Annotated in this window: 107 protein-coding genes and 7 tRNA genes (2 of these 114 only partly in view); 27 read left to right on the plus strand and 87 right to left on the minus strand. The window is 72.2% G+C overall.

Going from position 1 to position 111242, the window contains the following annotated elements; all coding sequences use genetic code 11:
• The 4 genes from ACIGFK_RS25250 to fmt all read right to left on the minus strand — a co-directional run.
• On the minus strand, nt 1-568 hold the 5' portion of the coding sequence (locus ACIGFK_RS25250) for a sugar-binding domain-containing protein (RefSeq protein ID WP_329387868.1). 479 nt of this gene lie to the left of the window's left edge; 568 of the gene's 1047 nt are visible here — the first part of the coding sequence; it begins with the start codon at nt 566-568; its stop codon lies off the left edge, out of view.
• Nucleotides 569-660: 92 nt separating this feature from the next.
• Entirely contained in the window at nt 661-1347 is a 687-nt protein-coding gene (gene rpe, locus ACIGFK_RS25255; protein ID WP_376657676.1) for a ribulose-phosphate 3-epimerase, read from the minus strand.
• Nucleotides 1348-1557: 210 nt separating this feature from the next.
• Nucleotides 1558-3030: an RsmB/NOP family class I SAM-dependent RNA methyltransferase gene (locus ACIGFK_RS25260; RefSeq protein WP_376657675.1), complete on the minus strand. Its 1473-nt coding sequence runs from the start codon at nt 3028-3030 to the stop codon at nt 1558-1560.
• A gap of 90 nt (nt 3031-3120) precedes the next feature.
• The gene (gene fmt, locus ACIGFK_RS25265; protein ID WP_376657674.1) at nt 3121-4065 is read right to left on the minus strand and encodes a methionyl-tRNA formyltransferase; all 945 of its coding nucleotides are present in this window, start codon (nt 4063-4065) and stop codon (nt 3121-3123) included.
• Nucleotides 4066-4316: 251 nt separating this feature from the next.
• Here fmt and ACIGFK_RS25270 point away from each other — a divergent pair, with 251 nt between their 5' ends.
• A complete protein-coding gene (locus tag ACIGFK_RS25270) occupies nt 4317-4814 on the plus strand; it encodes a hypothetical protein (RefSeq protein WP_376657673.1) in 498 nt (165 codons plus the stop codon).
• A gap of 204 nt (nt 4815-5018) precedes the next feature.
• Here ACIGFK_RS25270 and ACIGFK_RS25275 read toward each other — a convergent pair whose 3' ends face one another.
• From ACIGFK_RS25275 to pyrR, 14 genes are all read right to left on the minus strand, one after another.
• Complete coding sequence (locus ACIGFK_RS25275; RefSeq protein WP_376657672.1) at nt 5019-7139, minus strand: primosomal protein N'; 2121 nt, start codon at nt 7137-7139, stop codon at nt 5019-5021.
• Between the two features lie 227 nt (nt 7140-7366).
• On the minus strand, nt 7367-8575 hold the full coding sequence (metK, locus tag ACIGFK_RS25280) for a methionine adenosyltransferase (RefSeq protein WP_384593147.1): 1209 nt from the start codon (nt 8573-8575) through the stop codon (nt 7367-7369).
• 194 nt (nt 8576-8769) lie between these two features.
• Nucleotides 8770-9990: a bifunctional phosphopantothenoylcysteine decarboxylase/phosphopantothenate--cysteine ligase CoaBC gene (coaBC, locus tag ACIGFK_RS25285; protein ID WP_376662359.1), complete on the minus strand. Its 1221-nt coding sequence runs from the start codon at nt 9988-9990 to the stop codon at nt 8770-8772.
• A gap of 90 nt (nt 9991-10080) precedes the next feature.
• On the minus strand, nt 10081-10353 hold the full coding sequence (gene rpoZ / locus ACIGFK_RS25290) for a DNA-directed RNA polymerase subunit omega (RefSeq protein WP_202202416.1): 273 nt from the start codon (nt 10351-10353) through the stop codon (nt 10081-10083).
• Between the two features lie 28 nt (nt 10354-10381).
• Nucleotides 10382-10945 (minus strand): guanylate kinase, encoded by a 564-nt coding sequence (gmk, locus tag ACIGFK_RS25295; RefSeq protein ID WP_376662360.1) that lies wholly within the window; start codon nt 10943-10945, stop codon nt 10382-10384.
• Nucleotides 10946-11006: 61 nt separating this feature from the next.
• Entirely contained in the window at nt 11007-11330 is a 324-nt protein-coding gene (locus ACIGFK_RS25300) for an integration host factor (protein ID WP_030008746.1), read from the minus strand.
• Nucleotides 11331-11757: 427 nt separating this feature from the next.
• A complete protein-coding gene (gene pyrF / locus ACIGFK_RS25305; protein ID WP_376661471.1) occupies nt 11758-12600 on the minus strand; it encodes an orotidine-5'-phosphate decarboxylase in 843 nt (280 codons plus the stop codon).
• On the minus strand, nt 12597-13706 hold the full coding sequence (locus ACIGFK_RS25310; RefSeq protein ID WP_386471663.1) for a quinone-dependent dihydroorotate dehydrogenase: 1110 nt from the start codon (nt 13704-13706) through the stop codon (nt 12597-12599). Before ACIGFK_RS25310 ends, pyrF begins: the two co-directional genes overlap by 4 nt.
• 85 nt (nt 13707-13791) lie before the next feature.
• Entirely contained in the window at nt 13792-17100 is a 3309-nt protein-coding gene (gene carB, locus ACIGFK_RS25315) for a carbamoyl-phosphate synthase large subunit (protein WP_376661473.1), read from the minus strand.
• A complete protein-coding gene (gene carA / locus ACIGFK_RS25320; protein WP_376661474.1) occupies nt 17093-18235 on the minus strand; it encodes a glutamine-hydrolyzing carbamoyl-phosphate synthase small subunit in 1143 nt (380 codons plus the stop codon). Before carA ends, carB begins: the two co-directional genes overlap by 8 nt.
• Nucleotides 18232-18813 carry a hypothetical protein gene (locus ACIGFK_RS25325; protein WP_376661475.1) on the minus strand — a complete coding sequence of 194 codons (582 nt, stop codon included), beginning with the start codon at nt 18811-18813 and terminating at the stop codon, nt 18232-18234. The genes carA and ACIGFK_RS25325 overlap by 4 nt, the downstream gene beginning before the upstream one ends.
• On the minus strand, nt 18810-20096 hold the full coding sequence (locus ACIGFK_RS25330) for a dihydroorotase (protein WP_376661476.1): 1287 nt from the start codon (nt 20094-20096) through the stop codon (nt 18810-18812). Before ACIGFK_RS25330 ends, ACIGFK_RS25325 begins: the two co-directional genes overlap by 4 nt.
• A gap of 2 nt (nt 20097-20098) precedes the next feature.
• On the minus strand, nt 20099-21085 hold the full coding sequence (locus ACIGFK_RS25335) for an aspartate carbamoyltransferase catalytic subunit (protein WP_376661477.1): 987 nt from the start codon (nt 21083-21085) through the stop codon (nt 20099-20101).
• A gap of 138 nt (nt 21086-21223) precedes the next feature.
• Nucleotides 21224-21796, minus strand: coding sequence for a bifunctional pyr operon transcriptional regulator/uracil phosphoribosyltransferase PyrR (pyrR, locus tag ACIGFK_RS25340; protein WP_376661478.1), 573 nt, complete (start codon nt 21794-21796; stop codon nt 21224-21226).
• Nucleotides 21797-22076: 280 nt separating this feature from the next.
• Here pyrR and bldD point away from each other — a divergent pair, with 280 nt between their 5' ends.
• A complete protein-coding gene (gene bldD, locus ACIGFK_RS25345) occupies nt 22077-22577 on the plus strand; it encodes a transcriptional regulator BldD (RefSeq protein WP_007263032.1) in 501 nt (166 codons plus the stop codon).
• 172 nt (nt 22578-22749) lie between these two features.
• Here the strand turns inward: bldD and nusB are convergent, their stop codons facing one another.
• From nusB to ACIGFK_RS25420, 15 genes are all read right to left on the minus strand, one after another.
• On the minus strand, nt 22750-23181 hold the full coding sequence (gene nusB / locus ACIGFK_RS25350) for a transcription antitermination factor NusB (protein WP_376662453.1): 432 nt from the start codon (nt 23179-23181) through the stop codon (nt 22750-22752).
• A 2-nt stretch (nt 23182-23183) separates the two neighbouring features.
• Nucleotides 23184-23750, minus strand: coding sequence for an elongation factor P (gene efp, locus ACIGFK_RS25355; RefSeq protein ID WP_376662454.1), 567 nt, complete (start codon nt 23748-23750; stop codon nt 23184-23186).
• A gap of 59 nt (nt 23751-23809) precedes the next feature.
• The gene (locus tag ACIGFK_RS25360; RefSeq protein ID WP_376662455.1) at nt 23810-24916 is read right to left on the minus strand and encodes an aminopeptidase P family protein; all 1107 of its coding nucleotides are present in this window, start codon (nt 24914-24916) and stop codon (nt 23810-23812) included.
• A 252-nt stretch (nt 24917-25168) separates the two neighbouring features.
• The gene (locus tag ACIGFK_RS25365) at nt 25169-25966 is read right to left on the minus strand and encodes an AAA family ATPase (protein WP_376659578.1); all 798 of its coding nucleotides are present in this window, start codon (nt 25964-25966) and stop codon (nt 25169-25171) included.
• A gap of 80 nt (nt 25967-26046) precedes the next feature.
• Nucleotides 26047-26487, minus strand: a complete 441-nt coding sequence (aroQ, locus tag ACIGFK_RS25370) for a type II 3-dehydroquinate dehydratase (RefSeq protein WP_376659577.1) — start codon at nt 26485-26487, stop codon at nt 26047-26049.
• Nucleotides 26484-27575: a 3-dehydroquinate synthase gene (gene aroB / locus ACIGFK_RS25375; RefSeq protein WP_376659576.1), complete on the minus strand. Its 1092-nt coding sequence runs from the start codon at nt 27573-27575 to the stop codon at nt 26484-26486. The genes aroQ and aroB overlap by 4 nt, the downstream gene beginning before the upstream one ends.
• The gene (locus tag ACIGFK_RS25380; RefSeq protein WP_376659579.1) at nt 27572-28054 is read right to left on the minus strand and encodes a shikimate kinase; all 483 of its coding nucleotides are present in this window, start codon (nt 28052-28054) and stop codon (nt 27572-27574) included. Before ACIGFK_RS25380 ends, aroB begins: the two co-directional genes overlap by 4 nt.
• Before the next feature lie 50 nt (nt 28055-28104).
• Nucleotides 28105-29289, minus strand: coding sequence for a chorismate synthase (gene aroC, locus ACIGFK_RS25385; protein WP_365172663.1), 1185 nt, complete (start codon nt 29287-29289; stop codon nt 28105-28107).
• A 132-nt stretch (nt 29290-29421) separates the two neighbouring features.
• Nucleotides 29422-29616: a hypothetical protein gene (locus ACIGFK_RS25390; protein WP_376659575.1), complete on the minus strand. Its 195-nt coding sequence runs from the start codon at nt 29614-29616 to the stop codon at nt 29422-29424.
• 36 nt (nt 29617-29652) lie between these two features.
• The gene (locus ACIGFK_RS25395; RefSeq protein ID WP_400053685.1) at nt 29653-30477 is read right to left on the minus strand and encodes a shikimate dehydrogenase; all 825 of its coding nucleotides are present in this window, start codon (nt 30475-30477) and stop codon (nt 29653-29655) included.
• 6 nt (nt 30478-30483) lie between these two features.
• Complete coding sequence (gene mltG, locus ACIGFK_RS25400) at nt 30484-32178, minus strand: endolytic transglycosylase MltG (RefSeq protein WP_400053687.1); 1695 nt, start codon at nt 32176-32178, stop codon at nt 30484-30486.
• Between the two features lie 78 nt (nt 32179-32256).
• Nucleotides 32257-32727: a Holliday junction resolvase RuvX gene (ruvX, locus tag ACIGFK_RS25405; RefSeq protein WP_150256582.1), complete on the minus strand. Its 471-nt coding sequence runs from the start codon at nt 32725-32727 to the stop codon at nt 32257-32259.
• A gap of 2 nt (nt 32728-32729) precedes the next feature.
• Complete coding sequence (gene alaS / locus ACIGFK_RS25410; RefSeq protein WP_376659572.1) at nt 32730-35399, minus strand: alanine--tRNA ligase; 2670 nt, start codon at nt 35397-35399, stop codon at nt 32730-32732.
• Nucleotides 35399-35740 carry a DUF6167 family protein gene (locus ACIGFK_RS25415; RefSeq protein WP_376659571.1) on the minus strand — a complete coding sequence of 114 codons (342 nt, stop codon included), beginning with the start codon at nt 35738-35740 and terminating at the stop codon, nt 35399-35401. Before ACIGFK_RS25415 ends, alaS begins: the two co-directional genes overlap by 1 nt.
• Before the next feature lie 8 nt (nt 35741-35748).
• On the minus strand, nt 35749-36180 hold the full coding sequence (locus tag ACIGFK_RS25420; RefSeq protein ID WP_376659570.1) for a DUF948 domain-containing protein: 432 nt from the start codon (nt 36178-36180) through the stop codon (nt 35749-35751).
• Nucleotides 36181-36328: 148 nt separating this feature from the next.
• Here ACIGFK_RS25420 and ACIGFK_RS25425 point away from each other — a divergent pair, with 148 nt between their 5' ends.
• Nucleotides 36329-38476 carry an ATP-binding protein gene (locus ACIGFK_RS25425; RefSeq protein ID WP_400053690.1) on the plus strand — a complete coding sequence of 716 codons (2148 nt, stop codon included), beginning with the start codon at nt 36329-36331 and terminating at the stop codon, nt 38474-38476.
• A gap of 20 nt (nt 38477-38496) precedes the next feature.
• On the opposite strand, the gene rpsD is transcribed toward ACIGFK_RS25425, so the two are convergent.
• Nucleotides 38497-39108 carry a 30S ribosomal protein S4 gene (rpsD, locus tag ACIGFK_RS25430; protein ID WP_150520470.1) on the minus strand — a complete coding sequence of 204 codons (612 nt, stop codon included), beginning with the start codon at nt 39106-39108 and terminating at the stop codon, nt 38497-38499.
• 286 nt (nt 39109-39394) lie between these two features.
• On the opposite strand from rpsD, the gene ACIGFK_RS25435 reads away from it, so the two are divergent.
• Nucleotides 39395-40072 (plus strand): DUF2470 domain-containing protein, encoded by a 678-nt coding sequence (locus tag ACIGFK_RS25435; protein ID WP_386468975.1) that lies wholly within the window; start codon nt 39395-39397, stop codon nt 40070-40072.
• A 193-nt stretch (nt 40073-40265) separates the two neighbouring features.
• Here ACIGFK_RS25435 and ACIGFK_RS25440 read toward each other — a convergent pair whose 3' ends face one another.
• Together ACIGFK_RS25440 and ACIGFK_RS25445 are read right to left on the minus strand one after the other, a co-directional pair.
• Nucleotides 40266-41615 (minus strand): replication-associated recombination protein A, encoded by a 1350-nt coding sequence (locus ACIGFK_RS25440; RefSeq protein ID WP_376659567.1) that lies wholly within the window; start codon nt 41613-41615, stop codon nt 40266-40268.
• A gap of 41 nt (nt 41616-41656) precedes the next feature.
• Nucleotides 41657-42274: a vitamin K epoxide reductase family protein gene (locus tag ACIGFK_RS25445; protein ID WP_376659566.1), complete on the minus strand. Its 618-nt coding sequence runs from the start codon at nt 42272-42274 to the stop codon at nt 41657-41659.
• A 172-nt stretch (nt 42275-42446) separates the two neighbouring features.
• On the opposite strand from ACIGFK_RS25445, the gene ACIGFK_RS25450 reads away from it, so the two are divergent.
• Together ACIGFK_RS25450 and ACIGFK_RS25455 are read left to right on the plus strand one after the other, a co-directional pair.
• The gene (locus tag ACIGFK_RS25450) at nt 42447-43346 is read left to right on the plus strand and encodes an ABC transporter ATP-binding protein (protein WP_376659565.1); all 900 of its coding nucleotides are present in this window, start codon (nt 42447-42449) and stop codon (nt 43344-43346) included.
• Entirely contained in the window at nt 43343-44164 is an 822-nt protein-coding gene (locus ACIGFK_RS25455; protein WP_400053693.1) for an ABC transporter permease, read from the plus strand. Before ACIGFK_RS25450 ends, ACIGFK_RS25455 begins: the two co-directional genes overlap by 4 nt.
• A gap of 54 nt (nt 44165-44218) precedes the next feature.
• Here ACIGFK_RS25455 and hisS read toward each other — a convergent pair whose 3' ends face one another.
• Both hisS and ACIGFK_RS25465 read right to left on the minus strand, forming a co-directional pair.
• Entirely contained in the window at nt 44219-45481 is a 1263-nt protein-coding gene (gene hisS, locus ACIGFK_RS25460) for a histidine--tRNA ligase (RefSeq protein ID WP_376659563.1), read from the minus strand.
• Between the two features lie 10 nt (nt 45482-45491).
• Nucleotides 45492-46205, minus strand: coding sequence for an MBL fold metallo-hydrolase (locus ACIGFK_RS25465; RefSeq protein WP_376659562.1), 714 nt, complete (start codon nt 46203-46205; stop codon nt 45492-45494).
• A gap of 153 nt (nt 46206-46358) precedes the next feature.
• Here ACIGFK_RS25465 and ACIGFK_RS25470 point away from each other — a divergent pair, with 153 nt between their 5' ends.
• On the plus strand, nt 46359-47141 hold the full coding sequence (locus ACIGFK_RS25470; RefSeq protein ID WP_376659561.1) for a peptidylprolyl isomerase: 783 nt from the start codon (nt 46359-46361) through the stop codon (nt 47139-47141).
• A gap of 182 nt (nt 47142-47323) precedes the next feature.
• A complete protein-coding gene (locus ACIGFK_RS25475; RefSeq protein WP_376659560.1) occupies nt 47324-48553 on the plus strand; it encodes a DUF349 domain-containing protein in 1230 nt (409 codons plus the stop codon).
• A gap of 69 nt (nt 48554-48622) precedes the next feature.
• Here ACIGFK_RS25475 and ACIGFK_RS25480 read toward each other — a convergent pair whose 3' ends face one another.
• The 15 genes from ACIGFK_RS25480 to ACIGFK_RS25550 all read right to left on the minus strand — a co-directional run bounded on the left by ACIGFK_RS25480 (nt 48623) and on the right by ACIGFK_RS25550 (nt 64043).
• On the minus strand, nt 48623-49765 hold the full coding sequence (locus ACIGFK_RS25480; protein WP_376661443.1) for a caspase family protein: 1143 nt from the start codon (nt 49763-49765) through the stop codon (nt 48623-48625).
• Nucleotides 49749-50165: a hypothetical protein gene (locus ACIGFK_RS25485; protein WP_376661442.1), complete on the minus strand. Its 417-nt coding sequence runs from the start codon at nt 50163-50165 to the stop codon at nt 49749-49751. The genes ACIGFK_RS25480 and ACIGFK_RS25485 overlap by 17 nt, the downstream gene beginning before the upstream one ends.
• The gene (locus tag ACIGFK_RS25490) at nt 50158-51531 is read right to left on the minus strand and encodes a protein kinase (protein ID WP_400053696.1); all 1374 of its coding nucleotides are present in this window, start codon (nt 51529-51531) and stop codon (nt 50158-50160) included. The genes ACIGFK_RS25485 and ACIGFK_RS25490 overlap by 8 nt, the downstream gene beginning before the upstream one ends.
• A gap of 47 nt (nt 51532-51578) precedes the next feature.
• Nucleotides 51579-54002, minus strand: coding sequence for a RelA/SpoT family protein (locus ACIGFK_RS25495; RefSeq protein ID WP_400053698.1), 2424 nt, complete (start codon nt 54000-54002; stop codon nt 51579-51581).
• 220 nt (nt 54003-54222) lie between these two features.
• Nucleotides 54223-54777, minus strand: coding sequence for an adenine phosphoribosyltransferase (locus ACIGFK_RS25500; protein WP_376661439.1), 555 nt, complete (start codon nt 54775-54777; stop codon nt 54223-54225).
• Complete coding sequence (gene secF / locus ACIGFK_RS25505; RefSeq protein WP_376661438.1) at nt 54774-55829, minus strand: protein translocase subunit SecF; 1056 nt, start codon at nt 55827-55829, stop codon at nt 54774-54776. Before secF ends, ACIGFK_RS25500 begins: the two co-directional genes overlap by 4 nt.
• Nucleotides 55830-55832: 3 nt before the next feature.
• The gene (secD, locus tag ACIGFK_RS25510; protein WP_386468986.1) at nt 55833-57620 is read right to left on the minus strand and encodes a protein translocase subunit SecD; all 1788 of its coding nucleotides are present in this window, start codon (nt 57618-57620) and stop codon (nt 55833-55835) included.
• 155 nt (nt 57621-57775) lie between these two features.
• The gene (gene yajC, locus ACIGFK_RS25515) at nt 57776-58237 is read right to left on the minus strand and encodes a preprotein translocase subunit YajC (RefSeq protein ID WP_376661436.1); all 462 of its coding nucleotides are present in this window, start codon (nt 58235-58237) and stop codon (nt 57776-57778) included.
• A gap of 165 nt (nt 58238-58402) precedes the next feature.
• The gene (gene ruvB, locus ACIGFK_RS25520) at nt 58403-59476 is read right to left on the minus strand and encodes a Holliday junction branch migration DNA helicase RuvB (RefSeq protein ID WP_376661435.1); all 1074 of its coding nucleotides are present in this window, start codon (nt 59474-59476) and stop codon (nt 58403-58405) included.
• Nucleotides 59477-59741: 265 nt separating this feature from the next.
• The gene (gene ruvA, locus ACIGFK_RS25525; protein WP_376659697.1) at nt 59742-60365 is read right to left on the minus strand and encodes a Holliday junction branch migration protein RuvA; all 624 of its coding nucleotides are present in this window, start codon (nt 60363-60365) and stop codon (nt 59742-59744) included.
• Nucleotides 60366-60893 carry a crossover junction endodeoxyribonuclease RuvC gene (gene ruvC, locus ACIGFK_RS25530; protein WP_376659696.1) on the minus strand — a complete coding sequence of 176 codons (528 nt, stop codon included), beginning with the start codon at nt 60891-60893 and terminating at the stop codon, nt 60366-60368.
• Between the two features lie 119 nt (nt 60894-61012).
• The gene (locus ACIGFK_RS25535; protein ID WP_376659695.1) at nt 61013-61765 is read right to left on the minus strand and encodes a YebC/PmpR family DNA-binding transcriptional regulator; all 753 of its coding nucleotides are present in this window, start codon (nt 61763-61765) and stop codon (nt 61013-61015) included.
• A gap of 57 nt (nt 61766-61822) precedes the next feature.
• Nucleotides 61823-62416, minus strand: coding sequence for a pyridoxal 5'-phosphate synthase glutaminase subunit PdxT (gene pdxT, locus ACIGFK_RS25540; RefSeq protein ID WP_376659694.1), 594 nt, complete (start codon nt 62414-62416; stop codon nt 61823-61825).
• Between the two features lie 8 nt (nt 62417-62424).
• On the minus strand, nt 62425-63342 hold the full coding sequence (gene pdxS / locus ACIGFK_RS25545; protein ID WP_365033999.1) for a pyridoxal 5'-phosphate synthase lyase subunit PdxS: 918 nt from the start codon (nt 63340-63342) through the stop codon (nt 62425-62427).
• Nucleotides 63343-63500: 158 nt separating this feature from the next.
• Nucleotides 63501-64043 carry a hypothetical protein gene (locus tag ACIGFK_RS25550; RefSeq protein ID WP_376659693.1) on the minus strand — a complete coding sequence of 181 codons (543 nt, stop codon included), beginning with the start codon at nt 64041-64043 and terminating at the stop codon, nt 63501-63503.
• 108 nt (nt 64044-64151) lie between these two features.
• On the opposite strand from ACIGFK_RS25550, the gene ACIGFK_RS25555 reads away from it, so the two are divergent.
• Nucleotides 64152-64742, plus strand: coding sequence for a hypothetical protein (locus ACIGFK_RS25555; RefSeq protein WP_376659692.1), 591 nt, complete (start codon nt 64152-64154; stop codon nt 64740-64742).
• 13 nt (nt 64743-64755) lie between these two features.
• Here the strand turns inward: ACIGFK_RS25555 and ACIGFK_RS25560 are convergent, their stop codons facing one another.
• From ACIGFK_RS25560 to pgsA, 3 genes are read right to left on the minus strand one after another with little or no spacing between them, the layout of a single operon-like run.
• Complete coding sequence (locus tag ACIGFK_RS25560) at nt 64756-65925, minus strand: glycosyltransferase family 4 protein (protein WP_376659691.1); 1170 nt, start codon at nt 65923-65925, stop codon at nt 64756-64758.
• A complete protein-coding gene (locus ACIGFK_RS25565; protein ID WP_386468995.1) occupies nt 65925-66827 on the minus strand; it encodes a phosphatidylinositol mannoside acyltransferase in 903 nt (300 codons plus the stop codon). The genes ACIGFK_RS25560 and ACIGFK_RS25565 overlap by 1 nt, the downstream gene beginning before the upstream one ends.
• Complete coding sequence (gene pgsA / locus ACIGFK_RS25570; protein WP_386468998.1) at nt 66827-67516, minus strand: phosphatidylinositol phosphate synthase; 690 nt, start codon at nt 67514-67516, stop codon at nt 66827-66829. Before pgsA ends, ACIGFK_RS25565 begins: the two co-directional genes overlap by 1 nt.
• Nucleotides 67517-67756: 240 nt before the next feature.
• Between pgsA and ACIGFK_RS25575 the strand changes: the two genes are divergently transcribed.
• From ACIGFK_RS25575 to ACIGFK_RS25585, 3 genes are all read left to right on the plus strand, one after another.
• Nucleotides 67757-69961 (plus strand): elongation factor G-like protein EF-G2, encoded by a 2205-nt coding sequence (locus ACIGFK_RS25575; protein WP_386469001.1) that lies wholly within the window; start codon nt 67757-67759, stop codon nt 69959-69961.
• A gap of 131 nt (nt 69962-70092) precedes the next feature.
• A complete protein-coding gene (locus ACIGFK_RS25580) occupies nt 70093-71760 on the plus strand; it encodes a hypothetical protein (protein WP_376659687.1) in 1668 nt (555 codons plus the stop codon).
• Nucleotides 71761-71804: 44 nt separating this feature from the next.
• On the plus strand, nt 71805-72206 hold the full coding sequence (locus ACIGFK_RS25585) for a DUF1992 domain-containing protein (protein WP_376659686.1): 402 nt from the start codon (nt 71805-71807) through the stop codon (nt 72204-72206).
• A gap of 59 nt (nt 72207-72265) precedes the next feature.
• On the opposite strand, the gene ACIGFK_RS25590 is transcribed toward ACIGFK_RS25585, so the two are convergent.
• Together ACIGFK_RS25590 and thrS are read right to left on the minus strand one after the other, a co-directional pair.
• Nucleotides 72266-72826: an HIT domain-containing protein gene (locus ACIGFK_RS25590; RefSeq protein ID WP_376659685.1), complete on the minus strand. Its 561-nt coding sequence runs from the start codon at nt 72824-72826 to the stop codon at nt 72266-72268.
• Nucleotides 72827-72949: 123 nt separating this feature from the next.
• Entirely contained in the window at nt 72950-74926 is a 1977-nt protein-coding gene (gene thrS / locus ACIGFK_RS25595) for a threonine--tRNA ligase (protein WP_376659684.1), read from the minus strand.
• A 418-nt stretch (nt 74927-75344) separates the two neighbouring features.
• On the opposite strand from thrS, the gene ACIGFK_RS25600 reads away from it, so the two are divergent.
• Entirely contained in the window at nt 75345-75803 is a 459-nt protein-coding gene (locus ACIGFK_RS25600; RefSeq protein ID WP_400053706.1) for a GNAT family N-acetyltransferase, read from the plus strand.
• A 36-nt stretch (nt 75804-75839) separates the two neighbouring features.
• Here ACIGFK_RS25600 and ACIGFK_RS25605 read toward each other — a convergent pair whose 3' ends face one another.
• The gene (locus ACIGFK_RS25605; protein WP_400053708.1) at nt 75840-77033 is read right to left on the minus strand and encodes a hypothetical protein; all 1194 of its coding nucleotides are present in this window, start codon (nt 77031-77033) and stop codon (nt 75840-75842) included.
• Nucleotides 77033-77611 (minus strand): DUF4365 domain-containing protein, encoded by a 579-nt coding sequence (locus ACIGFK_RS25610; protein WP_376659681.1) that lies wholly within the window; start codon nt 77609-77611, stop codon nt 77033-77035. Before ACIGFK_RS25610 ends, ACIGFK_RS25605 begins: the two co-directional genes overlap by 1 nt.
• 223 nt (nt 77612-77834) lie before the next feature.
• Between ACIGFK_RS25610 and ACIGFK_RS25615 the strand changes: the two genes are divergently transcribed.
• Nucleotides 77835-78560 (plus strand): 3'-5' exonuclease, encoded by a 726-nt coding sequence (locus ACIGFK_RS25615; protein ID WP_376659680.1) that lies wholly within the window; start codon nt 77835-77837, stop codon nt 78558-78560.
• Between the two features lie 52 nt (nt 78561-78612).
• On the opposite strand, the gene ACIGFK_RS25620 is transcribed toward ACIGFK_RS25615, so the two are convergent.
• Together ACIGFK_RS25620 and ACIGFK_RS25625 are read right to left on the minus strand one after the other, a co-directional pair.
• Nucleotides 78613-78684 (minus strand) — tRNA-Val (locus tag ACIGFK_RS25620).
• Nucleotides 78685-78722: 38 nt separating this feature from the next.
• Nucleotides 78723-79214, minus strand: coding sequence for an SRPBCC family protein (locus ACIGFK_RS25625; protein WP_386469008.1), 492 nt, complete (start codon nt 79212-79214; stop codon nt 78723-78725).
• Between the two features lie 113 nt (nt 79215-79327).
• Here ACIGFK_RS25625 and ACIGFK_RS25630 point away from each other — a divergent pair, with 113 nt between their 5' ends.
• Nucleotides 79328-81661 (plus strand): SCO7613 C-terminal domain-containing membrane protein, encoded by a 2334-nt coding sequence (locus ACIGFK_RS25630; protein WP_400053711.1) that lies wholly within the window; start codon nt 79328-79330, stop codon nt 81659-81661.
• A 68-nt stretch (nt 81662-81729) separates the two neighbouring features.
• Here ACIGFK_RS25630 and ACIGFK_RS25635 read toward each other — a convergent pair.
• Nucleotides 81730-81801, minus strand: a tRNA-Val gene (locus ACIGFK_RS25635).
• Between the two features lie 46 nt (nt 81802-81847).
• Nucleotides 81848-82309: a TIGR02611 family protein gene (locus ACIGFK_RS25640; RefSeq protein ID WP_376661991.1), complete on the minus strand. Its 462-nt coding sequence runs from the start codon at nt 82307-82309 to the stop codon at nt 81848-81850.
• A gap of 176 nt (nt 82310-82485) precedes the next feature.
• Between ACIGFK_RS25640 and ACIGFK_RS25645 the strand changes: the two genes are divergently transcribed.
• Entirely contained in the window at nt 82486-82899 is a 414-nt protein-coding gene (locus ACIGFK_RS25645) for an SsgA family sporulation/cell division regulator (RefSeq protein WP_030011909.1), read from the plus strand.
• Nucleotides 82900-83133: 234 nt separating this feature from the next.
• Nucleotides 83134-83727 (plus strand): CGNR zinc finger domain-containing protein, encoded by a 594-nt coding sequence (locus ACIGFK_RS25650; protein ID WP_376661992.1) that lies wholly within the window; start codon nt 83134-83136, stop codon nt 83725-83727.
• Between the two features lie 2 nt (nt 83728-83729).
• Here ACIGFK_RS25650 and ACIGFK_RS25655 read toward each other — a convergent pair whose 3' ends face one another.
• Together ACIGFK_RS25655 and ACIGFK_RS25660 are read right to left on the minus strand one after the other, a co-directional pair.
• Complete coding sequence (locus ACIGFK_RS25655; protein ID WP_376661993.1) at nt 83730-83903, minus strand: hypothetical protein; 174 nt, start codon at nt 83901-83903, stop codon at nt 83730-83732.
• Between the two features lie 109 nt (nt 83904-84012).
• The gene (locus ACIGFK_RS25660) at nt 84013-84432 is read right to left on the minus strand and encodes a hypothetical protein (RefSeq protein ID WP_376661998.1); all 420 of its coding nucleotides are present in this window, start codon (nt 84430-84432) and stop codon (nt 84013-84015) included.
• Between the two features lie 185 nt (nt 84433-84617).
• Between ACIGFK_RS25660 and ACIGFK_RS25665 the strand changes: the two genes are divergently transcribed.
• A complete protein-coding gene (locus tag ACIGFK_RS25665) occupies nt 84618-85118 on the plus strand; it encodes a DsbA family protein (protein ID WP_376661994.1) in 501 nt (166 codons plus the stop codon).
• Nucleotides 85119-85152: 34 nt separating this feature from the next.
• Here ACIGFK_RS25665 and ACIGFK_RS25670 read toward each other — a convergent pair whose 3' ends face one another.
• Genes ACIGFK_RS25670 through ACIGFK_RS25680 form a run of 3 tightly spaced genes read right to left on the minus strand, consistent with a single transcriptional unit; the run spans nt 85153 to nt 87932 of the window.
• Nucleotides 85153-85995: a GNAT family N-acetyltransferase gene (locus tag ACIGFK_RS25670; protein WP_376661995.1), complete on the minus strand. Its 843-nt coding sequence runs from the start codon at nt 85993-85995 to the stop codon at nt 85153-85155.
• A 43-nt stretch (nt 85996-86038) separates the two neighbouring features.
• Nucleotides 86039-86860 carry an aminotransferase class IV gene (locus ACIGFK_RS25675; protein ID WP_400053715.1) on the minus strand — a complete coding sequence of 274 codons (822 nt, stop codon included), beginning with the start codon at nt 86858-86860 and terminating at the stop codon, nt 86039-86041.
• Between the two features lie 13 nt (nt 86861-86873).
• A complete protein-coding gene (locus ACIGFK_RS25680) occupies nt 86874-87932 on the minus strand; it encodes a chorismate-binding protein (RefSeq protein WP_376661997.1) in 1059 nt (352 codons plus the stop codon).
• A gap of 180 nt (nt 87933-88112) precedes the next feature.
• On the opposite strand from ACIGFK_RS25680, the gene ACIGFK_RS25685 reads away from it, so the two are divergent.
• The 5 genes from ACIGFK_RS25685 to ACIGFK_RS25705 all read left to right on the plus strand — a co-directional run bounded on the left by ACIGFK_RS25685 (nt 88113) and on the right by ACIGFK_RS25705 (nt 88606).
• Nucleotides 88113-88185: transfer RNA gene (locus tag ACIGFK_RS25685), tRNA-Gly, on the plus strand.
• 41 nt (nt 88186-88226) lie between these two features.
• Nucleotides 88227-88300: transfer RNA gene (locus tag ACIGFK_RS25690), tRNA-Cys, on the plus strand.
• Nucleotide 88301: 1 nt separating this feature from the next.
• A tRNA-Val gene (locus ACIGFK_RS25695) sits at nt 88302-88373 on the plus strand.
• Nucleotides 88374-88407: 34 nt separating this feature from the next.
• Nucleotides 88408-88479: transfer RNA gene (locus ACIGFK_RS25700), tRNA-Val, on the plus strand.
• Between the two features lie 52 nt (nt 88480-88531).
• Nucleotides 88532-88606, plus strand: a tRNA-Val gene (locus ACIGFK_RS25705).
• A gap of 87 nt (nt 88607-88693) precedes the next feature.
• On the opposite strand, the gene ACIGFK_RS25710 is transcribed toward ACIGFK_RS25705, so the two are convergent.
• The 3 genes from ACIGFK_RS25710 to ACIGFK_RS25720 form a co-directional block, all read right to left on the minus strand.
• Nucleotides 88694-88996, minus strand: a complete 303-nt coding sequence (locus ACIGFK_RS25710; RefSeq protein WP_376661871.1) for a zf-TFIIB domain-containing protein — start codon at nt 88994-88996, stop codon at nt 88694-88696.
• Nucleotides 88997-89069: 73 nt separating this feature from the next.
• Complete coding sequence (locus ACIGFK_RS25715) at nt 89070-90011, minus strand: aminoglycoside phosphotransferase family protein (RefSeq protein ID WP_376661872.1); 942 nt, start codon at nt 90009-90011, stop codon at nt 89070-89072.
• A gap of 225 nt (nt 90012-90236) precedes the next feature.
• A complete protein-coding gene (locus ACIGFK_RS25720; protein ID WP_030233823.1) occupies nt 90237-90422 on the minus strand; it encodes a hypothetical protein in 186 nt (61 codons plus the stop codon).
• A 565-nt stretch (nt 90423-90987) separates the two neighbouring features.
• Here ACIGFK_RS25720 and ACIGFK_RS25725 point away from each other — a divergent pair.
• Nucleotides 90988-92187 carry a protein kinase gene (locus ACIGFK_RS25725; RefSeq protein ID WP_376661873.1) on the plus strand — a complete coding sequence of 400 codons (1200 nt, stop codon included), beginning with the start codon at nt 90988-90990 and terminating at the stop codon, nt 92185-92187.
• Between the two features lie 10 nt (nt 92188-92197).
• Here ACIGFK_RS25725 and ACIGFK_RS25730 read toward each other — a convergent pair whose 3' ends face one another.
• The 9 genes from ACIGFK_RS25730 to ACIGFK_RS25770 all read right to left on the minus strand — a co-directional run bounded on the left by ACIGFK_RS25730 (nt 92198) and on the right by ACIGFK_RS25770 (nt 103704).
• Nucleotides 92198-93010: a TrmH family RNA methyltransferase gene (locus ACIGFK_RS25730; RefSeq protein WP_376661874.1), complete on the minus strand. Its 813-nt coding sequence runs from the start codon at nt 93008-93010 to the stop codon at nt 92198-92200.
• A gap of 42 nt (nt 93011-93052) precedes the next feature.
• Nucleotides 93053-94285 carry a uroporphyrinogen-III C-methyltransferase gene (gene cobA / locus ACIGFK_RS25735; RefSeq protein WP_376661875.1) on the minus strand — a complete coding sequence of 411 codons (1233 nt, stop codon included), beginning with the start codon at nt 94283-94285 and terminating at the stop codon, nt 93053-93055.
• A 416-nt stretch (nt 94286-94701) separates the two neighbouring features.
• Complete coding sequence (gene cobT, locus ACIGFK_RS25740) at nt 94702-98013, minus strand: nicotinate-nucleotide--dimethylbenzimidazole phosphoribosyltransferase (RefSeq protein ID WP_400053718.1); 3312 nt, start codon at nt 98011-98013, stop codon at nt 94702-94704.
• A gap of 229 nt (nt 98014-98242) precedes the next feature.
• Complete coding sequence (cbiE, locus tag ACIGFK_RS25745) at nt 98243-99445, minus strand: precorrin-6y C5,15-methyltransferase (decarboxylating) subunit CbiE (protein WP_376661799.1); 1203 nt, start codon at nt 99443-99445, stop codon at nt 98243-98245.
• Nucleotides 99446-99548: 103 nt separating this feature from the next.
• Nucleotides 99549-100229, minus strand: coding sequence for a GNAT family N-acetyltransferase (locus tag ACIGFK_RS25750; RefSeq protein WP_376661800.1), 681 nt, complete (start codon nt 100227-100229; stop codon nt 99549-99551).
• A gap of 157 nt (nt 100230-100386) precedes the next feature.
• On the minus strand, nt 100387-101250 hold the full coding sequence (locus ACIGFK_RS25755; RefSeq protein ID WP_386469033.1) for a MetQ/NlpA family ABC transporter substrate-binding protein: 864 nt from the start codon (nt 101248-101250) through the stop codon (nt 100387-100389).
• 82 nt (nt 101251-101332) lie between these two features.
• Nucleotides 101333-102001 carry a methionine ABC transporter permease gene (locus ACIGFK_RS25760; protein ID WP_376661802.1) on the minus strand — a complete coding sequence of 223 codons (669 nt, stop codon included), beginning with the start codon at nt 101999-102001 and terminating at the stop codon, nt 101333-101335.
• Nucleotides 101998-103062 carry a methionine ABC transporter ATP-binding protein gene (locus ACIGFK_RS25765; RefSeq protein ID WP_376661803.1) on the minus strand — a complete coding sequence of 355 codons (1065 nt, stop codon included), beginning with the start codon at nt 103060-103062 and terminating at the stop codon, nt 101998-102000. Before ACIGFK_RS25765 ends, ACIGFK_RS25760 begins: the two co-directional genes overlap by 4 nt.
• Before the next feature lie 306 nt (nt 103063-103368).
• Nucleotides 103369-103704, minus strand: coding sequence for a hypothetical protein (locus ACIGFK_RS25770; protein ID WP_386469037.1), 336 nt, complete (start codon nt 103702-103704; stop codon nt 103369-103371).
• Between ACIGFK_RS25770 and ACIGFK_RS25775 the strand changes: the two genes are divergently transcribed.
• On the plus strand, nt 103703-104071 hold the full coding sequence (locus tag ACIGFK_RS25775) for a hypothetical protein (protein ID WP_376661805.1): 369 nt from the start codon (nt 103703-103705) through the stop codon (nt 104069-104071). The genes ACIGFK_RS25770 and ACIGFK_RS25775 overlap by 2 nt on opposite strands.
• Nucleotides 104064-104483, plus strand: coding sequence for a hypothetical protein (locus ACIGFK_RS25780; protein ID WP_400053723.1), 420 nt, complete (start codon nt 104064-104066; stop codon nt 104481-104483). Before ACIGFK_RS25775 ends, ACIGFK_RS25780 begins: the two co-directional genes overlap by 8 nt.
• Nucleotides 104484-104583: 100 nt before the next feature.
• Here ACIGFK_RS25780 and ACIGFK_RS25785 read toward each other — a convergent pair whose 3' ends face one another.
• The 3 genes from ACIGFK_RS25785 to ACIGFK_RS25795 all read right to left on the minus strand — a co-directional run bounded on the left by ACIGFK_RS25785 (nt 104584) and on the right by ACIGFK_RS25795 (nt 106937).
• Nucleotides 104584-105090: a GNAT family N-acetyltransferase gene (locus ACIGFK_RS25785; RefSeq protein WP_376661807.1), complete on the minus strand. Its 507-nt coding sequence runs from the start codon at nt 105088-105090 to the stop codon at nt 104584-104586.
• A gap of 37 nt (nt 105091-105127) precedes the next feature.
• On the minus strand, nt 105128-105709 hold the full coding sequence (locus ACIGFK_RS25790) for an RNA polymerase sigma factor (RefSeq protein ID WP_376661808.1): 582 nt from the start codon (nt 105707-105709) through the stop codon (nt 105128-105130).
• A 73-nt stretch (nt 105710-105782) separates the two neighbouring features.
• On the minus strand, nt 105783-106937 hold the full coding sequence (locus ACIGFK_RS25795; RefSeq protein WP_400053725.1) for a glycerophosphodiester phosphodiesterase: 1155 nt from the start codon (nt 106935-106937) through the stop codon (nt 105783-105785).
• 275 nt (nt 106938-107212) lie between these two features.
• Between ACIGFK_RS25795 and ACIGFK_RS25800 the strand changes: the two genes are divergently transcribed.
• The gene (locus ACIGFK_RS25800; protein WP_376662097.1) at nt 107213-107842 is read left to right on the plus strand and encodes a lysophospholipid acyltransferase family protein; all 630 of its coding nucleotides are present in this window, start codon (nt 107213-107215) and stop codon (nt 107840-107842) included.
• Between the two features lie 18 nt (nt 107843-107860).
• On the opposite strand, the gene ACIGFK_RS25805 is transcribed toward ACIGFK_RS25800, so the two are convergent.
• From ACIGFK_RS25805 to ACIGFK_RS25815, 3 genes are all read right to left on the minus strand, one after another.
• A complete protein-coding gene (locus tag ACIGFK_RS25805) occupies nt 107861-109336 on the minus strand; it encodes a membrane-associated oxidoreductase (protein ID WP_376662096.1) in 1476 nt (491 codons plus the stop codon).
• Nucleotides 109337-109405: 69 nt separating this feature from the next.
• Entirely contained in the window at nt 109406-110956 is a 1551-nt protein-coding gene (locus tag ACIGFK_RS25810; RefSeq protein WP_400053728.1) for an MFS transporter, read from the minus strand.
• Nucleotides 110956-111242, minus strand: partial view of a TetR/AcrR family transcriptional regulator gene (locus ACIGFK_RS25815; RefSeq protein ID WP_376662094.1) — the 3' portion only. 262 nt of this gene lie beyond the right edge of the window; the window shows 287 of its 549 coding nt (coding positions 263-549); its start codon lies beyond the right edge, outside the window; its stop codon occupies nt 110956-110958. The genes ACIGFK_RS25810 and ACIGFK_RS25815 overlap by 1 nt, the downstream gene beginning before the upstream one ends.

A 111242-nucleotide genomic window follows, 5' to 3' on the forward strand; every position in this document is an offset into this window, starting at 1 on the left:
GGTGCGCGTCCCCGCCGGAGACCTGCGCGGCCCGCCGTACCGCTTCCACCGAACCGCGCTCGGCGGTCCCCGCGTCGTACACGCCGGTCAGCTGGACCACGGTGCACGGGGGCAGCCGGTGCAGGGAGGCGGCCATGTGGATGGTCGAGCGCCCCCAGGCCAGGCCGAGCACGTCGCCCTCGTTGACGAGCTCGCCGAGCAGGTCGGCGGCGACGGCGCCCAGGTTCTCCGGGTCGGGGGCGTCCTCGGTCGCGTCGGCCGGGGATTCAACGACCACCGCGTGCCGCAGTCCGTACCGGGCGCGGAGCGCGTCGGAGCGCTCCGCGTCCAGTTCGGCGGGGACGCGGATCTCGATGCGCACGAGATCGCGTTCGAGGGCGGTCTCCAGGACCCGGGCCACCTTGAAGCGGCTCACGCCGAACTCCTCGGCGATCTGGATCTTGGACTTGCCCTCCAGGTAGAAGCGTCGCGCCATGGCCGCAGCCTGCACCAGCTCCGCGGGTCCCATCCGCAGGGCTGACCGTCCCGCCGACATTGCAGACACCGCGTTCTCCTCACTGCTGTTCACACTCTCGACTCGTCGTTCATCCTGTCAGATCCGACGGCCGTTGATCAGCCTGGACAGCTCCCGTTCACCGAGCCGTCCACCAAGCCTTCTCCTCAGTGGTCGCAAGCCCACGGCGCCGCCGCGATGGCCGCACCCGCCTGCTCACGCAGCGTGCGCACGGCGGCTGCCGGGTCGACCGCTCCGTATACCGCGCTGCCCGCCACGAAGACGTCGGCGCCGGCCTCGGCGCAGCGCTCGATGGTCGAGGCGGAGACCCCGCCGTCGACCTGGAGCCAGATCTCCAGTCCGTGCTTGGAGATCAGCTCACGGGTGCGGCGGATCTTGGGCAGCATGATGTCCAGAAAGGGCTGGCCGCCGAAGCCCGGCTCGACCGTCATGATCAGCAGCATGTCGAGCTCGGGGAGGATGTCCTCGTACTGCTCGATCGGCGTCGCGGGCTTGAGCGCCATGGAGGCGCGCGCGCCCTTGGCCCGGATCTCGCGCGCGAGCCGTACGGGCGCGGCCGCGGCCTCGGCGTGGAAAGTGACCGAGCCGGCGCCGGCCTCCACGTACTGCGGGGCCCAGCGGTCCGGGTTCTCGATCATCAGGTGGAGGTCGAGCGGGGTGTCCGTGGCCCGGCTCAGGGATTCCACGACCGGTACGCCGAGGGTGAGGTTGGGGACGAAGTGGTTGTCCATGACGTCGACGTGCAGCCAGTCGGCCCCCTCGACGGCCTTCGCCTCCTCGGCGAGTCGGGCGAAGTCGGCGGACAGGATGCTGGGAAAAATCTGAGCGGCCATGACCCAAGCGTGCCATGCCACCGCGCGGTTCCGGCCACGACCCCGGAAGTCGTGCACCTCGCCGCAGGAGCCCGGGTCGACCGGCTGCGCACGCACGGCGCCCTGGTCGCGGCCGACCTCGCGCGGACCGGGCCCCTCGCCCCGCTCCCGCCCGTGGGGTGGCCGGACGGCACCCGCCCGGCCCGCCCCCCGAAAGGCCGGGCAGGGCCCCTAGGCAGTCCGCCTGATCAGGGCGAGGTACATCGCGTCGGTGCCGTGCAGGTGCGGCCACAGCTGGACGTCCGGGCCGTCGCCCAGGCCCGGGACGCCCTCCATGAACGGGCGCGCGTCGATGAGTTCGGCCGCGACCGGCGAGGCGCCCGCGCCCCGGCCCTTCAGTACGTCGTCCACGACGATCCGGGTCTCCGCCAGGTGCGGGGAGCACGTCGCGTAGCCGACCACGCCGCCGACCCGCACCGCCGACAGCGCCTCCCGCAGCAGCGACCTCTGGAGCGGCGCGAAGCCCTCGAGGTCCTGCGGGCGCCGGCGCCAGCGGGCCTCCGGGCGGCGGCGCAGCGCGCCCAGGCCACTGCACGGCACGTCCATCAGCACCCGGTCGAAGGAGCCCGGCAGCCAGGCCGGCCTGGTGCCGTCGGCGGCGATCACCTGGTACGGCCCCGGGTTGCCCGCGAGGGCGTTCTCCACCAGCCGCGCCCGGTGCGGCTGCTTCTCGGAGGCCAGCAGGAAGGCCCCGCGCTGCGCGGCCAGCGCCGCGAGCAGCGCCGCCTTGCCGCCCGGGCCGGCGCAGCCGTCGAGCCAGCGCTCGTCACGGCCCTCGACGGGCACGGCCGCCAGGGCCATCGCCACGAGCTGGCTGCCCTCGTCCTGGACGCCGGCGCGCCCGTCGCGGACGGCGTCCAGCGCGCCGGGCTCACCGCCCTCGGCCATCCGGACCGCGTACGGGGACCAGCGCCCCGGAAGGGCGGAGTCCTCGCCGAGCGCTTCGAGCAGCTCCTCCGGCGTGGACCGGCCGGGGCGCGCGACCAGCGTCACCTCGGGCCGCTCGTTGTCTGCCTCGAGGAGGTCCTCGATCCCGGCGCGGCCGCCGCCCAGGGAGTCCCACAGCGCGCTGACGACCCACCGCGGGTGCGAGTGGTAGATCGCGAGGTGCTCCTCGGCGTCCTCGTCGTACGGCGGGGCGACGATCTCCAGCCACCCCTCCAGGTCGTGCGCGGCGATCTTCCGCAGCACCGCGTTGACGAACTTCGCCCGGCCGTCGCCGAGCACCACCCGGGCCAGCTCGACGCTGGCCGAGACGGCCGCGTGCGTGGGGATGCGGGTGCCCAGCAGCTGGTGCGCGCCGAGCGAGAGCACGTCCAGCACCGGCGGGTCGACCTCCCGCAGCGGGCGGTCGATGCAGGCCTTGATCACGGCGTCGTACGTGCCCTGGCGGCGCAGCGTCCCGTACACGAGCTCGGTGGCCAGGGCCGCGTCGCGCGCCTGGAAGTTCTCGTCCTGGCGCGCCTTGCGCAGCAGCGGCGGGAGTACGAGGTTGGCGTACGCGTCGCGCTCGTCCACCGCCCGCAGCACCTCGAAGGCCAGCATCCGCACCGGGTCCTTCTGGGGCCGCCGGTAGGGCTTGGCCGACTTGTTCTGCTTGCCTCCCGCGCCTGCGGCGGGACGACGGCGGGGCTGTTCGCTCACGTGAAAGGTGCTCCGGATTTACGAGGTGCTGGAGGGATGGTCCGGCCGGACCCGACGGGATTCGGCCGGGTCCGACGGTGGGGACGGGTTTCAGCCTACGTCGGTGCCGCCGACGCGCTCGCCGGGCGCGATCCGCACCCCGCGGGCCCAGTCGGCGCCCCGCATCGGCTTCTTGCCCTGGGGCTGCACCCACAGCAGCTCCACGGCGTGCGAGCCGGTGCCGACGTACACGTTGTTCTTGGCCGCGGCCAGGACGCCGGGCTCCAGGTCGGTGCGGTCGGGCACCAGGCCCAGGGAGATCACCTTGAGCCGCTCCCCGCGGAACACGGTCCACGCACCCGGCGCCGGGGTGCAGCCGCGCACCACGCGGTCGGCGCGCATCGCGGGGGCCGTCCAGTCGATCCGGGCGTCCTCCACGGTGATCTTCGGCGCGAGGGAGATCCCGTCGGCGGGCTGGCCGACGGCGCGCAGGGTGCCGTCCTCGATGCCGTCCATGGTGGCGGCCAGCAGCCCGGAGCCGGCGAAGGCCAGGCGGGTCAGCAGGTCGCCGCTGGTGTCGGTCGGGCGGATCTCCTCGGTGAGGATCCCGTAGACCGGGCCGGAGTCCAGGCCCTCCTCGATCAGGAACGTGGAGGCGCCGGTGACCTGGTCCCCCGCCATGATCGAGTGCTGCACGGGCGCGGCTCCGCGCCAGGCCGGCAGCAGTGAGAAGTGCAGGTTGACCCACCCGTGCTTCGGGATCTCCAGCGCGCTCTTGGGGAGCAGCGCCCCGTAGGCGACGACCGGGCAGCAGTCCGGGGCGATCTCGCGCAGCCTGGCCTGGAACTCGGGGTCGCGCGGCCGGACGGGCTTGAGGACCTCGATCCCGGCCTCTTCGGCGCGCTCGGCGACCGGGCTGGCGACGAGCCTGCGCCCGCGCCCGGCCGGGGCGTCGGGCCGGGTGACGACGGCGGCGACCTCGTGCCGCCCGGAGGCGATCAGGGCGTCCAGGGCGGGTACGGCGACCTCGGGGGTGCCTGCGAAGACGAGCTTCACTGGGGTCCTACCTCGCTATCTCGGCTGTCAGCAGCGCACCAGTCTATGGGGCCGGAGTCCCTTGGCCCACCTGGGCCGTCGAGGGGGCGTACGTACAAGCGCGCGCCTCTCGCATATGCCGACACGCCCCCACAGCGTGACCTGGTCGACGGGTGGCGCGTTGGTCAAAGGAGATTGACCAGTACGGGCCGCTTCGCGAACGGTGTCTGCGGCCCGATCCGCCCCCCAGCACCGGTTCGAGAGGCTTCTTCATGGCCGACCACGCCACCCACGACGCCCAAGCCCGGGCCAGCCTGCACCTGCTGGTGCGTGACATCGAGCGGGTTCGCCGCCAGGTGGATGCTCTGCGTACGCTCACCGCCCAGCTCGGCAACGTGTACCGCCCGCGCCGCTCCGGCCCCTCCACGGGATTCGTCGTCTACGGCCGGGCGCCCGCGCCCACCGTCCGCCTCGCGCAGGAGCTGCGGGACAGCGTCGAAACGCTGGTCACGGCCGCGGTGGACTTCGACCGCTCGCTCGGCTTCTCGTGGGACGCGGTCGGCTCGGCGCTCGGCGTCACCAAGCAGGCCGTGCACCGCCGCTACGGGGCCAGGCGCGCGCAGAGCCCGGACGCCGCCGCGGAGCCGCTGGCCGAGGGGACGACCACCCGGACGCTGGGTCCTCTCCCCACGATCCCGGCCGCCCGCTCGGTACCCCCGCAGCCCCTGCGCGAGGGCTCCCCGGCCCTCCCGGGCCCCCGCAACGGCTGACCGTCGGGACGCCGACCCCCGACGGCCGAGCCGCCCCTCCGACCCCGCCGCACCGCGCCCGCCCCGGCGGGGGTCGTTCCCTGCGGGGCGCCGTCCCCTGCCCGCCCTTCCACCGTTCCCCGGGCTCTACCCGGACCCGCGGGGCGGGGTGGGGACGGCCCGCGCAGCGGCCCCACCCAGCAGCAGCGGCAGCCGGCGCGGCCGTCAGCCGATGTCCGGGGGGTCGATGCGGACTCGGACCGCATCACCAGCCGCCACCCCCCGCGCCATCCGCGCCGCCTGCGCCGACTTGAGCGCGGCAGCCAACGCCGCCCCGCTGCCCGGCGGCACCCGGACCAGCGCCCGCTCCCCCGGCGACGGCTCCCCCCGCCGCCCCGGCATCGGCACCGGCCCCAGGATCTCCGCGTCCGGCGGCAGCCCCGCCCCCGCCAGGAAGGCCTCCACGGCCTCCCCGCGCCCGGCGACCGCCGCCATCCGCGACACCGGCGGGAACCCGAGCTGCGCCCGCTCCGCGAGCTCCCGCACCGCGTGCCCGACGGGATCCCACCGCACCAGCGCCTGCACCGGCCGCAGCGTCGGCTCGGCGACCACGACGACCTGGCCGTCCCCGCGCACCAGCGAGGCCGCGGCGATCCACCGCCGCAGCGCGTCCTCCCCGGCCCGCAGGTCGGGCCTGGCCAGCATGGCCCAGCCGTCCAGCAGCAGCGCCGCCGCGTACCCGGCGCCCGCCGCGACCGGCTCGGCCCCCGGGGTGGACACCACCAGCGCGGGCCGGTCCGGTACCTCGTCCAGGACGTGGTCGCGCCCGGAAGTCCGTACGGCAACGGCCGGGAAGGCCCGGCCCAGCTCCTCGGCCGTGCGCCGTGCGCCCACCACCTGGGCCCGCAGCCGGAAGGAGCCGCACTCCTCGCAGTGCCAGGACGGTTCGCCCCGCCCGCACCACCCGCAGTGCAGCTCCCGCTCGTCGGGGGCCTCCAGCGGTCCGGCGCAGACCGTGCAGCGGGCCGGTGTGCGGCACCGCTCGCAGGCCAGCCGGGGCACGTAGCCGCGCCGCGGCACCTGGACCAGTACGGGCCCGGTCTTGAGCCCCTCACGTACGGTCTCCCACGCCAGGCTCGGCAGTCGCGCGGCCCGGGCGGCCTCGTCGCGGGCCAGCAGTTCGTCGCCCACGGTCCGGATCCGGGGGGCGCGGGCCCGTACCGTCTCGCGGTCGGCGGCCAGCGGCCGGGCCCAGCCGGACTCGACGAGCTGGGCGGCCTCCACCGTGCAGCTCGTACCGCCGACGAGGAAGCCGCAGCCGTCGCTGACCGCGCGCAGTTCGAGCACTTCCCGCACGTGCGGGAAGGGGGCGCGGTCGTCACTGTGGCTGGAGTCCCCGTCGTCCCAGATCGCCACCAGCCCGAGGTCCCGTACGGGGGCGAACATCGCGGCGCGGGTGCCGACGACCGCCCGCACCGAGCCCCGGCTGACCGCGAGCCATTGGCGGTAGCGCTTCTCGGGCCCGGATTCCGCGGTCAGCAGAGCGTGCCTTCCCTCCCCGAGCAGGGCGGTCAGGGCGGCGTCCACCCGCGCCGCGGTGCGGCCGTCGGGCACCACGGCGAGGGCCCCGCGGCCGGAGGCGAGCGTGGCGGCCATGGCCCGGGCGAGCTCGTCGGCCCAGCCGGGGCCGGGCAGCGCCGTCCACACGGCGCGGGGGGCGCCGCCGGTGGCGAGGGCGTGCAGGAAGGCGGGGCCGGAGCCGTAGCTCCGCCAGCCGCCGGGCTCGGGCGCGGCGGGCGGGGGCAGCGGCTCAGGGGAGGGCTTGGCCTCGGCCCGGGCGCTCCGGGCGGGCAGGGCGAGCTGGAGCACGTCGGCCAGGCTGCCCGCGTACCGGTCGGCGACGGCCCGGGCGAGCGAGAGCATGCGGGGGCCCAGGACGATCTCGGGCGAGACGACCTGGGCGAGGGCCGCCAGGGCCCCGTTGTAGTCGGACTCGGCGCGCCGCTCGACGATGAAGCCGTCGATCAGCCCGCCGCCCTCGCGGCGGCCGCCCTGCACCCGGTGGGACCCCGCGCCGAAGCGGACCCGGACGCGGACGCCGGGCTGGGCGGTCTCGGAGAGTTCGGCGGGGACCGCGTAGTCGAAGAGCCGGTCGAGGTGGAGCACGCCCTTGTTCACCAGGACGCGGGCCACGGGCAGTTCCTCGGCGAGGGCGGCCCCGCGCCACGTGCGCGGCTTGGCCTTGGGCGCCTTGGCCTTCGCCTCGGCGACCATCTCCCGGATGAGCGCGAGCTGTTCCGGCGGGCCGCCAGGGCCTTCTGCGACGGGTTCGTTCTCGCTGCTCACAGCAGCATTCTTACCAAAGGGCACCGACAAGTCTGCGCCCTCCCGAGGTCTCGGCGGGCGGCGGCGGGACTGCGGTCCTTCAACGCCGGGCTCGCGCCCGACTCCAGATGAAGCCGTCACCCCTCGCACCGGGAGGGCGGGAGCAGGCTATGCCGTCCGTACGGGGGCGGCAACGCAATACCGCCCCGGACCAGCAGGTCCGGGGCGGTAGGTGGAGCGGATTGCGCTTACAGGCCGGCGGCGGCGCGCAGCGCCTCGACGCGGTCGGTGCGCTCCCAGGTGAAGTCCGGCAGCTCGCGGCCGAAGTGGCCGTAGGCGGCGGTCTGGGCGTAGATCGGGCGCAGCAGGTCCAGGTCGCGGATGATCGCGGCCGGGCGCAGGTCGAAGACCTCGCTGATCGCGTCCTCGATCTTCTGGACCTCCACCTTCGCGGTGCCGAAGGTCTCGACGAAGAGGCCGACGGGCTCGGCCTTGCCGATGGCGTACGCGACCTGGACCTCGCAGCGCGAGGCGAGGCCGGCGGCGACCACGTTCTTGGCGACCCAGCGCATCGCGTAGGCGGCGGAGCGGTCGACCTTCGACGGGTCCTTGCCGGAGAAGGCGCCGCCGCCGTGGCGGGCCATGCCGCCGTACGTGTCGATGATGATCTTGCGTCCGGTGAGGCCGGCGTCGCCCATCGGGCCGCCGATCTCGAAACGGCCGGTCGGGTTGACCAGGAGGCGGTAGCCCTCGGTGTCGAGCTTGATGCCGTCCTCGATCAGCTGGGCCAGCACGTGCTCGACGACGAACTCGCGGATGTCGGGAGCGAGCAGCGAGTCCAGGTCGATGTCCGAGGCGTGCTGCGAGGAGACGACCACGGTGTCGAGGCGGACGGCCTTGTCGCCGTCGTACTCGATGGTGACCTGGGTCTTGCCGTCGGGACGCAGGTACGGGATGGTCCCGTTCTTGCGGACCTCGGACAGCCGGCGGGAGAGCCGGTGCGCCAGGTGGATCGGGAGCGGCATCAGCTCGGGGGTCTCGTCGCAGGCGTAGCCGAACATCAGGCCCTGGTCGCCGGCGCCCTGCTTGTCGAGCTCGTCCTCGTCGCCCTCGACGCGGGTCTCGTGCGAGGTGTCGACGCCCTGCGCGATGTCCGGGGACTGCGCGCCGATGGAGACGGACACGCCGCAGGAGGCGCCGTCGAAGCCCTTCTTCGAGGAGTCGTAGCCGATCTCCAGGATCTTCTCGCGGACGAGCTGCGCGATCGGGGCGTACGCCTTCGTCGTCACCTCGCCCGCGATGTGGACGAGACCGGTGGTGATGAGGGTCTCCACGGCCACGCGCGAGGTCGGGTCCTCGGTGAGGAGCGCGTCGAGGATCGTGTCGCTGATCTGGTCAGCGATCTTGTCGGGGTGGCCCTCGGTCACAGACTCCGAGGTGAACAGACGACGGGACACAACGCTCCCTGGGTTTGCAGCGGCTGCTGTCTGAGTCATTTGGCGGAACCACACCAGGGGCTGCGCCCGATCACGTTCCGAATGCAGTTTATCGGTTGCCGCAGTCGGTCGGTCCACCCGTCTCGCCTTATGGGAGCCGTGTGAGCTGCGGCACTCCATTCTGACCTAACCGCGGGGGAAGGAGAAGGGATCCGCTAGAGGGCGCGCCGGACCGGGAGCCGGAGGGCGACCTGGTCCCAAATCACATCGGCCAGCGCCTCCTTGGGACCATAGGGGACCTGAAGCTCGGAGCCATCGGAGCCGAGGACGACCGCCTCGTTCTCCTCCGAACCGAAGGTCTTGGCCTCCCCGACCTCGTTGACGACGAGAAGATCACACCCCTTGCGCCGGAGCTTGGCGCGCCCGTTGGCGAGGACGTCGTCGGTCTCGGCGGCGAAGCCCACCACGACCTGCCCCTCGCGGGCCCGGTCCGCCGAGATCTCCGCGAGGACGTCGGGGTTGCGCACGAGGGCGACGGGCGCGGGCTCCTCCCCGTCCTTCTTCTTGATCTTGCCTCCGGCGTACCGGGCGGGCCGGAAGTCGGCCACGGCCGCGGCCATCACCACGGCGTCGGCGTCGGCGGCCGCCTTCAGCACGGCCTCCCGCAGCTGGACCGCGGTCCCCACGCGTACGACGTCCACCCCGGCCGGGTCGGCGAGGGCGGCGTTCGCCGAGACGAGGGTGACCCGGGCCCCGCGGGCGACGGCGGTGCGGGCCAGTGCGTACCCCTGCTTGCCGGAGGAGCGGTTGCCGAGGAAGCGCACCGGGTCGAGCGGCTCCCGGGTGCCGCCCGCGCTGACGACCACGTGGCGGCCGGCGAGGTCCGCCCCGGCCGCGCCGCCCCTCCGCAGGACGTGGCGGCACACCTCGAAGATCTCCTCGGGGTCGGGCAGCCGCCCCTTGCCGGTGTCCTTGCCGGTGAGCCGGCCGACGGCGGGCTCGATGACGACGGCGCCGCGCCGGCGCAGCGTGGCCACGTTCTCCTGGGTGGCGGGGTGCTCCCACATCTCGGTGTGCATGGCGGGGGCGAAGACCACCGGGCAGCGGGCGGTGAGCAGGGTGTTCGTGAGCAGGTCGTCCGCGAGCCCGTGGGCGGCCTTGGCCAGCATGTCGGCCGTGGCCGGGGCGACGACGACGAGGTCGGCGCCCTGCCCGATCCGCACGTGCGGGACCTCGTGGACGGACTCCCACACCTCGGTGGAGGCCGGGTTGCCGGACAGGGCGGCCCAGGTGGCCTCCCCGACGAAGTTCAGCGACGCCGCCGTGGGCACCACGCGCACGTCGTGCCCGGACTCGGTCAGCCGGCGGAGCAGTTCGCACGCCTTGTAGGCGGCGATCCCGCCGCTGACCCCCAGCACGACCTTCGGCTTGTCCACTGCTTCTCCCGTGATCGGTTGCGTCCGTACCTATGACACACCACAGGCCCGGCAGCCGTGCTGCCGGGCCTGTGGTGGCGATGTCATGTCTTACTGGGCCGGGGCCTCGATGGCCTCGGAGGTCAGCAGTCCCGCGTTGATCTCGCGCAGCGCGATCGAAAGCGGCTTCTCGTGGACGTGGGTGTCCACCAGCGGGCCGACGTACTCCAGCAGGCCCTCACCGAGCTGCGAGTAGTACGCGTTGATCTGACGCGCACGCTTGGCCGCGTAGATCACGAGGCTGTACTTCGAGTCCGTGGCCTCGAGCAGCTCGTCGATCGGCGGGTTGATGATGCCCTCGGGCGTGGTGATGGAAGAGGACACGCTCTACCTTCCGAAGATGGATAAAAGATCAGACAACTTCCATCAAGGCTAGCAGCTCACGCGCCACGTCCTCGACGGAGGTGTTGACCAGGGTGGTGTCGAACTCGGACTCGGCAGCGAGTTCGATCTTGGCGGTGTCGAGTCGGCGCTCGATCACCTCGGGCGATTCGGTGCCGCGCCCGGTGAGCCGGCGGACCAGCTCGTCCCAGCTCGGCGGGGCCAGGAAGACCAGCTGGGCCTCGGGCATCGACTCGCGGACGAGCCGTGCGCCCTGGAGGTCGATCTCCAGCAGTACCGGCTCGCCGTTGTCGAGGCGTTCCAGCACCGCGCCGCGTGGTGTGCCGTAGCGGTTGCCCGCGAACTCGGCCCACTCCAGCAGCTCGCCGTTGGCGATCAGCTTGTCGAACTCGTCGTCGTTGACGAAGAAGTACTGGACTCCGTGTCGCTCACCGGGCCGCGGCTTGCGGGTGGTGGCCGACACCGAGAGCCAGACCTCGGGGTGGACCTTGCGCATATGCGCGACGACCGTGCTCTTGCCGACCCCCGAAGGGCCGGAGAGCACGGTCAGCCGCGGACGAACCTCTGCTGCCATAGAGCGATTATCCAGGTTCTCGGGACTGCCTGAGAACGCCGGGAGAACTTCAGGCGACGCCTCAGGCGCCGGTGCTGCCGAACTCGCGCTCCAGAGAGGCGATCTGGTTGGAGCCGAGACCTCGGACACGCCGCGACTCGGAGATGCCGAGGCGCTCCATGATCTGCTTGGCGCGCACCTTGCCCACGCCAGGGAGGGACTCCAGCAGGGCGGAGACCTTCATCTTGCCGATGACGTCGTTCTCCTGCCCCGTCTTGATGACCTCCTGGAGGGAGGCGCCGGAGTGCTTGAGTCGATTCTTGACCTCGGCCCGCTCCCGGCGAGCCGCGGCGGCCTTTTCGAGCGCGGCTGCGCGCTGTTCAGGGGTAAGGGGCGGAAGAGCCACGCCTACGTCACCTCGGATGTCGAACTGTCGGATACGGACCAGTGGGTAACCCGAGGGCACCACACCACACGAGCTCCCGAACAGCGGTGTTACTCGTTCGCTGCACGTTCACTCTGCTCGGAGACTAGCGGCCAAGGCGGCCGGAGTCAGCGAGAACGAACGAAAAGTCCTGGTCAGCCTCCACTGAACCGTACATCAAGGACATAACACCCCGGTTTTGTCCGATGAAGGCCGTTCGAATTTCGTCAATACGTGCGACGCGCCTGTCCGGCGGGCCCGAATCCGCGTTCCGGGTCTTCAGCCCCTCCGGCATTCGAGGAGCGGGGTCGGGGGCGGAGGTCCGTGGGCCGCGCCGACGACCACGGCCCGGCCCCGGGGCTGCCCCGGGGCCGGGCCGTGAGAGGTGGGCGGGCGTGGCCGCAGGCCGTTACGCGGCGACGGCCTCGCGGATCTCGTCCGCGAACGCGGCCGCGCTCGCGCGGAGGGCCGCCACGTCCGGTCCGTGCTTCAGCACGCCCCGCGACACGTTCGGGACGACGTTGCGCACGGCCGCGCCGAAGACGTGCCGCAGGTCCGCCGGGGTCGCGCCCTGCGCACCCAGGCCGGGCGCCAGCAGCGGCCCGTTGATGTCCAGGTCGAAGGAGGACAGGTCCCCCAGTGTGGCGCCCACGACCGCCCCGAAGGAGCCCATGGGCTCCGCGCCCGCATTCTCCGCCGCCAGGTGCGCCAGCATCGTCGCGCCGATCGACCGGCCGTCCTCGCGGACGGCGCGCTGGACCTCGGCCCCCTCCGGGTTCGAGGTCAGGGCCAGGACGAACAGGCCCGCCCCGGACTCCCGCGCCAGCGAGACCGCCGGCTGGAGCGAGCCGTAGCCCAGGTACGGGGAGACCGTCAGCGCGTCCGAGAACAGCGGCGAGGCCGGGTCCAGGAAGGCGGAGGCGTAGGCCGCCATGGTCGAGCCGATGTCCCCCCGCTTGGCGTCCATGACGACCAGCGTGCCGGCCGCGCGGGCGTCGGCCACGGTCTGCTCGAGCACCGCGACGCCCCGCGAGCCGAACCGCTCGAAGAAGGCCGCCTGCGGCTTGAAGACCGCCACCGAGTCGGCCAGCGCCTCGACGACCGTGCGGGAGAAGCGCTCCAGGCCCGCGATGTCGTCCTGCAGGCCCCACTGCTCCAGCAGCGCGGCGTGCGGGTCGATGCCCACGCACAGCGGGCCGCGGGTGTCCATCGCCTCGCGGAGGCGGGTGCCGAAGGGGGTCACAGGGCTCACTTCGCTGCCTTTCGGGTCTCCGCGCCCACCGCTTCGGCGAGCGTCGCGTACGGGCTGGTGGCCAGGCGTGCGGCCAGGCCCTTGTGGATGGCGCGGGCGTAGAAGGGGCCCTCGTAGATGAACGCGCTGTAGCCCTGGATCAGGGTGGCGCCCGCCAGGATCCGCTGCCAGGCGTCCTCGGCGTTCTCGATGCCCCCGACGCCCACCAGCACAATCCGGTCGCCCACGCGGGCGTACAGGCGCCTCAGGACCTCCAGGGAGCGTTCCTTGACGGGTGCGCCGGACAGGCCGCCGGTCTCCTTCACGAGGGACGGCGAGGACTTCAGCCCCAGGCCCTCGCGGGCGATGGTCGTGTTCGTGGCGATGATGCCGTCCAGGCCCAGCTCCAGGGCGAGGTCGGCGACGGCGTCGACGTCCTCGTCCGCGAGATCCGGGGCGATCTTGACCAGCAGCGGGACCCGGCGGTCGGTGACGACCCGGTCCGCGGCTTCCCTTACGGCGGTCAGCAGCGGGCGCAGCGACTCGGTGGCCTGGAGGTTGCGCAGGCCGGGCGTGTTCGGCGAGGAGACGTTCACGACGAGGTAGTCGGCGTGGCGGGCCAGGCGCTCGGTGGAGGTCACGTAGTCGCCGACGGCCTCCTCCTCGGGGACGACCTTGGTCTTGCCGATGTTCACGCCGACGACGGTCTTGAAGACGGGGTTGCGGGCCGCCAGGCGCTCCGCCACGGCCGCCGAGCCCTCGTTGTTGAAGCCCATCCGGTTGATCAGCGCGCGGTCCGGCACGAGGCGGAAGAGGCGCTTCTTCGGGTTGCCGGGCTGGGCCTGGGCGGTGACGGTGCCGATCTCGATGTGGTCGAAGCCGAGCATCGACATGCCGTCGATGGCGACCGCGTTCTTGTCGAAGCCGGCCGCGAGGCCGAAGGGGCCGTGCATCCGCAGGCCGAGCGCCTCGGTGCGCAGCTCCTCGTAGCGGGGCGCGAGGGCGGCCGCGACGAAGGTGCGCAGGACCGGGGTGCGGGCCGCGAGGCGGATCCAGCGGAAGGCCAGGTAGTGGGCCTGCTCCGGGTCCATCCGCTTGAAGACCAGGTTGAAGAACAGTTTGTACATCGTCCGAGAAATCCCTCTGCGCTCATGGGAAGGGGGACACCCGTCGCTCTCGCGAATCCGGTGTCCCCCTCCCTGGTACGGGCTGCTAGTCGCGGGCCGCGGTCAGGTGCTCCGCGTGCTCCTGGAGCGAGCGGACGCCCACGTCGCCGTGGTTCAGCGCGTCGATGCCCTGGACGGCCGCGGCGAGCGCCTGGACCGTGGTCAGGCACGGGACGCTGCGCGCCACGGCCGCCGTGCGGATCTCGTAGCCGTCGAGGCGGCCGCCGGTGCCGTACGGGGTGTTGACGATCAGGTCGACCTGGCCGTCGTGGATGAGCTGGACGATGGTCTTCTCGCCGTTCGGGCCCTCGCCCTCGCTGAGCTTGCGCACCACGGTGGCGTTGATGCCGTTGCGGCGCAGCACCTCGGCGGTGCCGGAGGTGGCGAGCAGCTCGAAGCCGTGGGCGACGAGCTCGCGCGCCGGGAAGATCATCGAGCGCTTGTCGCGGTTGGCGACGGAGATGAACGCGCGGCCCTTGGTGGGCAGCGGGCCGTACGCGCCGGCCTGCGACTTGGCGTAGGCGGTGCCGAAGACGGCGTCGATGCCCATGACCTCGCCGGTGGAGCGCATCTCCGGGCCGAGGACGGTGTCCACGCCGCGGCCGTGGATGTCGCGGAAGCGCGACCACGGCATGACGGCCTCCTTGACGGAGATCGGCGCGTCGATCGGCAGCGTGCCGCCGTCGCCGGTCTTCGGCAGCAGGCCCTCGGCGCGCAGCTCGGCGATGGTGGTGCCGAGCGAGATGCGGGCGGCGGCCTTCGCGAGCGGGACGGCGGTCGCCTTCGAGGTGAAGGGGACGGTCCGGGAGGCGCGCGGGTTGGCCTCCAGGACGTAGAGGATGTCACCCGCCATCGCGAACTGGATGTTGATCAGGCCGCGGACGCCGACGCCCTTGGCGATGGCCTCGGTGGAGGCGCGCAGGCGCTTGATGTCGTGGCCGCCGAGGGTGATCGGGGGCAGGGCGCAGGCCGAGTCGCCGGAGTGGATGCCGGCTTCCTCGATGTGCTCCATGACGCCGCCGAGGTAGAGCTCGTGGCCGTCGTAGAGGGCGTCCACGTCGATCTCGATGGCGTCGTCGAGGAAGCGGTCGACCAGGACCGGCCGGGTGGGGCTGATCTCGGTGGACTCGGCGATGTACGACTCCAGGCGGGCCTCGTCGTAGACGATCTCCATGCCGCGGCCGCCGAGCACGTAGGACGGGCGGACGAGGACCGGGTAGCCGATCTCGTCGGCGATCGCCTTGGCACCGGCGAAGGTGGTGGCGGTGCCGTGCTTGGGGGCGGGCAGGCCGGCGTCGGCGAGGACCTGGCCGAAGGCGCCGCGGTCCTCGGCGGCGTGGATGGCCTCCGGGGAGGTGCCGACGACGGGGACGCCGTTGTCCTTGAGGGCCTGCGCGAGACCCAGCGGGGTCTGGCCGCCGAGCTGTACGACGACGCCCGCGATCGGGCCCGCGAGGGACTCGGCGTGGACGATCTCCAGCACGTCCTCGAGCGTGAGCGGCTCGAAGTACAGGCGGTCGGAGGTGTCGTAGTCGGTGGAGACGGTCTCCGGGTTGCAGTTGACCATCACGGTCTCGTAGCCCGCGTCGCTGAGCGCGAAGGAGGCGTGGACGCAGGAGTAGTCGAACTCGATGCCCTGGCCGATGCGGTTCGGGCCGGAGCCCAGGATGATCACCGCGGGCTTCTCGCGCGGGGCGACCTCGGACTCCTCGTCGTAGGACGAGTAGAAGTACGGGGTCTTCGCGGCGAACTCGGCGGCGCAGGTGTCGACCGTCTTGTAGACCGGGCGGATGCCCAGCGCGTGGCGGACCTCGCGGACGACGTCCTCGCGCAGGCCGCGGATCTCGGCGATCTGGGTGTCGGAGAAGCCGTGGCGCTTGGCCTCGGCGAGCAGCTCGGGGTGGAGCTTCTCGGCGGCGGCCAGCTCGTCGGCGATCTCCTTGATCAGGAAGAGCTGGTCGACGAACCAGGGGTCGATCTTCGTGGACTCGAAGACCTCTTCCTGGCTGGCGCCGGCGCGGATGGCCTGCATGACGGTGTTGATGCGGCCGTCGGTCGGGCGGACGGCGGTGGCGAGCAGCTCCGCCTTGTCGCCGACGGGGCCGACGAAGGTGAACTGCGAGCCCTTCTTCTCCAGGGAGCGCAGGGCCTTCTGGAGCGCCTCGGTGAAGTTGCGGCCGATGGCCATGGCCTCGCCCACCGACTTCATGGTGGTGGTGAGGGTGGCGTCGGCGACCGGGAACTTCTCGAAGGCGAAGCGCGGGGCCTTGACGACGACGTAGTCGAGGGTCGGCTCGAAGGAGGCCGGCGTCTTCTCGGTGATGTCGTTGGGGACCTCGTCGAGCGTGTAGCCGATGGCCAGCTTGGCGGCGATCTTGGCGATCGGGAAGCCGGTGGCCTTCGACGCGAGCGCCGAGGAGCGGGAGACGCGCGGGTTCATCTCGATGACGATGACGCGGCCGTCGACCGGGTCGATCGCGAACTGGATGTTGCAGCCGCCGGTGTCGACGCCGACCTCGCGGATGATCGCGATGCCGATGTCGCGCAGCCGCTGGTACTCGCGGTCGGTGAGCGTCATCGCCGGGGCGACGGTGATCGAGTCACCGGTGTGGACGCCCATCGGGTCGAAGTTCTCGATGGAGCAGACGACGACCACGTTGTCCTTGGTGTCGCGCATCAGCTCCAGCTCGTACTCCTTCCAGCCGAGGATGGACTCCTCCAGGAGCACCTCGGTGGTCGGGGAGAGCGTGAGGCCCTGGCCGGCGATGCGGCGCAGCTCTTCCTCGTCGTGCGCGAAGCCGGAGCCGGCGCCGCCCATGGTGAAGGAGGGGCGCACGACGACCGGGTAGCCGCCGAGGGTGTCGACGCCGGCGATGACGTCGTCCATCGAGTGGCAGATGACCGAGCGGGCGGACTCGCCGTAACCGATCTTGGCCTTGACGGCCTCGACGACGCCCTTGAAGAGGTCGCGGTCCTCGCCCTTGTTGATGGCCTCGACGTTGGCGCCGATGAGCTCGACGCCGTACTTCTCCAGCACACCCTGCTCGTGCATGGAGATGGCGGTGTTGAGCGCGGTCTGGCCGCCGAGGGTCGGGAGCAGCGCGTCGGGGCGCTCCTTCGCGATGATCTTCTCGACGAACTCGGGGGTGATCGGCTCGACGTACGTGGCGTCGGCGATCTCCGGGTCGGTCATGATCGTCGCCGGGTTGGAGTTCACCAGGATGACGCGCAGGCCCTCGGCCTTGAGGACGCGGCAGGCCTGGGTGCCGGAGTAGTCGAACTCGGCGGCCTGTCCGATGACGATCGGGCCGGAGCCGATGACCAGGACGGACTGGATATCGGTGCGCTTAGGCACGATCGGCCTCCATCAGGGCGGTGAAGCGGTCGAAGAGGTACGCGGCGTCGTGCGGGCCCGCGGCGGCCTCGGGGTGGTACTGGACGGAGAAGGCCGGCTGGTCGAGCAGCTGGAGGCCTTCCACGACGTTGTCGTTCAGGCAGACGTGGGAGACCTCGGCGCGGCCGTAGGGGGTCTCGGAGACCTTGTCGAGGGGCGCGTCGACGGCGAAGCCGTGGTTGTGCGCGGTGACCTCGACCTTGCCCGTGGTGCGGTCCTGCACCGGCTGGTTGATGCCGCGGTGGCCGTACTTCAGCTTGTAGGTGCCGAAGCCGAGCGCGCGGCCCAGGATCTGGTTGCCGAAGCAGATGCCGAAGAGCGGGGTCTTGCGCTCCAGGACGCCCTGCATGACGGCGACGGGGCCGTCGGCGGTGGCCGGGTCGCCCGGGCCGTTGGAGAAGAAGACGCCGTCCGGGTTCACCGCGTACACGTCCTCGACGGTGGCGGTGGCGGGCAGCACGTGGACCTCGATGCCGCGCTCGGCCATCCGGTGCGGGGTCATGCCCTTGATGCCCAGGTCGACGGCGGCCACGGTGAACTTCTTCTCACCGATGGCGGGGACCACGTAGGTCTCCTTGGTGGCGACCTCGGCGGAGAGGTTCGCGCCCTTCATCTCGGGGGCCTGGCGGACCTTCGCGAGGAGGGTGCCGTCGTCGGCGATGGCGTTGCCGGAGAAGATGCCGACGCGCATGGCGCCGCGCTCGCGCAGGTGGCGGGTGAGCGCGCGGGTGTCGACGCCGCTGATGCCGACGACGCCCTGGTGGACCAGCTCCTCGTCCAGCGAGCGCTGGGAGCGCCAGTTGGAGGGGACGCGCGCGGGGTCGCGCACGACGTAGCCGGAGACCCAGATGCGGGAGGACTCGGGGTCCTCGTCGTTGACGCCGGTGTTGCCCACGTGCGGGGCGGTCATCACGACGACCTGCCGGTGGTACGACGGGTCGGTGAGGGTCTCCTGGTAGCCGGTCATGCCGGTGGAGAACACGGCCTCACCGAAGGTCTCCCCGTGGGCGCCGTAGGCGCGGCCACGGAAGATCCGACCGTCCTCCAGGACGAGTACGGCGGGAGTTTTGTCTGCTCCCCTGGTGGAGGTCGTCATCGTTCGGCGCCTTCCGTCGTGATGGATTGGTTCATGTCATTGATGGCTTCGACCCAGGCGGCGTGTTCGGCCGCGCGGTCGGAGCGGAATCCGGAGTCGATCAGCTTGTCGCCGTGCGCCCATGTGACGACGAGCAGTCCGCCCTCGGTGAGTACCTTGCCCGCGATTCCCTTGTCGAGGCGGGCGCCGCGCAGTTGCGCGGCCGGTACGAAGAAGTCGTTGGCACCCGGTCGGACCACGTCGAGGCCCGCATCGGTGAGCGTGAGCTCCACCCGGCTGCGGAGGCCCAGGCCGTGGGCGACGATCCGGTCGAGCCACTGTCCGGCGGTGGTGGACCCGTGGTACCGGCCGGTCAGGGCCAGCCGGTGCGCGGGGAGACCGTCGGGGGCGGCGGGGAGCTCCGGCAGATCGTTCTGCAGGGCCCCTCGCCATTTCCAGCCTTGCCGCATCAGCCAGTAGACGAAGGCGACGAAGACGGCCAGGCCGACGACCCACGCCATGCGGGCGCCGAAGCTGGTCACCTCCGCCGACTGCCGTTCGGCGGCCTCGGCGGCCAGTTGGATTACTGCAGGTGTCACGCCAGCGTCCCGTCCACGACCGTTGCCCGGCCCCGCAGGAAGGTGTGAGTGACGCGACCCGGCAGCTCACGGCCCTCGTAAGGCGTGTTGCGGCTGCGGGAGGCGAAGTGTGCGGGGTCCACGACACCACGGTACGAGGTATCGACCAAGGTCAGGTTCGCGGGTTCACCTGCCGAGACGGGGCGGCCGTGGTTCTCCAGGCTGCCGATCCGCGCCGGGGCGAAGGACATGCGGTCGGCGACGCCCGCCCAGTCGAGCAGTCCGGTCTCGACCATCGTCTGCTGGACGACGGAGAGCGCGGTCTCCAGGCCCACCATGCCCATGGCGGCGGCGGCCCACTCGCAGTCCTTGTCCTCGTGCGGGTGCGGGGCGTGGTCGGTGGCGACGATGTCGATCGTGCCGTCGGCCAGCGCCTCGCGCAGGGCCAGCACGTCCTTCTCTGTGCGCAGCGGCGGGTTGACCTTGTAGACCGCGTTGTACGAGCGGACCAGCTCGTCCGTGAGGAGCAGGTGGTGCGGGGTGACCTCGGCGGTGACGTCGATGCCGCGGGACTTGGCCCAGCGGACGATCTCGACGGAGCCGGCCGTGGAGAGGTGGCAGATGTGGACGCGGGAGCCGACGTGCTCGGCGAGGAGGACGTCGCGGGCGATGATCGACTCCTCGGCGACGGCCGGCCAGCCGCCCAGACCCAGCTCGGCGGAGACGACGCCCTCGTTCATCTGGGCGCCCTCGGTCAGGCGGGGCTCCTGGGCGTGCTGGGCGACGACGCCGCCGAAGGCCTTCACGTACTCCAGGGCGCGGCGCATGATCACGGCGTCGTCCACGCACTTGCCGTCGTCGGAGAAGACGGTGACGCGGGCGGCGGAGTCGTGCATGGCGCCCAGCTCGGAGAGCTGCTTGCCCTCCAGGCCGACGGTGACGGCGCCGATGGGCTGCACGTCGCAGTAGCCGGACTCCTTGCCCAGGCGCCAGACCTGCTCGACGACGCCGGCGGTGTCGGCGACGGGGAAGGTGTTCGCCATGGCGAAGACGGCGGTGTAGCCGCCGCTCGCGGCGGCGCGGGTGCCGGTCAGGACCGTCTCGGAGTCCTCGCGGCCGGGCTCGCGCAGGTGGGTGTGCAGGTCGACGAGGCCCGGGAGGAGGACCTGGCCCTCGGCCTCGATGACGGTCGCGCCCTCGGCGGAGAGGTTCTGGCCGACCTCCGCGATGGTCTCGCCGTCGATCAGGACGTCCTGCGCCTCGCCACCGAGTACCTTCGCGCCGCGGATAAGGATCTTGCTCATGGTTACTTGGTCTCCTCGGTACGGGCGGCGGTGGTGGTGACGGCGGGCTCGGAGCCTCCGAGCAGCAGGTACAGGACGGCCATCCGGGTGGAGACGCCGTTGGCGACCTGCTCGACGGCCGTGCAGCGGTCGGAGTCGGCGACCTCGGCGGTGATCTCCATGCCGCGGTTCATCGGGCCGGGGTGCATCACGATGGCGTGCTCGGGCATCTTCGCCATGCGGTCGCCGTCGAGCCCGTACCGGCGGGAGTACTCGCGCTCGGTCGGGAAGAAGGCCGCGTTCATGCGTTCGCGCTGCACACGCAGCATCATCACAGCGTCGGACTTCGGCAGCACGTCGTCGAGGTTGTACGAGACCTCGCAGGGCCAGCTCTCGACGCCGATCGGGACCAGGGTCGGCGGGGCCACGACGGTGACCTCGGCGCCGAGGGTGTGCAGCAGCTGGACGTTGGAGCGGGCCACCCGGCTGTGCAGGACGTCGCCGACGATCGTGATCCGGCGGCCGTTCAGGTCCTTGCCGAGCCCGGCGTCGCGGCCGACGAGGCGGCGGCGCATGGTGAAGGCGTCCAGCAGGGCCTGGGTGGGGTGCTCGTGGGTGCCGTCGCCGGCGTTGATCACGGCGGAGTCGATCCAGCCGGAGGTCGCGAGCCGGTAGGGCGCGCCGGAGGCGTGGTGGCGGATGACGACCGCGTCGGCGCCCATGGCCTCCAGGGTCAGGGCGGTGTCCTTCAGGGATTCGCCCTTGGAAACCGAGGAACCCTTGGCGGAGAAGTTGATGACGTCGGCGGACAGCCGCTTGGCGGCCGCCTCGAAGGAGATCCGGGTGCGGGTCGAGTCCTCGAAGAAGAGGTTCACGACGGTCAGGCCGCGCAGGGTGGGCAGCTTCTTTATCGGCCGGTCCGCGACGCGGGCCATCTCCTCGGCGGTGTCGAGGATCAGGACGGCGTCGTCGCGCGTGAGATCGGCGGCCGAGATGAGATGGCGCTTCATCTGGATGGCTCCGTAGGTCAGGAGGGCTGGCTGGCTGGCCGGGTTTTCGAACAGCGCCGTGGGCAGCGCAGTGTTCAGCGCGGTGGGCAGGGCAGGCTGCGGCGCGGGCCCCGGCCGGGGCCCGTCCGCCCGTACGGGCTAGTGCCCGGCTGCCTGGGCGGTCCGCTGGCCGAGCAGCACGGCGTCACGGCCGTCCTCCTCCTGGAGCTGGACCTTGACGATCTCCCGCAGCGACGTGGGGAGGTTCTTGCCGACGTAGTCGGCGCGGATCGGCAGTTCGCGGTGGCCGCGGTCGACGAGGACGGCGAGCTGCACGGCGCGGGGGCGGCCGAGGTCGCCGAGGGCGTCGAGGGCGGCGCGGATGGTGCGGCCGGAGAAGAGCACGTCGTCGACGAGGACGACGAGGCGTCCGTCGATGTCGTCGCCGGGGATCTCGGTGCGGCCGATCGCGCGGGCGGGCTTCATGCGCAGGTCGTCGCGGTACATGGTGATGTCGAGGGAGCCGACCGGGATCTTCGTGCCGGTGATCTCTTCGAGCTTGGCGGCCAGCCGGCGGGCGAGGAAGACACCGCGGGTGGGAATGCCGAGGAGCACCACGTCGCCGGCGCCCTTGGCGCGTTCGACGATCTCGTGGGCGATCCGGGTCAGGACCCGGGCGATGTCCTGCGCCTCCAGCACGGGGCGCATGACGTCAGCGTTCTGAGCGTCCATGAAAAGGACCTCCTTCTCCGCCTCACGGGACGGACCTTAAAGGACGTCTGATGTACGTCTCACACGGTACCAGGGGCTCGGCGGTGAACCGGCACGGGGCTGGTGCGCGGGAGCGCGCACGGGGCTCCTGGGGCCCCTCTTAAGGGGGCGATGGAGACCATTCGGCTTGACGCACCCAAGTAACGCTGCGTAACCTCACAGTGAGTTACCAACCGCGCGGCGGAGCCGCAATTGGTCGCGTTGTCCATACCGTCACAGCGTCACAGCGTCCGGGAGCGTTATGTCCAGCGAATACGCCAAACAGCTCGGGGCCAAGCTCCGCGCCATCCGCACCCAGCAGGGCCTCTCCCTCCACGGTGTCGAGGAGAAGTCGCAGGGCCGGTGGAAGGCCGTGGTGGTCGGGTCCTACGAGCGCGGGGACCGCGCCGTGACCGTCCAGCGCCTTGCCGAGCTGGCGGACTTCTACGGGGTTCCGGTGCAGGAACTGCTGCCCGGCACCACTCCCGGCGGGGCTGCCGAGCCGCCGCCGAAGCTGCGTCTCGACCTGGAGCGCCTGGCGGGCGTGCCCGCCGAGAAGGCCGGTCCGCTCCAGCGTTACGCGGCCACGATCCAGAGCCAGCGCGGGGACTACAACGGCAAGGTGCTGTCGATCCGCCAGGACGACCTGCGCACCCTGGCCGTCATCTACGACCAGTCCCCCTCGGTCCTGACCGAGCAGCTGATCAGCTGGGGCGTCCTCGACGCGGATGCGCGTCGCGCGGTGGCCCACGAGGACATCTAGTCCGGGCAGTCACAGCAGAAACGTTTACCGGCGGGTGCCGGGAGTCCGGAGGGCTCCCGGCACCCGCCGTTCTGCATGCTGCCCCGGCCACGAGCCATGGCCGGGGCAGCAAAGAGCGGAGGGGCCGCAGCGTCCGCTGCGGCCCCTCCGCTCGACCCGAACCCGCCGGAGGCTACTCGCCCCGGCGCAGGCTCGGCTTCAGGTCCTTGAAACGGGCCAGCAGCCCGTTGACGAACGCAGGGGACTCGTCCGTCGAGAACTCCTTGGCCAGCTGGACGGCCTCGTCGATGGCCACGGCGTCCGGGGTGTCGTCCACCCAGATCAGCTCGTAGGCACCGAGCCGCAGGATGTTCCGGTCAGCGACCGGCATGCGGTCGAGCTCCCAGTCCACGGCGTAGGTGACGATCAGGTCGTCGATGCGGTTCACCTTGTCGGCGTAACCCTCGACGAGATCCATCGTGAAGGCGCTGACCGGCGGCTGCCGGTCGTCCGACCGCGCGTGGCGGATCCAGTCAGCGAGGACCTCGCGCACGGGCACCCCGCGCTGGTCGGCCTCGAACAGGATCTGGAAAGCACGCTTGCGCGCGTTGCTCCGGGCAGCCACGGTTAGCTGTTCACCCGGCCGAGGTAGTCGCTGGTGCGGGTGTCGACCTTGACCTTCTCGCCCGTGTTCACGAAGAGCGGGACCTGGATCTCGTGGCCCGTCTCCAGCGTCGCCGGCTTGGTGCCGCCGGTGGAGCGGTCGCCCTGGACGCCCGGGTCGGTGTGCTGGATGACCAGCTCGACGGCGGCCGGGAGCTCGACGTAGAGCACGGAGCCCTCGTGCTGCGCCACGGAGGCGGTGAAGCCCTCGATGAGGAAGTTGGCGGCGTCGCCGACGGCCTTGCGGTCGACCATCAGCTGGTCGTAGGTCTGCATGTCCATGAAGACGAAGTACTCGCCGTCCATGTAAGAGAACTGCATGTCGCGGCGGTCGATGGTGGCCGTCTCGACCTTCGTGCCGGCGTTGAACGTCTTGTCGACGACCTTGCCGGAGAGCACGTGCTTGAGCTTGGTGCGCACGAAGGCCGGGCCCTTGCCGGGCTTGACGTGCTGGAACTCGACGACGGACCAGAGCTGGTCACCGTCGAGCTTGAGCACCATGCCGTTCTTGAGGTCGTTCGTGGAAGCCACGGTTGCGGAATCTCCTGCACTGGAAGACCAGGGAGGCGCACACAGCCCGGCTCAGCGGGCTAGAGCGCGAGCAGCTCCTTGGTCGTAATGGTGAGTAGCTCGGGACCGCCGTCCGCCTCGGGGCGCACGACGAGCGTGTCATCGATCCGGACACCTCCCCGGCCCGGGAGGTGAACCCCCGGTTCGACGGTGACCGGCACGCAAGCGTCCAGTTTACCCATTGCCGTAGGTGCAAGCTGCGGGTCCTCGTCGATTTCGAGGCCGACACCGTGTCCGGTCCACGGAGCGAGGGCTTCCCCGTGGCCCGCGGAGTCCAGTACGGAGCGGGCCGCGTGGTCCACGTCGCGGTACGCGGCACCCGGCAGCAGGGCTTCCCGTCCGGCCCGCTGGGCCCGGAAGACGAGGTCGTACAGCTCGATCTGCCAGTCGGCGGGGGTGGTGCCGATCACGAAGGTACGGCCGATCTCGCACCGGTAGCCGCGGTAGTTGGCACCGAGGCAGACGGAGAGGAAGTCGCCCTCCTCGACCCTGCGGTCGGAGGGACGGTGCCGGGACCGGCCGGAGTGCGGGCCGGTGCCCACGGAGGTCGGGAAGGCCGGGCCGTCGGCCCCGTGGTCGACGAGGCGCCGCTCCAGCTCCAGGGCGAGGTGGCGCTCGGTACGGCCGACCAGGATGGACTCCAGCAGCTCCCCGAGGGCCTGGTCGGCGATCTCGGCGGCGATCCGCAGGCAGGTGATCTCCTCCTCGTCCTTGACGAGGCGCTGCTGCTCCACCGCCGTCCCGAGGTCGGCGAGACGCAGTTTGGGCGCCACGGAGCGAAGGGCCCGGTGGCGGGCGACGGTGAGGTGGTGCTCCTCCACCGCGAGGGAGTCGGCGCGGACGGACGCCGCCATGTCCGCGGCGGCGACCGCCGGGTCCGCGCCCGGACCCGTCAGGACGGAGAGCCTGAGGCCCTCGTCGAGACGGCCCTCGTCGGCCTCACCGGTGGGCGGGGCCGCGCAGAACAGCACGTCCTCGACGGGCCCGACGAACAGCACGGCGCCCTGCGGGGACGCCCCGGAGAGGTAGCGGACGTTCGCCGGACGGGTGATCAGAGCGGCGGCGTTCCCCGCGGCGGCGCAGCGGTCACGAAGCAGGCCGCGGCGTGCGGCGTACACGTCTGACATGTCTTCGAGCCTACGAGCGCCCCGCGCATCCGGCCTGGTGAGCGCGTCCGTCTGCGGTCGCACCGTGCGGCGCCGTTGTCCGGGGGCTCCGCCCCCGCTCCCCCGCGCCTCAATCGCCGGGGGCTGAAATTGCCCTCCGGGCAAGCCGGCCGCACACGGCGGACGGCAGCAGCCACATCCAGCCTCGCCGGCGATTGAGGCGCGGGGTTCGGGGCGGAGCCCCGGCCGTGGCGCGGCAGCACTGGGAACGGGCTAGGCCAGCGCCCGCGCCAGCGCTTCGTCGAGGGCGCGTGCCGTCCCCTCGACGTCCAGGTGCGAGTTGTCGATGATCGGCAGGCCGGAGCCGTACCAGCCGGCCATCCGCCCGTGGATCCGTGCGACCTCCTCGTCGGAGAGCCGCCGGTTGCCCGAGCGGGCCGCGTTGCGCTCCAGGACGATCTCCAGCCCGGGCAGCAGCACCACGGGCAGCAGCGCCGGGCCCACGTGCCGCTTCCAGCCGCCGAGGCCGACCACCGGCCGGTCGGGGAAGACGGCGTCGTCGAGGATGCAGGAGATCCCGTTGGCCAGGTAGTTGCGGGCGGCGAAGCCGCAGGTGCGGCGGGCCAGCCGGTACTGGGCCTCGGAGTGCTCGTTCCAGCCCGCCTGCGGATCGGCGAAGCCCGAGCACACCCACTCACGGACGTCGTCGAGGCTGACGTGGGCGGTCGGCACGGGCCGGGTGCTCGCCCAGTGCCGCGCCACGGTGGTCTTGCCCGCCCCTGCCGGGCCGATCAGCAGTACGGCGAGGACGGCCCCACCGGTGCGCGGCGCGGCCGGTGGGAGCGGGATGTGCCCGGTCGCCTCCGGCACGGCCGGCGGCGGCACGTGCGGGGGCGCGCCCGGGACCGGCGGGTGCGGGCCCGGGTGCGCCGGATGCGGGGGCATGCCCGGCTGAGTGGGCGGAGGCGGACCCGGCCAGCCGTGCGCCTGCGGTATCGGAGGCTGCGGAGGCGTCGGCGGGGGGTGCCCCGCCTGCCCCCAGCCTGCGCCGCCGCCCGTTCCCTGGTGCATCCGCTGCCACTCCGTCTCGTTCAGGCGACTGATGCGAGAACGTTATATGACGGCGGAGGCCCGGCCTCCCACGCGTGCCCTCAGAGGGAGACTTCCTCCGCCAGGGCGCGCAGCGCCAGCCGGTAGGAACCGAGGCCGAAGCCCGCCACCGTACCGGTCGCCACGGCCGCGATGACCGAGGTGTGCCGGAACGACTCACGGGCGTACGGGTTCGAGATGTGCACCTCGATCAGCGGCGCGGTGCGCTGCGCCGCCGCGTCCCGCATGGCGTACGAGTAGTGCGTGAAGGCACCCGGGTTGATCACGACCGGGATCTTGCCGTCCGCCGCCTCGTGGAGCCACCGTACGATCTCGCCCTCGTCGTTGGTCTCGCGGACCTCGACGTCGAAGCCGAGCTCCTCGCCCAGCGAGCGGCAGCTCTCCACCAGCCCGGCGTACGAGGTGGCCCCGTACACGTCGGGCTCGCGGGAGCCGAGCCGGCCCAGGTTCGGCCCGTTCAGGACGAACACGCGGCGGCTCACGCCGACACCTCACCGTAGGCGGCGATCAGGTGCGCCGGGTCGGGGCCCTCCAGCACGGTCGGCTTGCCCAGCCCGTCCAGGACGATGAAGCGCAGCAGGTTGCCCCGCGACTTCTTGTCGACCTGCATGGTCTGGAGCAGCTTCGGCCACTGGTCACCGCGGTAGGTCAGCGGCAGGCCGACCGAGGCGAGGACCGTCTTGTGCCGGTCCGCGGTCGCGTCGTCGAGGCGGCCCGCGAGGCGGCCCAGCTCGGCGGCGAAGACCATGCCGACGGAAACGGCCGCGCCGTGCCGCCACTTGTAGCGCTCGTTCTTCTCGATGGCGTGCGCGAGGGTGTGGCCGTAGTTGAGGATCTCGCGCAGCCCCGACTCCTTGAGGTCGCTGGAGACCACGTCGGCCTTGACCCGGATCGACCGCACGATCAGCTCGGAGGTGTGCGGGCCCGCCGGCGTACGGGCCGCCTGCGGGTCCTCCTCGATCAGTTCGAGGATCTTCGGGTCGGAGATGAATCCGGCCTTGATGATCTCGGCGAGACCGCTGACGTAGTCGTTGACCGGCAGCGAGTCCAGCGCCGCCAGGTCGCACAGCACACCGGCCGGCGGGTGGAAGGAGCCCACCAGGTTCTTGCCCTCGGCGGTGTTGATGCCGGTCTTGCCGCCGACCGCCGCGTCCACCATCGCGAGGACCGTGGTCGGCACGGCGATCCAGCGCACCCCGCGCAGCCAGGTGGCCGCGACGAAGCCCGCGAGGTCGGTCGTGGCTCCCCCGCCGACGCCGACGATGACGTCGGTGCGGGTGAAGCCGGACTGGCCGAGCGCCTTCCAGCAGTACGCGGCCACCTCTGCGGTCTTGGCCTCCTCGGCGTTCGGCACCTGGATGGCGATCGCCTCGTAGCCCTGCCCGGCGAGGTCGTCGCGCAGTGCCTCACCGGTCGAGGCCAGGGCCTCGGGGTGGATCACGGCGACCCGCTGGGCCTTCGTGCCGACGAGGGTGCCGAGCTCGCCGAGCAACTGGTGCCCGACCAGCACCTCGTACGCGTCATGGCCTGCGCTCGCGCCGACCTGGATCCGCGTCACCTGGTCCGTCATACGTCCTTCAACTCCAGAGCGTCGAGGACCGCCTGGGCGACCTCTTCGGGGGTGCGGTCGTCGGTGGCCACCACGACGCGCGCGACTTCGGTGTACAGGTGGCGCCGGGCGTCCATCAGCTCGCGCCACTGGCGGCGCGGGTTGACGGCGAGCAGCGGGCGCGCGGCGCCGAGGCCCACGCGCCGCACGGCTTCCTCGACGTCCATCGACAAGTAGACGACGGGCAGCCCGGACAGCAGCGCGCGGGTGCCCTCGTCGAGGACGGCGCCGCCGCCGAGGGCGAGGACTCCCGCGTGCCCGGCGACGGCGGCGGCGACCGCCTCCCGCTCCAGCTCGCGGAAGTACGGCTCGCCCTCGTCGACGAAGATGTCGGAGATCTCACGGCCCTGGGCCGCGACGATGTCCGCGTCGGTGTCCCGGTAGGGGACGCCGAGCCGTGCGGCGAGCAGGCCGCCGACGGTGGACTTGCCGGAGCCCATCGGGCCGACGAGTACGACGACCGGGCCGCCGGGTCCGTTCGGTCCGCCCGTCACCGGATCTGCAGGTTGTCGAGGTACGACTGCACGTTGCGGCGGGTCTCGGGGACCGAGTCGCCGCCGAACTTCTCGACGACCGCGTCGGCCAGCACGAGGGCGACCATCGCCTCGGCGACGATGCCGGCGGCCGGGACCGCACACACGTCGGAGCGCTGGTGGTGCGCCACCGTCGCCTCACCGGTGGCGACGTCCACGGTGGCGAGGGCGCGCGGCACGGTCGCGATGGGCTTCATCGCGGCGCGGACGCGCAGCAGCTCGCCGGTGGTCAGACCGCCCTCGGTGCCGCCTGCGCGGCCGGAGGTGCGCTTGAGGCCCTCGGGGGTGGAGACGATCTCGTCGTGCGCCTTGGAGCCGGGCACCCGGGCGAGCTCGAAGCCGTCGCCGACCTCGACGCCCTTGATGGCCTGGATGCCCATGAGCGCGCCGGCGAGGCGGGCGTCGAGGCGGCGGTCCCAGTGGACGTGCGAACCGAGGCCGACGGGCACTCCGTACGCGAGCACCTCGACCACACCGCCCAGGGTGTCGCCGTCCTTGTGGGCCTGGTCGATCTCGGCGACCATCGCCTTGCTCGCGTCCGCGTCGAGGCAGCGCACCGGGTCGGCGTCGAGCTTCTCCACGTCGGCGGGGGTCGGGTAGACGCCGTACGGGGCCTTGGCCGCGGCCAGTTCCACCACGTGCGAGACGATCTCGATGCCCGCGACCTCCTTGAGGAAGGAGCGGGCGATCGCGCCGAGGGCGACGCGGGCGGCGGTCTCGCGGGCGCTGGCGCGCTCCAGGATCGGCCGGGCCTCGTCGAAGCCGTACTTCTGCATGCCCGCGAGGTCCGCGTGACCCGGCCGCGGCCGGGTCAGCGCCGCGTTGCGGCCGGTGTCCTTGAGCAGCGAGGGGTCGACCGGGTCGGCCGACATGACCGTCTCCCACTTGGGCCACTCGCTGTTGCCGACCATGACCGCGACGGGCGAACCGAGCGAGAGCCCGTGCCGGACACCGCCCAGGAAGGTGATCTCGTCCTGCTCGAACTTCATGCGGGCGCCGCGCCCATAACCGAGCCGGCGACGGGCCAGATGGTCGGCCACCAGCTCAGTGGTGACCGGAACGCCGGCGGGAAGCCCCTCCAGCGTCGCTACCAGCGCCGGTCCGTGCGACTCCCCGGCGGTCAGCCAACGCAACCTGCTCAACGATGCTCCTCATGCTCGCGCCTGGTACAGCGATGGCGCGATCGGGTGCGCGGCCCTGACCCGCCGTACCCGATCCTCCCACGTCCGAGGGGGTTTGATGGGCCTCGGTCCAGCAATCGGACGCCTTGTCCGTCAGGTGGCCCGGGTGAAGCGCTCGCGGAGCCAGGTGATCGCCATCCACAGGGCCGCGGAACCGATGATTCCGAGGACGATCACCTGGACCGGTTCGGGGAGGCTGCCGAACACCACTCTGAGCAGGCCGCCGATCATGCGGGGGACGATGTCCCACTTCGACGCGAGCAGCTGCCCGCCATCCGTCTCTTCCATGCGCCCTCCCCCTGACCGAATGCGCAGGCCGGGAGCCTAACGGGCGGCCAGCGCCCGTTCTCCGGCGGCCCTCATGGCGGCGAGCGGGCCCGGGGTGCGTCCGGTCATCTGCTCGACCTGGAGCACGGCCTGGTGGACCAGCAGGTCCAGGCCGCCGACGACCTTGCCGCCGCGGCGGTCCCAGGCGGCCGCGAGGGCGGTCGGCCAGGGGTCGTACAGGACGTCGAAGAGGGTGCCCGCCCCTTCGGGCACCGAGGCGGCCAGGGCGTCCGTCGTGCCGGCCGGGGTGGTCGCGATCACCAGCGGCGCCGAGAGCGCCCCGGCGGCCTCGGACCAGTCGGCGGTGCGGACGGCGACGCCGAGCCGCTCGCCCCAGCCGCGCATCTCGTCGGCCCGCGCCTGCGAGCGGACGTACGCCGTGACCTCGCCGGTGCAGATCCGCGAGAGGGCGGCGAGCGCCGAGGAGGCGGTGGCCCCGGCGCCGAGGATGGCGGCGGAGGGGACCTTCTCGACGCCGCGCTCGTGGAGCGCGGCGACGATGCCGGGGATGTCGGTGTTGTCGCCGAGGCGGCGGCCGTCCTTGGTGAGGACGACCGTGTTGACGGCCTCGACGGAGGCGGCCGTGTCGCTGATCGCGTCGAGCAGCGGGATGATCGCCCGCTTCAGCGGCATGGTCAGCGACAGCCCGGCCCACTCGGGGCCGAGTCCGGAGACGAACCCGGGGAGCGCGGCCTCGTCGATCTCGAAGCGGTCGTAGGACCAGTCCTCGAGGCCGAGCTCCTGGTAGGCGGCGCGGTGCAGCACCGGTGAGAGGGAGTGCTCGATGGGCGAACCCAGCACCGCGGCCCTTATGTGTGACATGTCCCGCTAACCGCCGTTCTTCTGCTTCTGCCGTTCCTGGAACTCGGCCACGAGCTTGAGGTGCTCGTCGTAGGTCTTGGTGAAGGTCGTCGTGCTGCCGTCGACCGACACGAAGAACATCCAGCCGCCGTGATCCGGGTTGAGCGTAGCGGTCAGCGCGTCCATGCCCGGGTTCCCGATCGGGCCGACGGGCAGTCCCTTGATGAAGTGCGTGTTGTAGGGGTTGTTGAACGCCTGGGCTTCCTTGAGATTGAAGTTGATCTCGCTCTGGCCCTTGGCGTAGTTGTAGGTGGAGTCGAACTCGATCTTCTGGTTCGTGACGTCGTTCGTCTTCTTCAGGCGGTTGTAGACGACCTCGGACATCTTCCGGAAGTCGTCGTGGTTCTTGCCCTCGGCGTTGACGAGGCTGGCGACCGTGATCACCTGGAGCGGGTTCTCCAGGCCCAGCTCCTTGGCCTTGCCCTCGACGCCCAGCTCCGCGTACTTGTCGGACGCGTTCTTGACCATCTGCTTGAGCAGGGACTCCGGGGTGCTGTCCTTGCTGAGGTCGTAGCGCGTCGGGTACAGGAAGCCCTCGAGCGGGTCCATGAGCTTCGGGTTGTTGCCGGCCCAGGCCGGCAGTCCGAGGTTCTTGGCGTCGCGCAGGGCGATCTCCCTGGTGGTGCCCTCCGGCTTGCCCAGCTTCTTGTCGATCGCCTCGTACACCTTGGCGTTGCGCATGCCCTCGGTGACGGTGATGACATTCAGCTTGGTGGGGTCGATCATCAGCGCGACGGCGGCCGCACCCGACATCTTCTTCTGCATCGGGTAGACACCGGGCTGGATGGACTTGCCCTTGGGGTTGGCGTTCGCGGCGTCGACGAAGGCCTGGGCGCTGGCGACCACGCCGGCCTCCTTGAGGATCCGGCCCATCTGTCCCAGGCCCGCACCCTTGGGGATCTCGACGTCGACGATCTCGCTGGTGCCTTCGCCCGCGAAGTCCTCGGCGGCACCGAACCTGTCCTTGATGTAGGTGTAGCCGTAGTACCCGCCGCCGCCGAGCACGCCCACGATGACGAGGGAGGCGATCAGGCAGGCCGCGCCGCTGCGCTTCTTGGGCTTGCCGCCCTTGGAGCGGCCGCCGCGGCGCCCGCCGCCGCCGTCCTCCCCGTCCTCGTCGCCGCCACCGGCGAGGAACGAGGCCTCGGGCTCCTCCTCCTGCTGCTCGGGCAGCTGGGGCTCGAGGTGGCGCAGGTTCGGGGGCTGCGGCGGCGGGTAGGCCTCGGCCGTCGTGTAGAGGTCCGGGCTCTCTCCCGGGTACCCGGCCGCGTTCTGCTGGGCGTACGGGTCCACTCCGGCGTAGGGGTCGGCCGGGGCCGTGGCGACGTACTGCTGCTGCTGACCGGTGTCCCAGCCCTGGGCGTCGTACACCGGCTGCTGGGGCTGCTGCGCCTGCTGGGGGTACTGGGCCTGCTGGGGGTACTGCTGCTGCTGGGCCTGCTGCGGGTACTGCGGCGCATAGCCCTGCTGCTGCGGGTGCTGGGGGTACTGCTGCTGTGGGTACTGCTGCTGGTACTGCGGGTCCTGCGCGTACTGCTGGTGCTCACCGCCGTAGGGCACCTGTCCCTGCTGGGTCTGGTGCCCGGTCCACCCCTGGTCCCCGTACAGGGGATCCTCGGGGTGCCACGGTTCGGAGCCGTGGCCCCGTCCATACTCAGTCATCGGTCCCCTAGTGCCGCGAGACGAAAGCGACGGCTGTTCGAATGCCGTCTCATCGCGCGGAACGTTACCGTACCGCGATCAGACAACCACTTCGACGCACTCACCAGGCGGATTACCTGATACCCGTTCGGTCTCAAGAGCGTTCTGAAGGATCACCACAGCGGCTGCCTGGTCGATGACCGACCGGCCCTTCTTCGCGTTCTTCCCCGAGGCCCGCAGCCCCTGGGCGGCGGTGACCGTGGTCATCCGCTCGTCCACCAGACGGACCGTCACGGGCTTGATGCCCTTCGCGAGTTCGTTCGCGAAGGCCCGCACCTTGGCCGCGGCCGGCCCCTCCCGCCCGCTGAGCGAGCGGGGGAGGCCGACCACGACTTCGAGGGGCTCGTACTCCTCGACGAGCTGCCGCAGTCGCCGGTGGGCGAAGGGGATGTCCCGGCCCGGGACGGTTTCCACCGGTGTGGCGAGCACCCCGTCGGGGTCGCACGAGGCGACCCCGATCCGGGCGTCCCCGACGTCGATGGCGAGCCGGCGGCCACGGCGCAGTGTCATCGTCAGACCGTCTCTACGACGAGGCGCTCGACCGCGGCGATGGCCTCCGGCACGGCGGCGGCGTTCTGGCCGCCGCCCTGGGCGACGTCCGGCTTCCCGCCGCCGCCGCCACCGAGGGTCTTGGCGGCCGTGCGCACCAGGTCACCGGCCTTGAGACCGCGCTCGCGGGCGGCCTCGTTCGTGGCGATGACGGTCAGCGGACGGTCGTTCGCCACGGTGAAGAGGGCCACCACGGCCGGACGGTCGCCCGGGATGCGGCCGCGGACGTCGAGGACCAGCTTGCGCAGGTCGTCGGCGCCCGTGCCGTCCGGCACCTGGCCGACGACGAGGGCGACGCCGTGGATGTCCTGGGCGTTCTGGGCGAGGCCGGCGGCAGCCTGGAGGACCTTCTCCGCGCGGAACTTCTCGATCTCCTTCTCGGCGTCCTTCAGCTTGCCGAGCATGGAGGCGATCTTCTCCGGCAGCTCCTCCGGACGGCCCTTGACCAGCTCCTGGAGCTGGGCGACGACCGTGTGCTCCTTGGCGAGGAAGTTGTACGCGTCCACGCCGACGAGGGCCTCGACGCGGCGCACGCCGGAGCCGATGGAGGACTCGCCGAGCAGCTTCACCAGGCCGAGCTGGCTGGTGTTGCCGACGTGCGTGCCGCCGCACAGCTCCTTGGAGAAGTCGCCGATGGTGACGACGCGCACGCGCTCGCCGTACTTCTCGCCGAACTCGGCGATGGCGCCCTGCTTCTTCGCCTCGTCGATGCTCATGACCTCGGCGGTGACGTCGAGCTCACGCGAGAGCACGTCATTGATCTTCTGCTCGACGTCGGTCAGGACCGAGCCGGGGACGGCGTTCGGGGAGCCGAAGTCGAAGCGGAAGCGGCCGGGCGAGTTCTCGGAACCGGCCTGGGCGGCCGTCGGGCCGAGGGCGTCGCGCAGCGCCTGGTGGGTCAGGTGGGTGGCCGAGTGGGCGCGGGCGATGGCCCGGCGGCGGTTCACGTCGATGGCGGCGTACGCGGAGGCGCCCACCGTCACCTCGCCGACCTGGACGGAGCCCTTGTGCACCGAGACGCCGGGGACCGGCTGCTGGACGTCGCGGACGTTGATGATCGCGCCGGAGTCGAGCTTGATGCGGCCCTGGTCGGCGAGCTGGCCGCCGCCCTCGGCGTAGAAGGGGGTGCGGTCGAGGACGACCTCGACCTCGTCGCCCTCGGAGGCGGCGGGCGCGGAGACGCCGTTGACCAGGAGGCCGACGATGGTGGACTCGCCCTGGGTGGTGGCGTAGCCGGTGAACTCGGTGGCGCCGGCGGTGTCGGCGATCTCGCGGTACGAGGAGACGTCGGCGTGGCCGGTCTTCTTGGCCTTGGCGTCGGCCTTGGCGCGGTCGCGCTGCTCCTGCATCAGGCGGCGGAAGCCGGCCTCGTCCACGGAGAGGCCCTGCTCGGAGGCCATCTCCAGGGTGAGGTCGATCGGGAAGCCCCAGGTGTCGTGGAGCAGGAACGCCTTCTCGCCGGAGAGGACCTTGCCGCCGACGGCCTTGGTCTCGGTGACGGCGGTGTCGAGGATGTTCGTGCCGCCCTTGAGGGCCTTCAGGAAGGCGGCCTCTTCGGCGAGCGCGACGGTCTCGATGCGCGTGCGGTCGGTGACGAGCTCCGGGTACTGCTGGCCCATCGTGTTGATCACGACGTCCACGAGGTCCTTGACGACCGGACCGGTGGCGCCCATGAGGCGCATGTTGCGGATGGCGCGGCGCATGATGCGGCGCAGCACGTAGCCGCGGCCCTCGTTGCCCGGGGTGACGCCGTCGCCGATGAGCATGACGGAGGTGCGGATGTGGTCGGCGACCACGCGCATGGACACGTCGGTGTCCTTGGCCGCGCCGTACCGGACGCCGGTCAGCTCGGTGGCCTTGTCCATGACCACGCGCAGGGTGTCGGTCTCGTACATGTTCTGCACGCCCTGCAGGATCATTGCGAGGCGTTCGAGGCCGAGGCCGGTGTCGATGTTCTTCGACGGCAGGTCGCCGAGGATCGGGAAGTCTTCCTTCCCGTCGCCGGCGCCGCGCTCGTACTGCATGAAGACCAGGTTCCAGATCTCCACGTAGCGCTCGTCGTTGACGGCCGGGCCGCCCTCGACGCCGAACTCCGGGCCGCGGTCGTAGTTGATCTCGGAGCACGGGCCGCAGGGACCCGGGACGCCCATGGACCAGAAGTTGTCCTTCTTGCCCAGGCGCTGGATGCGCTCGGCGGGGACGCCGATCACGTCGCGCCAGATCGTCTCGGCCTCGTCGTCGTCGAGGTAGACGGTGATCCAGAGCTTCTCCGGCTCCAGGCCGTAGCCGCCGTCCGCCACGGAGCTGGTGAGCAGCTCCCAGGCGTACTTGATGGCGCCTTCCTTGAAGTAGTCGCCGAAGGAGAAGTTGCCGCACATCTGGAAGAACGTGCCGTGGCGGGTGGTCTTGCCGACCTCTTCGATGTCCGGCGTGCGGACGCACTTCTGCACGCTGGTGGCGCGCGGAGCCGGGGGCTTGGTCTCGCCGAGGAAGTAGGGCTTGAAGGGGACCATGCCCGCGTTGACCAGCAGCAGAGTCGGGTCGTCCGCGATGAGCGACGCCGAAGGGACAACGGCGTGACCGCGCTCCTCGAAGAAGCTCAGCCAGCGGCGGCGGATTTCAGCCGACTCCATCAGTGGTCCTCATTCCGGTTGTACGAAAACTTCAGGGGGGTGGTCTTGTCGTTCTGGATGGCCCGCAGCCGCCGCGGCCCGGGCAGGGCGGTGACGTTGTCGGGCCGGTCGGGATCCTGGTGCAGTCCCAGTGCGTCGTTCAGCTCGTCCTCGCGCTGCGTCATTCCCGACTTGACGTCGAGGGCGAAGTCCTTGAGGCGGTGTCCCGCCTCCACGGCCTTGTCGGCGGCCTGGGCGGCGAGGCTCTCCGGCGTCAGCTTCTTCAGCTTGCGGTTGACCTTGGTGGTGGCCCACACGCCGGCGGCCGCGCCGGCGGTGAACCAGAAGGCTCGGCGGAACATCGGAGGTCTCAGCCCTTCTGCTTCCGGCGGCGCGGCGCCGGCACGGTACGGCCGACGATCACGTTACGTCGGGACGTCTTCTGCGGCGCGTCCTGCGGGGTCTTGCCCAGCGCCTTGCGGACGCCGTAGCCGAAGGCCGCGACCTTGACCAGCGGCCCGCCGAAGGCGGTGGCCACGGTGGAGGAGAGAGCGGAGGCGTTGGAGGTGACCTCCTGGACGTCGCTCGCGATCGCGTCGACCCGGTCGAGCTGGGTGCGCGCGGAGCGGACGGTGGTGGAGGCGTCCGCCAGCAGCGGGACGGCCTGGTCGGTGACCTCGGCCACCAGCTTGGTGGTCGCCTTGAGCACCTGGGCCAGCCTCACCAGCACCACGGCCAGGAAGGAGACCAGGATCGCCCAGAAGACGGCCACGAGGATCCCGGCCACCTCTCCACCGGACACTTCACACCGCACTCTCGTCTGGACTTGAACTGCAAAAAGATTCGCCCTCCGACCCTATCGCGCCCGAGATCCCCGGCAGTACCGGAATTCGGGGACCGGCATGATCATCTTGTACGCAGCGCATACGGGCCAGTACCCTGCGTGTCCCATGCGACAGAAGACGGGCAATCTTCCCTCGGAGCTGGGCGGGTTCATCGGCAGGGGTGCCGAGCTCGACGCGCTGGGGCGGCTTCTGGACTCCTCCCGGCTCGTGACCGTGACCGGCGTGGGCGGGGTGGGCAAGTCCCGGCTGGTGGTCGCCGCGGCCCGGGCTGCCGCCGAGCAGGATGGCGGAGCGCCGCAGGAACGCTACTGCGACGGGATCTGGCTGGCCGAGCTGGCCGCCGTACGGGACCCCGCGCTGCTGGAGATCGCCCTGTCCGAGGCGCTCGGGCTGACCGACCACACCACCCGGCCGCCCCGGACCGTGCTGGCCGAGCACCTTGCCGGACGGCGGCTGCTCCTGGTCCTGGACGGCTTCGAGCAACTGGTCGACGAGACGGCCGAGCTGGTACGGGAGCTGCTGCGGCGCTCCCCCGGCCTGCGGGTGCTCGCCGCCGGGCGGCGCCCGCTGGCCCTGGACGGGGAGCTGGCCTTCCCGCTGGCCCCGCTCGACGGGGAAGGGTCGCTGGCCCTGCTGACCGCGCGGGCCTCGGCGGCGGACCCGGAGTTCCGGGTGTCCGGGGCGGACCGGGCGGTGCTGACCGAGCTCTGCGCCCGGCTGGACGGGATCCCGCTCGCCCTGGAGCTGGCGGCGGCCCGGCTGCGCGTGCTGTCCCCCGCGCAGGTGCTGGCCCGGCTCGAGGACCGCTTCGCGCTGCTGACGGGCGGCGCGCGCGGGGTGCTCCCCCGGCACCGGGCGCTGCGCACCGCCATCGGCTGGAGCCACGAGCTGTGCACGCCCGCGGAGCGGCTGCTGTGGGCGCGGCTGTCGGTCTTCGCCGGGCAGTTCGACCTCGACGCCGCCGAGTACGTGTGCGCGGGCCCCGACCTGCCGGTGGACAGCGTGCTCGACCTGGTCGGGGAGCTCCTGGCGCAGTCCCTCCTGGTCCGGGAGGAGACCCCGGCCGGGATCCGCTACCGGATGCTGGAGACCGTACGGGAGTACGGGGCGGGATGGCTGGAGTCGACGGGTGACACCGGGCGGCTGCGGCGGCGGCACCGGGACTGGTACATGGGTCTGGCGACCTGGTGCGAGACGGACTGGTTCAGCCCCCGCCAGGAGGAGGTGGCCGCTCTGGTGGAGGCGGAGCTGCCGAACCTGCGGCTCGCGCTGGAGTGCTGCCTGGACGAGCCGGACGAGGTGCACCTGGGCCAGTACCTGGCGGGCACCCTGTGGTTCTACTGGGCGGGCTGCGGCCGGCTGACCGAGGGCAGGCACTGGCTGGACCGGACCCTGGAGTGCCGGGGCGGGACGGCGGACGGGTACGAGCCCTCGCGGCTGAAGGCGCTGTGGGTGCTGGGCTACGTGTGCGCCCTCCAGGGGGACGCGGTGGCCTCCACGAGCGCCCTGTACGAGTGCCGGGACGGCGCGGCGCGCAGCGGCAACGCCCTGGCCGCGGCCTACGCGGTGCACCGGCTCGGCTGCCTGGCGCTGGTCTCGGACGACATGGAGCGGGCCGGGGAGCTGCTCGGCTCGGCGCTGGAGCGCTACCGGGACGCCGGGGAGCTGAACAGCAACGTGCTGATGTGCCAGGTGGAACTGGGCATGGCACTGGCCTTCCAGGGAGAGCCGGCGGGCGCGCTCTCCCTGTGCGAGGAGGTCCGGGAGATCTGCGAGGAGCGCGGGGAGCGCTGGACGAAGGCGTACGCCCTGTACGTGCTCGCGTACGCGGCCCTGGACGCGGGGGCCACGCGGGAGGCGCGGCGGCTGCTCACCGAGTGCGTGGAGATCAACCACGCCTTCCGCGACCTGGTGGGGCTGGTGCTGGCCCTGGAGCTGCTGGCCCTGGTCACCGTCGCGGAGGGCGACGCCGCCGAGGCCGCGGTGCTCCAGGGGGCGGCGGAGCCGCTGTGGGACGGGGTGGGGCTCAGGCTCTTCGGCTCGGGGTACTTCAACGCCCCGCGGCTGATGTGCCAGGAGCGGGCCGGCGAGGTGCTGGGCGCCGAGCGCTACGCGGCGTACGCGGCGGACGGACGGAGGCTGAGCCGCGAGGCGCTGGTCGGGCGCGCACTGGACGCGGGGACCGGCACCGGGCGGGGAAGCGGAAAACCCGCCGCCCCCCGGAGGGGACGGCGGGTTTCCACCAGCCTGTGAGGGCTACGCCTGCCGGAAGATCAGCGGGCGTAGTACTCGACGACGAGCTGCTCGTCGCAGATGACCGGGATTTCCTTGCGGTTCGGGTCGCGGTCCAGGCGGAAGGCCAGGGCCTTCAGGTTGACCTGCAGGTAACGGGGGGTCTCGCCCTCGCCTGCGTAGCCACCCTCACGGGCGACCTGGAACGGAACCTTCTCGCGGCTGCGCTCGCGCACGGTCACGACGTCGTCCGGGCGGACACGGAACGACGGCTTGTCGACCTTGCCACCGTTGACCTCGATGTGGCCGTGAACGACCATCTGGCGGGCCTGGTAGATGGTGCGGGCGATGCCCGAACGCAGGACCAGGGCGTCGAGGCGACGCTCGAGCTCGACGACCAGCGCCTCGCCCGTCTTGCCCTCGGCCTTCTTGGCGCGGTCGTACGCGCGGGCCATCTGACGCTCAGAGATGTCGTACTGAGCGCGCAGACGCTGCTTCTCGAGCAGACGGACCTTGTAGTCCGAGTTCTGCTTGCGGCCACGGCCGTGCTCGCCCGGCGGGTAGGGACGAGCCTCGAAGTACTTGACGGCCTTCGGGGTCAGCGCAATGCCGAGGGCACGCGACTTCTTGACCTTGGGTCGCTTCTGGTTCACGGGGAACCTACCTCCATGTAAGTTAGGTGAGGCTTACCTTAGCGAGGAGGACGTAATGTCTCGACCACATGGGATCCCCCTGCCCAGTGCGCAGCGCAGTTCGGATTCAGACGAAACAGAATCCGCTTGCGCCGACGATAAGCAAGGTCAGCCGCGTCCCAGGGAAGGCGTTCGGCAGCTCACCGGAGCCGAACGCGTACGAACCCTCGTAGAGTCCAACGCCTCAGTATCCCTCACGCTGATCGGTGCTCGTGACGCGCACGGCTCCGAGGAGTTCGGGACAGGGATGCCGGTCGCACGGACCGTCACCCCGGACGGGGACGTGATTCTCCTTGTTTCCGGAGAATCCGCGGCTGCCAGGGCAGCCGCTCACGCCCAGGACGACGACCTCACCGCCGTGATCGAGATCACGGATGTGGCGCCGGTGTCCGTGCCACATCGTATCCGAGGCCGCGCCTGGCTGACCGGGTGGCTGACCCCGGTGCGCGGGGACGACCGCGCGCTGTGCGCGGCCCTGCTGGCGGAGCGGCATCCGGTGGGCGAGCTGCTGGGCCTCTCCGAGCCCCAGGACACCCCGTACACGGTCCGCCCGGCGTGGATGCTGCTCCGGCTGGAGGTCGGCGAGATCTCGCTGGACGACCTGTGGGGCGCCGAGCACGTGGACCCCGATGACCTCCCCGCGGCCGAGCCCGACCCCCTCGTCGGCCACGAGGCTGAACTGCTCCAGCACCTGCACGCCGCCCACGGCGACCGGGTCGGCGGACTGTCCGGCCTGCTGGGCCCCCGAGAGGCGGAGGGCATGAGGGCGGTCCCGCTCGCCCTGGACCGGCTGGGCCTGCGCGTCCGCTTCACGGGCGGCCCGGCCGGCTCCTTCGACGCCCGCTTCGACTTCCCGGAGCCCGTGGCGGACGTCTGCGGCCTGCGCCGGGCGATGCACACGCTGCTCGCGGCGGCCTCCCACTGAGCGCAGGCCGGGCCTGCCCGCCGGACCCGGTCGACACGGCTGCCCCTGCGCGGGGCCGGTCCCCTACCCGCCCTTCCACCGTTCCCCGGGAAGTGCGCTCCGCGCACTCCGGCCCCGCCGGGCGGAAAATCCAGCCCCGCCGGCGTTTGAGGCGCGGGGTCCGGGGCGGAGCCCCGGCAGCGGCGCCGCGCCCTCACTCGCCCCGCAGCCGCTCCCGGACCTTCTCCACCACGTCCGCGTACCGCGCCTCCGCCCCGTACCGCGTCGGCTCGTAGTACCGCTTGCCGTGGACCTCGTCCGGCGCGTACTGCTGGGCGGCGATCCCACCCGGCACGTCGTGCGGGTACACGTACCCCACCGCGTGCCCCAGCTTCGCCGCGCCCTTGTAGTGCCCGTCCCGCAGATGCGCCGGCACGGACCCCGCCAGCCCGGCCCGGACGTCCGCCAGCGCCGCTCCGATCGCGGTCGTGGCGGTGTTCGACTTCGGGGCCAGCGCCAGCGCGATGGTGGCGTGCGACAGCGTCAGCGCGGCCTCCGGGAAGCCGATCATCGCCACCGCCTGGGCCGCGGCCACCGCGAGCGGCAGGGCCGTCGGGTCCGCCAGGCCGATGTCCTCGCTCGCCGAGATCATCAGGCGGCGCGCGATGAACCGGGGATCCTCCCCGGCCTCGATCATGCGTGCCAGGTAGTGCAGCGCCGCGTCCACGTCCGAGCCGCGGATCGACTTGATCAGCGCGCTCGCCACGTCGTAGTGCTGGTCCCCGTCACGGTCGTAGCGGACCGCCGCCCGGTCGACGGCCTCCTCCACCGTCTGCAGCGTGATCTCGGCCTCGCCCTTGGCGATCGCCGACCCGGCCCCGGCCTCCAGCGCGGTCAGCGCCCGCCGGGCGTCGCCGCCGGCGATCCGCAGCAGGTGCGCCTCGGCGTCCGCCGGAAGGGTCACGGCCCCGCCCAGGCCCCGCTCCTCCGTCAGCGCCCGCCGCATCAGCCCGCTCAGGTCCCCGTCCGTCAGCGGTTCCAGGGTCAGCAGCAGCGAGCGCGACAACAGCGGGGAGATGATCGAGAAGTACGGGTTCTCCGTGGTCGCGGCGATCAGCGTCACCCAGCGGTTCTCCACCGCGGGGAGGAGCGAGTCCTGCTGAGCCTTGCTGAAGCGGTGGATCTCGTCGAGGAAGAGGACGGTCTCCTTGCCGTAGCCGCCGGCCGCGCGCTTCGCGCCCTCGATGACCGCGCGGACCTCCTTCACCCCGGCCGTGATGGCCGACAGCTCCACGAAGCGCTTCTGCGTGGCCTGGCTGACCACGTACGCGAGGGTGGTCTTGCCGATGCCGGGCGGCCCCCAGAGGATCACCGACGAGGCACCGGCCGGTCCGCCGGCGCCCTCCCCCACCAGTCGCCGCAGCGGGGAGCCGGGCTTCAGGAGGTGCTGCTGGCCGACGACCTCGTCCAGGGTGCGCGGGCGCATGCGGACGGCGAGCGGAGAGCTCGACGGGTCCTTCTCCTGGCGGTCTTCGGCAGCGGCGGTGAAGAGGTCTGGTTCCACACAGGAAGCCTATGCGAGGCCGCCGACACTCCTCGCGGGCCTCACGAGGTCCAGAAGTCCCACCAGCGGGTCAGGATCAGCATCCCGATGATCCCGACGTGCAGTACGGGCGGGACCCACGCGAACTCGTCGAGGAAGGCCTTCAGCCAGCCCGGGGCCGGCAGCATCCCCTCGCGCACGTTGTGCGCGGTGACGTACCAGAACATGAAGATCGTGGCGACCCAGGCCAGGGAGCACCACAGGCAGAGCGAGTTGATGTTGTACAGCGACTGGTACGTCAGCCAGCCGCAGAAGACGACGCCGAAGAGCATGCCCGCGTTCAGCGTCAGCCAGTACCAGCGGCTGAACCGCGCCCCGGCCAGGATGCTCATGCCGACGCAGATCACGATGCCGTAGCAGACCAGCCCGAGCATCGGGTTCGGGAAGCCGAAGACGGCCGCCTGCTCGCTCTTCATGATGTTGCCGCAGGAGACGACCGGGTTCAGGCTGCACCCCGGGACGAAGTTCGGGTCCTCGAGCAGCTTGAACTTGTCGATCGTGATCACCCAGGCGGCCAGCAGCCCCATCGCCCCCGTGATCACCAGCAGCAGGGCGAGCGCCCGGCTGCCGCCGACGGTGGTCCTCGGGGAGGTGTCCGCGTCCGTGCCTCGTGCCGTCATACCGCCCGCTCCGCATCTGCAAGGTCAACAAGCACCGGCCATTGTGCCGTACGGCGCCGGGTGTCCACCGGCCGACGGCAGCAAGGGACGGAACAAGGGGCGGGACAAAGGGCGGGACAAGGACCGCGCACGGGGGGACCGGCATGGCGGATTCCGCCACACCATGTGGGACATGACGCAGAACGCGGTGGAAGTACGGGGGCTTCGCAAGCAGTACGGCGAGGTCACCGCAGTGGACGGGCTGGACCTGACGATCCGGCAGGGCGAGGTGTTCGGGCTCCTCGGGCCCAACGGTGCCGGAAAGAGCACCACGGTGGAGATCCTCCAGGGGCACCGCGAGCGCGACGGCGGGGAGGTCACCGTCCTCGGTGCCGACCCGGCGGCCGGCAGCCGGGCCTGGCGCTCGCGGATCGGCATCGTCTGGCAGGACGAGTCGGCGCCCGCAGAACTCACGGTGCGGGAGACGGTCGAGCACTTCGCCCGCTACTACCCGGCGCCGCGCGACCCGGCGGAGGTCATCGCCCTCGTCGGCCTGGAGCACAAGCGCGACCAGCGGGTGAAGGGCCTCTCCGGCGGCCAGCGGCGGCGCCTCGACGTGGCGCTCGGCGTCATCGGCGACCCGGAGCTGCTGCTGCTCGACGAGCCGACCACGGGCTTCGACCCGGCGGCCCGCCGTCAGTTCTGGGACCTGATCCGGCAGCTGGCCGGCGGGGGCACGACCATCGTGCTCACCACCCACTACCTGGAGGAGGCGGAGGCACTCGCCGACCGCCTGGCGGTCGTCGCGCACGGCAAGGTCGTGGCCGAGGGCGAACCGGCGGGTCTCCGCGCCCGCTTCGGCAGCGGCGCCACCGTCGAGTGGACCGGCCCCGACGGCGCCCCGAGGAGCGTGTCGACCCAGACCCCCACTCGTACGGTCGGCGAGCTCGCGGCCCGCTTCGACGGCGAGGTCCCGGGCCTGAGGGTCACCCGCCCGACGCTGGAGGACGTCTACCTCCGACTCACGGGTCAGCTCACCGTGCCCGCGCAGGCCGGGGCGCCCGAAGCCGCCCCTCAGGAGGAAGCCCGATGAGCACGACCGCCAAGACCGCCCTCCCCGGCGCCTGGTCCCTGGGCCTGAGCCGGGGCGCCCTGGAGATCAAGCAGTTCGTCCGCCAGCGCGATGCGGTGATCTTCACCTTCGCCTTCCCCATCGTCTTCCTCGCCCTCTTCGCCTCGATCTTCGGCCAGGAGTTCGAAGGCACCGGGGTGACCGCCTCCCAGATCTACGCGGCGGGCATGGTCGCCGCCGGCATCATGTCGACGAGCTTCCAGTCCCTCGGCATCTCCATCGCCGTCGAGCGGGACGAGAAGGTGCTGCGCCGCCTGCGCGGGACCCCGATGCCCCCGGCCGCGTACTTCCTCGGCAAGGTCTGGATGGTGCTCGCCACCGGGCTGGCCGAGACCGCGGTCCTGCTCCTCGTCGGATCCACCCTGTTCGGGCTCGACCTGCCGGTGTCGGCCTCGAAGTGGCTCACCTTCGCGTGGATCTTCGTCCTCGGGCTGGCCGGATGCGCCCTGCTCGGGATCGCCATCAGCAGCCTGCCCAAGTCCGGCAAGAGCGCCAGTTCCGTGGTGGTGCTGCCGTTCCTGATCCTGCAGTTCATCTCGGGCGTCTTCATCCCGGTCAGCCAGATCCCCGACTGGCTCCTGAACATCGGCGCGCTGTTCCCGCTGAAGTGGATGTGCCAGGGGCTGCGCGGGGTGTTCCTGCCCGAGTCCGCCGCCGTCCTCGAGCAGGCGGGCGGCTGGGAGTACGGGAAGACCGCACTCGTCCTGGGGGCGTGGGTCGTCGGCGGGCTGGTCCTGTGCCTGCTGACCTTCCGGTGGAAGAACCGGCGCGACGGCTGAATGCGAGAGGGCGGGTGCAGGAATTCCCGCACCCGCCCTTCCGGCGGTGGAACGTCAGGCCAGGCGCGCCTGGATGGTGGCGACCAGCTCGGCGACGGGCACGGCCGCCTGGTCGCCGGACTCCATGTCCTTGAGCTGGACGACGCCGTCGGCGAGGTCGCGCTCACCGGCGACCACCGTGAACCGCGCGCCCGAGCGGTTGGCGTCCTTCATCGCACCCTTGAGGCCCTTGCCCCCGTACGAGAAGTCCGCCGCCACCCCGGCCCTGCGCAGCTCGGTGACCGCACCGAACAGCAGGCGACGCGCCTCGGCGCCGATCGCCACGGCGAAGACGTCCGTCGTAGCCGGGATGTCCAGCTCCACGCCCTCCGCCTCCAGGGCGAGGACCGTGCGGTCGACGCCGAGCGCCCAGCCGACCGACGGCAGGGCCGGTCCGCCGATCATCTCGGACAGGCCGTCGTAGCGGCCGCCGCCGCCGACCGCGGACTGGGAGCCGAGACCGTCGTGGACGAACTCGAAGGTGGTGCGGGTGTAGTAGTCCAGGCCGCGCACCAGCTTCTCGTCGTCCTCGAAGGCGACCCCGGCGGCCGTGATCAGCTCACGGACCTCCTCGTGGTACGCCTTGCAGGCGTCGCACAGGTAGTCGCGCAGCATGGGCGCGCCCACGAGCTGCTTCTGCACGTCGGTCCGCTTGTCGTCGAGGACGCGCAGCGGGTTGATCTCGGCCCGGCGGACGGTCTCCTCGTCCAGGTCCAGCCCGCGCAGGAACGCCTGCAGCGCCTCCCGGTACACCGGGCGGCACTCCTTGTCGCCCAGCGAGTTCAGCAGGATCCGGAAGTTGCGCAGGCCGAGCGCGCGGTACGCCTGGTCGGCCAGGATGATCAGCTCGGCGTCCAGGGCCGGGTCCTCGGCACCGATCGCCTCGGCGCCGACCTGCGAGAAGTGGCGGTAGCGGCCCTTCTGCGGGCGCTCGTAGCGGTAGTACGAGCCGGAGTACCAGAGCTTGGCCGGCAGGTTGCCCTGCTTGTGCAGGCTCGCCTCCAGTGCCGCGCGCAGGACGGAGGCGGTGCCTTCCGGGCGCAGGGCGAGCTCGGAGCCGCCCTTCGTCGTGAGGGTGAACATCTCCTTGGTCACGATGTCGGTGGACTCGCCGACACCGCGGGCGAAGAGGTTCACGTCCTCGAAACCGGGCGTCTCGACGTAGCCGTAACCGGCCTTCCGCAGCGGGGCGGAGATGGCCTCGCGGACCGCCAGGTACTTGGCCGAGTACGGCGGGATCAGGTCGTACGTGCCCTTGGGGGCCTTGAAAGTAGCCACGAAACTCTCGTCACATTCCTCGTCGTGGAGCGGCCGTCGGGTCCGCTGCCAGGCCGGCGGCGACCTCCCGCAGGTACGGGTTGGTCGCGCGCTCGCGGCCGATGGTGGTCTGGGGACCGTGGCCGGACAGCACCACGGTCGAGTCGTCGAGCGGCAGGCACACGCGGGCCAGCGACTCGAGCATCTCGGCGTGGGAGCCGCCGGGCAGGTCGGTGCGTCCGATGGAGCCGGCGAAGAGCAGGTCGCCCGAGAAGAAGACCGGCGGGACGTCGGCCAGCTCGGGCATCCGGAAGGTCACCGACCCCCTGGTATGCCCCGGCGCGTGCGCCACGGAGAAGTCCATGCCGGCCAGCTTCAGGCCGGCGCCGTCCGTCAGCTCGCGGACGTCGTCCGGCTCCCCCACGGTCAGCTCGCCCATGAGCGGCATCCCGATGGAACGGCCCAGCGCCTTCTCCGGGTCGCTCATCATGTAGCGGTCCTCGGGGTGGATCCAGGCCGGTACGTCGTGTGCTCCGCACACCGGGACGACCGAGGCCACATGATCGATGTGGCCATGGGTCAGCACGACCGCGACGGGCTTGAGCCGATGCTTCTTCAGCGTCTCCTCGACACCCTGGGTGGCCTGGTGGCCCGGGTCGATGATGACGCACTCCTCACCGGCGGCGGGGGCGACCACGTAACAGTTGGTCCCCCAGGCCCCGGCGGGGAACCCGGCAATCAGCACGTTCGTCCTCAATCGTCGTCCGGCGGGAGCTTGCAGATCGGAATGCTGCTGATCAGAGCCTACCGGCGCCCTTCATCACACAGCTAACCCATATACGGTACGGGCTATCCCAGCCCGGACAGCGGTACCAGAGACGCACAAGGAGACGACCCGGTGGTCACGAGCGATCAGCGGCGGCGACAGCTCGCCAGGGAGAAGTACGAGCGCCAGCAGAAGCGCCGGGCCGAGGCCCGGCAGAAGGCGCGCCGGCGGATGGCGGTGATCGGCGCGGCGGTGGCCGTGGTCGTCGCGACGCTGGTCGGCCTCATCGTGGGCGGCGTCTTCGACAGCGACAAGAAGGACACGGCGGCGGAGCCGTCGGCGACCCCGTCGGCAGCGCCGTCGCCCAAGCAGTCCCCGTCGCCGCCGATGGCGATCGACCAGAAGGCGAAGTACACCTTCGCCCTCAAGACCAGCGCGGGCGACATCGCCTTCACGATGGACGCGGCGAAGACCCCGCAGACCGTGAACTCCTTCAAGTCGCTCGCCGACAAGGGCTTCTTCGACAACACGAAGTGCCACCGGCTGACCTCCGGCGGGATCTTCGTGCTCCAGTGCGGTGACCCGCAGGGCACCGGCATGGGCGGCCCCGGCTACAACATCCCGGACGAGAACCTGGACTCGCTCGGCAAGCCGAACGACCAGGGCCAGGTCGTGTACCCGGCGGGCACGGTGGCCATGGCCAACACCGGCCAGCCCGGCTCCGGCGGCAGCCAGTTCTTCCTGGTCTACAAGGACAGCCCGCTGGCGCCCTCGTACACCCCCTTCGGCAAGATCGACGCGGGGGGCATGAAGGTCCTCGAGGAGATCGCCAAGGCCGGTACGGCGGACGGCGGCCAGGACGGGGCGCCGAAGAACGAGGTGAAGATCGAGAAGGGCACCGTCACCCAGAACTGACGGAACACGGCATCGGCCCGGCCGGCTTCCCCCGTACGCCGATATTCCGTCGTGCGGGATGCGGACAGCCGGCCCGGCGGTCGCCTATGTTGGCGTTGTGCAGGGCGGGCGCTGCCCGCCCCAGGAAACTGTGGACGATGCCCGGGGGTGACCCCTCAGGGGCATCAGGTGGAGGAGGCGCTGTGAGCAGCGACCCGTGGGGCCGAGTCGACGAGACGGGCACCGTGTACGTGCGTACTTCCGATGGCGAGCAGGTCGTCGGCTCGTGGCAGGCGGGCACCCCTGAGGAGGCCCTGGCCTATTTCGAGCGCAAGTACGAGGGCCTGGTGGTCGAGATCGGCCTCCTCGAAAAGCGGGTGCGGACCACTGATCTGTCCGCCAAGGACGCGCAGACGGCGATCGACCACCTGCGGACGCAGGTCGAAGAGCACCACGCCGTGGGCGACCTCGACGCCCTGCGCGTGCGGCTGGACAAGCTGGTCGCGACCGTGGAGTCGCGGCGCGAGGAGCGCAAGGCCCAGAAGGCCAAGCAGGCTGACGAGGCCCGCACAGCCAAGGAGGCGCTGGTCGTCGAGGCCGAGCAGCTGGCGCAGAGCGACCAGTGGCGCAGCGCCGGCGAGCGGCTGCGCGCGCTGGTGGACATCTGGAAGGGCCTGCCGCGGCTGGACCGCAAGTCGGACGACGAGCTGTGGCACCGCTTCTCGCACGCCCGCTCTGCCTTCTCCAAGCGCCGCAAGGCCCACTTCGCCTCGCTGGACGCGCAGCGCGAGGACGCGCGCAAGGTGAAGGAGAAGCTGGTCGCGGAGGCCGAGTCGCTGTCGAAGTCGACGGACTGGGGTCCGACGGCGGCCCGCTACCGCGAGCTGATGGCGGACTGGAAGGCGGCGGGCCGGGCGCAGCGCGAGGCCGAGGACGACCTGTGGAACCGTTTCCGCGGTGCGCAGGACGTCTTCTTCGCGGCCCGCAGCGAGGTGTTCGCGGAGCGGGACGCCGAGCAGACCGAGAACCTGAAGCTGAAGGAGGAGCTGGCCGAGGAGGCCGAGAAGCTCGTCCCGATCACGGACCTAAAGGCGGCCCGTGCCGCGTTCCGCTCCCTCAACGAGCGCTGGGAGGCCATCGGCCACGTGCCGCGGGACGCCCGGCCGAAGGTCGAGGGCCGGATGCACGCGGTGGAGCGGGCGATCCAGGAGGCCGAAGAGGGCGAGTGGCGCCGTACGAACCCGGAGGCGCGGGCCCGTGCGGCCGGTCTGACGGGTCAGCTCCAGGCGGCGGTCGACAAGCTGCGCACGCAGATCGACGCGGCCCGCGCCGCGGGCAACAACGCGAAGGCCGACAAGCTGGCGCGTGAGCTGGAGGGCCGCCAGGCCCTGCTGGACCAGGCGCTGAAGGGCCTGGAGGAGTTCGGCGGCTGACGGCCCCCGGCACCCTTCGGGACGGCCCCGGCACGGATTCCCGTGCCGGGGCCGTCCCGTTTCCCGGGTTCAGGGAAAGGCCCGGCTGCCGTCCTGGAGCAGGTCCAGTGCGTGTTCGAGGACCTCGCAGGCCTGGATGTGGTTGCCGGACTCCTGGAGGAGTGTGGCGAGGCGGCGGCACACCTGGACGGCTTCGGGCCCGTAGAACCGGTGCGCCTGCTGAAAGGCCTGCTCCAGCACTTCCATCGCCTCGCGGGTCTGTCCGGTCTCCTCCAGCATGTCGGAGAGTTCGAGCTGGACGGCGAGTAGGTCCCCCTCTCCGTCGGGCGCCCGCTCCTGGAGCGCGAGGCGCAGTACGGGCAGCGCGTCCCGGGTGCGGCCGGCGGAGCGGAGGGTGCGGGCGAGGCCCAGCCCGGCGACGACCATGGCGGAGCGGACGTCGGCCTGCAGGACGGGGCCGGCCGGGGCGCCCCGTACGGCGCGGGCACGGTTGCGGACGAGCCGCAGGCGTCCCATGCCCATCTCCTGGGCGTGCTGCGGCAGCGGGCGGTTCTTGCCGCGCAGCCGGTGCTCCATGGTGCGGCAGAGAGTGTCCAGGTCGATCAGTTCGGGCCCCTCGCGGATCCCTTCGCGCAGGATCGTCAGCAGCTCGCCGGTGAACGCGGTGTGCCGTTCGCCGTCGGGTGCGAGGGCCACCCGGTCGCGCGGGGAGGCGGTCAGTACGTACGCGCCTTCCACGGCGGCCTGCGTGGCGAGGGCGTCTCCGCTGCCCGCGAGGGTGCTGGCGGCGCGGCCGCTGAAGCAGCAGTCGAGGATCACCACCTTGCGCCGGGCCGGGGACTCGCGCAGGGCGGACCGCAGGTGCTGGTAGGCGACGGCGGTGTAGCCGACGTGTTCGCGGGAGCCCTGGAGGGCCAGGTAGAGGTCGGCCGTCGCCGCGTCGCGCATGCCGTGCCCGGCGTAGTAGACGAACAGCGTGTCGGTGGCCTCCTCCCCCGCGCGGGTGACCGGGTCCAGCAGCTCGGCGGGGTGCTGGGGGTCGAGCACGAGCGTGCAGTGCTGCTCGGGCAGTCCCCAGATGGTCGCGTCGCAGAGCTCTGAGGCCAGGTCCTTCACGTTGGACTCGACGGCCGGGAGCGCTGCCAGGTGCCGGTATCCGGCGCTGCCGATGAGGACCGCCCGCGAGGCCGCCGGGTCAGGCAGTCCCGTCATGGTCCCCGTCCGCCCGCGCGCTCCCGTTCTCCAGCGCCCCGACGATGCGGCGCAGGGTTTCGGGGTCGTCTGCCTCGTCCCCGGTGAGCGTGACCTCGTACGGGCCGTGGCGCACGGTGAGGGCGGGCGGGCGGCGGCGCGAGGCCTGCCACTGGAGCACGGCGAAGACCAGCGATCCGGCGGACAGGCCGCTGCCGACGGTCAGTTGGAGGAGGTCGAAGCCGGGCGACCCCATGGGCGTGCCGCCGGCTGCCGTCGCCGGCGCACCACTGCGGATGCGGCCGCGCACGGCACGGCGGAGCGATTCGTCCTCGCTCAGCCAGAGCAGCAGCGACCGCAGTTCGGTCTCCGGGCCCTGGCCCGGCCGGTGGTGGTCGACCTGTAACGCGTACTCACTCATCCTCTGTACCCCTCCCGTGTCCGTGATGCGCGGAGACCCGCGCGAAAAGCTCCAGTGCCTGTGCCGCCTTGCCCTGCCTGGCCAGGCACACGGCCTGCCAGTAGTGGCAGGCGAGGGTGGTCGGATGGGCATCCCCGAGCGTCTCGGCGCAGAACGCGCCGAGTCCGCCGAGCCGGTCCATCGCCTCGTTCAAACGCCCGCGCTGGATCAGGCCGACGGCCTCGCGCTGCCGGGACAGCGCGGTCTGCCCGGTCATCCGGCTGCGCACCAGGCCGCGGGTGGTCTCGCTGAGGGCGACGCTGCCGCTCTGGGGAGCGGGCCGGTCGGCGGGCCGGACGTCGACCTGGTGCCAGTCGTACTCGGGGACCTGCGTGACGGGCAGCGGCGTGGTCTCGTCGTCGTCGGGCCACGGCCCGGGGGCCGCCCGCGGGGGCGAGGGGAACGGCCCGGAAGGAGACTCGTCCGGGAAGGCGTCGTCGTCCTCGGGCCGGATCTCCTGGCCGGCGGCATGGTTGTCCAGGGGCCGCAGGTCCTCGGCGCGCGCCCAGGGCCGGATCAGGGCCTCCGCCGCGGCGGCACTCGCGGCGCGGGCGGACGGGTCCGGCGCGGTGAGGGCGTGCACCGCGTCCGCCAGCCCGGACGGGAACTCCGGACCGGCGTCGCGCAGCGAGGGCACGCCCTCGTAGACGGCGCGGAACAGCAGCACGGACAGGTCGCCCGTGTCACCGAACGGGTTGGTCCCGGTCAGCATGAAGTACAGGCAGGCGCCGACTCCGTACACGTCCGAGGCCGGTTGCGGCGTTCGGCCCGTGATGCGCTCCGGGGCCATGTACTGGGGGGTGCCGATCAGGTCCGAGCCCGTGGCGGTGAGCGCGTCCTCGCCGGTCAGCCGGGCCAGCCCGAAGTCGTACAGGACGACCCGGCCGTCGGCGGTGACGCGGATGTTGGCGGGCTTGACGTCGCGGTGGAGCACGCCTTCGCGGTGCGCGGCGCCCAGCCCGGCCAGGGTGTCGGCCGCGATCCGGCAGGCCTCGCCCACGGGCAGCGCGCCGTTCGCCCGGACCAGTTCGGAGACGTCCGATCCGTCGAGGAACTCCATCACCAGGTACGGAGTGTCCTCGTCGATCCCCCGTTCGTACACGCCGACGACGTTGGGGTGCCTGATCCGGGCGAGGGCTCGCGCCTCGGCCCGGAAGCGCTCGGCCGCCCGCTCGCTCACCTTCCCGTACGTCGACAGGACCTTGACCGCGACGCGGCGCCGCAGGTCCGTGTCCTCGGCCTCGAAGACGGTGCCCATGCCACCCTGGCCGAGCAGCCGTACCGGTGTGAAGCGCTGGGCGAGCCCGCGCGGGAATACGGCGGCCACGTGTCCCCCCGGGGTGGCGTCGGAGTGCGGCGGTCAGGCGGCCTCGGTCACGGCCTCCTTGCAGATGTCACACGGTAGACGTCGTACACGCCCTCCACACCCCGAACGGCCTTCAGGACGTGGCCCAGGTGCTTGGGGTCGCCCATCTCGAAGGTGAAGCGCGAGGTGGCCACCCGGTCGCGGGAGGTCTGGACGGCGGCCGAGAGGATGTTGACGTGCTGGTCCGACAGGACGCGGGTGACGTCCGACAGCAGCCGGGAGCGGTCCAGCGCCTCCACCTGGATGGCGACGAGGAAGACCGAGGACTGGGTGGGCGCCCACTCGACCTCCAGTATCCGCTCGGGCTGCTGGGAGAGGGAGTCCACGTTGACGCAGTCCGCGCGGTGGACCGACACGCCGCTGCCGCGCGTGACGAACCCGATGATCGGGTCGCCCGGCACGGGGGTGCAGCAGCGGGCCAGCTTGACCCAGACGTCGTCGACGCCCTTGACCACGACACCCGGGTCGGCGTTGCTGCGCCGCTTGCTGCGGGCGCGGGCCGGCGGGATCGATTCCTCGATGTCCTCGTTGGCGGCCTCCTCGCCGCCGAGCGCCGCCACCAGCTTCTGGACGACGCCCTGGGCGGCCACGTGGCCCTCGCCGATGGCCGCGTACAGGGAGGAGATGTCGGGGTAGCGCATCTCGTGCGCCAGGGTCACGAGCGAGTCGCCGGTGAGGATGCGCTGGATCGGCAGGTTCTGCTTGCGCATGGCCCGCGCGATGGCGTCCTTGCCGTGCTCGATCGCCTCGTCGCGGCGCTCCTTGGAGAACCAGGCGCGGATCTTGTTGCGGGCCCGCGGGGACTTGACGAAGCCCAGCCAGTCGCGGGACGGGCCGGCGCCCTCGGCCTTCGAGGTGAAGACCTCGACGAGGTCGCCGTTGTCGAGGGTGGACTCCAGCGGGACCAGGCGGCCGTTGACCCGGGCCCCTATGGTCCGGTGGCCGACCTCGGTGTGGACGGCGTACGCGAAGTCCACGGGCGTGGCTCCGGCGGGCAGCGCTATGACGTCGCCCTTGGGGGTGAAGACGAAGACCTCGTTGCGCGAGAGGTCGAAGCGCAGCGAGTCGAGGAACTCGCCCGGGTCCTCGGTCTCCTTCTGCCAGTCGAGGAGCTGGCGCAGCCACGCCATGTCGTTGACGGTGTCCTGGCCCGCGCTGCCCTTGGCGGCCTGGGGCACGTCGGTCCGCACCTTGGAGGTGCCGGCGACGGTCTGCTGCTTGTACTTCCAGTGCGCGGCGATGCCGTACTCGGCGCGGCGGTGCATGTCGAAGGTGCGGATCTGCAGCTCGACGGGCTTGCCGCTGGGTCCGATGACCGTCGTGTGGAGCGACTGGTACATGTTGAACTTGGGCATCGCGATGTAGTCCTTGAACCGGCCGGGGACCGGGTTCCATCGCGCGTGCACGGTGCCGAGGGCGGCGTAGCAGTCCCGTACGGTGTCCACCAGCACCCGGATGCCCACCAGGTCGTAGATCTCCGCGAAGTCACGGCCGCGGACGATCATCTTCTGGTAGACGCTGTAGTAGTGCTTGGGTCTGCCGGTGACGGTGGCCTTGATCCGGGCGGCCCTGAGGTCGACCATCACCTCGTCGGTGACGACGGCGAGGTACTCGTCCCGCTTGGGCGCGCGCTCGGCGACGAGCCGGACGATCTCGTCGTACATCTTCGGGTAGAGGATCGCGAAGGCGAGGTCCTCGAGCTCCCACTTGATCGTGTTCATGCCCAGGCGGTGAGCCAGCGGGGCATAGATCTCGAGGGTCTCGCGGGCCTTCTTCTCCTGCTTCTCCCGCTTGAGGTAGCGCATGGTGCGCATGTTGTGGAGCCGGTCGGCGAGCTTGATGACCAGGACGCGCGGGTCCTTGGCCATGGCGACGACCATCTTGCGGACGGTCTCGGCCTGCGCGGCCTCGCCGAACTTCACCCGGTCGAGCTTGGTGACGCCGTCGACGAGGAGGGCCACGGCGTCGCCGAAGTCGCGGCGCAGGTCTTCGAGGCCGTACTCGGTGTCCTCGACTGTGTCGTGCAGCAGACCGGCCATCAGGGTGGCGGGGTCCATGCCGAGCTCGGCGAGGATGGTGGTCACCGCGAGCGGGTGGGTGATGTACGGGTCGCCGCTCTTGCGCTTCTGGCCGCGGTGCCAGCGCTCGGCGACCTGGTAGGCCTGTTCGAGCTGGCGCAGCGTCGACGTCTCGATCTTCGGGTCGTTGCTGCGGACTATGCGGAGCAGCGGCTCCAGTACCGGGTTGTACGCGTTCGAACGCTGGACGCCGAGCCGTGCGAGGCGGGCGCGCACCCGGTTCGAGGACCCGGCCGACTTCGCCGGCGCGGGCTTGACCGGCGGGGCCGGCGGGGGCGTGGCGGCGGCCGCGGTGGCCTGCTCGGCCTGCGGGTCGGGCTGCGCGGCGGAAAGTGGCTGGACCTCGTCTGGCAAGAGCGCTCCTAGCGGGATCCGGTGCCCGTGTACGGTCCGGATAACCCATCGTAGCGAGGGTTCCGCTCCCCCGTTCCCTGCGCCCACGCCTCGGTCCGCTGCCGGGGCTCCGCCGGTCCGCTGCCGGGCTCCGCCCCGGACCCCCGGCAACGGCGCCGCGCACGCGAACGGCGGGCACCCGGAGACTCCCGGATACCCGCCGCTCGGCGGACAACTGCAATCAGACGACGATCAGCGCGTCCAGCGGAGCCCCCGCCAGGGAATCGGCCAGCTTGGCCCGTCCCGGAAGGAACGACAGTTCCATCAGGACCGCCACGCCGGCGACCTCCGCCCCGGCCCGCCGGATCAGGGACAGCGAGGCCTCGGCGGTGCCACCGGTGGCCAGGACGTCGTCGATGACCATGACCCGGTCACCCGCCGCCAGGTCCTCCGCGTGGACCTCGATCTCCGCCGTGCCGTACTCCAGCTCGTACGACTGGGCCAGCGTCGCCCCCGGCAGCTTCCCGGCCTTGCGGACCGGCACGAAGCCGATCCCGGCCTGGACCGCAACCGGGGCCGCGAGGATGAACCCCCGCGCCTCCAGGCCGACGATCTTCGTCGCCCCGTACCCCGCGGCCAGCTCCACCAGCACGTCCGTCAGCGCGGCGAACGCCTCCGGGTCCGCCAGCAGCGGGGTGATGTCCTTGAACATCACGCCCGGCTTCGGGTAGTCCGGCACGTCCTTGATGCGGCTGAGGAGCAGCGCGCGCACGGCCTCGGGCAGGGTCTCCGTCACCGGCGACGCCCCGACCGGCCCTGGGCCACGACCTGCGGCTCGTCGCCGGTGCCGGTGCCCTCCTCCGCGGACTCGCCCTTGGCCGTCGCTGACGCCCGCTTCGCGAGCACCCGCTTCTTCAGGGCCTTCATCGCCGGCTCGCGCTCCTTCAGGTCCACGACCAGCGGGGTCGCGATGAAGATCGACGAGTAGGCGCCGGCCGCGAGGCCGACGAACAGCGACAGCGAGATGTCGTTCAGCATGCCGGCGCCCAGGAAGCCGCCGCCGATGAACAGCAGCGCGCCGACCGGGAGCAGCGCGACCACCGTGGTGTTGATCGAACGGACCAGGGTGCCGTTGATGCTGCGGTTGGCGATCTCGCTGTACGTGTAGCGGGTCTGCTTGGTGATGTCCTTCGAGCCCTCCTTGAGACCGTCGAAGACGACGACGGTGTCGTAGAGGGAGTAACCGAGGATCGTGAGCAGACCGATGACGGTGCCCGGCGTGACCTCGAAGCCGACGAGCGCGTACACGCCGACGGTGATGGTGAGGTCGTGGATCAGCGCGATCAGCGCCGCGACCGCCATCCGCCACTCGAAGGCGATGGCCAGGTAGATCACCACGAGGACCATGAAGATCGCGAGACCCGTCCAGGCCTTGTTGGCGATCTGCTCGCCCCAGCTGGGGCCGACCAGGTCCGCGTTGATGTCCGCCTCGTTGACCTTGAGGTCGGTGGCGAGGGCCTTCTTCACGTCGGCCGCGGAATTGGTGTCCAGACCGGAGATCTGGATGCGCAGGCCGCCGGTGCCGAGCTCCTGGACGATCGCGTCGTGGCCCGAGGCCTTCTCCGCGTCCTCGGTCGCCTTGGCGACGGAGACGGCCGTCTTCGGGGTCGTGAAGACGGCACCGCCCTTGAACTCGATGCCCATGTTGAGGCCCTGAACGGCCAGGGCCACGATCGCCGTGATGGTGATCAGGATGGAAACGCCGTACCAGAGAAAGCGCTTGCCGACGAAGTCGTAGCCGACCTCACCGCGGTACAGCTTGGCGCCGAGATCTCCCAGCTTCGACATCTCTCACGCCTCCTTTGCGTCGACGGGGACGGGGGCGGAGCCGGCACGGCGGGACCGGCGCAGCGGGGGCTTGGCGCCAAGCCGCTTCGGGTCGAGGCCGGACCACGGGTGGCCGCTGGCGAAGAAGTTCGTACGGGCCAGCAGCGTCATGATCGGCTTGGTGAAGAGGAACACCACGACCACGTCGAGCAGGGTGGTCAGACCCAGGGTGAAGGCGAAGCCCTGCACCTTGCCGACGGTGACGATGAACAGCACCGCGGCCGCCAGGAACGACACGAAGTCGGAGACCAGGATGGTGCGCCGGGCACGCGGCCAGGCACGCTCGACGGCCGGACGCAGGGTGCGGCCCTCGCGGATCTCGTCGCGGATCCGTTCGAAGTAGACGATGAACGAGTCCGCCGTGATGCCGATCGCCACGATCGCGCCGCAGACCGCGGGCAGGTTCAGCGCGAAGCCGATGCCCTTCCCGAGCAGCGCCATGATCGTGTAGGTGAGGATCGCGGAGACCATGAGGCTGACGATCGCGACGAGCGCCAGACCGCGGTAGTACACCACCAGGTAGATCACCACGAGGAGCAGGCCGATGGCGCCGGCGATCAGACCGGCCTTCAGCTGCTCACCGCCGAGGGCGGCGGTGACGGTGGTGACGCTGTCCTCGCTGAAGGACAGCGGCAGGGCGCCGTAGGAGAGCATGTTGCCCAGGTCCTGCGCGGACTGCTGGTTGAAGCCACCGGAGATCTGGGCGTTGCCGCCCAGGATCGCGCCGCTGACGGACGGGTCGGAGACGACGTCGCCGTCGAGCACGATCGCGAACTGGTTCTGCGGGGACTGCTTGGCCGCGAGCTCACCGGTGACCTTGGCGAAGGCGTCGGCACCCTTGTCGTTGAAGTTCATCGTGACGATCCAGGCGCCGGCCTGCTGGTCGATGACTCCCTTGGCGCTCTTGACGTCCTTGCCCTCGACGGCTGCCGGACCGAGCACCCACTTGCCCCAGGCGTCGCCGCGCTTGCCGCAGGCGAGCGTGGGCTCGCCCGGCTTGGCGCCCTTGATGGCGGCGCGCTGCTTCTCGTCGGTGCAGTCGAGCGCCGCGAACTTGGCCTGGAGGTCGGCGGCGGCCGCGTCACCCGAAGGGTTCGGGGACGGGGCGGCCGGCGGCGTCGCGGACGGGGTGGCCTTGCTGTCGTCTGCCTTCTTCGACTCGCTCGCCGACGGCGAGGGGGTGGCGGACGGGGCCTTGAGGGCCTCACTGACCGCGCGGCCCTGGGAAGTGGCGCTGGACGACGGGGTGGCCGACGGGGACTTGCTGCCCTCGGCCTTGGGAGCGCCGGAACCGCTCGCGGTCGGGCTCGGGCTCTGCGTGCCCTCGGGGGCGGCGGGAGCGCCGTCCGCGAAGGCGAGGACCGGGCGGAAATACAGCTGGGCGGTGGTGCCGACCTGCTCGCGGGCCTGCTTCTCGTTCATCCCCTTGGGGATGTTCACGATGATGTGATCGCGGCCCTGCGTCTGGACCTCGGCCTCCGAAACGCCGAGACCGTTGACTCGGCGCTCGATGATGCCGACCGCCGTGTTCATGTTGGTCTCGTTGATCGCGTCCGGCTTGCCGGGCTCGCTCTTGGCCTTGAGCGTGATGCTCGTGCCGCCTGCGAGGTCGATGCCGAGCCGGGGAGTCGTCTGCTTGGAGACGAACATCCCCGCGGTGAGCGCCACCATCGCGATCAGGATGATCGCCAGGGCGCGCCCCGGCCTCCCCTGCGCCCCCGTGGGCCGCCGGCCCTTCTTCGGTGCTGCCACCTTGTCGTTTCTCCCTGTCCAACCGTCCTGCGCCGGGTCAGCGCGCGGACGGCCACGAAATGTGTGGTGGGGACCCCTGCCCCCCGCAGAAGTGGGTCACTGACCGGGACCGCGTCGGCCGCCGGTCAGGCGCCTCCACGGTCCCCGGCCGCGCGCTACTTCGCGTCGGCCTCGCCGTCGGCCTTGCCGTCCTTGGGCTCGTCCTTCTTGGGCTCGTCCTTCTTGCCCAGGTCGAGCTTGGGGGCCTCGTCCTCGGTCCCGGCCTCGGCCGGAGCCTCGGTGAGGGAAGAAGCGTCGTCCGGGACGACCGGCGAGTCCGTCGAGAGATCGTCGCTGATGCCGTGGACGATGCGGTTGTACTCCGCGTCCTCCAGAACGGCACCGATGGCGTTCTTCGCGTAGATCGCGTGGACACCGGGAGCCACCTCGAGGGTGACGGTGTCGTCGCCGATCTCCTTCACCGTGGCGTACATGCCGCCGATGGTGCGGACCCCGGTACCGGGCGTCATCTGGTCGCGCATCTGCGCGGCCTGGGCCTGCTTCTTCTTGGCGGAGCGGGTCATCAGGATCATCGCCCCGATGAGCACGATGAACGGGAGGAGTGTCACGAGATTCACGGGACGGAGTTCCTTCGCACGACCGCACGCGGACGGCGGCCTTTTCTACGGGGGTGGGCACACCGACCCGAAGGGTCGGCATCGGCGGAGTCTAGGCGAGTCCGCACCGATGGAACAACGCCCAGCATGGCACCGCCGTTCCCGACCGGTCTAACCTCCGCGCCGTCAGGCCCCGAACAAGCCCTGTTGTCCGCTTGATCCATTCCCGCCGTGCTGCGGCGGGACAAGCCCCAGGTGGGCCCATGCGGCGGGCGTCGCGACCCGTCCCCGGGGAGTGCGCGCGAGCAGCCCTTCGCGGACGAGGAAGGGCTCGGCCACCTCCTCCACGGTCTCCCGCTCCTCGCCGACGGCCACGGCGAGGGTGGACAGCCCGACGGGTCCGCCGCCGAACAGTTTGAGCAGTGCCTCCAGCACCGCGCGGTCGAGCCGGTCGAGCCCGCGCCCGTCCACCTCGTACACCTGGAGGGCGGTTCCGGCCACCTCGCGGGTGATCACCCCGTCGGCCCGCACCTGGGCGTAGTCGCGGACGCGGCGCAGCAGGCGGTTGGCGATGCGGGGGGTGCCGCGCGAGCGGCCGGCGATCTCGGCGGCGCCGGCGGTGTCGATCTCGACGTCGAGGAGTCCGGCGGACCGGTGGATGACGCGTTCCAGCTCCTCGGGGGCGTAGAACTCCATGTGCCCGGTGAACCCGAACCGGTCACGCAGCGGCGGCGGCAGCAGGCCCGCGCGGGTGGTCGCCCCGACCAGGGTGAACGGCGGCAGCTCCAGCGGAATCGCGGTGGCCCCCGGCCCCTTTCCGACGATCACGTCGACCCGGAAGTCCTCCATGGCCATGTACAGCATCTCCTCGGCGGGCCGGGACATGCGGTGGATCTCGTCGAGGAAGAGGACCTCGCCCTCCTGGAGGGAGGAGAGGATGGCGGCGAGGTCGCCGGCGTGCTGGATGGCGGGGCCGGAGGTGATCCGGATGGGCGCGCCCATCTCGGCCGCGATGATCATCGACAGCGTGGTCTTGCCGAGGCCGGGCGCGCCGGAGAGCAGGACGTGGTCGGCGGTGGCTCCGCGCTGCCTGGCCGCCTTGAGGACGAGGTCCAGCTGCTGGCGGACCTTCTCCTGCCCGACGAACTCGCCGAGGTCCTTGGGCCGCAGTGCCGCCTCGACGGCGGTGTCCTCGCCGTCGGCCGCGGGCGCGACCAGCCGGTCCGGCGCGGTGGTGTCGGATTCGTCGTCCCAGTTCACGGTGTCAGTCTGCCTTCTGCGTCTGTGCGGTGGTCTGTGCGCGGGCTGCGGCTGCGCGTGGGCCGCTGCGCGGAGCTGCTCCCCGCCCCGCCCTTTCGCCGTTTCCCGGGGCTCCGCCCCGGACCCCGGTCCCCGGATATCCAGCCTCGCCAGGAAGCACCTCCCAGCGGTAGCCGGGGGAGTTTGAGGCGCGGGGTCTGGGGCGGAGCCCCAGGGAACGGTGGAAGGGCGGGTAGGGGAACAGCCCCGCGCAGCGGTGGGACGGTCAGCGGGCCCGGTTCAGGGACTGGAGGGCCGCGCGGAGGAGCTGCGGGACGGGGGCCGAGCCACCGGCGGCGATGGCGGCCTCCGCCTGCGGCGTCACGGCGGAGACGGCCTCGTCCGCGTCGCGGGAGGCGTAGCCGAGGCCGATCAGGGCCGCCGTGAGCTGCTCCGTCCAGGGCGCCGGACCGGACGCCACCGGGGCACGCTGCGCTCCGACCACGGCGGCCGCCCCCAGCTTGCCCTTCAGCTCCAGCAGCAGCTTCTGCGCGCCCTTCTTGCCGATGCCGGGCACCGCCATCAGGGCCTTCTCGTCACCCGACTCCACCGCCAGCCGCAGCGCGTCCGGGCTGTGCACCCCGAGCATCGCCTGCGCCAGCCTCGGCCCGACCCCGCTCGCCGTCTGGAGCAGCTCGAAGACCTGCCGCTCGTCGTCGTCGGCGAAGCCGTACAGGGTCAGGGAGTCCTCCCGGACCACCAGGGAGGTGGCCAGGCGGGCCGGCTCCCCCGTCCGCAGGCCCGCGATCGTGTTCGCCGTGCACTGCACGGCCATCCCCACTCCCCCGACCTCGATCACGGCCAGGGTGGGGGTGAGTGCGGCGACCGGGCCGCTGACGAAGGCGATCATCTACTTACGGCCTTTCGAGGCGTGCTGGGCGACCGCCTGCTGGAGGCGGTTCTGGGCGGGGGCCCGCCAGATGTGACAGATGGCGAGGGCGAGGGCGTCGGCGGCATCGGCCGGCTTGGGCGGCGCGGCCAGCCTCAGCAGCCGGGTGACCATGGCGCCGACCTGGGCCTTGTCGGCGCGGCCGCTGCCGGTGACGGCGGCCTTGACCTCGCTGGGGGTGTGCAGGGCGACAGGTATCCCCCGGCGCGCCGCGCACAGCATGGCGACGGCGCTGGCCTGGGCGGTGCCCATGACGGTGGAGACGTTGTGCTGGCTGAACACCCGCTCCACGGCGAGGATTTCGGGCTGGTGCGCATCGAGCCATTCCTCGATGCCCTGCTCGATGGCGACGAGCCGGTGGCCCAGCTCCGCATCGGCGGGCGTCCGTACGACCCCCACCCCGAGCATGGTCAGGGGACGGCCGGCGACCCCCTCGACCACGCCGACGCCGCACCGCGTCAGCCCCGGGTCCACACCCAGTACGCGCACCCCGCCCCCTCCGTCTTCGATCGCCAGTGCGTGCAGGCTATCCCGCACCACTGACAACGCCGACGGGCCGACAGGGTGTGTCCTGTCGGCCCGCCGGTTCCGCTCAGCTCTCGGCAACGCTACGCGTCGACCTTCTCCATGACCTCGTCCGAGACGTCGAAGTTGGCGAAGACGTTCTGGACGTCGTCGCTGTCCTCGAGCGCGTCGATCAGCTTGAAGATCTTGCGGGCGCCCTCTTCGTCGAGCTCGACCTGCATGGTCGGGACGAAGCTGGAGTCCGCCGAGTCGTAGTCGATGCCGGCTTCCTGGAGCGCGGTGCGGACCGCGACCAGGTCGGTGGCCTCGCTGATGATCTCCCAGGTCTCGCCGTTGTCGTTGACCTCTTCGGCACCGGCGTCCAGGACCGCACCCAGGACGTCGTCCTCGGAGAGCTCGGCCTTGGGCAGGAGGATGACGCCCTTGCGGTTGAACAGGTACGAGACCGAACCCGGGTCGGCCATGGAGCCGCCGTTGCGGGTCATGGCGACGCGGACGTCGGAGGCGGCGCGGTTGCGGTTGTCGGTGAGGCACTCGATGAGCACCGCGACGCCGTTCGGGCCGTAGCCTTCGTACATGATCGTCTCGTAGTCGGCGCCGCCGGCCTCGAGGCCGCCGCCGCGCTTGACCGCGGAGTCGATGTTCTTGTTCGGAACCGACTGCTTCTTGGCCTTCTGAACGGCGTCGAAGAGCGTCGGGTTGCCCTCGATGTCGGCACCGCCCATACGGGCCGCGACCTCGATGTTCTTGATCAGCTTCGCGAAGAGCTTGCCGCGCTTGGCATCGATCACGGCCTTCTTGTGCTTCGTCGTAGCCCATTTAGAGTGGCCGGACATCCGCCTGTCTCCTTCGCGTAACCAACAGTGTTCGTGCCCGATCCTACCGGGAACGGGTCACAGCCCTGCGCGCACCATGTCGACGAAGTACGCGTGAACGCGATCGTCGCCGGTCAGCTCGGGGTGGAACGAGGTGGCCAGGACGTTGCCCTGACGCACGGCGACCGTGTGGCCGTCGTACGTGGCGAGCACCTCGACGGAACCGCCGACGGACTCGACCCACGGGGCCCGGATGAAGACGCCCTCGACGGGGCCGCCCTCGATGCCCGCGAAGTCGATCTTCGCTTCGAAGGACTCGTTCTGCCGCCCGAAGGCGTTGCGGCGGACGATCATGTCGATGCCGCCCAGGGTCTCCTGGTCCTCACGGCCGTCCAGGAGCTTGTCCGCGAGCATGATCATGCCGGCGCAGGTGCCGTACACGGGCATGCCTGCTGCCACGCGCTCGCGCAGCGGCTCCAGCATGCCGAACAGCACGGCGAGCTTCGACATGGTCGTGGACTCGCCGCCGGGGATCACCAGGGCGTCGACCTCGGCGAGCTCCTCGGGGCGCCGGACCGGCCTGGCCACGGCGTCAGCCGCGGCCAGGGCGATCAGGTGCTCCCGTACGTCGCCCTGGAGCGCCAGGACACCGATCACGGGGGTGTTCGTCATGGCAGTGACTACCAGCCGCGGTTGGCGTAGCGCTCGGCCTCGGGCAGCGTGTCGCAGTTGATGCCGACCATGGCCTCGCCCAGGTTGCGGGAGGCGTCCGCGATGATCTTCGGGTCGTCGTAGAAGGTGGTGGCCTTCACGATGGCGGCGGCGCGCTTGGCCGGGTCGCCCGACTTGAAGATGCCGGAGCCGACGAAGACGCCCTCGGCGCCGAGCTGGCGCATCAGCGCGGCGTCGGCCGGGGTGGCGACGCCACCGGCGGAGAACAGGACGACCGGGAGCTTGCCGAGCTCGGCGACTTCCTTGACGAGCTCGTACGGGGCGCGCAGCTCCTTGGCGGCGGCGTACAGCTCGTTGTTGTCGAAGCCGCGCAGCTTGGCGATCTCGTTCTTGATCTGGCGCAGGTGGCGGACGGCCTCGACGACGTTGCCGGTGCCGGCCTCGCCCTTCGAGCGGATCATGGCCGCGCCCTCGGCGATGCGGCGCAGGGCCTCGCCCAGGTTGGTGGCACCGCAGACGAAGGGGGTGGTGAACGCCCACTTGTCGGAGTGGTTGACCTCGTCGGCCGGGGTCAGGACCTCGGACTCGTCGATGTAGTCGACGCCGAGGGACTGCAGGACCTGGGCCTCGACGAAGTGGCCGATGCGGGACTTCGCCATGACGGGGATGGAGACGGCCTCGATGATCTCTTCGATCATGTTCGGGTCCGACATGCGCGCCACGCCGCCGTCCTTGCGGATGTCGGCGGGGACCCGCTCCAGGGCCATGACGGCCACGGCGCCCGCGTCCTCGGCGATCTTCGCCTGCTCGGCGTTGACCACGTCCATGATCACGCCGCCCTTGAGCTGCTCGGCCATGCCGCGCTTGACGCGCGAGGTGCCGATGGCCGACTCAGCGGACTGGGGGGTGGTGGGAAGCGTGCTCACGGATGACCTCACTCGAAGGGAACTCGGAAAGGGGCGGGTACTACTGGCAGAGGAAACCCCGGCGGACCAGTCCACTGCAAGGGCCAATATGGAGCAGGTGGCTCCTCCACTGGTCCATTGCGGTCCATTGCGGCCTGTCGCGACCCACCGTCGCTCTGCTACGCGGGCCGGTCCGCGAGGTCGGCCGGGGGCTCGTCGTCCATCTCGAAGGCGAGCGGGAAGGGGGCGTGCCCGGCCAGCCGGAACCAGCGCACCTTGCGGTGCCTGCGCAGGGCCCGTGCGGCCCGTACGGCGTCGTTGTGGAAGCGGCGCGCCATAGGCACCCGCCGCACGGCCGCGGCCAGGTCCTCGGCGGCCTCCACGCCCCCCGGGGCCGCCTTCAGCACCTCGACCTGGTCCGCGTCGGAGAACACCGCCCGCAGGGCCTGGCTGAGCTCGCTCTCGGCGACCTCCCGGTTCTCCTCCTCGGCCTGCCGCGCCGCGTGCGCGGCCTCGTACAGCACCAGGGAGGACGCGGGGTCCAGGGCTCCGGAGGTGGCCACCTCCAGCACCACGGAGGCCCGCCGCACGAGCTGCGCGTCGAGCGCGGCCCGCGAGGCGTCCATCCGCGAGTGCAGCCGGTCGAGCCGCCCTGCAGTCCAACTCAGGTAGACCCCGACGACTCCGAGAGCGAGGGCAATCCAGACAAGGGTTTCGATCACGGGCGGCGACACTACCGCCCGGCGGCCCGCAGGCACTCATCCGCGTTCATCGGGCACCGCCGCGGGACCGTAGGGTGGGGCGCCACTACCGACCGGGGGGATCCGAGCATGGCCACGTACCGCAGACCTACGTCGATCGCACTGCTCGTGGTGGCGGTCGCGCTCGTGGCGAGCGCTCTGGTGGCCCACCTCTGGGGCGGTTCGCAGGGCGGGCTCGTCCTGCTGAGCCAGGTGCGCACCCACTTCGTCGCCATGGGCTGGCTGACGCTGGCCGCCCTGACCGGGGCGATCGTGCTGGGCCGTCTCAAGCCGGTGACGCGCATCGTCCTCTGCACGGCGCTGCTCCTCCCCGGCCTGCCGGTCATGTTCCTCGCCACCGTCCTGGCCGGCCTGGGCGGCGGGCAGGACCAGACCCGGAGCACGGCGGCCCCCGGCCGCGACGACCGGCGGCTGGTCGTCGAGGAGGGCGCGGCCATGATCGACCCCCTCTGGTACGTGTACGTCCACGAGGGCCACTGGCCCCTGGAGCGCCGCTGGGCCGTCGGCTACTTCAACGGCGACGCGCCGGACAACGCACTGCGCGAGGCGGCGTGGACGGCCCCCGACCGGATCCGCATGACCACCACCGAGGGCAAGGTCTTCGAGGTGACCGTCGCCCCCGGCGGACGGCCCGACCAGGTCGCCTCCGCCGGCTGGTGAGCCGTCCCGCCCGTCAGGAGGACGGGTCGCGGGAGAAGCCCAGCCTCGTGCGGAGCGGGACGCGTTCGTCCGTGGCCACCGCTGCCGCGCCGTCCGTGACCGTTTCGTAGACCGCCAGGATGTCCGCCCCGACCGTGGACCAGTCGAACCGGCGGACGTGGGCCGAGCCGCGGGTGCTGAGTTCCTCGCGGCGGGCCGGGTCGCGCAGGAGGGCGATGGCGCCCTCCGCGAGGGCGTCCGCGTTCTCGTTGGCGAAGAGGTCGCCCGCGCCGCCCTGGTCCAGGACCTGTGCGAAGGCGTCGAGGTCCGAGGCCAGGACCGCCGCGCCCGCCGAGAGGGCCTCGACCAGGATGATGCCGAAGCTCTCACCGCCCGTGTTCGGGGCGACGTACACGTCCACGCTGCGCAGCAGCCGCGCCTTGTCCTCGTCCGAGACCATGCCGAGGAACTCGACGCGGGAGCGGAGGTCCGCGGGCAGGGACGCCACGGCCTCCTCCTCGTCCCCGCGCCCGGCCACGAGGAGCCGGACGTCCGGGCAGGCCTCCGCGATCTTCGGGAAGGCCGCCATCAGGACGGGCAGGCCCTTGCGGGGTTCGTCGATGCGGCCGATGAAGCCCAGGGTCTGGCCGGACCACTCGGGGTTGGGGTCGGCCTTCGCGAAGAAGTCCACGTCCACGCCGTTGGGGATGACCACCGCGTCCCCGCCCAGGTGCTCGACCAGGGTCCGCCGCGCGTACTCGCTCACCGCGATCCGCGCACTGATCTTCTCCAGCGCCGGCTGGAGGATCGGGTACGCCGCGATCATCGCCCGCGAGCGCGGGTTCGAGGTGTGGAAGGTGGCCACGATCGGCCCCTGCGCCGCCCAGCAGGACAGCAGCCCCAGGGAGGGGGAGGCGGGCTCGTGGATGTGGATCACGTCGAAGGTGCCGTCGTGCAGCCAGCGGCGCACCCGGGCCGCGGAGAGGAAGCCGAAGTTGAGGCGGGCGACGGAGCCGTTGTACGGGACGGGGACGGCCCTGCCTGCCGAGACCACGTAGGGCGGCAGCGGGGTCTCGTCGTCGGCCGGGGCCAGGACCGACACCTCGTGGCCGAGGCGGATCAGGTGCTCCGCCAGGTCGCGGATGTGGAACTGGACGCCGCCCGGTACGTCCCACGAGTACGGGCAGACGATGCCGATCTTCACTACGGGCGCTCCTCCAGATCGTCCAGCCAGAGCCGCTGGAGCATGTGCCAGTCCTCGGGATGCTCGGCGATGCCCCAGGCGAAGGCGTCCGCGAGCGCCTGCGTCATGGCGTCGGTCTTCTCGACCCGGGTTCCGGTCTTCGGCACCTCCACCTCGGGGTGGATCCGGCCGTACATCTTCGGCGAGTCCCCGTAGTACAGGGTCACCGGGAGCAGTATCGCCCCCGTCTGCTGCGCCAGCAGCGCCGGCCCGGCCGGCATGCGCGCCGTCGAGCCGAAGAAGTCCACCTCGACCCCGGAGGCCGACAGGTCCCGGTCCGCGACCAGGCAGATCAGGCCGCCGGAGCGGAGCCGGCGGGCGAGGGTGCCGAAGGCGGCGCCGCCGCTGTGCGGCAGCACCTCCATGCCGAGGCTCTCGCGGTAGGCCACGAAGCGGTCGTAGAGGCTCTCGGGCTTGAGGCGCTCGGCGACCGTGGTGAAGGGGACGCCGAGGTGGCCGGTGACCCAGGCCCCGGCGAGGTCCCAGTTGGCCAGGTGCGGCAGGGCCGCGATGACCCCGCGGCCGGAGGCGATGGCCTCGCGCAGGATGTGGTCGTCCTTGAGCTGGACGTCCTCGCCGAACCGCTGCGGGTCCATCGTCGGCAGCCGGAAGGACTCCATCCAGTACCGCATGTACGAGCGCATGCCGGCCTGCGACAGCTCGCGCAGCCGCTCGGGCGTGGCGTCCGGCACCACGCGGGCCAGGTTCGACTCCAGGCGCAGCACGCTCTTGCCGCGCCGCTTCCAGGCGTAGTCGGCGATGCGGCGGCCCAGGGCCACGGCGGCCGGCTCGGGGAGCTTCTTCACGCCGGCCCAGCCGAGCCCGTACAGCCCGTCGACCAGCTTGTCCTGTGCCTTGCCCATCAGGCGGCACCGCCCTCGGCCGGCGAGGACGGCGAGGACGGGGAGGCCGGCGCCGCGGCGTCCGCCTCCGCCGACTCACGGCGTACGGTGACCACGCGCTGGATCAGCGTGACGAGCGAGCCCACCGCCACGATCCACAGCGCGATCGGCAGCAGCACGCCGATCCACGAGGGCACGCCGAAGGTCTGCAGCCCGGACAGACCGGCTGCGACCAGCGAGATCACCAGGCGCTCGGCCCGTTCGACCAGACCGTTGACGGCCACCGGCAGCCCGATCGACTCGCCCCGGGCCTTCGTGTACGAGACCACCTGCCCGCTGGCCAGGCAGAAGATCGCGACCGCGCACAGCGCGTTGTCGTTCCCGGAGCCCGCGTACCAGAGCGCGAGGCCGCCGAAGATCGCCGCGTCCGCCACCCGGTCGAGGGTGGAGTCGAGGAAGGCGCCCCAGCGGCTGGAGATGCCGGCCTGGCGGGCCATGTTCCCGTCCACCAGGTCGGAGAAGACGAAGACGGTGATGGTGATGGTTCCCCAGAAGAACTCTCCCCGGGGGAAGAAGAACAGCGCTCCGGCCACCACGCCGGCCGTGCCGATCAAGGTCACCGCATCCGGGCTCACCCCCCGCCGGAGCAAGAAAGCGGCGAATGGCGTGAGAACACGCGTGAAGAATGCACGCGCGTACTTGTTCAGCATGGCCTTCCCGGAGGGTCGCTGGGCCGCACGGCCACCACGGCCACCGGCTGGCCCATCGTAGCCAGCGCGCCGCCCCGGGGACGCCGCGCACCCACCGGTTCCTTCCGCTTGAGGATCCGGCCGTGCCCCGGACCGCCGGCGGGGCCGGTCCGGGTACGACGTATGGACGCGGTGTGACAGCGGTGCAAAGCTCGAAGGACACCCACCTCCTCACCGTCACCACCGGGAGGCACGAGAATCATGGGAGCCACATCACACCAAGCCGGAGCCGCCGGCAGGGCACTGACGGCCGACCGGCCGGCATCCATACGGAACGTCGTGCTGGTCGGCCACAGCGGATCCGGCAAGACGACACTGGTGGAAGCGCTCGCCCTGACCGCCGGAGCGGTCAACCGGGCGGGCCGGGTCGAGGACGGCGGGACCGTCTCCGACTACGACGAGATCGAGCACCGCCGACAACGCTCCGTCCAGCTCTCCCTCGTCCCCGTCGAATGGGGCGGGATCAAGATCAACATCCTGGACACCCCCGGATACGCCGACTTCGTCGGTGAGCTCAGGGCCGGTCTGCGCGCCGCGGACGCGGCCCTTTTCGTCGTCTCCGCCTCCGACGGCGTCGACGGTGCCACCCGCATGGTCTGGGACGAGTGCGAGGCCGTGGGCATGCCCCGCGCCATCGTCGTCACCCATCTCGAGGCGGCCCGCTCCGACTACACCCAGATGGCGACCGTCTGCGGCGAGATCTTCGGCGCCGACGACCCCGACGCCGTCATCCCCCTCTACCTGCCCCTGCACGGCCCTGCCGGAGCCGACGGCCACGCCCCGGTCACCGGCCTGCTCGGCCTGCTCTCCCAGCGCGTGTACGAGTACTCCTCGGGCTCGCGGGTGGAACGCGACCCGGATCCGCAGGAGCGCGCCCTCATCGACGGCGCCCGCTCCCGCCTGATCGAGGGGATCATCGCCGAGAGCGAGGACGAGAGCCTCATGGACCGCTATCTCGGCGGCGAGGACATCGACCTGAAGACCCTCGTGGACGACCTGGAGCGGGCGGTGGCCCGCGGCACCTTCCACCCGGTCCTGATGGCCGCCCCCGCCACCGACGGGGCCAAGCAGGGCCTGGGCACCGTGGAGCTCCTCGAACTGGTCACCGGCGGCTTCCCCACTCCCCCGGAACGCCCCGCCGTGAACGTCACCGCCCCCGACGGCTCCCCCCGCCCCGCCGTCACCTGCGACCCGGACGGGCCGCTCGTCGCCGAGGTCGTCAAGACCTCCTCCGACCCGTACGTCGGCCGCGTCTCCCTCGTCCGCGTGTTCTCCGGCACCCTGCGCCCCGAGGCGACCGTGCACGTCAGCGGCCACGGGCTCGAGGACCGGGGCCACGAGGACCACGACGTCGACGAGAAGATCGGCGCCCTCAGCTCCCCCTTCGGCAAACAGCAGCGCGTCCTGAACCACTGCATCGCCGGAGACCTGGCCTGCGTGGCCAAACTCACCCGCGCGGAGACCGGCGACACCCTCTCCGCCAAGGACGACCCGCTCCTCATGGAGCCCTGGACCATGCCCGACCCGCTGCTCCCCCTCGCCATCGAGGCGCACAGCAAGGCCGACGAGGACAAGCTCAGCCAGGGCCTGGCCCGGCTCGTCGCCGAGGACCCGACGATGCGGCTGGAGCAGAACCCGCACACCCACCAGGTCGTCCTGTGGTGCCTCGGCGAGGCCCACCAGGACCTCGCCCTGGAGCGGCTGCGCACCCGCTACGGCGTCCAGGTCGACCCCGTTCCGCACAAGGTGAGCCTGCGCGAGACCTTCGGCGGCAAGGCCGCGGGCCGCGGCCGGCACGTCAAGCAGTCCGGCGGCCACGGCCAGTTCGCGATCTGCGAGATCGAGGTCGAGCCGCTCCCTCCGGGCAGCGGCATCGAGTTCGTGGACAAGGTGGTCGGCGGCGCGGTGCCCCGCCAGTTCATCCCGTCCGTGGAGAAGGGCGTACGGACGCAGGCCGCGCGCGGGGTGGCGGCCGGCTATCCGCTGGTCGACGTGCGCATCACCCTCCTCGACGGCAAGGCGCACTCGGTGGACTCCTCCGACGCCGCCTTCCAGACGGCCGGCGCGCTGGCCCTGCGCGAGGCCGCGGCCGAGGCCCGCATCGAGCTGCTCGAGCCGGTCGCCGAGCTCGCGATCCTCGTCCCCGACGAGTACGTCGGCCCGGTCATGAGCGATCTCGCGGGCCGCCGCGGCCGGGTCGTCGGCACCGACCAGGCCGGTCCCGGGCGCACCCGGGTCCGCGCCGAGATCCCCGAGATCGAGATCGGCCGGTACGCGGTCGAGCTGCGTTCCGTCTCGCACGGCACGGGCCGCTTCGCCCGCGCCTACGCCCGGCACGAGCCGATGCCGCCGCAGATCGCGGACAAGGTGCGCGAACAGTCCGAGAAGGGAAGCAAACTGACATAGCGTCGGGAAGGGCCGCCCGCCAACCCGCTTGCGGTGGGCGGCATTTCCCTGTCCCATGACCATGGGGCGGGAACCGCCGATAGGCTCTTCGGCGCACCAAAGAGCACGAACGCACAGCGATGGGGGCAGCGGTGGCGGACGACGGATTCGACTTCAGGCCCGGGGCGCAGATTCCTCTCCAGGGCGGTGGCGGGCAGACGGCGGCGACCAATGCCCTGGCCTCGGCCGCGTACCGCGACGGTGGCGGGGACACGAAACTCGCGACGATCCTCACCGCCAACAGCGAGAACCACCCGGCCACGGTCAAGGCCGGCAAGATATCGCTCTTCGAGCCGAACCTCGGCGAGGCCTTCTGCCGGGCCGTCGAGGCCCGCACGCTCGGCTCCGCCCGCAAGCCGCTCATCCAGTCCTTCGGCGCCGACCCGCAGACCGTCGTCGAGCACTGCCTGGCCGCCTCGCGCATCCGCAAGGAGCGCGACCGCAAGCTCCGCCTGATCATGCTGGTCTGCGGTGTGCTGTTCCTGCCCGGCCTGCTGCTGTGGCTGGGGCTCTTCCAGCTCCGCAAGACCCTGGCCAACAGCGAGGGCAAGCGCGCGTCCTGGATGGGCACGGCGGTACTGGTCGGCATCGCCGTGGTGGTGGCGGTACTGATGTTCCGGCTGCCCCTCACCGGCTTCCTCGGCCTCTACCTGCGCGGCATGGTGATCGCCCCGGCCCTGGGCTGGCTGCTCGCCCGCCGGCTGTGCGAGTCCACCGCCGCCGACCTGCGCTCACGCTGGGACGGCCTGCTGGCGGGTGACGGGATCGGCGCGAAGATCCCGGAGGCCGTGCCCGGCAACCCCGACGAGAAGGCCCGCGAGGACCTGCGCCACTCGCTCGCCAAGCTGACCGCGGAGGACCGGAGCAACCAGGTCTTCTACGCGGGCCCCAAGGGCATCCTCGGCATGGGCACCCGCTGGGGCAGCTGGCAGATGGCCGAGGAGCTCGCGCCCGTGTCCGAGGGCGCCGAGATCCATCCCTTCCGCAGCTGGGACGTCATCCGCGCGATCGACACCGAGCTGCGCAAGCTGGAGCGCGGCCCCCTGCACACCGGGGGCTTCCCCACGGCCGCCATCCAGCACTGGATCGTCACGCCGATCGGCGAGGGCGCCGCCGAAGTGGCCCGCCCCGCCGGCGAGAACATCGACAACTTCCTGATCAAGCCGCACGAGATCACCCGGATCTGCAACGAGCAGCAGTTCAGCTCCGGCAACCGGCACTACCTGGGCATCCAGTACCCGCTGTGGGACGGCCAGCTCGTGATCAACATGCTGGTCACCGTCACCGTGCTCTACAAGACGCTGCGGGTGGACGTCACCGCGCACGCGCTGGGACCCGTACACGGCCTGTTCACGACGAAGTCCAAGGCCCCGGTGGTCGAGGTCCCCAAGAGCATCCGCTTCTGGGAGACCGTCGAGCGCCCGCAGCCGCTGGTGGACGCCAGCGAGGTCGTGCGCCTCGCCGTCCGGGCCCCGCTGACCTGGTTCCCGCCGATCCTGGACTACTTCGGCGGGAAGCTGGTCCTGCCCGAACCCTTCGGCATCCGGCACGTGTGGGCCGGCTCGATGTGGCGCCACCGGTTCATGGCCGACGACGCCCTGCGCACGGTGGCCCCGGTGCTGCGCGCGGTCCACGCGGCGACCTTCAGGGTCCTCGAGGAGAACGGCGTCGACACCGACCGCTTCACGAACCGCTCCTCGATCATGAGCGGCCTCATCCAGGAGCCCGCCCCGCGCAAGGCGGACGTCTACGACGCGTAGCCGGCGCGCCCGGTTAGGCTGAAGTGGTCTTCGGAGGAGGCAGCATGACCGAGCGCAAGCCGCCGGGCGTGGACATCGAATCCTGGGTGGACCGGCAGATCAGGGAGGCCGCCGACCGCGGCGAGTTCGAGGAGCTGCCGGGCTTCGGCAAGCCCCTGGCCTCGCTCGACGCGCCCTACGACGAGATGTGGTGGATCAAGGGGAAGCTGCACCGTGAGGGCTTCTCCGCCCTGCCGCCCGCGCTGGCGCTGCGCAAGGAGGCCGAGGACGCGCTGGCGGCGGCCCGCGCGGCCCGCTCCGAGCGCCGGGTACGGGCGATCGTCGCCGAGATCAACGAGAAGATCGCGGCGGCCCTGCGCATGCCGCCGCCGGGCCCGCCGCTGAACCTGGCCGAGTACGACGTCGAGGACGTAGTGGAGCAGTGGCGCGCGGCGCGCGCCGCCTGAGCACTCCGCCGCCTGAACACTCCGCCGCCCGGGCGCCCCGGCCCGTGGCCCGGGACCCCTCAGCCCGTGGGCCAGGCGTCGGCGAGCATCTGCCGGGTGTCCGCGAGGAGCTGCGGCAGGACGCGGGTGTGACCGACGATCGGCATGAAGTTCGTGTCCCCGCCCCAGCGGGGCACGATGTGCTGGTGCAGGTGCGCGGCGATGCCCGCCCCGGCGGCGCTGCCCTGGTTCATGCCGATGTTGAACCCGTGCGCCCCCGACGCCTTGCGCAGCGCGACCATGGCCCGCTTGGTGAGGTCCGCCAGCTCGGCGGTCTCCGGCGAGTCGAGATCGGTGTAGTCGGCGACGTGCCGGTAGGGGACGACCATGAGGTGCCCGCCGTTGTACGGGTACAGGTTGAGCACCGCGTAGACGTGCTTGCCGCGGGCGACGATCAGCCCGTCCGTGTCGGACATCTCCGGAATCCCGCAGAAGGGACACCCGTCTCCGGCCTCGGGGCCGGTGGGCTTGTTCTCGCCCTGGATGTAGGCCATCCGATGCGGGGTCCACAGGCGCTGGAACCCGTCATGCGTGCCAACGCCGTTCTGCTGCTCCGGCTCACTCGTCATGGCGGCAAGCATATGACCTTGCCGGTACGGACGGAGAAGGCCCCCGGAAAGTGATCACTTTCCGGGGGCCTTTTCAGATCTTCGGATCTCTCGGACCCGTCGGGCCCGTCGGATCCGTCAGACCTTTCCGATCCGTCAGACCTGGACGCGGTCGGCGACGACCTTGGCCAGCTTGGCCAGCGCCTCGTCCTTCGGGATGCCGTTCTCCTGCGACCCGTCGCGGTAGCGGAAGGAGACGGTGCCCGCGGCCATGTCCTCGTCACCGACGATGATCATGAACGGGACCTTGAGCTTCTGGTGGTTGCGGATCTTCTTCTGCATGCGGTCGGAGGAGGCGTCCACCTCCACCCGCAGGCCCTGCTTCTTGGCCTCGGCGGCGAACTCCTGCAGGTACTCCACGTGCCCGTCACCGATCGGGATGCCGACCGCCTGGACCGGGGCCAGCCACGGCGGCATGGCGCCCGCGTAGTGCTCCAGCAGCACGGCGAAGAACCGCTCGATGGAGCCGAACAGCGCGCGGTGGATCATGACCGGCCGCTGGCGCGAGCCGTCGGGCGCGGTGTACTCCAGGTTGAAGCGCTCCGGCAGGTTGAAGTCGAGCTGCACGGTCGACATCTGCCAGGTGCGGCCGATGGCGTCACGCGCCTGCACGGAGATCTTCGGGCCGTAGAAGGCCGCGCCGCCCGGGTCGGGGGTCAGGGGCAGGCCCTGCTTCTCGGCGACCTGCTGGAGGACGGCGGTCGCCTCCTCCCAGACCTCGTCCGAGCCGACGAACTTCTCCGGGTCCTTGGTGGACAGCTCCAGGTAGAAGTCGGTCAGGCCGTAGTCGCGCAGCAGGTTCAGCACGAAGGTGAGCGTGCGGTCGAGCTCCTCCGCCATCTGCTCACGGGTGCAGTAGATGTGCGCGTCGTCCTGGGTGAAGCCGCGGGCACGGGTCAGGCCGTGCACGACGCCGGACTTCTCGTACCGGTACACGGTGCCGAACTCGAACAGGCGCAGCGGCAGTTCGCGGTAGGAGCGGCCGCGCGCGTCGAAGATCAGGTTGTGCATCGGGCAGTTCATGGGCTTGAGGTAGTAGTCGGTACCACCGTCGAGCTGCATGGGGGGGTACATGCCCTCCGCGTACCAGTCCAGGTGACCGCTCTTCTCGAAGAGGGCGCCCTTGGTGGCGTGCGGGGAGTAGACGAACTCGTAGCCCTCTTCCTCGTGCCGGCGGCGCGAGTAGTCCTCCATGGTCCGGCGGATGATGCCGCCGCGCGGGTGGAAGACGGCGAGGCCGGAGCCGATCTCGTCCGGGATGGAGAAGAGGTCCAGCTCGTTGCCGAGCTTGCGGTGGTCGCGCTTCTCGGCCTCGGCGAGGAAGTCGAGGTGCGCCTTCAGCTCCTCCTTCGACGGCCACGCGGTGCCGTAGATGCGCTGGAGCATCGGGTTCTTCTCGCTGCCGCGCCAGTAGGCGGCCGCGTTGCGCATGAGCTTGAAGGCCGGGATGTTGCGGGTGGTGGGCAGGTGGGGACCGCGGCAGAGGTCCTTCCAGCACAGCTCGCCGGTCTTCGCGTCCAGGTTGTCGTAGATGGTCAGCTCGCCGCCGCCCACCTCGACGTTCGCGCCGTCGTCGGTCGACGCGGAGCCCTTGATGCCGATGAGCTCCAGCTTGTACGGCTCGTCCGCGAGCTCCTCGCGGGCCGCCTCGTCGGTGACGACGCGGCGGGCGAAGCGCTGGCCGCGCTTCTGGATCTCCTGCATCTTCTTCTCGATGGCCTTGAGGTCATCGGGGGTGAAGGGCTTCGCGACGTCGAAGTCGTAGTAGAAGCCGTTCTGGACCGGCGGGCCGATGCCGAGCTTGGCCTCGGGGAACAGCTCCTGCACGGCCTGCGCCATGACGTGCGCGGTCGAGTGGCGCAGGATGTTCAGGCCGTCCTCGGAGGAGATCTCCACCGGCTCGACGGTCTCGCCGTCCTTGACCTCGTAGCTGAGGTCCTTCAGCTCGCCTGCGACGCGCGCGGCGACGATGGTGCGCTCGCCGGCGAAGAGCTCCGCCGCCGTAGTGCCCGTGGCCACCACGCGCTCGTCCCGCTCGGAATCGCGTTGGATGATCACACGGACGTCTGACACCGGTCTCTCCTGACTCAGGGGGTGCGCTAGCGAACACTGCGCGCCTGAATCGTACCGAGCGGAGTGGCTGCGCCGCTAAACGGTTACCGGCTGCGCCGGGGCGGCGGGCCCACAGGCCGTCCGGGGTGGCGGCGCCGCAGGGTTCCGGCGGGCGGGGGCCGGGGCCGGCGGGCCGGGGCCGGGGGCCGGCGGGGGTGGCGGGCCGGGGCCGGGGGTGCGGGCCCTGCTCGAAGCCCTCCCCCGCGGCGGTGCGTGGGGCGGGGCCCCTCCGGGACGTCTCCTCGGCTCGCGAAACCCCGGCCGGACCGGCCTGTGCCCGGCGCCGGTTTCGCTCGGCCCGCGGGGACGTCCCGGAGTGTCCCCGCCCCACGCTGGATGTGCGGCCCCCATCGGTGTACCTGCGGGTAGCGTGATCGGCATGCGGATACGACTGCTGGACCTGGACGACGATGCCGTCGCGGAGGCGGTGCACCGGATCGGGCGGGCCGCGTACGCGGTGGAGGCGGAGATCATCGGCTTCGACGGCATACCGGCGCTGCGCGAGAGCCTGGCGGAGATGCGGGTCCGGGAGCTGAGCTGGGTGGGCGCCGTGAGCGAGGGCACCCTCGCCGGTTTCCTCGCCTGGGAGGAGACCGGGGAAGGCGGTGTGTGCGTGGACCGGCTGTGCGTGGATCCGGGGTGGTTCCGACGGGGCGTCGCGTCGGCGCTGCTGGGGTGGCTGCCGGACGACCGCGCGGTCACCGTCACCACGGGCGCTGCGAACGGGCCGGCGGTCGCCCTCTACGAGCGTCTCGGGTTCGCCCGGGGTGACGACTTCTCCCCCGTCCCCGGCCTGCGCATGGCTTCCTTCTCCCGCCCGGGGTCGGGCGCGCCGTAGGGCCTCCGGGGGCCGGGCTTCCCCGGGCGTGGCCGACTACTCGTCCGACCGGTCGAAGGCCGTGTCCAGGGACTTCATGAGCCGGTCCCGCTCCACCTCGTCCAGGGGGACCGGCGTCACCTCCTCCGCGTGGGTCAGCCGGCGGAAGCCGCCCCGGCGGTGGAGCCGGCCCGTGAGTCCGATCGGCATGCCCACCAGGTGCGCGTGGCCCGCGACCCGGTACGCCTCCTCGTCCAGCTCCGCCCGGACCGAGGCGAGCTCCGCCCCCGCGAGGACCCGCAGCCGTACCGTTCCGCCGCCGCCCGGCGCGGAGCGGCGCATCCGTACGACCGTGCCGACGATCCGGACCGTGACCGCGGGCTCGTCCCGGGTGTAGCGGGCGGCGGCCTCCCTCAGCACCGGGAGGTCGCCCGGTGAGAACTCCACCGGCTCCGGGCGGGCCGCACACCCCGCCGGGACCCCGGCGGCCGGTGCCCACGCGAGGGTGATCCGGGCCCCCTCCGAGCCCCGGACCAGGGCGATCAGCCCGTCGGCGAGCTCCCGGCTGACCCCCGCCCCCACCGCCGCGTCGAAGGCCTCCATGCCTCCGGTGGCCCGCTGGTAGTCCACGGCCTCGCGGGCCGCGTGCAGGGCGTGGTGCAGCCGCTTCACCGTGCCCCGGCCCCCGTCCACGGGGACGTACGCGGTGAGCCTGCGGCCGCCCGGCGAGGGGCCCACCAGCACCCCGTCCAGCGCCCGTTCGGCCTGGCCCCGGTGGCGGGCCCCGTAGTAGCCGGCCCGCGCCCGGGCCGCCAGTGCTCCGGCGAGCAGCAACCGCCGGGCCGCCGAGCGCAGTTGCTCCTGGGCCGTCCAGTCGGCCTCGCCCTGGAGGCCCTGCGGCCCCTCCGGTGTCTCGCGCTCCCAGCGGACCTCGTCGCTGGGCACGCTCAGCCCGTACAGCACCTCCCGCGCCGAGGGCAGCCCGCTGCGCGAAAGGGCCGTGAGGGCCTCCTCCAGGAGGTCCGTGCAGTCGGGGAAGGCGCTGCTCTCCGGTACGAGCAGGCTCGTACCGGTGCCGGCGGGCGGGGTCCAGCGCCCGTACCGTCCTGCGGCCCCGCCACGGCGCAGCCAGCCGTGCCGGTGCAGCAGGGCGCCCAGCACGGCGGGGTCGACCTGTCCGGGATCGGGGACGGCCGGGTCGGCGAAGCCGGGCGGCGGCAGTGGTTCGAGGTGCGGCGGGTTCCAGTGCATCAGGGTGTCCCTCCCGACCCGACCCGGGTCATGATCTCGCACAGCGCGCGGTCGTCGAAGATCCGCGTGGTCGGGATCCGTACGGTGGTCCGGCGCCGGCCGGTCACGGGGTGTCCCGCGAGGTTGGTCCAGTAGCAGCAGTGCCGCAGGTCGAGCCGGTCGTGCCCGGCGGCGAGCCACTCGTCCCGCTCCCGGGGGACGAGCATCACGACGAGGATCTTGTGGACCGCGACCGGGGTGCGGGCCAGTTTCACCAGGTGCTCGTTGTCGAGGGTGAAGGCGAAGGTGGGCCCGGCCGGCCGGGGCGGTATCTGGTAGGTCGCCTTCAGCTGCACCTTGATGGTGACCTCGTCGTCGACGACGTGTTCGGGGGCACCGTGGCTGACGTGCCAGTCGATGCCGTTGTCGGGAAAGGGCTGTGAGAGCGAGCAGCCCGCCGCGGCCGCGACGGCATGCAGGTATCCCACCTGGAGGGTCTCCATGCAGGCGGTGGTGGCGAGTGTGCCGCGCAGCGGTCCGGTCGGCGGACCGGTGTGTCCCTGCAGCACCCCGCCCGGTTCGGGCTGCGCGAGCGCCATGGCCGGCTCCCCATGCCTTCCGGGCTCTGCCTTCTGTGGTGGGTGGGGTGACGACCGGTCATGTGTGCGGCCCCCCAGGGGTGTTGTCTCCGCAGGCGGGCCGCCGCAAACGGCGTACGCGGCAAACAGCACGGGTATCACCGATGCGGGAGAAGGTGGCACGTTTTCCAGGCAGCCCTGCCGGAGTGCGCCCCATCTGCGGACCGGGGACGAGGAGTTCGCCATGACACGCTGGTACGAGGGCCCGCTGGCCGCATTCGACACGGAGACCACCGGAGTGGACGTCGAGCAGGACCGGATCGTGTCCGCCGCGCTCATCGTCCAGGAATGTGCGGGGGGCCGGATCCGCACCACGCGCTGGCTGGTCAATCCCGGGATCCCGGTGCCCCCGGGCGCCACGGAAGTGCACGGCCTGACCGACGAGCACCTCCAGCGCAACGGCCGGTGGCCGGCGCCGGTGGTGGAGGAGATAGCCCGCGCGCTCGGGGAGCAGCAGGTGGCGGGCCGCCCGGTGGTGGTGATGAACGCACCGTTCGATCTGACGCTGCTGGACCGGGAGTTGCGCCGGCACCGGGCGTCCTCGCTGGCCCGGTACCTGGACAACCGGCCGCTGACGGTGCTGGACCCGCGCGTTCTGGACAAGCACCTCGACCGGTACCGCAAGGGCCGGCGGACGCTGACGGACCTGTGCGAGCACTACGGGATCGAGCTGGAGGGCGCCCACGACGCGGCGGCGGACGCGCAGGCCTCGCTGGAGCTCGTGCGGGCGGTGGGCCGCCGGTTCGCGGCGCGCCTGGAGCGGCTGACCCCGGCGGAGCTGCACACGCTGCAGGCGGTGTGGCACGCGGCACAGGCGCGCGGGCTGCAGGCGTGGTTCGCACGCCAGGGAACGCCGGAGCCGGTGGATCCGCACTGGCCGCTGCGGCCGGACCTGTCGACGGCCGCATAGCCCCCGACATGCGGAAGGCCGGTCCGTCGCAAGACGGACCGGCCTGTCCCGGTGGGCGATACTGGGATCGAACCAGTGACCCCTTCGGTGTGAACGAAGTGCTCTCCCGCTGAGCTAATCGCCCGGGAACGCACTGAACAATACAGAAGACTTGGGGACGGTTCAAACCGCCTCCGGGCGCCGGGCCAGCAGGGACGCCAGGCCCCGCCGTCCGGCCCGCATCATCAGGGCGTGGTTGAGCCGGAACACCGGACGGCCGGGCAGCGCGAGCCGGCGCATCAGCGGCTGCCGCACCTCGACCTCCTGCTCGTACAGCGCCCGGGTGCGCGGGGCGCCCGCCGCGGCGCCGAGCGGCCGTACGGTCCACCGCGCCCAGCCGTCGAGATCACCGCGCAGGGACACCTCCAGCACTCCCCGCCCCGGGTCGCGCAGCAGCTGGGTGGCGGTGACGTGGAGGGAGTAGGGCAGCAGCGAGCGGATGGTGGCGGTGCCGCTGCGCTCGTCCGCCCCCTCGACGCGGCGGATCTGGGGCCACCAGTCCGGGTACTCGCCGGGGAGTTCCAGCACGGCGAAGACGCGCGCGGGCGGGGCGTCGAGGTCCCACACGCTGCGGAAGCGGTAGCGGTTCCAGCGGTCCCAGCGGCTGCGGTCCATGGATCCAGTGTGGCGCGCGGCGGGTGCGCACGAGGCCGGTTCGCAGGTACTCAGGGCACATCTGAGTACGCACGCCGATGTCCTGTCCGCGTGACCGGCGCCACACTCCGGATATGAACACGCCCCTGCCGCCGGCCGAGGAGCTGGCGCTCATCGACCGCGAGTTGCTCCAACTCGACTCCCGCCGCAAGTACTTGCTGGCCCGCAGGGACTGGCTGCTGCGCCTGCTGTACGCGGCGGGGCCGACGCCCTCGCCGGCCGCCGCCCCGGGGTTCGCCCCGGCCGCCGGGCCCGCGAAGGACGCTTCGGCGCCGAGTGCGCAGAACGTGCTGCTCACCCTGGGGGCCGTCCTGCTGGCCGTGGCCGCGCTGGCGTTCACCCTGGTGAGCTGGGGCTCGCTCGGGATCGCCGGCCGCTCGGCGGTGCTGGTCGCGGTGACCGCGGCCGCGCTGGCCGCGCCCGTGCCGCTGCTGCGCCGCGGGCTGCGCTCGACGGCGGAGTCCGTCGCGGCGGTCGGGCTGCTGCTGACGGTGCTGGACGCGTACGCGCTGTACGCGGTCGCCGTCCCGGACGTCGGCCCGCGGGCGTACGCGGCGGGGGCGGCCGGGGTGCTGGCGGCGGCGTGGGCCGGGTACGCGGCGGCCCTGCGCCGGCTGCGGATCCCGCTGCCGGCGGCGGTGCTGGCCGCGCAGCTCCCGCTGCCGCTGGCGGCGCTGGCCGCGCAGGCGGACCCGCTGGGGCTGGCGTGGGCGCTGCTGGTGACGGCCGCGCTGGATGCGGCGCTCGCGCTGCGGCTGCGGTGGGCGGCGCTCCCGGCGGCGGTGCTGGCTGCGGTGGCGCTGCTGACCGGGGTGTCCGAGTCCTGGTCGGCGGCCTCGGCGTCCGGCGCCCTGGGTCCGGCCGCGCTGCTGCTGGCGGGCGCGGCCCTCGGGGTGGCTGCGGCGTGGCGGGAGCCGCGGGTCTGGGCGGCGGCCCTGGTGGGCGGCCTGGCGGTGGTGGCGGCCCTGGGCGGCACGGCCCGGCCGGAGCTGTCCCCCGCCTGGGCGGTGGTGGCGCACCTCCTGGCGGCGCTGCCGCTGCTGGCGGCCGTACGGGTGCACGCGCTCCCGGCGCCGGCCCGGCGCGGGCTGGCCTGGGCCGGGGCGGGCACGGCCGCACTGGCGGCGCTGCTGTCCGCGGCTCCGGCGGCCGCGGCCCTGGGGGCCCGGGTCCGGGTCCTCGCGGAGGTGTGGGCCGGGACGACCCCGGACGCCGACCCGTACAGGGCGGGGGCGGCGCCCGCGGTGGCCCTGCTGCTGACGGCGGGGGCCGCCTGGTGGCTGTCGCGGACGCTGTCCCGGCCGGAGCCGGCCGCCCTGGCGGCGGTCCTCGCGTGGGCGGGGCTGTTCACGGCTCCGGTGCTGCTCGGCCTCCCGGTGGCGGCGGTGTTCGCCGCGCAGCTGGCGGTGACGGGCGGGGCCGGGGTGCTCGCGCTGCGGGCTCCGGCGCGCGCGACCGGGATCGCGGCCGGCGCGTGCGCGCTGGCCGGGGCCTTGAACGTGTCCCTGGGCGCGCTGGACGGCCGGGCGGCGACCTTCGCGGTGTGGGGGCTGCTGGGCGCGCTCGGTGCGGCTGCAGCGGCGTACGGGCCCGCTCCGCGCTGGGCCCGCGCCGGGGCGGCGGTGTGCGCCGTCGGCCACACCACGGGGCTGCTGGTGGCCTCGGCGGCGGTGACGGACCTGGCGGTGGTCTGGTGGGCGCTCCCCGTGCTGGTGGTGCCGGCGGCGGTGGCCGCGCCCGGGCCCCGGCTGGGCTGCGTCCGGCTGCCCGCGGAGATCGCGGCGGGCGTGGCGGGGGTCCTGGCGGTGGCCCTGTCGGCAGGGCGGACCGGGACCCTGGCACTGGTCCTGGCGCTGCTCGGGGTGGTCTGTGCGGGGGCCGCGGTACGGCCCGAGCGGCGCGTGCTGGGCTGGGCGGCGGGGGCGCTGTTCGCGGCGGCCACCTGGGTCCGGCTGGCCGAGGCCGGGGTCACGGCGCCGGAGGCCTACACCCTGCCGGTGACGCTCCCCGCCCTGGCGGTGGGCCTGCTGCGGCGGCGCAGGGACCCCTCGAGCTCGTCCTGGACGGCGTACGGCCCCGGGCTGTCGGCGACGCTGCTGCCGAGCCTGCTGGCGGCCTGGGCGGATCCGGAGTGGGTGCGCCCGCTCCTGCTGGGGCTGGCGGCCCTGGCGGTGACCCTCACGGGGGCCCGGCGGCGGCTCCAGGCCCCGCTGCTGCTGGGCGGCGCGGTGCTGGCGGTGGTGGCGCTGCACGAGCTGGCCCCGTACGTGGTGCAGGTGGCGGGGGCGCTGCCGCGCTGGGTGCCGCCGGCGATGGCGGGACTGCTGCTGCTGGCGGTGGGCGCGACGTACGAGAGGCGGCTGCGCGACGCCCGCCGGCTGCGGGACGCGATCGGCAGGCTCGCGTGACACGGGCGGACCGGGCCTGAAACGCCCGAGGCCCGGAGACTGTGAAGTCTCCGGGCCTCGGGTCCGGGTGGGCGATACTGGGTTCGAACCAGTGACCCCTTCGGTGTGAACGAAGTGCTCTCCCACTGAGCTAATCGCCCGGACGCACCGCAAACATTACCGCATGTCAGCGGTGCTCCTTGACCATCACTGGTCCTTGATGTTCCAGGGCAGGACGAGCCCGTACTTCCACAGGTAGAAGCCGATCAGCGCGCCCGCGATGACGAGGCCCACGCTGGTCAGGATGATGTTGCGGCGGCGGACCTTCGGGTCCAGCGCCTTCTGGGCGGCCTCGGTGACCTTGCGCTTGGTCCAGCGCAGCACGAGGTGGGCCCAGGCGAACTCGGTGGCCCAGATCGCCAGGCCCGCGAAGATCGCCACCCAGCCGGGGCCGGGCAGTACCAGCATGGCGATGCCCGCGGCGATGACGGCCAGGCCGACGACGAAGACGCCGACCTGCCAGCTCAGGTGCAGGCTGCGGTTGGCCTTGATGAAGGCGGGTGCCTTCGACACGTGCGGCGTCTCTTCGCCGGCTGAGCCCTCTGCGGCTGCGCCGGCTTCGGTCGCCTCGGCGGGCTCGCTCGTCCCGCGGTCACTCCCCGTATTCATGGGTCGAATCTACCCGAGTGTCGAGCACACATGAACGGTGCTTTGGATCCGCCGTCCGAGGGACCCAGAGGTCCGCAAAACGGTCAGAGGGGTTTACAACGGCACCGTAGGTGGCATGTCGATTTCGCCGACGTGCGAATCCCCGAGCGCACACTGAGCGAAAGGCCCTGGCGCTTATGAACACCACGGTCAGCTGCGAGCTGCACCTGCGCCTCGTTGTGTCGAGCGAGTCCTCACTGCCTGTTCCCGCGGGCCTGCGGTATGACACGGCCGACCCCTACGCCGTGCACGCCACCTTCCACACCGGCGCCGAGGAGACGGTCGAATGGGTGTTCGCCCGTGACCTCCTCGCAGAGGGCCTCCACCGGCCCACCGGAACCGGCGACGTCCGCGTCTGGCCGTCCCGCAGCCACGGTCAGGGGGTCGTCTGCATCGCCCTGAGCTCACCGGAGGGAGAAGCACTGCTCGAAGCACCCGCCCGAGCACTGGAGTCATTCCTCAAGCGGACGGATGCCGCGGTCCCGCCCGGGACCGAACACCGGCACTTCGACCTCGACAAGGAGCTCTCCCACATCCTGGCCGAAAGCTGAGCCAGGCCTACAGCCGCGCGACACCGTCCGACTCGGGGCGACGGTGTGTGCCGGACAACCACATACGGACGTGTCGGCGCTGTTCCCGCGGAAGCCACCCGCGTGGACGGCGCCGCTGCGCGTCCGGGGCGCCGGGCCCGAGACGCCGGGCACCCCCCGGGAAGGACCCGCTAGAGTCGGCCCCCAGCGGCGGCAGAGGTCGTCGCCGCAGGCCCGGCCCTTGAGGGAGACCCCGTGCAGATCCCCCACGACACCCGTCGCGCGCTCGACGTCGTCGTCGCGCTGGTGAACACAGCGGCCGAGGCGAACCAGCCCGACGCGCTCTCGGACCTCGGCGCGCTGCGCGCCTTCGTGCAGGAGTACTCGATCAGCGACGTCGGAGAGCTCGGCGCCCGCGACCTCGCGGGCGTGCGCACGGTGCGCGGCAAATTCGCCCAGATCTTCGCGGCGCCGGACCCGCGCGCCGCGGCCACGCTGATCAACGAGCTGGTGGCGACGGCGGGCACCACCCCGCAGCTGACCGACCACGACGGCTACGACTGGCACGTGCACTACTTCGCGCCGGGCGCCTCGGTGGGCGACCACCTGGCGGCCGACGGCGGCATGGCGCTGGCCTTCATCGTGGTCTCCGGCGAGCAGGAACGGCTGCGCCGCTGCGAGGCCCCGGACTGCCGGCGCGCCTTCGTGGACCTCTCCCGCAACCGCTCCCGGCGCTACTGCGACAGCCGGACCTGCGGGAACCGGCTGCACGTGGCGGCGTACCGGGCCCGGCGCAAGGGAGCCGACGCGGAGTCCTCGGAGTCTTCGGAGTCCTCGGGGCGGGAATAGCCTCAGAGCAGGAACAGATCGTGTACGGCTGCGAGCAGCAGCAGGACACCGATCACCGCCAGGAAGATCATCAGAGGCGGCTGGGACAGGGCGAAGAGGCAGCCTCGCGGCTCCTCGGCAACGGAGGCGGGGGCCGGCGCGGGAACGGACGGCTCACCCTGCGATGTCTCGAGCATGTCGGGGCGATGATGGCGCAGCGCACCGCCACTGGCCCTTCAACACGCCAATGTCTGCGCGGGAGTTCGCCCGATCTCGTGGATCACACCGCGATCCGGGCACCCCGGCTCAGATACCGTGCTTCTTGAGGATGGCCTCGATGTCGGAGAAGTCGTCCCCTGCGGCCGCGGCCGGCGGCTTCTTCTGAGCACCGGCGCTCCGCCCGGATCCGAGGGAGGGCGCGGAGGCGGCCGGGGCCACGGCCTCGGGGCTCCGCCCGGCCTCCTTCCCCAGGCTCCGGCGCTCGACGGCGCGGGTCGTGAACAGGAGCGCCCAGGCCAGTCCGAGCAGCCCGAAGCCGATCCAGACGGTCGGGTTGAAGACGATCCCGGACACCCACTCCACGAGGCCCGTCATCACGAGGGCGACCGGCACCAGCGAGTACGCGGCGATCCGCGTGGCGGCCAGGAACCGCTTGCGGTAGGCGGCCACCGCGGCGATGCCCAGGCCCGCCGCGGACACCGCGGAACAAATGGTCTCGGCGAGCATGCGGTCCTCCGGCTGTTCGACGGCTGGGCGATCTGTCCCCATCCATCCTGCACCGGCCCTCGCCCCGGCGGCCAGGCCCGGGGCCGCCCTCGGACGGATCTCCGGGACATCTCGGGGTCGCGCCTCATCCCTGGGGAGTGGGTGCGGGGGAACGGGCGCGTCCGGGGGCTGGGAGACTGGAGGGCATGACCGATTCCGTGATCCTCGACGTCTGGTGCGAACTCCAGTGCCCGGACTGCCACAGCGCGCTGGACGACGTGCGCGCCCTGCGGGCCCGCTACGGCGACCGGCTGGACATCCGGCTGCGCCACTTCCCGCTGGAGAAGCACAAGCACGCCTTCGCCGCGGCACAGGCCGCCGAGGAGGCCCTGGAGCAGGGGAGCGGCTGGGCGTACGTGGAGGCCGTGCTGGCCAGGACCGCGGAGCTGGCCGAGCGCGGCGAGCCGGTCCTGCTGGACGTGGCACGTGAACTGGGCCTGGACGCCGAGGAGTTCGACACCGCCCTGATCGACGGCCGGCACATCCTGATCGTCGACGCCGACCAGGCGGAGGGCAAGGCGATCGGCGTGACCGGCACCCCGACGTACGTGATCGACGGCGAGCGCCTCGACGGCGGCAAGAGCCAGGAGGGGCTGCGCGCCCGCATCGAGGAGATCGCCGACCGCCTGCTGGCGGAGTCGGCCTAGCACCGTGACCCGGTGAACCTTTCCGGTCACGGCACTAGATCAGCTCCTTCCTCGCATTCACGGTGCTGTCCCGGTAGCCGAGCGATGCGTAGAGGTGCCGGGCCGGGGTGTTGTCCTCGTGGACGTGCAGGCCCAGCAGGCGGGCGCCCGCGGCCAGGGCGGCGTGCTCGGCCAGCAGCATGAGGGTCCGGCCGTGCCCGCGCCTGCGGTGTTCGGCGGCCACGGCCACGTCCCACACGTACGGGGCGGGGCCCACGCCGGGCAGGTCGCGCTCCCCCACCCACAGGGTGCCGAGGACGGCGCCGTCGGGTGCCGTCAGGACGAGGAAGGCCGTGCCGGGGGTGTCCCGGCCGGCCGGGAGCAGCTCGGCGTGTTCGGCGCGGGAGGCGGCGAGGGCCTGCTCGGCGGTGATGCCGGGGCCGGTGAGGTGGTGGCTGTATTCGACGACGGCCCGCTCCTGCCAGGCGTCGTACTCGGCCTGGGTCATCGGGCGGCCGGTGGCGCCCGACGGGAGCTCGGGCGGCAGCTCGGGCAGTTCCTTGACCTGGACCCGGCCGGTGACCCGGTAGCCGAGGGTCTCGGCCATCCGCAGCGCCGGCGCCGCATCGGCGGGCACCGATACGGCGATGCCCGAGCAGCCCCAGGACCGCAGCACCTCCTCCGCGGCGAGCGCGGCGACCGTGCCGCGGCCGCGCCGCCGGTCCGGCTCGTCGATCCACAGCCCCCTGATCACGCCGGTGCCGGGCTGGGCGGCCGAACGGGTGGCCAGTTCGACGCTGCCCACGCGCCGGCTGTTCACCCGCACCTCGTAGGCCCGGGAGCGGGTGCCGTCACTGTTGCGCTGGAGCGGCTGCGCGGGCCGCAGGGTAGTGGTCATCACTTGGTGTTCTACCTGCCCCGCGGGCCCGCGTCACCGGGATTCACGGATCGAGATCCGCACCGGCCTTCGCGTCGAAGATCCGCATGGCCTCGGCCGTGACCGGGCCGGGGCCCGTGCCCAGCTCGCGCCCGTCGATCCGTACGACCGCCTGGACGTCGCGCAGCGAGGAGGTCAGGAAGACCTCCTCGGCCTGTTCCAGGGCCTCGAACGGCAGGTCGGTCTCCTTGGCCCCGGCCCATTCGACGACGAGGGCGCGGGTGATCCCGGCCAGGCAGCCGGAGGTCAGGGGCGGGGTGTGCAGCTGTCCGTCGAGGACGGCGAAGACGTTGGAGCCGGTGCCCTCGCAGAGCCGGCCGACGGTGTTGGCGAGGAGGGCTTCGGAGGCTCCGGCCCGGTGGGCGGCGGCGAGCGCGACGACGTTCTCGGCGTACGAGGTGCTCTTCAGGCCGGCGACGGCGGAGCGCTCGTTGCGGACCCAGGGCACCGTGACGACGGCCGTGGTGTCGGGCCGCCGCGGGGACCCGGCGAGGGCCACGATCAGGGTGGGGCCGCCGTCGCCGCGGTCGGAGCCGAGCGGGGAGACGCCGCCGGTGTAGGTGACGCGCAGCCGCCCGTGCTCCACCGGGTTGGCTTCGAGCACGGCGGCGCAGGCCCGGCGCACCTCGTCGTGGTCGGGGTCCGGCAGGCCCAGGCCGCGGGCGGAGCGGGTCAGCCGATCGAGGTGGCGGGTGAGCGCGAAGGCGCGGCCCCGCTCCGCCTTGAGCGTCTCGAAGACGCCGTCCCCCACGGTCAGCCCGTGGTCGAAGACGGACACCTTCGCGCTGTCCACGTCCCTAAGTGCTCCGTCGAGCCAGATGCTCACCGTGCGGCCCCTCTCACGATCCCGTTCGGCCTGTCGCCTGATGCGCCCCCGACGCTACCCGCAGCAGCCGGGCGGCCTTGAGTTCGGTCTCCGCCCACTCGCGGTCGGGGTCGGAGCCCCAGGTGATGCCGGCTCCGGTGCCGAAGAGCAGGCGGGGGCCGCCGGGGGCCTCGCGGTCGATCCAGAAGGTGCGGATGCCGACGGCGAGCTCGGCGGTGCCCCGCTCGGCGTCGACCCAGCCGATCCCGCCGCAGTACGGGCCCCGGGGGGCGGTCTCCAGGGCCTCGATGATGCGCAGGGCGGAGGACTTGGGGGCACCGGTGACGGAGCCGGGCGGGAAGGTGGCCGCGAGGAGCTCGGGCCAGCCCGCTCCGTCGGCGAGTTCTCCGCTGACCGTGGAGACGAGGTGGACCAGGCCCGGGTGCTCCTCGACGGCGCACAGCTCGGGGACGGTGACCGAGCCGGTGGCGCAGACCCGGCCGAGGTCGTTGCGTACGAGGTCCACGATCATCACGTTCTCGGCGTGGTCCTTGGGGAGCAGGTCGGCCGCGGTGCGGCCGGTGCCCTTGATGGGGCCGGACTCGATGTGGCGGCCGGTCCGGCGCAGGAACAGCTCCGGGGACGCGGTGGCGATCTCCACGCCGTGCGCGGGCAGCCGAATCGTTCCTGCGTAGGGGGCGGGGTTGCCGCGCGCCAGCAGCGCGGTGAGGGCGTCGACGTCTGCGCCCGAGGGGTCGGGCAGCGGCGCGGACATCACGCGGCAGAGGTTGGCCTGGTAGACCTCGCCGGCGGCGATGTGCTCGCGGATGCGGCGGACGCCCGCCACGTACGCGGCCCGGTCCAGGGAAGAGGTCCACTCGTCCGCGTCGGGGCCGCGCCAGGCTCCGGGGACGGGCGAGGGGACGGGGTCGGGGCGTATGTCCCCGAAGCGCGCGCAGACGAGCCGCCCTTCGAAGTCGGCGGCCACGGCCCAGAAGCCGGTGGAGTCGAGGGCACCAGGATCGCTGGTGACGTCCCGGAGGTCGGTCGCGAGGAGGCCGCCGAAGCGGGCCATGGGAGGCAGGTCGTGCACGGCTGCGAGTCTATGACCGGTGACGCGGCGGCGCCGGGGAGGTGACGGCCGCGTGACCGCTGGTGATCGAGCGGCAGCACGCTGCGGAAACGCGTTTTTGAGCTGGCCCGGGAATCCGCTAGAGTTCAACACGTCGCCAGGGAGCGAAGGGGAAAAACCCCGGAGCGAACGCGGTGACCTGCGGACGTAGCTCAGTTGGTAGAGCACCACCTTGCCAAGGTGGATGTCGCGAGTTCGAGTCTCGTCGTCCGCTCGAAGTGGGGGTCTTCTTCCCGAGAACCCCTGCAGCTCCATGGTGGAGTGGCCGAGAGGCGAGGCAACGGCCTGCAAAGCCGTCTACACGGGTTCAAATCCCGTCTCCACCTCCAAGGACGATTAGCTCAGCGGGAGAGCGCTTCCCTGACACGGAAGAGGTCACTGGTTCAATCCCAGTATCGTCCACTGGTCCGCAAGGACCTGGTCCGCAAGGATCCCCGCGCGATTAGCTCAGCGGGAGAGCGCTTCCCTGACACGGAAGAGGTCACTGGTTCAATCCCAGTATCGCGCACGCAGTACCATGCAACACCTGCTTGACCTGCGGCTTTCAAGCCGTGGAGCCCGCGCGATTAGCTCAGCGGGAGAGCGCTTCCCTGACACGGAAGAGGTCACTGGTTCAATCCCAGTATCGCGCACCACTCGGAAGCCCCGGCCGTCTCGACGGCCGGGGCTCCTGTGTTTCACCGGGCTCCTGTGCTTCACGGGACGGCCCGGTTCGGAAGGCGTCAGGAGGAGAAGAGCATCCGGCCGAATCCGCCGCGGTGGTGGTGGCCGTGACCGTGGCCGCCGTGGTGCGGGGCGCCCCAGGCGGGAGCGGCGGCCACGTGCTGGGGCGGGTACGGGGCGGGCGGCGCGGCCGGCGGCGGGACCTGGCCGTACTGCTGGGCGGTGTACTGGGATTCCAGGCGGGTCAGCGCCTCCAGCTCGCCGTAGTCGAGGAAGATGCCGCGACAACCGCTGCACTGCTCTATCTGGACACCGTTGCGGTTGTAGGTGTGCATCATCGCGTGACACTTCGGACACTGCATGGGCGGTTCAACTCCTCGGCTCGGACGTGGCCACCGGATGACCGGATGCATGCCCGGTGGCGCGGAGCTCACCCTATGACGGAGGCTCCGGTTCCAAGTCGGCCGGGAGGGCCGCTATTCGGGCACAGGCGTCCACCATCAGCCGCTCCCCCTCGTCCAGGCGGCGCCGCCCTTCCGCCGCCTTGGACAGTGCGAGGGCCGCCGTCTGCACGGTGAGCGCGCGTGCGGCGAGGTCGAGTTCCGGCCAGGGGTCGGTGCCGGGCGGGCCCGCGGCCGGGCCGCCGGCGGCCCGGTAGGCGTCGAGGAAGCGCTGCCAGGCTCCGGGGTCGAGCAGCCCGGCGGCGTACCAGGCGGCCGGGCGGCCCAGGTCCCAGGCGGGGGTGCCGAGACCGAGGTCGTCCACGTCGATGAGGAACCAGGGGCCCTGCGGGGCGGGGTACCGGACCAGCTGCCCGAGGTGCAGGTCGCCGTGGCACAGCGTCCCCCCGGGCGGTGCCTGCGCCTCTCCGCGCGCCCAGGCCGGCAGCGTCCCCGCGGCGGCCCGTACGGAGCGCACCTCGCGCGGGTCCGGGCCCACGGGCAGCTTCTCCGCCCGGGCCAGGCGGTCCAGGGCCCGGGCCAGCTTGGCCGGGCCGCGCATCGGCGGGAGGGGGCCGGGGAGGGCGGCGAGCGGTGTCCGGTGCAGGGCGGCGAGGAGCCCGGCGGTGGCCTCCCAGGGGGCCTCCTCGGGGCGCTGGGGGTCGACGGGGGACCCGTAGGGCCACAGGGAGACGGGCCGGTCCTGCACCCGGCCGGGGACGGGGAGCAGCGGGGGCAGCAGCACGCCGCCCAGTGCCTGGTGGCCGGCGATCCGCAGCCGGACGGCGAGGGCCTCGTGGTCGGCGTCCCCGGCGTGGGCCTTGGCCACGACCTCCCCGCAGCGCACCACGGTGCCGTCGTCCCGGTCCGCGAGGAGGGCGTACGGGAGCGGCTGGGCGGTGCAGGCGGCGAGGGCCTCGGGCAGCGAGTCGGTCATGGGAACCCCGGTGTGGGTGGTGCAACAGCGGCCTCCCGGGGATCGTACGCCGAGCAGGCCGGATCGGGGCAGGACATCCGGGATGAAAAAGGGTGCTGCCCGTCCGACTCCCCAGTCGTACGGGCAGCACCCTTCACCTGCCGTCCGTCGTCGCTCCCCCGTCCCCACGGGGTTCGACAGGCCGATGTCCCCGTCCGGGCCGCTCTCCCGGACTCGGGGCGCCGCTCAGCGCCCCAGCATCACGCCAACGGACGACGCCTGTGCCGCCACCTGGTCGAAGCCTCCGAAGAGGAAGAGCAGGAGGGCGGCCAGGGGGAGGACCATGGCCGCGGCCACCAGAGGGTGGCGCGTACCGGACTCATGGCTGTTGAACGCGAATGCCTTGCGTCCCTGCCGTGCGATGTCCGCCATGGTCCTCTCCCTGTCGATTCGGGCAGCGGCGGGCTTTCGACCTCGGGGGACGAGAGCACTTGCCCGCCGCTTGACTTCAACACTAGGCGCGCGGGGGTCCCGTGGCCTCATGCCCTCGTACCCTTTGGCGGGCCTCCAGGAGGATGACGGGCCGTGCCCGGCGTACTCCCCTGGGTGGAGATCGTCCTCCGTGAGTGGGGGTCATCCCGGAGGGGATGACCGGAGCGTAGTGACTTCGCTCACTTCCGTCACTCCCTGCACACAGATGTCCGTCGATCGGCTGTCGGCAAGACCGACTCGGTGCGGGTGCCGCACGGGTGCGCCCCGGTGGGGCCGGGAGCCCCCGGGCGGCCGGTTCACCGCCCCAATCCCCTTGGCCCGCAAGCCGTTTGGCGCGGGGCGGGAGCGGTCCTCCGGGCCGGGGCCGACGCCCTGAGGGTCCCTCAAGTGTGTTGTGACGCACTGACGATCGAATCCCCCGGCGAGGGCGCGGCCTCTGAGCGCGCATGCCGGATCGTCCGTAAGCTGTGCCACGTCAACAGGACGACCGGCCAGCGGGGTGGACATGGCGATGATGCGGCTCCGGCGCGAGGACCCGCGTGTCGTCGGCTCGTTCAGGCTGCACCGACGGCTCGGCGCCGGCGGCATGGGTGTGGTCTACCTGGGATCGGACCGGCGGGGACAGCGCGTCGCGCTCAAGGTGATCCGGCCGGATCTTGCCGAGGACCAGGAGTTCCGCTCGCGGTTCGCGCGCGAGGTGTCCGCGGCCCGGCGGATCCGGGGCGGGTGCACCGCCCGACTGGTGGCGGCGGACCTGGAGGCCGAGCGGCCGTGGTTCGCCACGCAGTACGTGCCGGGGCCCTCGCTCCACGACAAGGTGGCCGAGGAAGGCCCGCTGACGGCCTCGCAGATCGCGGCGATCGGCGCCGCCCTGTCCGAGGGTCTGGTCGCGGTGCACGAGGCGGGGGTCGTCCACCGCGACCTGAAGCCCTCGAACATCCTGCTCTCCCCCAAGGGCCCGCGGATCATCGACTTCGGGATCGCGTGGGCCACCGGGGCCAGCACGCTCACCCATGTGGGCACCGCCGTCGGCTCCCCCGGCTTCCTCGCGCCCGAGCAGGTGCGCGGAGCCGCCGTCACCCCCGCCACCGACGTCTTCGCCCTCGGCGCCACCCTGGCCTACGCCGCGACCGCCGACTCGCCCTTCGGGCACGGCAGTTCCGAGGTCATGCTGTACCGGGTGGTGCACGAGGAGCCGCACCTGCAGGGGGTCCCGGACGCGCTCGCGCCGCTCGTACGGGCCTGCCTGGCCAAGGATCCCGAGGACCGGCCCAGCACGCTCCAGCTGTCGATGCGGCTCAAGGAGATCGCGGCCCGTGAGGCGCAGGGGCTCTCCGAGGCCCGCCCGCCGGCCCAGCGCGCCCGGACCGACCGGCCGACGGGGCTGCTCCCCGAGCCTGCCGAACCGTACGCCGACCAGCGCGCGGAGCGCCGTACCGGGGGCGGCACCGCGCCCCGGGGCAGGGGCGGGGTCCCGAGCGGACCGCACTCGCGGCCCTCGTCCTCCCGGCACCCGCAGGGCTCCGGCGGCCCGTCCTCGCGGCCGACCGCGGGACGCACGGGCGGCCGCCCGGCGCCCCGGACCACCGGGACGGGGCGGCGCCCCTCGCGGCCGGACCCCCGGCTGATGCGGCAGCGGCTGATCGTGTTCGTCGTGGTGACGCTGATCGTGGCGCTGGGCATCGCGGCGGCCCAGAAGCTGTAGCGGCGGTCCTCTAGGAGCGGCCGCCGGCCACCGCGTAGAAGGCGACGGCGGCCGCGGCGCCCACGTTCAGCGAGTCCACGCCGTGCGCCATGGGGATCCGTACCCATTCGTCGGCGGCGACCAGTGCCTGCGTGGACAGGCCGTCGCCCTCGGCGCCGAGCATCAGCGCGACCCGCTCCAGGGACTGCGGGGCGGCCACGTCGATCGGCGAGGCCTTCTGGTGCGGGGTGAGCGCGAGCAGCTTGAACCCGGCCTCGCGCACCGAGTCCAGGCCCTTGGGCCAGGTGTCGAGACGGGCGTAGGGGACGGAGAAGACGGCGCCCATGGAGACCTTCACCGAGCGGCGGTAGAGCGGGTCCGCGCAGTCAGGCGACAGCAGCACCGCGTCCATGCCGAGGGCGGCGGCGCTGCGGAAGATGGCACCGATGTTGGTGTGGTCGTTGACCGCTTCCATGATGACCACGCGCCGGGTCGTGGCCAGCAGCTCGTCGGCCGTCGGCAGCGGCTTGCGCTGCATGGAGGCCAGCGCGCCGCGGTGCACGTGGTAGCCGGTGACACGTTCGGCGAGCTCGGGGCTGACGGCGTAGACCGGGGCCGGGAGCTCGTCGATGACGTCGCGCATCACGTCGACCCACTTGGCGGAGAGCAGCATCGACCGCATCTCGTACCCGGCGTCCTTGGCACGTCTGATGACCTTCTCGCCCTCGGCGATGAACAGGCCTTCCGCGGGCTCGCGCCGGCGCCGGAGTTCGACGTCGGTCAGGCCCGTGTAGTCGCGCAGGCGCGGGTCGTCGGGGTCTTCGACGGTGATGAGATCAGCCACAGGGTGATACTGCCTTGTCCTGGGTGCGGTGCCAACGGCCTGTCAGGCGTTGGTGGCGGGAAGCGGGTCGCCGGGGGCGTTGACCCGGACGACGTCGCCGATGACGATGACGGCCGGCGGGCGGACCTCCTCCGCGCGGACCCGCTCGCCGACGGTGGCGAGGGTGGCGTCCACCCGGCGCTGGGCGGCGGTGGTGCCCTCCTGGACGACCGCGACCGGGGTCTCGGGCGAACGGCCGTGGCGGACGAGGGCCTCGGCGATCAGGCCGATCTTGTCGACGCCCATCAGGATCACCAGGGTGCCGGTGAGCTTGGCGAGGGAGGCCCAGTCCACCAGCGAGCGCGGGTCGTCGGGGCCGACGTGGCCGCTGACCACCGTGAACTCGTGGGCGACGCCCCGGTGGGTGACCGGGATGCCGACGGCGCTCGGGACCGAGATGGAGCTGGAGATGCCGGGGACCACGGTGCAGGCGATGCCGGCCTCGGCGAGGGCCTGGAGCTCCTCCATGCCGCGGCCGAAGACGTACGGGTCGCCGCCCTTGAGGCGCACCACGGCCTTGCCGGCCTTGGCGTGCTCGATGAGGGCGTTGTTGATGGCCTCCTGGGCCATGTAGCGGCCGTACGGGATCTTCGCCGCGTCGATGACCTCCACGTGCGGGGGGAGCTCGTCGAGGAGGTCGCGGGGGCCGAGCCGGTCGGCGATGACCACGTCGGCCTCGGCGAGGAGGCGGCGGCCGCGCACGGTGATGAGGTCGGGGTCGCCCGGTCCGCCGCCGACGAGGGCGACGCCGGGGGTGTGCGGGCGGGCGGCGGTCAGGGAGCCGTCGCGCAGGCCTTCCACGACCGCGTCGCGGACCGCGGCGGAGCGGCGGGGGTCGTTGCCGCTCAGGACCGCGACGGTCACGCCCTCGACGCGGCCGGTGGCCGGGGTCCAGGCGGTGGCGGCGTCGGCGTCGTCGGCGCGGACGCACCAGACCCGCTCGCGCTCGGCTTCGGCGGAGGCGGCGTCGTTGGCGGCGCGGTCCCGGGTGGCGATGAGGGCGTACCAGGCGCCGGAGAGGTCGCCGTCCTGGTAGCGGCGGCGCTCCCAGCGGATCTCGCCGGTCTCGGCCATGGCGTCCACGGAGGGGGTGGCGGAGGGCGAGACCAGGAGGACGTCGGCGCCGGCGGCGATGAGCGCGGGGAGGCGGCGCTGGGCGACCTGGCCGCCGCCGATGACGACGACGCGGCGGCCGGCGAGTCGGAGTCCTACGGGGTAGGCGGGGGTGTCGGCCATGGCGGATGCGGCTCCTGATGCGGCTGGCGTTCTGTGTTGCCGCTGCGGCTTTGGAGCGGCGGGGTACTGACGTGCGGTTATGTACTGGCGGGTCCACCATACGGCCCGGCGGGGGCCGGGGCGCGGGGCGGGCCCTGCGGGCGGCTTTCCCCTACCCGCCCCTTCCCGGAACCGGGGCTCCGCCCCGGACCCCGGACGGGCGCTTCGCGCCGTGCGCTCAAACGCCGCGCAGGCTGGAATCGGCCGCTGCCGCCCGGCGCGGCCGGGTTGCCGCGCATCGGCAATTCCAGCCCCGCCGGCGTTTGAGGTGCGGGGGCCCGGGGCGGAGCCCCCGGCAGCGGCGCCGCACTGACCAGCCCCTCCGGCGTTCGAGGAGCGGGGCCCGGGGCAGCGCCCCGGGAGGTCGGCCCGCAGGGCTACTTCTCGGTGACGCCCGCCGAGTCGAAGGTGGCGACCTCGTGCATCGCGCGGGCCGCGCTCTGGACCAGCGGGAGGGCCAGCAGCGCGCCCGTGCCCTCGCCGAGGCGGAGGTCCAGGTCGACCAGCGGGCGCAGGCCCAGCTTGTTGAGGGCCGCGACGTGGCCGGGCTCGGCGCTGCGGTGGCCCGCGATGCACGCGGAGAGGGCCTCGGGGGCGATGGCGCGGGCCACCAGGGCGGCGGCTCCGGCGCTGACGCCGTCCAGGATCACCGGGGTGCGCAGGGACGCGCCGCCGAGGAGCAGGCCGACGATCGCCGCGTGCTCCAGGCCGCCGATCGCCGCCAGGACGCCGATCGGGTCCGCCGGGTCCGGCTGGTGGAGCTCCAGGGCACGGCGTACGACCTCGACCTTGCGGGCGTGGGTCTCGTCGTTGATGCCCGTGCCGCGGCCGGTGACCTCCGCCGGGTCGACCCCGGTGAAGACCGAGATCAGGGCTGCGGAGACGGTGGTGTTGGCGATGCCCATCTCGCCGGTGAGGAGGGCCTTGTTGCCGGCGGCGACCAGGTCGCGGGCCGTTTCGATGCCGACCTCGATGGCCGCGACGGCTTCCTCGCGGGTCATCGCCGGGCCGGTGGACAGGTCCGCCGTGCCCGGGCGGACCTTGCGCGGGAGCAGGCCCGGCGTGGCCGGGAGGTCGCCCGCGACGCCGACGTCGATCACGCAGACCTCGGCGCCGACCTGGTTGGCGAAGGCGTTGCAGACCGCGCCGCCGCCGAGGAAGTTCGCCACCATCTGGGTGGTGACCTCCTGCGGCCACGGCGTGACGCCCTGGGCGTGGACCCCGTGGTCGCCCGCGAAGATCGCGACGGCCGCGGGCTCGGGGATCGGCGGCGGGCAGACCCGGGAGAGGCCGGCGAGCTGCGCGGAGATGATCTCGAGCATGCCGAGGGCCCCGGCGGGCTTCGTCATGCGCTTCTGGCGCTCCCACGCCTCGCCGAGCGCCTTCGCGTCGAGCGGGCGGATGCTGGCGACCGTCTCGGAGAGCAGGTCGTGCGGCTCCTCGCCGGGCAGCGCGCGGCGTCCGTACGTCTCCTCGTGCACGACCCAGGAGAGCGGGCGGCGCTTCGACCAGCCGGCCTGCGCCAGCTCGGGCTCCTCGGGGAACTCGTCGACGTAGCCGACGCACAGGTACGCGACGACCTCCAGGTGCTCCGGCAGGCCGAGCGCACGGACCATCTCGCGCTCGTCGAAGAAGCTGACCCAGCCGACGCCGAGGCCTTCGGCGCGCGCGGCGAGCCAGAGGTTCTCGACGGCCAGGGCCGAGGAGTACGGGGCCATCTGCGGCTGGGTGTGCCGGCCGAGGGTGTGCCGGCCGCCACGGGTGGGGTCGGCGGTGACGACGATGTTCACCGGGGTGTCGAGGATCGCCTCGATCTTGAGTTCCTTGAACTGCTTCGCCCGGGCCTTGGGCAGCGACTTCGCGTAGGCCTCGCGCTGGCGCTGGGCGAGCTCGTGCATCGTCCGGCGGGTCTCCGCGGAGCGGATGACGACGAAGTCCCAGGGCTGGGAGTGGCCGACGCTGGGCGCGGTGTGGGCCGCCTCCAGGACGCGGAGCAGCACCTCGTGCGGGATGGGGTCGGTCCGGAAGCCCTTGCGGATGTCGCGGCGCTCGCGCATCACGCGCAGGACGGCCTCGCGCTCGGCGTCGTCGTAGGCCGGAGCGGGTTCGCCCGCCGGTTCGGCTGCGGCGGGCTCGGCCGGGTCGGCTGCGGGGTCGACCGCCTCGGGCTCGGCGGGCGCCGGCTGGGCTCCCTCGGCCACGGCCTGCGGCTCGGCCTGCGGGGCTTCGCCTGCGGCGGGCTCGGCCGGCTCGGCTGCCTCGGCCTGCGGGACGGCGCCTTCGGCGGGCGCGGCCGGGTCGCCCGCGGCGGGCAGGTCGGGCTGCGTGCCGTCGGCGGCGGCCGGGGCGAGCGGCTCGGGCTGCGGGGCCTCGCCCGCGGCGGGCTCCGCCGGGACGGGCAGATCGGCCTGCGGCGCGTCGGCCGCGGCGGGGGCGAGCCCCTCGGCCTGCGGCGCCGCGTCGGGTGCGACGGGCTCGGGCTGGGCCGCGGGGGCGGATCCCTCGGCGGGGACGGCCTGCGCGGGTGCCTCGGGCGCGCCGGGGGCGGCGTCGGCCGGCTGTGCCCCGGCGGGTACGCCAAGGACCGGGGCCGTCTGGCCGTCGGCGGGTACGGGCGCGGCGGGGACGGCCTCGGCGGCGACGGGCTCCGCCGGTACGGCGGCCAGGGGCAGGGCCTCGGCGGGAGCCTGCGCGGCGGGGATCTCGGGGACCGCGGGCAGCGGCTGCAGGAGCTCGGTCTGCACCGGCAGGGCCTGCGCGGGCGCCCCCTCGGCGGCCTGCGGGACCTCTGCCGGGGCCTCCTCGGCGACTGCGGCTTCGGCCGGTGCGGCTTCGGCGGGCTGGGCCGGGGCCTGCACGGGGGCGGGCAGCGGCTCGGGCTCCACCGGCGGGGCCGCGGGCTCGGCCGGGAGTTGCACCGCCACCGGGGCGGCCGGGAACGGCTCGGCCGGGGGCACCGGGCCCGCCGGCGCGGGCTCCTGGGCGAAGACGGGCTGCGGCTCGAAGGCCTGGGCGGCTTCCGCCACGGGCTGCGGCTGCGGCTGCTGCTCGGCGGGCGGGGCTTCCGGGGTCCAGGGGGCGCCGGCCTGCGGCGGGATCTCGACCGCCTGGGCGGCGGGGGCCGCCGGGATGTCCAGGTACTCGGGACCCGTGGTCGTGGGGCCGGGCTGGTGCAGGGGGGCCGGGGCCGCGGCCGGGCCGCGGTCGGCGAGGGAGCGTACGACCCCGCCGGTGGCCTCGGGCACGGGCGGACCCATGTGCAGCGGGCGGCGGACCGGGGCCGCGGCGGCGACCGGGGCGACGGGCGGCGGCACGTTCAGCCCGCCGAGGTCGAGCGCGCCGGAGTCACGGCCGCCGGCCTCGTGCGCGCCGGCGCCGTAGGAGGGGTATTCGGGGTAGGCGGCCGGCTCGGTGTACACCGGGGCCTCGGCGTACGACGGGTCGGTGCCGTAGGCGGGGAACTCCGGGGCCTGCGGGACGACCTGGGGGTCGCTCCACGCGCCCTGGCCGCTCGGCATCAGCAGCAGTTCCTCGTCCTCGGGCTCCGCCGGGTCGTCCACGAGGTCCTGGAAGGCGTAGCCGGCGGGAATCGGTGCCGGGATCTGGACCGGAGCGGGGAGGCCCTGCTGATCCACCATGCCCGCGTTGTCCGGGTGACCCTCGCCCGGGACCTGGCCGGTGTCAGTCATGCGTACCCCTCGCCCATCGGTTGTGCCTCTTCGATCGCCCGGCGTCCACGTGACGAACGAACGGTCCGCGCGACAACCAGTAAGCATTGTCGCGCCCGTTCGCCGTCGTGGCGGCCATAACCGCCGCGGTCCTCTGTGGACTGCGCCACGTCGTGCGTACCGGCTGTGCCGCGATGCCCGAATCGTCCTGGGCGGTACGACGATCGGCCAGCCTACCCCGGCCTCCGGGTCAGCGGTTCACCGGGCGCCGGCCTGCCAGCAGGAACACCACGGAACGGTCCTGTTCGGCCCAGGTCCGGGTGTCCAGGCCCACGGACTGGAGCAGTGCGCACTCGACGTCGTACCCGTGTTCGGCGAGTACCCGGCCGATGGCCTCCGCCTCGTCGCGGGTGGACGCGTGGCTGACGATCCGTTCGGGACGCCGGTCGGCGACGGCCGCGACGACCGCGGCGCCGCCTCCGCCGACGCGGACGACGTCCGGCTCGGGCAGGGTTTCCAGTACGTGGGGCGCGCGCCCGGCGACGACCTGGAGTTGTACGCCTCGCTTGCGGGCGGCGGCAGTTACGCGGTCGCAAGCGTCGGGGTCGGCGTCGACGGCGATGACGGCCGCGCCGAAGGCGGCCGCGTCCACGGCCACGCCGCCGGTGCCGGTGCCGATGTCCCAGACGAGGTCGCCGGTGCGGGGGCCGAGCCGGGCGAGTTGGGCGGCCCGCAGCTGGGCGGACTGCCCCTCCCCCGCTTCGGGCTGCGGCCGGGCCCAGCCGCGCTCGGCGGCCGGGGCGGGGCGCTGCCCGAGCAGCCAGCCGGGTTCGGCCTCGGGGGCCTGTCCCGCGCCGCCGATGACGATGACGACGTTCGGGTCGCGCCAGTTGTGGTCGGCGGCCTTGTCGGAGGTGAGGACGCTCACCTGTTCGCGGTCGGTGCCGAGTTCCTCGCAGACGACGAAGGTGCGGTGGACCCCTTCGAGGAGCAGGGCGAGCTCGACGGGCCCGGCGCCGGGCGAGGTGAGGACGGCGACCTTGGGGTGGGCACGGCACACGTTGACGGCGCGGCGCAGGGTCCGGCGGTGGGCGACGACGACCTGTGCGTCGTCCCAGGGCATGCCGGCGCGGGCGAAGGCGGCGGCCACGGAGGAGACGGCCGGGACGACCTCGACCTCCAGGCCGTGCTCGGGCGCGCGCAGGGTGCGTACGACGCCGAAGAAGCCGGGGTCGCCGTCCGCCAGGACGACGGCGGTGCCGCGGTGGCCGGCGATGCGGCGGGCGGCGAGGCCGAGGCTGCCGAGGCGGATGCGTTCCGCGCCGGGAGGGATTTCGGGGAGTGCGAGGTGGTGGGCCGCGCCGGCCACCAGGGTTGCGGCGGAGAGCGCGGACCGGGCGGCCGCGGTCAGGGGGGAGCCGTCCCAGCCGATCACCGTGACCCGGTCGGACATCGTCGTCAGTCTCCTGGTGTGAGGGCAGGCTCGTGCGTCTTGGTCGGGCCGGAGAAGGGGCCGGGGACGGGGCCGGGCACGGTGAGACTACCCGGTCGTCCGGTCAGCTCCAGTCGGCGCCGACGGCGTAGCCGTTCACGCCGGCCCGCTGCCCGAAGGCGTAGTTGTCCTCGTATCCGTAGCCGGCGCCGTACTCGTCGGCCTCGTCGAGGTCCTCGGGCAGGAGGCTCCAGACGATGAGGTCGGTGCGGGTGTCGGTCCAGGTGCCGTCGGGGTTCTGCGTGCGCACTATCCACGCGTTGCGCAGTACGCCCTCGCTGATGCAGCCGATCTTCTGGGCCACCTGCTGGGAGGCGGTGTTGTCGGCCGCGGTGCGCAGTTCGAGGCGTTCGAAGCCCTGGTCGCGGAAGAGCCACTGGGCGACGGCGAGCACGGATTCGCTGGCGTAGCCCTCGCCGCGGGCCCAGGGGGCGGTGACGTATCCGACCTCGGTGGCGCGGGTGCGCCAGTTCGTGTTCTGGAGGTGGACGATGCCGACGAGCCGCTGGGTGAGGAACTCGGTGACGGCGAAGACGATGCCGCGGCCCTCGGTGCGCTCGGCGTGGGAGTGCCGGGTGGACCATGCGTGCGCGTCCGCGTGGGTGTAGGGGTGCGGCACCGTGGTCCACGCGGTGATGTTCTCGTCGTTCATCATCTCGGTGAGCGCGGTGACGTCGTCTTCCTCGAAGGGGCGCAGCACCAGCCGGTCCGTGCTGATGGTGACGTCCGGGAAGGTGGTAGTCATGCGCAGCTCCATCGCCTTTGCTGGACCGTTTGCGTGGGTCGTAGGCCACAGCATGCAGCATGGGTCGCAAGAAGCGCATGGCCGGGTTGCCCGGAAGCGGGCAGAAGTCGGCCCCGCACGCCCACCGGGGGTGCGGGGCCGGATTACCGCCGGGAGGTCAGGACTTCGGGGCGCCGAAGGCCGGGATGACCGAGCCCTGGTACTTCTCCTCGATGAACTTCTTGACCTCGTCGGTGTTCAGCAGCTTGGCGAGCTTCTGGATCCGCGGGTCGTCCTGCTTGCCGTCCTTGACCGCGAGGAAGTTGGCGTAGGGGTTGCCCTCGGCCTTCTCCAGGAGGAGCGCGTCCTTGGCGGGCGACAGCTTGGCCTCGATGGCGTAGTTGCCGTTGATGACGGCGGCGTCCACGTCGTTCAGGGCGCGCGGGACCGTGGCGGCCTCAAGCTCCTTGAACTCCAGGCCCTTCTTGTCGGTGATGTCGGACAGCTTGGCGCCGGTGCCGACACCCTCCTTGAGGGTGATCAGGTTGTTCGCGGCGAGCAGCTGGAGGGCGCGGCCCTCGTTGGTGGTGTCGTTGGGGACGGCTATGGTCTGGCCGGCCTTGATGTCTGCGATGCCCTTGACCTTCTTGGAGTAGAGGCCGAGGGGCTCCAGGTGCACGTTCACGACGGGCACGATGTGCGTGCCGTTCTTCTTGTTGAAGTCGTCGAGGTACGGCTTGTGCTGGAAGAAGTTGCCGTCGACCTGGCCCTGCTCGGTGGCGGTGTTCGGCAGGACGTAGTCCGTGAACTCCTTGACCTCGAGCTTGAGGCCTTCCTTGGCGGCGAGCTTGTCCTTGACGAAGTTCAGGATGTCGGCGTGCGGGCTCGGGGAGGCCGCGATGACGAGGGGCTTGGTCTCGTCGGTCTTGCCGCCGTCCGCCTTGGCGGTGGACGGGTCGGAGGAGCTGCCGCAGGCGGTGAGGCCGAGCGCGAGCGCGGAGGCGGTGGCGGCGAGGGCGGTGAGCTTGACGTTCTTACGCACGAAGAGTGCCTTTCTGACTTCTGTTCGGGGATGTGGCCCAAGCACGACAAGTGCGGGCTCTTTGAGGGGGGAAGTCTGTTGTTCAGGCCGTCCGGCCGCGGCGGGCCAGGAGGCGGACCGCTCCGTCGCCGATCAGCTGGATCACCGTGACGATGGCGATCAGGACGACGACGGTGGCGACCATGAAGCCGGTCTCGAAGCGCTGGAAGCCGTAGGTGATGGCCTTGGAGCCGAGTCCTTCGCCGCCGACGGCGCCGGCCATGGCCGAGTAGCCGACCAGCGTGATGACGGTGGTGGTGACTCCGGCGACCAGGGAGGGCAGGGCCTGGGGCAGGAGCACCTTGCCGACCAGGGTGGGGATGCCGCCGCCCATGGACTCGACGGCTTCGATCAGGCCGTGGTCCACCTCGCGGACGGCGGTCTCGACGAGCCGGGCGAAGAAGGGGATCGCGCCGATGGCGAGCGGGACGATCATGGCGGTGGGGCCGATGAACGTGCCGACGACCGCGGTGGTGACCGGGATCAGGAAGATCAGCAGGATGATGAACGGGAGCGAGCGGCCCATGTTCACGATCACGCCGAGGACCTTGTTGAGCGGCCGGTTCTGCAGGAGGCCGCCCTTGTCCGTGAGGACGAGCAGGATGCCGATGGGCAGCCCGCCGAGGACGGTCACCAGGGTGGACCACAGCACCATGTAGAGGGTGTCGTAGGTGCCCTGCGTGAGCAGGGGCTGCATCTCGGACCAGGTCACTTGGCACCTTCCTCGACCAGTGCGGCGAGTTCGTCGGTCAGGTCGCCGGCGGTTGCGGGTCCGTCGACGAGCTCGACCTGGAGGCCCTGCTCGCGCAGGAAGCCCACCGGGACGACGTTCTCCTCGTAGCGGCCGGGGAGCTCGATGCGCATCCGGCCGATCTGCCGGCCCGCGACGGTGTCCATCGCGGCGCCGAGGATCGAGATGTCGACGTTGTAGGTCCGCGAGAGCTGGGAGATGACCGGCTGGGTCGCGGCGTCGCCGTGGAAGGTGACGTCGACGACGGTGCGGTCGGGCCCGGTCGCGGAACCGGTGACGGGGAAGAGTTCGGCGGCGAGTTCGGAGCCGGGGGTGGCGAGGAGCTCGGAGACGGTGCCGGATTCGACGATCCGGCCCCGCTTCATGAGGGCGGCCGAGTCGCAGACGGACTTGACCACGTCCATCTCGTGCGTGATGAGCAGGACGGTGAGGCCGAGCTGCCGGTTGAGGTCGCGCAGCAGCTGGAGGATGGAGCGGGTGGTCTCCGGGTCCAGGGCGCTGGTGGCCTCGTCGGAGAGCAGCACCTTGGGGTCGCCGGCCAGGGCGCGGGCGATGCCGACGCGCTGCTTCTGGCCGCCGGAGAGCTGGGTGGGGTAGGCCTTGGCCTTGTCTGCGAGGCCGACCAGGTCGAGGAGTTCGAGGGCCTTGCGGGCGCGGTCGCGGCCGGAGACGCCGAGGATCTCCAGGGGCAGCTCGACGTTGGCCTGGACGGTGCGCGAGGACAGCAGGTTGAAGTGCTGGAAGACCATGCCGATGCGGCTGCGCGCCCGGCGCAGCTCCTTGCCGGCGCGGCGTCCGCGGCCGGCGAGCGCGGTGAGGTCGACGCCGTCGACGGTCACGGTGCCGGTGGTGGGGCGCTCGAGCAGGTTCACGCAGCGGATGAGGGAGGACTTGCCGGCGCCGCTCTGGCCGATGACTCCGTAGACCTCGCCCTCGCGGACGTGCAGATCGACGCCGTCCAGGGCGGTGACCTCGCGGTCACGGGATGGGTAGACCTTCGTGAGGCCCGATGTGGTGATCACAGGAATTCCGTCGCTGTCGAGTGCACGGCGCGTGCGGGTGCCGTGTACGGGGCAAACATCTGGGGACGCGATACGGGCTGAAACCGGGATGAATCGGCGGTCTCGACGCGTGCGCGGGGCAGGAGCGGTCCGGGATGCGTGGACAGGCTCGGCCGTTCTCGCTTCGGGGCGCGAGGCTTGCGGAGGGGGCCCTCAGAAGGCGCACATTCGACACATACAACGAGCACCGGGCGTCATCGTCGCCTCGGTCGCAAGGGTGCGGCTGCTCGTCGTGGTCATGGGCCCCAGTAAAGCAGACATGTCGCTTCACCGATCAAAGGCGTCCGAATAGCGGACGGATTTCGGCCGCATTCCGGACACCACCGGGCGGTCCCAGCCGTTCGTCCCGATGGCCGGAATCCCGTCGCCCACCTGCACGGACACGGCGGACGGGTCCCGTACGACCACGTCCGCGCCGAGTTCGGCGGCGGTGTGCGCTGTGGCCAAGGCCACGGCCCGCATGCCGGCCGCCCGGCCCGCCGCGAGGCCGGCCGGGGCGTCCTGGAAGACGGGGAGAACGGTCCGGTTCCGTTCGTTCCGGCAGAGCAACGGGAAGAGGGGCGCGCGCATCGGGTCTTTCGGCCCGTAATACCCTCGCTGCATGCTCGACGCCCTAACGGTCGCCATCGGCGTGGCCGCACTCGCCCTCGCCGCCTGGTGCGGTCACGCCGCTTGGCGGGACACGCCGACCAAGGACTGGCACTTCATCGGCATGGCCGTGGTGACCCTGCTGGTCCTGGCCCAGCTGGTCATAGGCCTGGTGCAGCTGGCCCGGGGCGAGAAGCCCGACGAGGGCGACGTGATCTTCGTGGCCTACCTGATCGGCGCGTTCGCCGCGGTACCGGCCGCCGGGATGCTGTCGCTCACCGAGCGGACCAAGTGGGGTTCGGTGACGGTGGCGGCGGGCGCCTTCGTCCTCGCCGTCCTCGAAGTACGGCTCTACGACATCTGGGGGACCCCCGGTGCCTGATGCGACGACGACCGCCGGACCGGCGGCGCGCAAGCGGCTGGTCTCCGGCCCCGGAACGCTGCTCGTGTGGCTGTACGGGGTGATGGTGGTGGGTGCGCTCTCGCGTTCCGCCTACCAGATCTCGACCCAGTTCGACCGGGCGCCGCTCGCGATCTCGCTGTCCGCTGTGGCCGCGGTGGTGTACGCGTTCGTCACGTACTCGCTGGTGCGCGGCGGGGAAACGGCCCGCCGGGCGGCGCTGCTGTGCTGCGCCGCCGAGCTGGCCGGCGTACTGATCGTGGGCACGTGGACCCTGGTCCGCCCGGAGGCGTTCCCGGAGCCGACCGTGTGGTCGTCCTTCGGCATGGGCTACCTGTTCATCCCGGTGGTCCTTCCGATCACCGGGATGCTGTGGCTCCGCAGGAGGCGCTGAACGGGGCAGGTCCTCGGCCGGGCCGCGCCCTGCCGGGGACCCCGGACCACCACGAGCGCCGCGCGGTCCGGCAGTACCGGGCCGATCGCGCCGCGAGGGCCTACGCGCTGACCGTGAACGCGGTCGGGTCCTTGGCTTCCTTCTCCAGGATCACCAGCCGCACGCCGTCCGAGGCGGTGCGCCCGCCGACCTGGGTGTAGCCCGCCTTGCGGTAGAGCCGCAGGTTGGACTCGCTCTTGTGACCGGTGTGCAGGCGGAAGCGGGTGGTGGCGCCGCGGCCGGAGAGGGCCTCTTCCACGGCGCGCAGCAGGCGGCCACCGAGTCCGTGGCCCTGCAGGCGCGGGTGGACGCAGAGCTTGGCGATCTTGCCTGTGCCGTCCTCGTCGACGGTGCCGCGGACCGTGCCGACCACCTCGTCGCCGAGACGGGCCACCAGGACGGTGTCCGTCGCCAGCTCCCCCTTCAGGGAATCCAGGGACTGGGTGAGCGGCTGGATGAGGTAGTTGCCGTACAGCTCGGCCTCGCTCTGGAAGGCCAGGTACTGCAGTTTGAAGATCTGCTCGGCATCCTCGGCAGCCGCCGCCGAAATGGTCACGCTCATGCCCATGTGCGCATGCCTCCCGCTCACCTGGTAGCCCGATGGTCTACCGCTCCTTTCCCCACAGGCCAGGAGCCGCAACCTCTGCAGCCAGCATTCTGCGCAGACATCCCAGGCAACGGGAACGGACGGGCCCTAAACTTCCTTGTGAGATACCCAACTCTCCTGCGATTTCACGGTAAGTGAGGTCTCTGGGCGAAAGAAGTGCCTTCATCAGCTCGGGACAGCGTCCGGGCAATCGGGCGACGGCCGACCGCAGGACCCGGTTCTCCTCCCCGTGCAGCAGGGCGTCTTCCGGTCCGGAGGCGGCGGGCGGGTCCTGGGGGTGGTCGTCCACCGGGGGGCGACGGTGGTCGTCCGCGGAGTGGCGCCGGTGGTCGTCCGCGAAGTGATGGCGGTAGTCGTACGGGATCTCGCGGCGGGCCCGGCGCCGGGCGCGGCGGGCCTCCGCGCGCACGGCCCGGCGGAGCCAGCGGGCCGGCTCGGCGGGCTGGGGGGTGCGTCCCCCCTGCTCCAGCAGCCTGACCCAGACGGCCTGTTCCAGGTCGGCCGCGTCCACTCCGGTGCCCGGCGCCTCCGCGGCCGCTTCGGCGGAGAGCAGCGGGCCCAGTTCGTTCAGCAGGTCCATGCCGGGCGGGACGAGTGGGCCGGCCCCGGTGGTTTCCCCCCCGGGGCCGGCCCACTCGTACGGGAAGCTCCGCTCAGCGGTTGACGGGGCGTCGGCCCGGCCGGAAGGCCTCCGCCGCGAGCAGCCCGGTGTCCGGATTATCAGTGAAGATTCCGTCGATGCCCTGTTCGAAGTACGTCTTGAGGGCACCGAAGGCGTCGCCGTACGCGGTCGGGTCGGTGCCCTTGCGGTATTCGGCGGGCAGGAAGCTGTTCTCGTTGCGCGCGGTGTAGGGGTGCAGCAGGAGTCCCTGGGCGTGGGCGTCCGCGACCAGGGTGGTCGGGGCGCCGAGCCTGCCGTCCGCGCCGCGCGGGAGGATCAGGTCCATGGTGGGGCCGATGCCCTGGGCGAAGCCGGCGATCCACTTCAGGCCTTCGGGCTTGACCAGGTCCGCGACCGTACGGGGGTCCTTGGCCTGTTCGAAGTCCCAGGGGCGGGTGCCCGCCGCGGACAGCAGCACCACGCGGGGCGCGGAGACCAGCCGGGAGAGCCGCTGGATGCTGGAGGGCTCGAAGGACTGGAGGAACACGGGTGCGGTGCGCCCGTCGCGACCGTAGCGGCGCAGCAGCCTGGCGAGGGGTTCCTCCAGGCCGAGGCCGAGGCTCCGGAAGTAGCTGGGGTGCTTGGTCTCGACGTGCAGCCAGACCCGCCGGCCGCGCCGCTTGCCCTCGCGGTCGGCCCAGCGCAGCACCTCCTCGAAGGTGGGCACGGCCCAGCGGCCGTCGTAGAGCGTGTTGCGCTGGCGCAGGGCGGGGATGCGCTCCTTCGCGCGCAGTGTCTGCAGCTCGGCGAGGGTGAAGTCCTCGGTGAACCAGCCCGTCACGGAGACCCCGTCGACGGACTTGGTGGTGCGCCGGGAGGTGAACTCGGGGTGGTCGGCGACGTCGGTGGTCCCGCCGATCTCGTTCTCGTGACGGCAGACCAGATGGCCGTCGCGGGTGGGGACCAGGTCCTGCTCGATGACGTCGGCGCCGAGGTCCAGGGCGAGCTGGTACGAGCCGAGCGTGTGTTCCGGCCGGTAGCCGCTGGCTCCGCGGTGCCCGATCACCGTCGGACTGGGCAGGTCCTGGTGGCCCCGTCCGCTCTCGGCGGCCGAGGCCGGTCCCGCCGCGAGTCCGGCGACCCCCGTCCCGGCCGCCAGTACGGCCGCCCCCAGGACCGTGCGCCGCGCTGCCCCACCCTGCGTCATTAGTGCCACTCCCCGCTCGCGAAAAGGCCCGGAATTGCGTGCCGATGGTAGGCAAGCGGGGATGGCGTGAGGGCCGACGCGCGGGGAACATGGCGGAAACGTGCGTCAACACTGCGTATCCGATGTGTGAACCCGATGTGCGATCAGCGCCGACCCGCGAGTATCGTCCTCACCTGCGCTACCGCCGTAGGGTGGGATTGCGCGATCCGCTTTTCGATGCCGGAGGGCCCACGTTGTTCCGTACGCGCCTCATCAAAGCCACTGTCGGACCGGTCATGCGCCTGATGTTCCGCACCCGCGTGGAGGGCATCGAGAACATCCCGGGCTCCGGACCGGTGATTTTGGCGGGCAATCACCTCACCTTCATCGACTCGATGATCCTTCCGCTGGTGTGCGACCGCACGGTCCACTTCATCGGCAAGGACGAGTACGTCACGGGCAAGGGGCTCAAGGGCCGGCTCATGGCCTGGTTCTTCACGGGCGCCGGAATGATCCCCGTCGACCGCGACGGGGCCAACGGCGGGGTCGCGGCCCTGATGACCGGCCGCCGCATCCTCGAGGAGGGCCGGATCTTCGGCATCTACCCCGAGGGCACCCGCTCCCCCGACGGCCGGCTCTACCGCGGCCGCACCGGCATCGCCCGCCTGACGCTGATGACCGGCGCCCCCGTGGTCCCGTTCGCGGTGATCGGCACCGACAAGCTCCAGCCCGGCGGCGCCGGCATGCCGCGCCCGGGCAAGGTCACCATCCGCTTCGGCGAGCCGCAGGAGTTCTCCCGCTACGAGGGCATGGACCGCGACCGGTACGTGCTGCGCGCCGTCACCGACTCGGTGATGGCCGAGGTCATGCGGCTCTCGGGCCAGGAGTACGTGGACATGTACGCCACCAAGGCGAAGGCGGCCTGACCCCGTCGGGTCACTGCCTCACTGCCGCTGGAGTGACCGGCTGACGCCCGCCAGCGTGGTCGTGGCGAGGACCCAGCCGGTGACGATCAGCAGGTACGACAGCCACTGGTACCAGCCCGCGGGCGCGAAGGCCTGCTCCTGGCCGAAGCCGATGATCGGCAGCATGAGGTCGATCGTGTAGAAGACCGGATTGAATTCCGGCGCCTCCCCCGCCTTGAGCTCCCGCGGCGGGTGGATCCCGTACGCGACCGACCCGATCAGCAGCAGCGCCAGCAGCCAGCCCGCCGCGCGCAGCGGCCTGAAGCCGTACCCGACGGTGGCGTCCTGGAGCAGCCCCCAGAACCGGGCGTGCCGGGGCAGGGTGCGGCGGTGCCTGCGCAGTTTCGCGAGCTGCACGGTCCGGGCGGCCGCCTCGTCGCCGGCCGTGCGGTAGGCCGCGGCGAGCTGCTCGTAGGCGTACGGGAGGTAGCCGGACTCCTCCCGCTCCAGGGCGGGGAGCCGCTCCTCGGCCGGGAGGTGCGGGGCGAGGGTGCGGTAGGTCAGGCCGTCGATGCGTATCTGCTCCGGCCAGGTCTCGGTCGGCATGTGCAGCAGGTCGAACTGGGAGCGGCGCAGGCTCACCACGCCCTGGATCCTGTCGCAGGAGCTCAGCCACACCTCGCCGACGGCGCAGCTGGAGGCGCGCAGGGCGACCCCGCCGGGGTTGATGAAGGCGGCGTGGCCGAGGTAGAGCTGGCCCGGTATGCGCGAGCCCGTGAGGTTGAACAGGCCGCGGACCTCGAGCCGGTGGCCCCGCAGGTCGGTGCCGACGGCCAGGTTCTCGGCGTGCAGCGCGATACCGCCGGGGGCCAGCAGGCGGGAGTCGTTGAGGTTGACCTGCCCGGCGACCGTGGTGCCGTTCATCCGGGTCTGGCCGTGGACGGTGAGTTCCGTGGCGATGATGTCGGTGCCGATGTCGGCGTGGTTGACCTGGAGCGCGGGTTCCTGGGCGTCCTCGCCGGTGTCGGGGTTCCCGATGACGGCCTTCCGGATGAAGAGGCCGCCTGCTATCCGGGCACCCGCGAGCCGGACGGGTCCCGTGATCCGGCAGCAGGACAGCCTCAGTGCGACGTCGACGCGGACGGTGGCGGCGGACAGCCCGGGCAGCGTCGAGTCGTTCAGGGTGAGGGAGCGCAGCTGGGCCCCGTAGACGTTGGGCTTGCGCTCGAACCAGCAGGCGCGCAGCCGGATCGGGTGCTCGACGACCGCATAGTTGAGGTCGAGCTTGCCGGTGATCCTGGCGCCCCGGACGTTGAGTCCCGCGACCTGGCCGTCGGCGGCGGGCCGGCTCAGCGCGAGGGCGGTGAGCACCTCTGCGCGCACGGTCCGCTCGGCGCCCCAGGACCCGCCCGTGGCCCCGGTCTCTTCCGGGTCGTCACGGAAGTCGACGCGCTCGCCGCGCGGGAAGGCGTCCCATACGCGGCGTTCGGCCGGGGTCAGATCGTTGATCTCCATCGCGGGGATGGTGTCCCGGGGTTCGACGAGCTGTCAACTCCCGACGGGACACCACCCCTTGGCCGGACGTCAGTGCTCGACGCCCTCCTGGAGCTCCTGGCCCTTCAGCAGGAACCAGGCGGCGATGGCGGTGGCCAGCAGGACGGCGGCGCCGACGCCCGAGGCGTACCGCAGGCCGTCCACGAAGGCCACCTGGGCGGCCTCCACCATCGGTCCGGCGGTGGCCGGGTCCAGGCCCTTGGCCACCTCGACGGCTCCGCCGAGGGACTCGTGGGCCGCCTCTGCCGCCGGGCCCGCGACGGCCTCGGGGGCGGTGAAGCCCTGGTAGACGCCGGTGACGATGGAGCCGAGCAGGGCGATGCCGAGGGCGGCGCCGAGTTCGTACGCCGTCTCGGAGACGGCGGAGGCCGAGCCGGCCTGCTCCTTGGGAACGCTGGAGAGGATCACGTCGGCGGTGACGGTGAAGGAGAAGCCGGCGCCGAGGCCGACGACGAGCAGGGCCGCGCCGAGCAGCGGGTAGCCGGACTCCTTGTGGAGCACGGTCAGCGCGCCGAGGGCCAGGCCGATGGCGGCGAGGCCGCCCGTCACGACGACGCGCACCGAGTACCTGCGGGCGTAGCGGCCCGCGACGAGACCGGTGACCACCGCGCCGATGGCGGCGGGCAGTTCGGCGAGGCCGGCTTCCAGCGGGTCCCGGCCCTGGACGAGCTGGAGGAACTGCGAGAGGAAGAAGACGAGCCCGGAGAGGCCGAAGACGGTGAGCAGGTCGGCGAGGACCGCGCCGGAGAAGCCGCGGTGCCGGAAGAGCCGCATGTCGAGCAGCGGGGACGGCAGGGTGAACTGGCGCCGTACGAAGGCGTACAGGGCAGCCGCGCCGAGCACCGCGGTGGCCGCGACCTCCCAGGTCAGGCCGTGCGTGGCGGCTTCCTTGACGGCGTAGACGACACCGATGACGCCGACGAGGGAGAGCCCGACGCTGACGAGGTCCCAGGGACCGGCGACCGGGTTCTTGGATTCGGGCAGCAGCTTGATGCCGACGATGACCAGGACGATCATCACGGGGAGGTTGATGAGGAAGACCGAGCCCCAGTAGAAGTGCTGGAGCAGGGCTCCGCCGACGACCGGTCCGACGGCGGCGCCGGCGGAGGCGGTCGCGCCCCAGATGCCGATGGCGAGGCTGCGTTCCTTCGGATCGTGGAAGATGTTGCGGATCAGCGCGAGGGTGGAGGGCATCAGGGTCGCGCCGGCCACGCCGAGCAGGGCCCGGGCGACGATCATCATCTCGGGGCTGGTCGCGCAGGCGTTCAGGACCGAGAGGGCGCCGAAGGCGGTGGCGCCGACGAGGAGCAGCTTCTTGCGGCCGATCCGGTCGCCGAGGCTGCCCATCGAGACCAGGAGTCCGGCGATGACGAAGGAGTAGATGTCGCCGATCCACAGCAGCTGGGTGCCGGACGGCTTCAGGTCCTCGGAGAGCGACGGGGTGGCGAGGCCGAGCACGGTGGCGTCCACCGCGACCAGCAGCACGGCCAGCACGAGCACCGAGAGCGCCAGCCAGCGCCCCCGGCCCCCGCTCTGCACCCCCATCTCCTCGATCAGGCTCGACTGCTTGGTACTGCTCATCACTCCACGCTCCGTTTGACGCCACCGAGCAGCAGCTCGATGATCATGTACTGAAAGTCCTTGGCCGCGACCCGGCCGTCCATGACGGCCCAGGCGCAGGTGCCGATGAGCCCGTAGAGGGCCTCGGTGAGCCAGGCGGGGCTCAGGTCGATGCGGATGTCGCCCTCTTCCTGGCCGCGCCGGAAGAGCGCGCCGACCCGGGCGTCGAGCCGCTCCCAGCCCTCGTTGACCTGGTCACCCTCGAACAGCTGGTTCTCGGTGACGAGGAAGGCCAGCAGCTCTGCGT

It is taken from the genome of Streptomyces sp. NPDC085524, assembly GCF_044541755.1.
GTDB lineage: Bacteria > Actinomycetota > Actinomycetes > Streptomycetales > Streptomycetaceae > Streptomyces.

What these genes read in the sequence shown, in the direction of transcription:
- ACIGFK_RS25750 (WP_376661800.1), bottom strand. Translation starts at nt 100,229, where the DNA reads ATGACTACCACCTTCCCGGACGTCACCATCAGCACGGACCGGCTGGTG.
- bldD (WP_007263032.1), top strand. Translation starts at nt 22,077, where the DNA reads ATGTCCAGCGAATACGCCAAACAGCTCGGGGCCAAGCTCCGCGCCATC.
- cobA (WP_376661875.1), bottom strand. Translation starts at nt 94,285, where the DNA reads ATGGCCGACACCCCCGCCTACCCCGTAGGACTCCGACTCGCCGGCCGC.
- ACIGFK_RS25795 (WP_400053725.1), bottom strand. Translation starts at nt 106,937, where the DNA reads ATGACGCAGGGTGGGGCAGCGCGGCGCACGGTCCTGGGGGCGGCCGTA.
- ACIGFK_RS25535 (WP_376659695.1), bottom strand. Translation starts at nt 61,765, where the DNA reads ATGTCCGGCCACTCTAAATGGGCTACGACGAAGCACAAGAAGGCCGTG.
- ACIGFK_RS25615 (WP_376659680.1), top strand. Translation starts at nt 77,835, where the DNA reads ATGACACGCTGGTACGAGGGCCCGCTGGCCGCATTCGACACGGAGACC.
- ACIGFK_RS25575 (WP_386469001.1), top strand. Translation starts at nt 67,757, where the DNA reads ATGGGAGCCACATCACACCAAGCCGGAGCCGCCGGCAGGGCACTGACG.
- cbiE (WP_376661799.1), bottom strand. Translation starts at nt 99,445, where the DNA reads ATGTCCGACCGGGTCACGGTGATCGGCTGGGACGGCTCCCCCCTGACC.
- mltG (WP_400053687.1), bottom strand. Translation starts at nt 32,178, where the DNA reads ATGACTGAGTATGGACGGGGCCACGGCTCCGAACCGTGGCACCCCGAG.
- rpe (WP_376657676.1), bottom strand. Translation starts at nt 1,347, where the DNA reads ATGGCCGCTCAGATTTTTCCCAGCATCCTGTCCGCCGACTTCGCCCGA.
- alaS (WP_376659572.1), bottom strand. Translation starts at nt 35,399, where the DNA reads ATGGAGTCGGCTGAAATCCGCCGCCGCTGGCTGAGCTTCTTCGAGGAG.
- ACIGFK_RS25590 (WP_376659685.1), bottom strand. Translation starts at nt 72,826, where the DNA reads ATGCTTGCCGCCATGACGAGTGAGCCGGAGCAGCAGAACGGCGTTGGC.
- ACIGFK_RS25395 (WP_400053685.1), bottom strand. Translation starts at nt 30,477, where the DNA reads ATGTCACACATAAGGGCCGCGGTGCTGGGTTCGCCCATCGAGCACTCC.
- ACIGFK_RS25330 (WP_376661476.1), bottom strand. Translation starts at nt 20,096, where the DNA reads ATGAGCAAGATCCTTATCCGCGGCGCGAAGGTACTCGGTGGCGAGGCG.
- ACIGFK_RS25800 (WP_376662097.1), top strand. Translation starts at nt 107,213, where the DNA reads ATGCGCCTGATGTTCCGCACCCGCGTGGAGGGCATCGAGAACATCCCG.
- ruvA (WP_376659697.1), bottom strand. Translation starts at nt 60,365, where the DNA reads ATGATCGCCTTCGTCAGCGGCCCGGTCGCCGCACTCACCCCCACCCTG.
- carA (WP_376661474.1), bottom strand. Translation starts at nt 18,235, where the DNA reads ATGACGACCTCCACCAGGGGAGCAGACAAAACTCCCGCCGTACTCGTC.
- ACIGFK_RS25805 (WP_376662096.1), bottom strand. Translation starts at nt 109,336, where the DNA reads ATGGAGATCAACGATCTGACCCCGGCCGAACGCCGCGTATGGGACGCC.
- ACIGFK_RS25660 (WP_376661998.1), bottom strand. Translation starts at nt 84,432, where the DNA reads ATGCTCGCCGAGACCATTTGTTCCGCGGTGTCCGCGGCGGGCCTGGGC.
- ACIGFK_RS25455 (WP_400053693.1), top strand. Translation starts at nt 43,343, where the DNA reads ATGAGCACGACCGCCAAGACCGCCCTCCCCGGCGCCTGGTCCCTGGGC.
- ACIGFK_RS25605 (WP_400053708.1), bottom strand. Translation starts at nt 77,033, where the DNA reads ATGCACTGGAACCCGCCGCACCTCGAACCACTGCCGCCGCCCGGCTTC.
- ACIGFK_RS25310 (WP_386471663.1), bottom strand. Translation starts at nt 13,706, where the DNA reads ATGTACAAACTGTTCTTCAACCTGGTCTTCAAGCGGATGGACCCGGAG.
- ACIGFK_RS25425 (WP_400053690.1), top strand. Translation starts at nt 36,329, where the DNA reads ATGCGACAGAAGACGGGCAATCTTCCCTCGGAGCTGGGCGGGTTCATC.
- ACIGFK_RS25645 (WP_030011909.1), top strand. Translation starts at nt 82,486, where the DNA reads ATGAACACCACGGTCAGCTGCGAGCTGCACCTGCGCCTCGTTGTGTCG.
- ACIGFK_RS25390 (WP_376659575.1), bottom strand. Translation starts at nt 29,616, where the DNA reads ATGGAAGAGACGGATGGCGGGCAGCTGCTCGCGTCGAAGTGGGACATC.
- ACIGFK_RS25785 (WP_376661807.1), bottom strand. Translation starts at nt 105,090, where the DNA reads ATGGGCATGAGCGTGACCATTTCGGCGGCGGCTGCCGAGGATGCCGAG.
- ACIGFK_RS25630 (WP_400053711.1), top strand. Translation starts at nt 79,328, where the DNA reads ATGAACACGCCCCTGCCGCCGGCCGAGGAGCTGGCGCTCATCGACCGC.
- ACIGFK_RS25435 (WP_386468975.1), top strand. Translation starts at nt 39,395, where the DNA reads ATGCCGGTCGCACGGACCGTCACCCCGGACGGGGACGTGATTCTCCTT.
- pdxT (WP_376659694.1), bottom strand. Translation starts at nt 62,416, where the DNA reads ATGACGAACACCCCCGTGATCGGTGTCCTGGCGCTCCAGGGCGACGTA.
- ACIGFK_RS25810 (WP_400053728.1), bottom strand. Translation starts at nt 110,956, where the DNA reads ATGAGCAGTACCAAGCAGTCGAGCCTGATCGAGGAGATGGGGGTGCAG.
- ACIGFK_RS25585 (WP_376659686.1), top strand. Translation starts at nt 71,805, where the DNA reads ATGACCGAGCGCAAGCCGCCGGGCGTGGACATCGAATCCTGGGTGGAC.
- ACIGFK_RS25485 (WP_376661442.1), bottom strand. Translation starts at nt 50,165, where the DNA reads ATGAGTGAGTACGCGTTACAGGTCGACCACCACCGGCCGGGCCAGGGC.
- ACIGFK_RS25710 (WP_376661871.1), bottom strand. Translation starts at nt 88,996, where the DNA reads ATGCAGTGTCCGAAGTGTCACGCGATGATGCACACCTACAACCGCAAC.
- ACIGFK_RS25450 (WP_376659565.1), top strand. Translation starts at nt 42,447, where the DNA reads ATGACGCAGAACGCGGTGGAAGTACGGGGGCTTCGCAAGCAGTACGGC.
- ACIGFK_RS25565 (WP_386468995.1), bottom strand. Translation starts at nt 66,827, where the DNA reads ATGGGCAAGGCACAGGACAAGCTGGTCGACGGGCTGTACGGGCTCGGC.
- ACIGFK_RS25600 (WP_400053706.1), top strand. Translation starts at nt 75,345, where the DNA reads ATGCGGATACGACTGCTGGACCTGGACGACGATGCCGTCGCGGAGGCG.
- ACIGFK_RS25655 (WP_376661993.1), bottom strand. Translation starts at nt 83,903, where the DNA reads ATGCTCGAGACATCGCAGGGTGAGCCGTCCGTTCCCGCGCCGGCCCCC.
- ACIGFK_RS25725 (WP_376661873.1), top strand. Translation starts at nt 90,988, where the DNA reads ATGGCGATGATGCGGCTCCGGCGCGAGGACCCGCGTGTCGTCGGCTCG.
- aroB (WP_376659576.1), bottom strand. Translation starts at nt 27,575, where the DNA reads ATGACGGACCAGGTGACGCGGATCCAGGTCGGCGCGAGCGCAGGCCAT.
- ACIGFK_RS25380 (WP_376659579.1), bottom strand. Translation starts at nt 28,054, where the DNA reads ATGGGCTCCGGCAAGTCCACCGTCGGCGGCCTGCTCGCCGCACGGCTC.
- pgsA (WP_386468998.1), bottom strand. Translation starts at nt 67,516, where the DNA reads ATGCTGAACAAGTACGCGCGTGCATTCTTCACGCGTGTTCTCACGCCA.
- secF (WP_376661438.1), bottom strand. Translation starts at nt 55,829, where the DNA reads ATGTCGAAGCTGGGAGATCTCGGCGCCAAGCTGTACCGCGGTGAGGTC.
- pyrR (WP_376661478.1), bottom strand. Translation starts at nt 21,796, where the DNA reads ATGGACGCTCAGAACGCTGACGTCATGCGCCCCGTGCTGGAGGCGCAG.
- ACIGFK_RS25555 (WP_376659692.1), top strand. Translation starts at nt 64,152, where the DNA reads ATGGCCACGTACCGCAGACCTACGTCGATCGCACTGCTCGTGGTGGCG.
- ACIGFK_RS25715 (WP_376661872.1), bottom strand. Translation starts at nt 90,011, where the DNA reads ATGACCGACTCGCTGCCCGAGGCCCTCGCCGCCTGCACCGCCCAGCCG.
- ACIGFK_RS25720 (WP_030233823.1), bottom strand. Translation starts at nt 90,422, where the DNA reads ATGGCGGACATCGCACGGCAGGGACGCAAGGCATTCGCGTTCAACAGC.
- ACIGFK_RS25610 (WP_376659681.1), bottom strand. Translation starts at nt 77,611, where the DNA reads ATGGCGCTCGCGCAGCCCGAACCGGGCGGGGTGCTGCAGGGACACACC.
- ACIGFK_RS25335 (WP_376661477.1), bottom strand. Translation starts at nt 21,085, where the DNA reads ATGAAGCGCCATCTCATCTCGGCCGCCGATCTCACGCGCGACGACGCC.
- ACIGFK_RS25770 (WP_386469037.1), bottom strand. Translation starts at nt 103,704, where the DNA reads ATGCAGCGAGGGTATTACGGGCCGAAAGACCCGATGCGCGCGCCCCTC.
- ACIGFK_RS25365 (WP_376659578.1), bottom strand. Translation starts at nt 25,966, where the DNA reads ATGCACCAGGGAACGGGCGGCGGCGCAGGCTGGGGGCAGGCGGGGCAC.
- ACIGFK_RS25640 (WP_376661991.1), bottom strand. Translation starts at nt 82,309, where the DNA reads ATGAATACGGGGAGTGACCGCGGGACGAGCGAGCCCGCCGAGGCGACC.
- ACIGFK_RS25270 (WP_376657673.1), top strand. Translation starts at nt 4,317, where the DNA reads ATGGCCGACCACGCCACCCACGACGCCCAAGCCCGGGCCAGCCTGCAC.
- ACIGFK_RS25480 (WP_376661443.1), bottom strand. Translation starts at nt 49,765, where the DNA reads ATGACGGGACTGCCTGACCCGGCGGCCTCGCGGGCGGTCCTCATCGGC.
- cobT (WP_400053718.1), bottom strand. Translation starts at nt 98,013, where the DNA reads ATGACTGACACCGGCCAGGTCCCGGGCGAGGGTCACCCGGACAACGCG.
- ACIGFK_RS25775 (WP_376661805.1), top strand. Translation starts at nt 103,703, where the DNA reads ATGCTCGACGCCCTAACGGTCGCCATCGGCGTGGCCGCACTCGCCCTC.
- ACIGFK_RS25670 (WP_376661995.1), bottom strand. Translation starts at nt 85,995, where the DNA reads ATGACCACTACCCTGCGGCCCGCGCAGCCGCTCCAGCGCAACAGTGAC.
- ACIGFK_RS25625 (WP_386469008.1), bottom strand. Translation starts at nt 79,214, where the DNA reads ATGGACCGCAGCCGCTGGGACCGCTGGAACCGCTACCGCTTCCGCAGC.
- ruvX (WP_150256582.1), bottom strand. Translation starts at nt 32,727, where the DNA reads ATGACACTGCGCCGTGGCCGCCGGCTCGCCATCGACGTCGGGGACGCC.
- ACIGFK_RS25445 (WP_376659566.1), bottom strand. Translation starts at nt 42,274, where the DNA reads ATGACGGCACGAGGCACGGACGCGGACACCTCCCCGAGGACCACCGTC.
- ACIGFK_RS25790 (WP_376661808.1), bottom strand. Translation starts at nt 105,709, where the DNA reads ATGGACCTGCTGAACGAACTGGGCCCGCTGCTCTCCGCCGAAGCGGCC.
- gmk (WP_376662360.1), bottom strand. Translation starts at nt 10,945, where the DNA reads ATGGCAGCAGAGGTTCGTCCGCGGCTGACCGTGCTCTCCGGCCCTTCG.
- ACIGFK_RS25665 (WP_376661994.1), top strand. Translation starts at nt 84,618, where the DNA reads ATGACCGATTCCGTGATCCTCGACGTCTGGTGCGAACTCCAGTGCCCG.
- ACIGFK_RS25360 (WP_376662455.1), bottom strand. Translation starts at nt 24,916, where the DNA reads ATGTCAGACGTGTACGCCGCACGCCGCGGCCTGCTTCGTGACCGCTGC.
- ACIGFK_RS25415 (WP_376659571.1), bottom strand. Translation starts at nt 35,740, where the DNA reads ATGTTCCGCCGAGCCTTCTGGTTCACCGCCGGCGCGGCCGCCGGCGTG.